This is a genomic window from Streptomyces yongxingensis, from assembly GCF_055597465.1.
In genome coordinates this window covers 7,930,047-8,044,194 of sequence record NZ_CM145717.1, presented here as the reverse complement: position 1 = coordinate 8,044,194, position 114,148 = coordinate 7,930,047, and the positions used below count along the sequence as shown (strand labels likewise).

101 protein-coding genes and 2 riboswitches (1 of these 103 running past the window's edge) are annotated in these 114,148 nt (G+C 71.5%); of the genes, 36 read left to right on the top strand and 65 right to left on the bottom strand.

Annotated elements, in window-relative coordinates; all coding sequences use genetic code 11:
- Window positions 1–1,047: the 5' portion of a histidinol dehydrogenase gene (hisD, locus tag ACZ6TD_RS34480; protein WP_471344456.1), read on the bottom strand. Its footprint begins 279 nt before the window's first position; the window shows 1,047 of its 1,326 coding nt (coding positions 1–1,047); its start codon is at window positions 1,045–1,047; its stop codon lies off the left edge, out of view.
- 156 nt (window positions 1,048–1,203) lie between these two features.
- Here hisD and ACZ6TD_RS34475 point away from each other — a divergent pair, with 156 nt between their 5' ends.
- The 3 genes from ACZ6TD_RS34475 to ybaK are packed head-to-tail and all read left to right on the top strand — an operon-like array spanning window position 1,204 to window position 4,104.
- Complete coding sequence (locus ACZ6TD_RS34475) at window positions 1,204–2,799, top strand: oxidoreductase (protein ID WP_471344454.1); 1,596 nt, start codon at window positions 1,204–1,206, stop codon at window positions 2,797–2,799.
- Between the two features lie 55 nt (window positions 2,800–2,854).
- Entirely contained in the window at window positions 2,855–3,595 is a 741-nt protein-coding gene (locus ACZ6TD_RS34470; RefSeq protein ID WP_471344453.1) for an LON peptidase substrate-binding domain-containing protein, read from the top strand.
- A gap of 11 nt (window positions 3,596–3,606) precedes the next feature.
- The gene (gene ybaK / locus ACZ6TD_RS34465; protein WP_471344451.1) at window positions 3,607–4,104 is read left to right on the top strand and encodes a Cys-tRNA(Pro) deacylase; all 498 of its coding nucleotides are present in this window, start codon (window positions 3,607–3,609) and stop codon (window positions 4,102–4,104) included.
- Between the two features lie 398 nt (window positions 4,105–4,502).
- On the opposite strand, the gene ACZ6TD_RS34460 is transcribed toward ybaK, so the two are convergent.
- From ACZ6TD_RS34460 to ACZ6TD_RS34445, 4 genes are all read right to left on the bottom strand, one after another.
- Complete coding sequence (locus tag ACZ6TD_RS34460) at window positions 4,503–5,243, bottom strand: ABC transporter permease (RefSeq protein ID WP_471344449.1); 741 nt, start codon at window positions 5,241–5,243, stop codon at window positions 4,503–4,505.
- Window positions 5,244–5,302: 59 nt separating this feature from the next.
- Window positions 5,303–6,193, bottom strand: coding sequence for an ABC transporter permease (locus ACZ6TD_RS34455; protein ID WP_471358290.1), 891 nt, complete (start codon window positions 6,191–6,193; stop codon window positions 5,303–5,305).
- Window positions 6,194–6,280: 87 nt separating this feature from the next.
- Window positions 6,281–7,330: an ABC transporter ATP-binding protein gene (locus ACZ6TD_RS34450; protein WP_471344447.1), complete on the bottom strand. Its 1,050-nt coding sequence runs from the start codon at window positions 7,328–7,330 to the stop codon at window positions 6,281–6,283.
- 445 nt (window positions 7,331–7,775) lie between these two features.
- The gene (locus ACZ6TD_RS34445; RefSeq protein WP_471344446.1) at window positions 7,776–9,092 is read right to left on the bottom strand and encodes an NYN domain-containing protein; all 1,317 of its coding nucleotides are present in this window, start codon (window positions 9,090–9,092) and stop codon (window positions 7,776–7,778) included.
- A gap of 315 nt (window positions 9,093–9,407) precedes the next feature.
- Here ACZ6TD_RS34445 and ACZ6TD_RS34440 point away from each other — a divergent pair, with 315 nt between their 5' ends.
- Entirely contained in the window at window positions 9,408–9,587 is a 180-nt protein-coding gene (locus tag ACZ6TD_RS34440; RefSeq protein WP_137977551.1) for a hypothetical protein, read from the top strand.
- 153 nt (window positions 9,588–9,740) lie between these two features.
- Here the strand turns inward: ACZ6TD_RS34440 and dnaE are convergent, their stop codons facing one another.
- Window positions 9,741–13,286, bottom strand: coding sequence for a DNA polymerase III subunit alpha (gene dnaE / locus ACZ6TD_RS34435; protein ID WP_471344444.1), 3,546 nt, complete (start codon window positions 13,284–13,286; stop codon window positions 9,741–9,743).
- Between the two features lie 215 nt (window positions 13,287–13,501).
- Between dnaE and ACZ6TD_RS34430 the strand changes: the two genes are divergently transcribed.
- The 5 genes from ACZ6TD_RS34430 (at window position 13,502) to ACZ6TD_RS34410 (ending at window position 19,354) form a co-directional block, all read left to right on the top strand.
- Window positions 13,502–14,827, top strand: a complete 1,326-nt coding sequence (locus tag ACZ6TD_RS34430; RefSeq protein ID WP_198279361.1) for a DUF2252 domain-containing protein — start codon at window positions 13,502–13,504, stop codon at window positions 14,825–14,827.
- A 93-nt stretch (window positions 14,828–14,920) separates the two neighbouring features.
- On the top strand, window positions 14,921–15,880 hold the full coding sequence (locus tag ACZ6TD_RS34425) for a thioredoxin domain-containing protein (RefSeq protein ID WP_471344442.1): 960 nt from the start codon (window positions 14,921–14,923) through the stop codon (window positions 15,878–15,880).
- Between the two features lie 103 nt (window positions 15,881–15,983).
- Entirely contained in the window at window positions 15,984–16,664 is a 681-nt protein-coding gene (locus ACZ6TD_RS34420) for a hypothetical protein (RefSeq protein WP_471358288.1), read from the top strand.
- 62 nt (window positions 16,665–16,726) lie between these two features.
- Complete coding sequence (locus tag ACZ6TD_RS34415; RefSeq protein ID WP_471344440.1) at window positions 16,727–17,554, top strand: thioredoxin domain-containing protein; 828 nt, start codon at window positions 16,727–16,729, stop codon at window positions 17,552–17,554.
- A gap of 168 nt (window positions 17,555–17,722) precedes the next feature.
- On the top strand, window positions 17,723–19,354 hold the full coding sequence (locus ACZ6TD_RS34410; protein WP_471344439.1) for an alkaline phosphatase D family protein: 1,632 nt from the start codon (window positions 17,723–17,725) through the stop codon (window positions 19,352–19,354).
- 55 nt (window positions 19,355–19,409) lie between these two features.
- Here the strand turns inward: ACZ6TD_RS34410 and ACZ6TD_RS34405 are convergent, their stop codons facing one another.
- A complete protein-coding gene (locus tag ACZ6TD_RS34405; RefSeq protein WP_471344437.1) occupies window positions 19,410–20,000 on the bottom strand; it encodes a dienelactone hydrolase family protein in 591 nt (196 codons plus the stop codon).
- A gap of 132 nt (window positions 20,001–20,132) precedes the next feature.
- Here ACZ6TD_RS34405 and ACZ6TD_RS34400 point away from each other — a divergent pair, with 132 nt between their 5' ends.
- Window positions 20,133–21,272, top strand: a complete 1,140-nt coding sequence (locus ACZ6TD_RS34400; protein WP_471358286.1) for a mechanosensitive ion channel family protein — start codon at window positions 20,133–20,135, stop codon at window positions 21,270–21,272.
- A gap of 16 nt (window positions 21,273–21,288) precedes the next feature.
- On the opposite strand, the gene ACZ6TD_RS34395 is transcribed toward ACZ6TD_RS34400, so the two are convergent.
- The 4 genes from ACZ6TD_RS34395 to ACZ6TD_RS34380 form a co-directional block, all read right to left on the bottom strand.
- Window positions 21,289–21,753 (bottom strand): GNAT family N-acetyltransferase, encoded by a 465-nt coding sequence (locus tag ACZ6TD_RS34395; RefSeq protein ID WP_471344436.1) that lies wholly within the window; start codon window positions 21,751–21,753, stop codon window positions 21,289–21,291.
- On the bottom strand, window positions 21,750–22,691 hold the full coding sequence (locus ACZ6TD_RS34390) for an RluA family pseudouridine synthase (RefSeq protein ID WP_471344435.1): 942 nt from the start codon (window positions 22,689–22,691) through the stop codon (window positions 21,750–21,752). The genes ACZ6TD_RS34395 and ACZ6TD_RS34390 overlap by 4 nt, the downstream gene beginning before the upstream one ends.
- Window positions 22,692–22,787: 96 nt before the next feature.
- The gene (gene lspA, locus ACZ6TD_RS34385; RefSeq protein WP_471344433.1) at window positions 22,788–23,375 is read right to left on the bottom strand and encodes a signal peptidase II; all 588 of its coding nucleotides are present in this window, start codon (window positions 23,373–23,375) and stop codon (window positions 22,788–22,790) included.
- Between the two features lie 70 nt (window positions 23,376–23,445).
- Window positions 23,446–24,186, bottom strand: coding sequence for a TraR/DksA family transcriptional regulator (locus tag ACZ6TD_RS34380; RefSeq protein WP_471344432.1), 741 nt, complete (start codon window positions 24,184–24,186; stop codon window positions 23,446–23,448).
- 619 nt (window positions 24,187–24,805) lie between these two features.
- On the opposite strand from ACZ6TD_RS34380, the gene ileS reads away from it, so the two are divergent.
- On the top strand, window positions 24,806–27,943 hold the full coding sequence (ileS, locus tag ACZ6TD_RS34375) for an isoleucine--tRNA ligase (protein ID WP_471344431.1): 3,138 nt from the start codon (window positions 24,806–24,808) through the stop codon (window positions 27,941–27,943).
- A 289-nt stretch (window positions 27,944–28,232) separates the two neighbouring features.
- Here the strand turns inward: ileS and ACZ6TD_RS34370 are convergent, their stop codons facing one another.
- The 16 genes from ACZ6TD_RS34370 to rsmH form a co-directional block, all read right to left on the bottom strand.
- Window positions 28,233–29,420 (bottom strand): DivIVA domain-containing protein, encoded by a 1,188-nt coding sequence (locus tag ACZ6TD_RS34370; protein WP_471344430.1) that lies wholly within the window; start codon window positions 29,418–29,420, stop codon window positions 28,233–28,235.
- A 49-nt stretch (window positions 29,421–29,469) separates the two neighbouring features.
- A complete protein-coding gene (locus tag ACZ6TD_RS34365; protein WP_014060001.1) occupies window positions 29,470–29,766 on the bottom strand; it encodes a YggT family protein in 297 nt (98 codons plus the stop codon).
- 82 nt (window positions 29,767–29,848) lie between these two features.
- Window positions 29,849–30,463 (bottom strand): cell division protein SepF, encoded by a 615-nt coding sequence (locus tag ACZ6TD_RS34360; protein ID WP_470009125.1) that lies wholly within the window; start codon window positions 30,461–30,463, stop codon window positions 29,849–29,851.
- Window positions 30,464–30,586: 123 nt separating this feature from the next.
- A complete protein-coding gene (locus ACZ6TD_RS34355; protein ID WP_471344428.1) occupies window positions 30,587–31,306 on the bottom strand; it encodes a YggS family pyridoxal phosphate-dependent enzyme in 720 nt (239 codons plus the stop codon).
- 3 nt (window positions 31,307–31,309) lie between these two features.
- Window positions 31,310–32,050 carry a peptidoglycan editing factor PgeF gene (pgeF, locus tag ACZ6TD_RS34350; RefSeq protein ID WP_471344427.1) on the bottom strand — a complete coding sequence of 247 codons (741 nt, stop codon included), beginning with the start codon at window positions 32,048–32,050 and terminating at the stop codon, window positions 31,310–31,312.
- 43 nt (window positions 32,051–32,093) lie between these two features.
- Window positions 32,094–33,335: a cell division protein FtsZ gene (ftsZ, locus tag ACZ6TD_RS34345; RefSeq protein WP_471344425.1), complete on the bottom strand. Its 1,242-nt coding sequence runs from the start codon at window positions 33,333–33,335 to the stop codon at window positions 32,094–32,096.
- Window positions 33,336–33,612: 277 nt separating this feature from the next.
- A complete protein-coding gene (locus ACZ6TD_RS34340; protein WP_471344423.1) occupies window positions 33,613–34,410 on the bottom strand; it encodes a cell division protein FtsQ/DivIB in 798 nt (265 codons plus the stop codon).
- A gap of 13 nt (window positions 34,411–34,423) precedes the next feature.
- Window positions 34,424–35,518, bottom strand: coding sequence for an undecaprenyldiphospho-muramoylpentapeptide beta-N-acetylglucosaminyltransferase (gene murG / locus ACZ6TD_RS34335; protein WP_037948994.1), 1,095 nt, complete (start codon window positions 35,516–35,518; stop codon window positions 34,424–34,426).
- Window positions 35,519–35,524: 6 nt separating this feature from the next.
- Window positions 35,525–36,976 (bottom strand): putative lipid II flippase FtsW, encoded by a 1,452-nt coding sequence (ftsW, locus tag ACZ6TD_RS34330; RefSeq protein ID WP_471344421.1) that lies wholly within the window; start codon window positions 36,974–36,976, stop codon window positions 35,525–35,527.
- A gap of 55 nt (window positions 36,977–37,031) precedes the next feature.
- Window positions 37,032–38,495 (bottom strand): UDP-N-acetylmuramoyl-L-alanine--D-glutamate ligase, encoded by a 1,464-nt coding sequence (murD, locus tag ACZ6TD_RS34325; RefSeq protein WP_471344420.1) that lies wholly within the window; start codon window positions 38,493–38,495, stop codon window positions 37,032–37,034.
- Window positions 38,480–39,547: a phospho-N-acetylmuramoyl-pentapeptide-transferase gene (mraY, locus tag ACZ6TD_RS34320; protein WP_137980679.1), complete on the bottom strand. Its 1,068-nt coding sequence runs from the start codon at window positions 39,545–39,547 to the stop codon at window positions 38,480–38,482. The genes murD and mraY overlap by 16 nt, the downstream gene beginning before the upstream one ends.
- A complete protein-coding gene (locus ACZ6TD_RS34315; protein WP_471344418.1) occupies window positions 39,544–40,983 on the bottom strand; it encodes a UDP-N-acetylmuramoyl-tripeptide--D-alanyl-D-alanine ligase in 1,440 nt (479 codons plus the stop codon). Before ACZ6TD_RS34315 ends, mraY begins: the two co-directional genes overlap by 4 nt.
- 62 nt (window positions 40,984–41,045) lie before the next feature.
- The gene (locus ACZ6TD_RS34310) at window positions 41,046–42,806 is read right to left on the bottom strand and encodes a UDP-N-acetylmuramoyl-L-alanyl-D-glutamate--2,6-diaminopimelate ligase (protein WP_471344416.1); all 1,761 of its coding nucleotides are present in this window, start codon (window positions 42,804–42,806) and stop codon (window positions 41,046–41,048) included.
- A 12-nt stretch (window positions 42,807–42,818) separates the two neighbouring features.
- Window positions 42,819–44,804 (bottom strand): peptidoglycan D,D-transpeptidase FtsI family protein, encoded by a 1,986-nt coding sequence (locus tag ACZ6TD_RS34305; protein ID WP_471344415.1) that lies wholly within the window; start codon window positions 44,802–44,804, stop codon window positions 42,819–42,821.
- A gap of 121 nt (window positions 44,805–44,925) precedes the next feature.
- Complete coding sequence (gene ftsL / locus ACZ6TD_RS34300) at window positions 44,926–45,501, bottom strand: cell division protein FtsL (protein WP_471344413.1); 576 nt, start codon at window positions 45,499–45,501, stop codon at window positions 44,926–44,928.
- Entirely contained in the window at window positions 45,498–46,460 is a 963-nt protein-coding gene (gene rsmH / locus ACZ6TD_RS34295) for a 16S rRNA (cytosine(1402)-N(4))-methyltransferase RsmH (RefSeq protein ID WP_471344411.1), read from the bottom strand. The genes ftsL and rsmH overlap by 4 nt, the downstream gene beginning before the upstream one ends.
- Window positions 46,461–46,869: 409 nt before the next feature.
- Here rsmH and ACZ6TD_RS34290 point away from each other — a divergent pair, with 409 nt between their 5' ends.
- The 4 genes from ACZ6TD_RS34290 (at window position 46,870) to ACZ6TD_RS34275 (ending at window position 52,514) form a co-directional block, all read left to right on the top strand.
- Window positions 46,870–47,424: a beta-class carbonic anhydrase gene (locus ACZ6TD_RS34290; RefSeq protein WP_471344410.1), complete on the top strand. Its 555-nt coding sequence runs from the start codon at window positions 46,870–46,872 to the stop codon at window positions 47,422–47,424.
- 220 nt (window positions 47,425–47,644) lie between these two features.
- Window positions 47,645–48,697, top strand: a complete 1,053-nt coding sequence (locus ACZ6TD_RS34285; protein ID WP_471344409.1) for an AAA family ATPase — start codon at window positions 47,645–47,647, stop codon at window positions 48,695–48,697.
- Window positions 48,697–50,085 (top strand): DUF58 domain-containing protein, encoded by a 1,389-nt coding sequence (locus ACZ6TD_RS34280; protein WP_471344407.1) that lies wholly within the window; start codon window positions 48,697–48,699, stop codon window positions 50,083–50,085. Before ACZ6TD_RS34285 ends, ACZ6TD_RS34280 begins: the two co-directional genes overlap by 1 nt.
- On the top strand, window positions 50,082–52,514 hold the full coding sequence (locus ACZ6TD_RS34275) for a transglutaminase TgpA family protein (RefSeq protein ID WP_471344405.1): 2,433 nt from the start codon (window positions 50,082–50,084) through the stop codon (window positions 52,512–52,514). Before ACZ6TD_RS34280 ends, ACZ6TD_RS34275 begins: the two co-directional genes overlap by 4 nt.
- A gap of 272 nt (window positions 52,515–52,786) precedes the next feature.
- On the opposite strand, the gene ACZ6TD_RS34270 is transcribed toward ACZ6TD_RS34275, so the two are convergent.
- The 3 genes from ACZ6TD_RS34270 to ACZ6TD_RS34260 form a co-directional block, all read right to left on the bottom strand.
- The gene (locus ACZ6TD_RS34270) at window positions 52,787–53,179 is read right to left on the bottom strand and encodes a DUF3040 domain-containing protein (protein ID WP_030831620.1); all 393 of its coding nucleotides are present in this window, start codon (window positions 53,177–53,179) and stop codon (window positions 52,787–52,789) included.
- Window positions 53,180–53,450: 271 nt separating this feature from the next.
- On the bottom strand, window positions 53,451–54,233 hold the full coding sequence (locus ACZ6TD_RS34265; RefSeq protein WP_198277192.1) for a methyltransferase: 783 nt from the start codon (window positions 54,231–54,233) through the stop codon (window positions 53,451–53,453).
- Between the two features lie 249 nt (window positions 54,234–54,482).
- Window positions 54,483–55,013 carry an SAV_6107 family HEPN domain-containing protein gene (locus ACZ6TD_RS34260; protein ID WP_471344404.1) on the bottom strand — a complete coding sequence of 177 codons (531 nt, stop codon included), beginning with the start codon at window positions 55,011–55,013 and terminating at the stop codon, window positions 54,483–54,485.
- 192 nt (window positions 55,014–55,205) lie between these two features.
- Between ACZ6TD_RS34260 and ACZ6TD_RS34255 the strand changes: the two genes are divergently transcribed.
- From ACZ6TD_RS34255 to ACZ6TD_RS34240, 4 genes are all read left to right on the top strand, one after another.
- On the top strand, window positions 55,206–56,042 hold the full coding sequence (locus ACZ6TD_RS34255; protein ID WP_471344402.1) for an ATP-binding cassette domain-containing protein: 837 nt from the start codon (window positions 55,206–55,208) through the stop codon (window positions 56,040–56,042).
- Window positions 56,014–58,098: a YhgE/Pip family protein gene (locus ACZ6TD_RS34250; protein ID WP_471344400.1), complete on the top strand. Its 2,085-nt coding sequence runs from the start codon at window positions 56,014–56,016 to the stop codon at window positions 58,096–58,098. The genes ACZ6TD_RS34255 and ACZ6TD_RS34250 overlap by 29 nt, the downstream gene beginning before the upstream one ends.
- A 35-nt stretch (window positions 58,099–58,133) precedes the next feature.
- The gene (locus ACZ6TD_RS34245) at window positions 58,134–58,754 is read left to right on the top strand and encodes a TetR/AcrR family transcriptional regulator (RefSeq protein ID WP_413100677.1); all 621 of its coding nucleotides are present in this window, start codon (window positions 58,134–58,136) and stop codon (window positions 58,752–58,754) included.
- Window positions 58,755–59,134: 380 nt separating this feature from the next.
- On the top strand, window positions 59,135–60,691 hold the full coding sequence (locus ACZ6TD_RS34240; protein WP_471344399.1) for a phytoene desaturase family protein: 1,557 nt from the start codon (window positions 59,135–59,137) through the stop codon (window positions 60,689–60,691).
- Window positions 60,692–60,755: 64 nt separating this feature from the next.
- Here the strand turns inward: ACZ6TD_RS34240 and ACZ6TD_RS34235 are convergent, their stop codons facing one another.
- From ACZ6TD_RS34235 to ACZ6TD_RS34215, 5 genes are all read right to left on the bottom strand, one after another.
- Window positions 60,756–61,763: a hypothetical protein gene (locus ACZ6TD_RS34235; protein ID WP_471344397.1), complete on the bottom strand. Its 1,008-nt coding sequence runs from the start codon at window positions 61,761–61,763 to the stop codon at window positions 60,756–60,758.
- Window positions 61,764–61,803: 40 nt separating this feature from the next.
- Window positions 61,804–62,721: a methylenetetrahydrofolate reductase [NAD(P)H] gene (metF, locus tag ACZ6TD_RS34230; protein ID WP_471344395.1), complete on the bottom strand. Its 918-nt coding sequence runs from the start codon at window positions 62,719–62,721 to the stop codon at window positions 61,804–61,806.
- A gap of 197 nt (window positions 62,722–62,918) precedes the next feature.
- Complete coding sequence (gene thiE / locus ACZ6TD_RS34225) at window positions 62,919–63,581, bottom strand: thiamine phosphate synthase (RefSeq protein WP_471344393.1); 663 nt, start codon at window positions 63,579–63,581, stop codon at window positions 62,919–62,921.
- A 153-nt stretch (window positions 63,582–63,734) separates the two neighbouring features.
- A complete protein-coding gene (locus tag ACZ6TD_RS34220; RefSeq protein ID WP_037949046.1) occupies window positions 63,735–64,100 on the bottom strand; it encodes an Rv2175c family DNA-binding protein in 366 nt (121 codons plus the stop codon).
- A 113-nt stretch (window positions 64,101–64,213) separates the two neighbouring features.
- The gene (locus ACZ6TD_RS34215; protein WP_471358281.1) at window positions 64,214–65,395 is read right to left on the bottom strand and encodes an NAD(P)/FAD-dependent oxidoreductase; all 1,182 of its coding nucleotides are present in this window, start codon (window positions 65,393–65,395) and stop codon (window positions 64,214–64,216) included.
- Window positions 65,396–65,995: 600 nt separating this feature from the next.
- Window positions 65,996–66,109: riboswitch (TPP riboswitch) on the top strand.
- Window positions 66,110–66,184: 75 nt separating this feature from the next.
- Between ACZ6TD_RS34215 and thiO the strand changes: the two genes are divergently transcribed.
- The 5 genes from thiO to pknB all read left to right on the top strand — a co-directional run bounded on the left by thiO (window position 66,185) and on the right by pknB (window position 71,206).
- On the top strand, window positions 66,185–67,429 hold the full coding sequence (gene thiO, locus ACZ6TD_RS34210; RefSeq protein ID WP_471358278.1) for a glycine oxidase ThiO: 1,245 nt from the start codon (window positions 66,185–66,187) through the stop codon (window positions 67,427–67,429).
- Window positions 67,426–67,626, top strand: a complete 201-nt coding sequence (gene thiS, locus ACZ6TD_RS34205; RefSeq protein WP_020872049.1) for a sulfur carrier protein ThiS — start codon at window positions 67,426–67,428, stop codon at window positions 67,624–67,626. The genes thiO and thiS overlap by 4 nt, the downstream gene beginning before the upstream one ends.
- A gap of 181 nt (window positions 67,627–67,807) precedes the next feature.
- Window positions 67,808–68,551, top strand: coding sequence for a thiazole synthase (locus ACZ6TD_RS34200; RefSeq protein WP_471358276.1), 744 nt, complete (start codon window positions 67,808–67,810; stop codon window positions 68,549–68,551).
- A 168-nt stretch (window positions 68,552–68,719) separates the two neighbouring features.
- Window positions 68,720–69,178 (top strand): SRPBCC domain-containing protein, encoded by a 459-nt coding sequence (locus ACZ6TD_RS34195; protein ID WP_052702117.1) that lies wholly within the window; start codon window positions 68,720–68,722, stop codon window positions 69,176–69,178.
- 87 nt (window positions 69,179–69,265) lie between these two features.
- Entirely contained in the window at window positions 69,266–71,206 is a 1,941-nt protein-coding gene (gene pknB / locus ACZ6TD_RS34190; protein ID WP_471344391.1) for a Stk1 family PASTA domain-containing Ser/Thr kinase, read from the top strand.
- 58 nt (window positions 71,207–71,264) lie between these two features.
- Here pknB and ACZ6TD_RS34185 read toward each other — a convergent pair whose 3' ends face one another.
- Window positions 71,265–72,074 carry a maleylpyruvate isomerase family mycothiol-dependent enzyme gene (locus ACZ6TD_RS34185; RefSeq protein ID WP_471344390.1) on the bottom strand — a complete coding sequence of 270 codons (810 nt, stop codon included), beginning with the start codon at window positions 72,072–72,074 and terminating at the stop codon, window positions 71,265–71,267.
- A gap of 126 nt (window positions 72,075–72,200) precedes the next feature.
- On the opposite strand from ACZ6TD_RS34185, the gene ACZ6TD_RS34180 reads away from it, so the two are divergent.
- Entirely contained in the window at window positions 72,201–73,076 is an 876-nt protein-coding gene (locus ACZ6TD_RS34180; protein WP_471344388.1) for a deoxyribonuclease IV, read from the top strand.
- Window positions 73,077–73,168: 92 nt separating this feature from the next.
- Window positions 73,169–73,669 carry a DUF4396 domain-containing protein gene (locus ACZ6TD_RS34175; RefSeq protein ID WP_471344387.1) on the top strand — a complete coding sequence of 167 codons (501 nt, stop codon included), beginning with the start codon at window positions 73,169–73,171 and terminating at the stop codon, window positions 73,667–73,669.
- 21 nt (window positions 73,670–73,690) lie between these two features.
- On the opposite strand, the gene ACZ6TD_RS34170 is transcribed toward ACZ6TD_RS34175, so the two are convergent.
- Window positions 73,691–74,314, bottom strand: a complete 624-nt coding sequence (locus tag ACZ6TD_RS34170; RefSeq protein WP_471344385.1) for a sulfite oxidase-like oxidoreductase — start codon at window positions 74,312–74,314, stop codon at window positions 73,691–73,693.
- A 158-nt stretch (window positions 74,315–74,472) separates the two neighbouring features.
- Here ACZ6TD_RS34170 and bfr point away from each other — a divergent pair, with 158 nt between their 5' ends.
- Window positions 74,473–74,988, top strand: coding sequence for a bacterioferritin (gene bfr / locus ACZ6TD_RS34165; protein ID WP_471344384.1), 516 nt, complete (start codon window positions 74,473–74,475; stop codon window positions 74,986–74,988).
- Between the two features lie 43 nt (window positions 74,989–75,031).
- On the opposite strand, the gene ACZ6TD_RS34160 is transcribed toward bfr, so the two are convergent.
- Together ACZ6TD_RS34160 and ACZ6TD_RS34155 are read right to left on the bottom strand one after the other, a co-directional pair.
- On the bottom strand, window positions 75,032–75,298 hold the full coding sequence (locus ACZ6TD_RS34160; protein WP_471344382.1) for a (2Fe-2S)-binding protein: 267 nt from the start codon (window positions 75,296–75,298) through the stop codon (window positions 75,032–75,034).
- A gap of 156 nt (window positions 75,299–75,454) precedes the next feature.
- A complete protein-coding gene (locus ACZ6TD_RS34155; RefSeq protein ID WP_470009189.1) occupies window positions 75,455–76,804 on the bottom strand; it encodes a class II 3-deoxy-7-phosphoheptulonate synthase in 1,350 nt (449 codons plus the stop codon).
- Window positions 76,805–77,101: 297 nt separating this feature from the next.
- On the opposite strand from ACZ6TD_RS34155, the gene ACZ6TD_RS34150 reads away from it, so the two are divergent.
- From ACZ6TD_RS34150 to ACZ6TD_RS34140, 3 genes are all read left to right on the top strand, one after another.
- The gene (locus tag ACZ6TD_RS34150; RefSeq protein ID WP_471344381.1) at window positions 77,102–77,638 is read left to right on the top strand and encodes a hypothetical protein; all 537 of its coding nucleotides are present in this window, start codon (window positions 77,102–77,104) and stop codon (window positions 77,636–77,638) included.
- A gap of 15 nt (window positions 77,639–77,653) precedes the next feature.
- Window positions 77,654–77,710, top strand: a complete 57-nt coding sequence (locus ACZ6TD_RS34145; RefSeq protein WP_198268090.1) for a trp operon leader peptide — start codon at window positions 77,654–77,656, stop codon at window positions 77,708–77,710.
- A 93-nt stretch (window positions 77,711–77,803) separates the two neighbouring features.
- Window positions 77,804–79,735, top strand: coding sequence for an anthranilate synthase family protein (locus ACZ6TD_RS34140; RefSeq protein WP_471344380.1), 1,932 nt, complete (start codon window positions 77,804–77,806; stop codon window positions 79,733–79,735).
- An 87-nt stretch (window positions 79,736–79,822) separates the two neighbouring features.
- Here ACZ6TD_RS34140 and ACZ6TD_RS34135 read toward each other — a convergent pair whose 3' ends face one another.
- From ACZ6TD_RS34135 to ACZ6TD_RS34120, 4 genes are all read right to left on the bottom strand, one after another.
- Complete coding sequence (locus ACZ6TD_RS34135; RefSeq protein WP_471344379.1) at window positions 79,823–80,851, bottom strand: 6-phosphofructokinase; 1,029 nt, start codon at window positions 80,849–80,851, stop codon at window positions 79,823–79,825.
- 181 nt (window positions 80,852–81,032) lie between these two features.
- Complete coding sequence (locus ACZ6TD_RS34130; RefSeq protein WP_471344378.1) at window positions 81,033–81,713, bottom strand: response regulator; 681 nt, start codon at window positions 81,711–81,713, stop codon at window positions 81,033–81,035.
- A complete protein-coding gene (macS, locus tag ACZ6TD_RS34125; RefSeq protein WP_471358273.1) occupies window positions 81,710–82,954 on the bottom strand; it encodes a MacS family sensor histidine kinase in 1,245 nt (414 codons plus the stop codon). Before macS ends, ACZ6TD_RS34130 begins: the two co-directional genes overlap by 4 nt.
- Before the next feature lie 78 nt (window positions 82,955–83,032).
- Window positions 83,033–83,788, bottom strand: coding sequence for a lysophospholipid acyltransferase family protein (locus tag ACZ6TD_RS34120; protein ID WP_471358271.1), 756 nt, complete (start codon window positions 83,786–83,788; stop codon window positions 83,033–83,035).
- A 125-nt stretch (window positions 83,789–83,913) separates the two neighbouring features.
- Between ACZ6TD_RS34120 and ACZ6TD_RS34115 the strand changes: the two genes are divergently transcribed.
- Both ACZ6TD_RS34115 and ACZ6TD_RS34110 read left to right on the top strand, forming a co-directional pair.
- Window positions 83,914–84,732, top strand: a complete 819-nt coding sequence (locus ACZ6TD_RS34115) for an alpha/beta hydrolase (RefSeq protein ID WP_471344376.1) — start codon at window positions 83,914–83,916, stop codon at window positions 84,730–84,732.
- On the top strand, window positions 84,725–85,330 hold the full coding sequence (locus ACZ6TD_RS34110) for a hypothetical protein (protein ID WP_471344374.1): 606 nt from the start codon (window positions 84,725–84,727) through the stop codon (window positions 85,328–85,330). Before ACZ6TD_RS34115 ends, ACZ6TD_RS34110 begins: the two co-directional genes overlap by 8 nt.
- A 52-nt stretch (window positions 85,331–85,382) precedes the next feature.
- Here ACZ6TD_RS34110 and ACZ6TD_RS34105 read toward each other — a convergent pair whose 3' ends face one another.
- The 6 genes from ACZ6TD_RS34105 to ACZ6TD_RS34080 form a co-directional block, all read right to left on the bottom strand.
- The gene (locus ACZ6TD_RS34105; RefSeq protein ID WP_471344372.1) at window positions 85,383–86,186 is read right to left on the bottom strand and encodes an endonuclease/exonuclease/phosphatase family protein; all 804 of its coding nucleotides are present in this window, start codon (window positions 86,184–86,186) and stop codon (window positions 85,383–85,385) included.
- 17 nt (window positions 86,187–86,203) lie between these two features.
- Complete coding sequence (locus tag ACZ6TD_RS34100; RefSeq protein WP_471344371.1) at window positions 86,204–87,145, bottom strand: ROK family glucokinase; 942 nt, start codon at window positions 87,143–87,145, stop codon at window positions 86,204–86,206.
- Between the two features lie 57 nt (window positions 87,146–87,202).
- Window positions 87,203–87,670, bottom strand: coding sequence for a DUF5304 family protein (locus tag ACZ6TD_RS34095; RefSeq protein ID WP_471344369.1), 468 nt, complete (start codon window positions 87,668–87,670; stop codon window positions 87,203–87,205).
- A 120-nt stretch (window positions 87,671–87,790) separates the two neighbouring features.
- Window positions 87,791–89,134, bottom strand: coding sequence for an ArsA family ATPase (locus ACZ6TD_RS34090; protein WP_471344368.1), 1,344 nt, complete (start codon window positions 89,132–89,134; stop codon window positions 87,791–87,793).
- Window positions 89,135–89,283: 149 nt separating this feature from the next.
- Window positions 89,284–89,724, bottom strand: coding sequence for an SRPBCC family protein (locus ACZ6TD_RS34085; RefSeq protein ID WP_471344366.1), 441 nt, complete (start codon window positions 89,722–89,724; stop codon window positions 89,284–89,286).
- A 66-nt stretch (window positions 89,725–89,790) separates the two neighbouring features.
- A complete protein-coding gene (locus ACZ6TD_RS34080) occupies window positions 89,791–90,552 on the bottom strand; it encodes a metallophosphoesterase family protein (RefSeq protein ID WP_471344364.1) in 762 nt (253 codons plus the stop codon).
- A 252-nt stretch (window positions 90,553–90,804) separates the two neighbouring features.
- Here ACZ6TD_RS34080 and ACZ6TD_RS34075 point away from each other — a divergent pair, with 252 nt between their 5' ends.
- Window positions 90,805–92,601 carry an AMP-dependent synthetase/ligase gene (locus ACZ6TD_RS34075; RefSeq protein WP_471344363.1) on the top strand — a complete coding sequence of 599 codons (1,797 nt, stop codon included), beginning with the start codon at window positions 90,805–90,807 and terminating at the stop codon, window positions 92,599–92,601.
- Window positions 92,602–92,687: 86 nt separating this feature from the next.
- Here ACZ6TD_RS34075 and ACZ6TD_RS34070 read toward each other — a convergent pair whose 3' ends face one another.
- From ACZ6TD_RS34070 to ACZ6TD_RS34045, 6 genes are all read right to left on the bottom strand, one after another.
- Window positions 92,688–93,830 carry a glycosyltransferase family 4 protein gene (locus ACZ6TD_RS34070; RefSeq protein ID WP_471344361.1) on the bottom strand — a complete coding sequence of 381 codons (1,143 nt, stop codon included), beginning with the start codon at window positions 93,828–93,830 and terminating at the stop codon, window positions 92,688–92,690.
- 70 nt (window positions 93,831–93,900) lie between these two features.
- Window positions 93,901–95,175: a hypothetical protein gene (locus ACZ6TD_RS34065; protein WP_471344359.1), complete on the bottom strand. Its 1,275-nt coding sequence runs from the start codon at window positions 95,173–95,175 to the stop codon at window positions 93,901–93,903.
- Between the two features lie 31 nt (window positions 95,176–95,206).
- On the bottom strand, window positions 95,207–96,346 hold the full coding sequence (locus ACZ6TD_RS34060) for a C40 family peptidase (protein WP_471344358.1): 1,140 nt from the start codon (window positions 96,344–96,346) through the stop codon (window positions 95,207–95,209).
- A 221-nt stretch (window positions 96,347–96,567) separates the two neighbouring features.
- Entirely contained in the window at window positions 96,568–97,593 is a 1,026-nt protein-coding gene (locus ACZ6TD_RS34055; protein ID WP_346167146.1) for a C40 family peptidase, read from the bottom strand.
- A 373-nt stretch (window positions 97,594–97,966) separates the two neighbouring features.
- Window positions 97,967–99,328 carry an NYN domain-containing protein gene (locus ACZ6TD_RS34050; RefSeq protein WP_471344356.1) on the bottom strand — a complete coding sequence of 454 codons (1,362 nt, stop codon included), beginning with the start codon at window positions 99,326–99,328 and terminating at the stop codon, window positions 97,967–97,969.
- A gap of 17 nt (window positions 99,329–99,345) precedes the next feature.
- A complete protein-coding gene (locus ACZ6TD_RS34045) occupies window positions 99,346–99,591 on the bottom strand; it encodes a hypothetical protein (protein ID WP_471344355.1) in 246 nt (81 codons plus the stop codon).
- Between the two features lie 151 nt (window positions 99,592–99,742).
- Between ACZ6TD_RS34045 and ACZ6TD_RS34040 the strand changes: the two genes are divergently transcribed.
- Window positions 99,743–100,477, top strand: coding sequence for a rhomboid family intramembrane serine protease (locus tag ACZ6TD_RS34040; protein WP_471344353.1), 735 nt, complete (start codon window positions 99,743–99,745; stop codon window positions 100,475–100,477).
- Window positions 100,474–100,755, top strand: a complete 282-nt coding sequence (locus tag ACZ6TD_RS34035) for an Lrp/AsnC ligand binding domain-containing protein (RefSeq protein WP_020872014.1) — start codon at window positions 100,474–100,476, stop codon at window positions 100,753–100,755. The genes ACZ6TD_RS34040 and ACZ6TD_RS34035 overlap by 4 nt, the downstream gene beginning before the upstream one ends.
- Window positions 100,756–101,222: 467 nt before the next feature.
- Here ACZ6TD_RS34035 and ACZ6TD_RS34030 read toward each other — a convergent pair whose 3' ends face one another.
- The 6 genes from ACZ6TD_RS34030 to ctaE all read right to left on the bottom strand — a co-directional run bounded on the left by ACZ6TD_RS34030 (window position 101,223) and on the right by ctaE (window position 108,636).
- On the bottom strand, window positions 101,223–102,647 hold the full coding sequence (locus ACZ6TD_RS34030; protein WP_471344352.1) for an aminotransferase class V-fold PLP-dependent enzyme: 1,425 nt from the start codon (window positions 102,645–102,647) through the stop codon (window positions 101,223–101,225).
- Between the two features lie 202 nt (window positions 102,648–102,849).
- Window positions 102,850–102,968, bottom strand: a riboswitch (SAM riboswitch).
- Window positions 102,969–103,198: 230 nt separating this feature from the next.
- The gene (gene trpD, locus ACZ6TD_RS34025; RefSeq protein ID WP_471344350.1) at window positions 103,199–104,272 is read right to left on the bottom strand and encodes an anthranilate phosphoribosyltransferase; all 1,074 of its coding nucleotides are present in this window, start codon (window positions 104,270–104,272) and stop codon (window positions 103,199–103,201) included.
- 178 nt (window positions 104,273–104,450) lie between these two features.
- Window positions 104,451–106,088, bottom strand: coding sequence for a cytochrome bc1 complex cytochrome b subunit (gene qcrB, locus ACZ6TD_RS34020; protein WP_471344349.1), 1,638 nt, complete (start codon window positions 106,086–106,088; stop codon window positions 104,451–104,453).
- Window positions 106,085–107,140: a cytochrome bc1 complex Rieske iron-sulfur subunit gene (qcrA, locus tag ACZ6TD_RS34015; protein WP_471344347.1), complete on the bottom strand. Its 1,056-nt coding sequence runs from the start codon at window positions 107,138–107,140 to the stop codon at window positions 106,085–106,087. The genes qcrB and qcrA overlap by 4 nt, the downstream gene beginning before the upstream one ends.
- Window positions 107,137–107,946: a cytochrome bc1 complex diheme cytochrome c subunit gene (qcrC, locus tag ACZ6TD_RS34010; protein WP_191067294.1), complete on the bottom strand. Its 810-nt coding sequence runs from the start codon at window positions 107,944–107,946 to the stop codon at window positions 107,137–107,139. The genes qcrA and qcrC overlap by 4 nt, the downstream gene beginning before the upstream one ends.
- A 69-nt stretch (window positions 107,947–108,015) precedes the next feature.
- Window positions 108,016–108,636 carry an aa3-type cytochrome oxidase subunit III gene (ctaE, locus tag ACZ6TD_RS34005; protein WP_069869327.1) on the bottom strand — a complete coding sequence of 207 codons (621 nt, stop codon included), beginning with the start codon at window positions 108,634–108,636 and terminating at the stop codon, window positions 108,016–108,018.
- Window positions 108,637–108,847: 211 nt separating this feature from the next.
- Here ctaE and ACZ6TD_RS34000 point away from each other — a divergent pair, with 211 nt between their 5' ends.
- Window positions 108,848–109,249 carry a hypothetical protein gene (locus ACZ6TD_RS34000; RefSeq protein ID WP_471358268.1) on the top strand — a complete coding sequence of 134 codons (402 nt, stop codon included), beginning with the start codon at window positions 108,848–108,850 and terminating at the stop codon, window positions 109,247–109,249.
- Window positions 109,250–109,270: 21 nt separating this feature from the next.
- Here the strand turns inward: ACZ6TD_RS34000 and ACZ6TD_RS33995 are convergent, their stop codons facing one another.
- The 4 genes from ACZ6TD_RS33995 to ctaC all read right to left on the bottom strand — a co-directional run bounded on the left by ACZ6TD_RS33995 (window position 109,271) and on the right by ctaC (window position 113,759).
- Entirely contained in the window at window positions 109,271–110,518 is a 1,248-nt protein-coding gene (locus tag ACZ6TD_RS33995; RefSeq protein ID WP_471344345.1) for a L,D-transpeptidase, read from the bottom strand.
- A 147-nt stretch (window positions 110,519–110,665) separates the two neighbouring features.
- Window positions 110,666–111,064, bottom strand: coding sequence for a cytochrome c oxidase subunit 4 (locus ACZ6TD_RS33990; protein WP_413100704.1), 399 nt, complete (start codon window positions 111,062–111,064; stop codon window positions 110,666–110,668).
- Window positions 111,061–112,800 (bottom strand): aa3-type cytochrome oxidase subunit I, encoded by a 1,740-nt coding sequence (gene ctaD / locus ACZ6TD_RS33985; RefSeq protein WP_471344343.1) that lies wholly within the window; start codon window positions 112,798–112,800, stop codon window positions 111,061–111,063. The genes ACZ6TD_RS33990 and ctaD overlap by 4 nt, the downstream gene beginning before the upstream one ends.
- Window positions 112,797–113,759 carry an aa3-type cytochrome oxidase subunit II gene (gene ctaC / locus ACZ6TD_RS33980; protein WP_471344341.1) on the bottom strand — a complete coding sequence of 321 codons (963 nt, stop codon included), beginning with the start codon at window positions 113,757–113,759 and terminating at the stop codon, window positions 112,797–112,799. Before ctaC ends, ctaD begins: the two co-directional genes overlap by 4 nt.
- Window positions 113,760–114,148: the final 389 nt, after the last annotated feature.

The following is a 114,148-nucleotide window of genomic DNA, read 5'->3' as shown; positions in this document are numbered from 1 at the left end:
GCGCACCCGGGCCGCGACGGCCGCCGCGTCCTCGGTCTGGATCTCCAGGTGCTCGGCCGCGTACGCGTCCACGACGGCCAGGCCCTGCTCCAGACCGTCGACCAGCACGATGCCGGACTGCCGCCCGGCCAGCGCGGGACCGATCCGGTCCGCGACGTGCTTGGTGGCCCCCACCTGGACCTCGAGCTCCTTCTCGACCGCGGCGGCCAGCTCCTCTGAGTCGGTGACCAGCACGGACGCGGCCAGCGGGTCGTGCTCGGCCTGGCTGATCAGGTCCGCGGCGACATGCACCGGGTCGGCGGTGGCGTCGGCGAGGATGGCGATCTCGGTCGGTCCGGCCTCGGCGTCGATGCCGATCCGGCCCTTGAGCAGCCGCTTGGCCGCGGCGACCCAGATGTTGCCAGGACCGGTCACCATCGAGACCGGACGGCAGTCCTCGGTGCCGTAGGCGAACATCGCGACGGCCTGGGCGCCGCCCGCCGCGTACACCTCGTCCACGCCCAGCAGGGCGCACGCCGCGAGGATCGTGGGGTGCGGCAGCCCGCCGAACTCCGCCTGCGGCGGGGAGGCGACGGCCATCGAGGCGACCCCGGCCTCCTGCGCGGGCACCACGTTCATCACCACGGACGAGGGGTAGACCGAGCGCCCGCCCGGTACGTACAGCCCGACGCGCTCGACCGGCACCCAGCGCTCGGTGACCGTGCCCCCCGGCACCACCTGGGTGGTGTGGTCGGTGCGCCGCTGGTCGCGGTGGACCAGCCGGGCCCGCCGGATGGACTCCTCCAGGGCGGCCCGCACGGCCGGGTCCAGCTCGGCGAGGGCGCGCTCCAGCGCCTCCGCGGGGACCCGCACCCGCTCTATGGTGACGCCGTCGAACCGATGGGCGTAGTCGATCAACGCAGCGGTACCGCGATGGCGCACGTCGTCGCAGATGGGCCGCACCTTCTCCAGGGCGGCCTCGACGTCGAGCTCGGCACGGGGCAGCAGGTCACGGTCGATCCCGCCCTCCGGGAAGGCGGCGCCGCGCAGATCGATACGGGAGATCACGCGATCAATTGTCTCAGACCCGCCACGACGCCCCTCCCCCCGTATCAGTCAGTGATACGGACCCCCTAAGTTGACCCTGACCGTTGGCGTTCAACCGGTTACTCAGCGGGAATGTGCTCCGTACGGGGACACGGAGAATCAGGAGGGGACACGGCTGTGACCGAGCCGCACGATGGCGACCCACCCCCGGGCCTCGATCTGACCACCGCCGAATGGGGCATGTGGCAGGCGTTCCGCAATGGCAGCACCCATGATCTGCGCACCTCCCACCCCCAGCGGAACGACCCCTCAGGACCGTACGCCTGGGGCCCGGAGCGCAGCGTCCGCGCGCGTGTGGTGGCCCTCCTGCTGCTGGACGGGCCGCCCGCGCAGCCGGGCCGGGTCTCGGCGCTCAAGCTCAACGGGGTGCACATCACCGGCACGCTCGATCTGGCCGGCGGAAACATCGAGCCCTATGTGGAGCTCAAGAACTGCCGCTTCGAGCGGGAGGTGCTGGTCCCCGAGGCGCAGTTCACGACCTTGCGCCTGGTGGGCTGCTCCCTCCCCCGGCTGGAGGCGGCCCGGCTGCGCACCGAGGGCGATCTGCATCTGCCGCGCTGTGTGGTCGAGCACGGCATCCGGCTCACCGACGCCCATATCGGCACCGATTTACTGCTCAACCAGCTCATCGTGCGCCGCGACCGCCGGGGCATGTCGATCAGCGCCGACGGACTGACCGTCGCCCAGGACTTCCAGGCCGACATGATCGAGTCGTACGGCGAGCTGAGCCTGCGCGGGGCGCAGATCGGCGTGTCGCTCAGCCTGCGCGGCAGCCGGCTGCGCAACCCTTACGGCCGCCGCGCGCTCAACGCGCCGCAGCTGACCGTGGAGCGCAGCCTGTACCTCACCGCGGGCGGGGTGAGCACGTACTCCAGCGGCTCCACCCCGCCGTACGGCACCGCCTCCACCCCGACCCGCGGCACCCGGATCCAGCGCTTCGAGTGCGAGGGCGGGATCCGGCTGGACGACGGGCGGATCGGCGACGCCATCGACTTCGACCAGGCCCGCTTCATCATGGAGAACGACCAGGAGCTGTCGCTGCGCCGGGTCCAGACGCCCGAGCTGCGCTTCCTCGGGGAGCGGCCGCAGCGCGGACGGGTGATCCTCTCCGGCGCCCGGGTGGTCAATCTTGTCGACAAGTCGGTGAGCTGGCCGGGCCCCGGCGGGCTGACCATGGCCGGGTTCAGCTATGAGTGCCTGATCCCGCGCGGCCACTTCCCGCTGGCCCGGCGGCTGGAGTGGGTGGCCGCCGCCACGCCCGAGTACGCGCCCGAGCCGTACGAGATGCTGGCCAACACGATGCGGGCCAGCGGCGAGGACGCCGACGCGCGCGAGGTGCAGCTCGCCAAGCAGCGGCGCCGCCGGGAGACGCTGCCGCTCGCCGGGAAGGTGTGGGGCTATCTCCAGGACTGGACGGTGGCCTACGGCTACCGGCCGGGCCGGGCGGCGGTGTGGATGGCGGTGCTGTGGGCGGTCGGCTCGGTGTTCTTCGCCCACAACCGGCCGGAGGCGCTGAAGCCCGATGAAGCGCCGAACTGGAACGCCTCGCTGTACACCCTCGACCTGCTGATCCCGGTCATCGATCTGGGCATGGACGGCTACTGGAAACCCCAGGGCGCCGTCCAATGGGCGTCCATCATCATGATCCTTCTGGGCTGGGTACTGGCCACCGCGGTCGCCGCCGGAGCGTCCCGGCTGCTGCGCCGCCAGTGACGGCTGCTCCGGCACCAGTGAAAGGGGACGCGCGGGGCCATTAGGCTTACGCCCCGTGACCTCCGCGCGCCTTCCGCTCTTCCCGCTGAACACGGTGCTGTTCCCGGGGCTCGTCATGCCCCTGAACGTCTTCGAGCAGCGGTACCGCTCCCTGATGCGCGATCTGTCGGCGCTCCCCGAGGACGCACCGCGCCGATTCGGGGTGATCGCGATCAGGGACGGCCATGAGGTCGCGCCGAGCGCGATCGGCCTCCCCGACTCCCTCACCCTGCCGGACCCCGGCCCCACCGCCGGGTTCGGCCCCGACCCCGCCAAGTCCTTCTACTCCGTGGGGTGCGTGGCGGACGCCGCCACCATCCGGGAGCAGGAGGACGGCACCTTCGAGGTGCTGGCCACCGGCACCACCCGCTTCGAGCTGGTCTCCGTGGACTCCTCGGGCCCGTATCTCACGGCCGAGGTCAAGGAGCTGGAGGAGGAGCAGGGCGACGGCGCCGGGGCGCTGGCCTCGGGGGTCGTACGGGCCTTCCGCCTGTACCAGAAGCGGCTCGCGGGCGCCCGGGAGCGGACCCTGGCGGCCGAGCAGGACCTGCCGGGCGAGCCGTCCGTCCTCTCCTATCTGGTGGCCGCCGCGGCCGTGCTCGACACGCCCGCGAAGCAGCGGCTGCTCCAGGCGCCGGACACCGCGAGCCGGCTGGCCGACGAGCTGAAACTCCTTCGCGCCGAGAGCGCGGTCATCGGTAAGCTCCCGTCGCTCCCGGCCGTCGATCTGACCCGCGGGCCCACCAGCCCCAACTGACGCGGACGAACATGCCCAAGAAGACCAAGAAGAACTCGGCGGGCACCCCCGCCACCACCGCCCTGACCGCCGCGGGCACGGACTTCACCGTGCACTCTTACGAGCACGACCCGGCGGCCCCGTCCTACGGCGAGGAGGCCGCCCAGGCGCTCGGCGTCGCACCGGAGCGGGTCTTCAAGACCCTCGTCGCGAGCGTCGATGACCGCCTTACGGTCGCCATCGTGCCGGTCTCGGCCACGCTCGACCTCAAGGCGCTCGCCTCGGCGGTCGGCGGCAAGCGCGCCACGATGGCGGACCCGGCGGTGGCCGAGCGCACCACGGGCTATGTGCGGGGCGGGATCTCCCCGCTCGGCCAGCGCAAGCGCCTACCGACGGCCCTGGACGCGTCGGCCGACGGCTACGAGACGATCTGTGTCTCGGCGGGCCGCCGCGGGCTGGAGGTCGAGCTGTCGCCCAAGGACCTGGCGTCGCTGACGGACGCGGTGGTGGCACCGATCGCCCGCTCGTAGCCCCCCATGGGGCCCATGGCGGCCCCTGGGCCACCCGCACCTGGCCACCCGCCCATGGCCCGTGTGGCGGGCCTGAGCGGCTGAGACCGGCCCTGCGGGGTGTCCGGCGGATCTTTCCCCTCCCCGCCCCTTCCCGCTACCAGGGGCTCCGCCCCTGGACCCCAGGGGTCAACGAGCCGACCCTCGCCACCGCGAACACCAACACCGACAGGCTGATCGCCATCGGCACGCCGAGGCAGCGGACAACCGGGCGAACGCCCGCGCACATCCGGGCCGCCCGCCCGGGGGCTGGGGCGGAGCCCCAGTTGTGGGAAGGGGCGGGGAGGGGAACAGCCCGCCGCAGGCGCCAAGAGCCGCCGGATACCCCCAGCCGCATTGGAGGCGGGCCGAAACCGCTCCTAGCGCGCTCCCGGCCTCGGCGCGGGCGGCAGGGCGGGCTCGGGGTCCCGGGGGCCGAACAGGCCGGTCAGGGCCAGATGGATCACCATCGCCGCCACCGACCACGCCAGCAGCGCACCCTTGGCGCCCAGCTTGAGCGGCCCGTCGAAGGTGACGCCCTTACCGGCCGCCTTGGCATGAGCCACGACATCCGAGGTGGGCCCCAGCCATACGCCCAGCCGCCAGGCGATCACCGAGGCGAGCACCCCGCCGATCGCCAGCCCGACGACCAGCGCGATACCGCCGTGACGGAAGAGCAGAAAGACGACGATGGCCGAGACGGCCCCGAAGGCGAGCCCGAGCAGCGTGAACATCCCGTCCGCGCCGACCGCGTCCTCCCCTTCCGAGTTCTTCAGATAGACGGCGGAACCGTCCGAGACCAGGGGAACCTTCGGCGCCAACCACAGCCACAGCAGCCCGAGAAGCACCCCGGAGACCGCCACCGCGATGGCGACCAGCGACGCCTGCACCAGTTCGGCACGCAACTCGGGTCCGGGCTCGGAGTGCTCGGAGAACTCGGCGTGCTCGTCGGAGTGCCCGGCGTGCTCCGGATGCCCCGAAGCCTGCCCCGGGTGCGCGGGATACCCGGTGGGGTACGGCGCGGCGGAGTCCCCGGCAGGCTGCTCGGGGGACGGCGGCCGGCCCTCGGCGGGCTCGTCGTGCGGCGAGTGCTGATCATGTGGCGTCAACGGTGCGGTCACCCCGTCATCGTGCCAGGCGGACGGTGTACTTCGGTCGGCGGGACGTTCGCTGCGGCGCGTCACCGCACCGCCGCCCGCCGATAGGCCCAGGTCGCGGCGGCGAGGGACACCACGGCCACCCCGGCGCACACTCCGAGGTCGGCGCAGACCACCCACCAGTCGGGCTGCCCGTCGAAGGACCGGGCCAGGGCCTCCACACCGTACGTCGACGGCAGCAGATCGCGCGCGTACGACACCACCTGCGGCATCCGGGCCGCGGGCAGCACGCCGAGCAGCAGTGCGGCGGACATCCCCAACTGGCCGCAGAGCGTGGCGAGTTCCTGGCGCGGGGCGAGCAGCCCCAGTGCGGCGCCGAGTCCGGCGAGGGCGGCGCCGGACAGGGGGATCACGGCGAGGAGGATCCACAGGTTCGTCATAGGCAGCTGGAAGAGCACACTGCCCATCACCGCGGTGACGGCGGTCCCGGGCACGGTGAAGGAGGCGTACGCGGCGGCCGCCCCGAGCACCACGGCCGAGGGCGGCACCGGCAGGGTCGCGTAGTGGTCAAGACCGCCGCTGGCCCGCAGCTGGCCGAAGTACTGCGCGAGCAGGTTGAGCGCCACGAAGGCGACGACCAGCACGCTCGACCCGGCCACCACCGACCGCGCCTCGCTTCCGCCGTCCACCACCCCGCGCATCAGGATCATGATCCCGATGGACTGGAAGGTGGCGACGAAGAGCAGCGGGATCCGGGCCACCCGGGCCCGTGAGAGCTGGGCGCGGTAGACCGCGACGAGCGCGGGGAAGAGCCGCGCCCGGGCCGCCAGCGGCGCGGGCATGTCACCGGCCTCACCGGCATCACCGGACGCCCCCGAGGTACCGGAGACACCGGACGCACCGGGCAGCCCAGGAGACGCACCGGACACACCAGGCACACCAGTGGCCCCGGACACACCGGACACGGCGGGCATGACACTCACGTTGTGCTGCTCCTCTTCGCCTCTTACGGCTTGCATACGGTCACGGTCACCGACGCGTTCACCGGCTCGCCCCGGCGGTCACGCCTTCACCAGCCCCTCCGCGCCCTCCGCGCGGCCCCCCAGGGCGATGTACACATCCTCCAGGCTCGGCGTGGCAAGGGTGAAATCGTCCAGCGCGGCGAAGGCGGGGCCACCGGTCACGGTGGCGATGGCGGCGCGCGCGTCGTCCGGCGGCAGCCGGAGCGTCCAGCGCCGCCCGGAGGCGCCGTCGGCGGTCCGGGCGTCGCTCGACGCTCCGGCTGCCTTCCACAGCGCGGCGACCTCGGGCACGTCCAGCGGCGGCTCGGTGCGCCACACCAGCTCCAGCCGCACCTCGTCGGCCACCAGCGCTTTGAGCCCGGCGGGCGTGTCGCAGGCGATGACCCGGCCGCGGTCCAGCACGGCGACCCGGTCCAGCACCGTCTCCGCCTCGATCACATTGTGGGTGACCAGCACCACCGTCACCCCCCGCTCGGCCCGCCGCCGGTCCACGGCCGCCCACACGGCGCGCCGGGCGACGGGGTCCATCCCGCTGGTGGGCTCGTCCAGCACCAGCAGCGGCCGCTCCCCCACCAGCGCGGCGGCGACGCAGGCCAGCCGCCGCTGGCCCCCGGAGAGCTTCTTCAGCGGGCGCCCGGCGACCTCCCCGAGCCCCAGCTCCTCGATCACCGCGTCCCGCTCGGCGCGGGCCGCGCGGGTCTCCAGACCGCGCAGCCGCGCGGTGGTCTCGGCGGCGAGGGAGACGGTCAGCTCGTCCAGCGCGGTCGAGTCCTGGCCGAGGTAGCCCAGCAGCCGGGCGGCGCGCTCGGGGTGGCGTACGAGATCGTGGCCGAGCACCCGCACCCGGCCCTCGTCGGGCCGCAGCAGGCCGGTGAGCTGCCGTACGAGGGTGGACTTGCCGGCGCCGTTGGGCCCGAGCAGCCCGAAGACCTCGCCGCGCACCACGTCGAGGTCGATGCCGTCGCTGGCCCGGACGGCGGGCGTGGCGGGCGCGCCGCGGCGGCCGCGCGCCGCGGGATAGGTCTTGACCAGGCCGCGCACGGTGCACACCACATCGCCACTCGTCGCCTGTTTCGCGCCCGTCCTCACGAGCTATGAGGGTACGCGCCCAAACACCCGCTCCCGCCCTCGGGGCCCTCGGGGCCCTTGGTCTTCCCCTCCCCGCCCCTTCCCGTAACCAGGGGCCCCGCCCCTGGACCCCGAGGCCCCGGGCGGGACCCCACCACGCGGCGGAGCCGCATATGGACGCTACGGAAAGGGGCGGAGCCCCGACCCGGGGGCTGGGGCGGAGCCCCGACCCGGGGTTTGAGGCAGAGCCGGGCGCTGGAGCGGAGCCCCGCCACACGGCGGAGCCGCATACCGACGCCGCGGAAAGGGGCGGAGCCCCGGACCGGGGGCTGGGCCGGAACCCCAGTTTCGGGGTTTGGGGCGGAGCCCCGACCCGGTTGCTGGGAGTGAGCCCCGGGCCGGGGGCTGGGGCAGAGCCCCAGTTTCGGGAAGGGGCGGGGAGGGGAGCAGCCCGCCGCAGGCGTCCCTAGCCGCCCGTCTGGGCGTGCTCCGCCGCCGAGCGGAGGTCGATCTCGCGCCAGAAGCCCGCCCGGATCGCATAGCGGTCGTGCTCGTCGATCTGGTCGTCCTTGTGGGCCAGCAGCCCGAAGCGGGCCGCGTAGCGCAGCAGTTCACCGTCGATGCGGTGCGGGATGCGGGGGTACTCCGTGGAGAGCTGCTGGAGATGGCCCGGATCGGCGAGCCGGTCGGTCCAGCGGCGGGCGAAGACCTGGCCGACCTCGAACGGGTCGCCGCTGACCGCGGTGATGTCCTCCTCGCGGTCGGCCCAGCGCTGCTCGGCGCTGGTGAGCTGGGCCAGCATGGGGAGGTTGGCGGTCTCCGGCGGTTCCCCCACCCCGGCGCCGGGGCCCCGGTCGATCCAGCCCTTGTCGGAGGACCAGCGCAGCGTGGCACCGGCCGGCTGCCGGTCCGCCTGGCCGCCGGGCCCGGCCGGGCCGCGGCCCAGATCGGCGAGGTCCTTGGGGGTGGGCACCCCCTTGGCCGCGGCCCCTGCCGCGGCGTCCGCACCCGCCCCGCCGGCCGCGGCGGCGGGACGGCCGGGGGCGTCGGCCGGGCCGCTCACGTCGGTGCCGGGCCGGCCGGCGCCGTTGCGGCCGGGGGCCGCCTCCGCGCCGCCGGGCGACGCCGTGGCGGCAGCGGCAGCGGCGGCCGTGGCGGTCTCCGGCAGCGGGGCGGAGAGAATGGCCGCGATCTCCGGGCGCGGCTCGGAGACGGGCGCACAGGGCCCGGGAAGCTCCTTGGCGCGCACCGCCCGGGTGATCCAGACGCGGTCCAGGACGCGCCGCTCATCGGCCTCGGCCACGAGGTCCTCGGACTGGTTGTAGTCGCCGTCGGCGGCCTGCACCGCCCAGAGGTGGACGGCGACGCCGTGCTCCTTGGCCGACATCAGCCCGGGCAGCAGATCCCCGTCGCCGGTGACGAGGACGATGTCGGAGCAGGCGCGGTTACGGGCGAGCTCGGTCAGCTCGGCGTGCATGGCGGCGTCCACGCCCTTCTGGGCCCAGCGGCCGTCGCTGCGGGTGAGCGCGCCGAGCCGTACGGTCACCCGGGGCATCACGCGCAACCGCCGGTGCTCGGGCTGGGGTACGCGGTCGGGGGCGCCGTCGAACCAGTAGATCCGCAGCAGCGGTCGCTCGGTCTCGGCCTCGGCCCGCTCCCGCAAGCCCTGGATGAGGGTCGCGTGGTCAACGGAGATGCGCGATCGGGCGGGCTCCCCGGCCAGCAGGCTCGCGGCGGCGCCCAGCAGGTACCCGGCGTCCACCAGGACGACGCAGCGGTCCACGTTCCACCCTCTTCCCTGACGAATCAGTCCTCGGTCGCCCCCCGCGCACAGCCGTCCCCGGATGTGGTCTTTCGGCTTTCCTTCGAGTCTGCCCGACCGTGCGGGGGTTATCAGTCCGAACTGGATCACCGGCGTGGCGGATACGGCTTACCCGCCAAGACCCTCCTTCTCACTCACCGTAATTGCCCGAAATGCACGGGTCACCGCGGCATGTCACTGTTCTTCCCGAAGGGCTTCTTCCGAAGGGTTCTCCCGGAGAGCCCTTCACCGGAGAGCCCTTCACCGGGGGCTGATCCCAACTGGAGGAACACCACCATGGGCAAGAACAAGAACCGCGATCGCAAGCAGCAGCAGGAGCGGCGTCAGGAGCGCGGCATGGCCGACCGCCCCGCCGACCAGCAGTCCTCGATGGACGCGCAGTCGCAGGCGATGCGGTCGGAGGGCGGCCCCTCGACGCCGCGCAAGGACCGGCAGAAGAGCTTCGGCCACAACTGACGCACCGCGCACCGGCGCTGGGCCACCACGGTGGCAGGCCGTGTGACATGGCCCCAGGGGCGCGCCCGACACGGGCGCGCCCCTGGGGCGTTCTCGCCGGGGCCACTGCTGTGGTCAGGGCCGGGCGGCCGCCGTTTCGTCAGGGCCGGGCGGTCATCCGGCCAGGCAGGACGCCCCCAACAGCACCTTGAGATCGCCGAAGAGGGCCGGGTCGGCGGTGACGCGATGCCGGTCGAGCCGCAGCACGGTGGTCTTCCGCGCCCCCTGGAGCTTGATCCGCACCTCGGTGGAGCCGCGGTGGTGGGTGAGCACCTCGCCCAGCTTCTCGACCAGCGGCGGGGTGACCTTGACCGTGGGAATGGTGATCGTCACGGGCGCGTTGGCGCCCGCCTCGGACAGATCGGGCACCATCAGCTCCATGGCGACCAGCCGGGGCACGTCCTCGCGCTTGTCCAGCCGCCCCTTGACGAAGACGACCGCGTCCTCGATGAGCTGGGTGGAGACCAGCTGATAGGTGGCCGGGAAGAACATGCACTCGATGGAGCCGGCCAGGTCCTCCACGGTGGCGATGGCCCAGGCGTTGCCCTGTTTGGTCATCTTGCGCTGGAGACCGGAGATGATGCCGCCGATGGTGACGATCGCGCCGTCCGCGTGCTCACCGCCGGTGAGCGCGGAGATCGCGGCATCCGCCTTCTCGTTCAGCACATGCTCGATGCCGAACAGCGGATGGTCGGAGACATACAGACCCAGCATCTCCCGCTCCTGGGCCAGCAGATAGGTCTTGTCCCATTCGACGTCCGAGAACTCGACGTCGAGGCCGAAGCCCGGCCCGTCGCCGTCCCCGCTGTCGCCGCCCATGCCGCCGAAGAGGTCGAACTGCCCCTCGGCCTCCTTGCGCTTGACGGCGACCACATTGTCGATCAGCGCCTCGTAGTGCGCCATGAGCCCCTTACGGGTGTGGCCCATCTCGTCGAAGGCGCCCGCCTTGATCAGCGATTCGGTGGTGCGCTTGTTGCAGACGACCGCCTCGACCTTGTCCAGGTAGTCCGGGAACGAGGCGTACTTCCCCTTGGCCTTGCGGCCGCGGATGATCGCCTCCACCACGTTCTGACCGACGTTCCGGACCGCCGTGAGTCCGAAGAGGATCACGTCATCACCCTGGGCGGTGAAGTTGGCCTCGGACTCATTGACGTTCGGCGGCAGGACCTTGATGCCCATGCGGCGGCATTCGTTCAGATAGACCGCCGACTTGTCCTTGTCGTCGCGGACCGAGGTGAGCAGCGCCGCCATGTACTCGGCCGGGTAGTTGGCCTTGAGGTACGCGGTCCAGTAGGTGACCAGGCCGTACGCGGAGGAGTGCGCCTTGTTGAACGCGTATCCGGCGAACGGGACCAGGACGTCCCACACCGCCTGGATGGCCTCGTCGGAGTACCCCTTCTCGCGGGCGCCCTTCTGGAAGTTGACGAACTCCTTCTCCAGCACCTCGGGCTTCTTCTTGCCCATCGCACGGCGCAGCAGGTCGGCCTGGCCGAGCGAGTACCCCGCGAGCACCTGGGCGGCCTTCTGCACCTGCTCCTGGTACACGATGAGGCCGTAGGTGATGCCGAGGACCTCCTTGAGGGGCTCCTCCAGCTCGGGGTGGATCGGGGTGATCTCCTGCTGCCCGTTCTTCCGCAGCGCGTAGTTGATGTGCGAGTTCATGCCCATCGGGCCCGGCCGGTAGAGGGCCGAGACGGCGGAAATGTCCTCGAAGTTGTCGGGCTTCATCATGCGCAGCAGGGAGCGCATGGGGCCGCCGTCGAACTGGAAGACGCCGAGGGTGTCACCGCGGCAGAGCAGTTCGAAGGTCTTGGGGTCGTCCAGGGACAGATCGAGCAGCTTCAGATCGATGCCCTTGTTGGCGCGCACCATCTTGACGGCGTCGTCCATGATGGTGAGGTTGCGCAGGCCCAGGAAGTCCATCTTCAGCAGGCCGAGCGACTCACAGGTCGGGTAGTCCCACTGGGTCACGACCTGGCCGTCGTTCTTCGGCGAGAAGACCGGGACGTGGTCGGTGACCGTCTCGCTCGACATGATCACACCGGCGGCGTGCACACCCATCTGGCGCACCAGGCCCTCGATACCGCGCGCGGTGTCGATGACCTTCTTCACATCCGGCTCGTTCTCGTACATCCCGCGCACCTCGCCCGCCTCGCTGTAGCGGGGGTGCTTCTCATCGGTGATGCCGGAGAGCGGAATGCCCTTGCCGAGGACGTCGGCGGGCATGGCCTTGGTGATGCGGTCGCCCATCGCGTACGGGTAGCCGAGCACCCGGGCGGAGTCCTTGATGGCGTTCTTGGCCTTGATGGTGCCGTAGGTGCCGATCTGAGCGACCTTGTCGTGGCCGTATTTCTCGGTGACGTACCGGATCACCTCACCGCGCCGACGCTCGTCGAAGTCGATGTCGACATCGGGCATGGACACACGCTCGGGGTTGAGGAACCGCTCGAAGATCAGCCCGTGCTCGACCGGGTCGAGGTCGGTGATGCCCATCGCGTACGACACGATCGAACCGGCCGCGGAGCCTCGGCCGGGGCCGACCGCGATGCCGTTGTTCTTGGCCCACATGATGAAGTCGGCGACCACGAGGAAGTAGCCCGGGAACCCCATCTGGATGATGACGTCCATCTCGTACTCGGCGAGCTTCTGACGGTCCTCGGGGACGCCGCCGGGGAAGCGGCGGGCCATCCCCTTCTTGACCTCCTCCTGGAACCAGGTGACCTCGGTGTACCCCTCGGGGACGTCGAACCGCGGCATCAGGTCGCGCTTCTCGAACCATCCGGTGTTGTCGATCTGCTCGGCGACCAGCAGGGTGTTGCGGCAGCCCTCCTGCCAGGCGTCGGAGGAGTCGATGGCGTACATCTCCTCCGTGGACTTCAGGTAGTAGCCGGTGCCGTCGAAGCGGAAGCGGTCCGGGTCGGAGAGGTTCTTGCCGGTCTGGACGCACAGCAGCGCGTCGTGCGCCTCGGACTCGCGGGAGTAGGTGTAGTGCGAGTCATTGGTGACCAGCGGCGGGATGTCCAGCTTCTTGCCGATCTCCAGCAGCCCGTCGCGGACCCGGCGCTCGATCTCGATGCCGTGGTCCATGAGCTCCAGGAAGTACCGGTCCTTGCCGAAGATGTCCTGGTACTCGGAGGCGGCCTTGAGGGCCTCGTCGAACTGGCCGAGCCGCAGCCGGGTCTGGAGCTCGCCCGAGGGGCAGCCGGTGGAGGCGATCAGGCCCTCGGACCACTGGGCGATGGTCTCCTTGTCCATCCGCGGCCACTTGACGAAGTAGCCCTCCATATAGGCGTCCGAGGAGAGCCGGAAGAGGTTGTGCAGACCGGTCTTGTTCGACGCCCAGATGGTCTTGTGGGTGTAACCACCGGAACCGGAGACGTCATCGCGCTTCTGGTGCGGCTGGCCCCACTGCACCCGCCGCTTGTAGCGCCGCGACTCGGGGGCCACATACGCCTCGATGCCGATGATCGGCGTGATCCCCGCGCCCGTCGCCTGCTGGTAGAAGTCGTACGCGCCGTGGAGGTTGCCATGGTCGGTCATGGCGATGTGGGTCATGCCCATCTCTTTGCACGCGTTGAACATGTCCTTGAGCCGCGCCGCACCGTCCAGCAGCGAGTACTGGGTATGGACATGCAGGTGCGTGAAGGGCGGCTTGGTCACGGTGGAAGACCTCCGGCGAACAATCGATGACGGCAGGGCGAGACAGCTCCGAAGGTTACCCCTCCGCACTGACACGAGCCGGGCACTCGCGAGTAGCCTCAGGCGTTGATCCCGACGGGCCATCCGGTCTTCCCGCGCACCCGGCGGGACGGAACATACCCTGTCGTATCTGCCCCACCGATCACTTTCTCTCATGCCCCAGGAGGCGTTCCGCGATGTCGACCCAGCAGACCCAGGCGGAACAGCGCGGCGAGCACATCCTCGCCGTATTCGACACCGCCTTCGGCGAGCTGCTCGCCGCCGACCCGGCCGCCTTCCGCGTCAAGTTCCGGAAGATGGCCGCCTCGGCGTTCGCGTTCTACCGCGGCACCGCCTGCCTGTTCTATTCCGATGTGGAGCGGGAGCGCTCCGGAGGGCCGTACCTGGACGACCGCACCAGCCGGGTGTGGATCCACGGCGACCTCCACGCCGAGAACTTCGGCACCTACATGGACGCCAACGGCCGGCTGATCTTCAATGTGAACGACTTCGACGAGGCGTACGTCGGCCCCTTCACCTGGGACCTCAAGCGCTTCGCCGCCTCCGTGGCGCTCATCGGCTACACGAAGGCGCTCAGCGACGAGAAGATCACCGAGCTGGTGCGGACGTACGCCGGCGCCTACCGCGAGCGCGTCCACGCCCTGGCCACCGGCGCCAAGAACGACGAGGTGCCGCCCTTCACCCTGGAGACCGCGGAGGGCCCGCTGCTGGACGCGCTGCGTGACGCCCGCTCGCTGACCCGCTTCGGGCTGCTGGACTCGATGACCGAGATCCGCGACTTCGAGCGCCGCTTCGCGGCCGGCGGCGGGTCCATCGAGCTGGACGCGGCCACCCGCTACAAGGTTCTGGCCGCCTTCGACGGCTATCTGGAGACGCTCCCCGAATCCAGTCTCTCGCGCCCGGACTCCTACCGCGTCAAGGACGTGGTGGGCCGCCGGGGCATCGGCATCGGCAGCGCCGGGCTCCCCTCGTACAACATCCTCCTGGAGGGCAACAGCGACGCCCTGGAGAACGATGTGGTGATCTACATGAAGCAGGGGCAGACCCCGGCGGTCTCCCGCCACATCACCGATGAGCGGGTGCGGTCGTACTTCCACCACGAGGGCCACCGCACGGTGATCTCCCAGCGCGCGCTCCAGGCCCACGCCGACCCGTGGCTGGGCTGGACCGAGCTGGACGGGGCGGGGCAGCTGGTGGCCGAGGTGTCGCCGTACGCGGTGGACCTGGACTGGTCCGACATCGACGACCCGGCCGAGATCGCGGCGGTCGTGGCCGACCTGGGGCGGGCCACTGCCACCATGCACGCGGCCGCGGACGACCAGAGCGGCCACTCGCTGGTGCCGTTCTCCACCGAGCGGGCCATCGACGCGGTGATCGCCGCCGACGAGGACGGCTTCGCCGAGCTCCTGGTGGACTTCGCGCACTCTTACGGCGCCCGCGCCCGGGCCGACCACCAGATCTTCGTGGACCTCTTCCGCAACGGCCGCATCCCCGGCCTCTGATCGCCTCCCTGGGGGGGCGCCCGTCCCCCCAGGGCCGTTGATCGTCACCCCGGCCATGGCCGGGGTGACCTCGCCCCTCTATCGTTACCGGTCATGTGGCCTGGACAGCAGCCGCCGGGGGGCGAGCGAAACCCGCAGCAGAATCCGTATCAGCAGCCGGGTCAGCCGCCGCCCCCGGATCAGCCTCCGGGCTTCCCGCCCGCTCCCCCGCCGCCCCAGGGCCCACCGCCCGGCCCCGGTGGCGGGCCCTGGGGCGGTGCTCCCGGCCCGGCGGACCGGCAGCGCAAGGCCGGCCTTACGGCCGTCATCGCGGTGGCGGCCGTCGCCGCGGTGGTCGCGGGCGTACTCGTGTTCACGGATGACGACAAGGGCTCCCGGGGCGGCTCGTCGGACGATGTCGTCCAGGGTCCGCCGGGAACGCCGGGCCCCGGGGGCTCACAGGGCCCGGGAAATCTCGTCACGCCCGCCCACAGCTCCGGTCCGAGCGGCACCACCGTGGTGATCGGCGAGGCCGATGCCGGGCACACCCTCGACGTCTACGAGGACCTGCGCTGCCCGCCGTGCGCCTCCTTCGACCAGGAGGTCGGGCCCACCATCGCCAAGGACATCAAGGACGGCAAGTACAAGGTTTCGTTCCACTTCGGCGCCATCATCGACAAGAACATGAGCGGCAGCGGCTCCGCGAAGGCCCTGAGCGCCCTCGGGGCGGCGCTGGACGTGGGCACCGACGCCTTCCTCGACTACAAGGCCGCCCTGATGTCGTCGAAGAACCACCCCACGGAGTCCGAGGACTCCTACGCCGACTACACCCGGCTGCTGGCCGTCTCCAAGGAGGTGTACGCGCTCAAGACGAACGCCTCCTTCCAGGAGGCCGTGCGCGCGGGCACCTACGACCCCTGGGCGAAGAAGATGATCGCCAAGTTCGACGCCTCCGGGGTGAGCGGCACCCCCACCGTCAAGCTCGACGGCTCCCAGCTCACCGGCAGCGGCGGCTCCACCCCCATGACCGCGACGGAGTTCACGGAAGCGGTGAACAAGCGGCTCAAGGGGTGAACCAGCAGCTCAAGAGGTGAACCAGCAGGTCAAGCGGGTAGGCCGGCCGCCGGGCCGGTTCTTCACATGGTCCCTACAGCGGTTCATGGCAGAATTCGAAGTCATGGACGGCACCGGACCGCAGCTGAGGACAGTGCGCGCGGCGCTCTTCACGGCGCTGTGCGTCACGCTGTCCTCGGCTTCGCATGTCCTGCTGTCGCGGGCCCCGCTGCCGCTGGGCACCGTCGCCGCGCTCTCGGTGGCCGTCTTCGCCGTCGCCTACGCCCTCGCGGGCCGTGAGCGGGGCTTCTGGTCCATAGCGGCCCTGCTGATCCCGCTGGAGCTGGCCGCCGACACGATCTTCACCACCGGCCAGCAGGCGTGTTACGGACAGTCCGGCGGCCCGGTGGCGGGCTCCCTGCGCTCCATGGGCGTCACCGTGCTGTGCGGCGGCGGCGACCTCGGCGGTCCGCTGCCCGGGGTCTCCCAGAACGGCGTCGCCACCCCGCTGGCGGCCGCCGTGAGCTCCGCCACTCCCTGGCTGCTGCTCGCCGCGCATATCGCGGTGGGTCTGATCGCCTCGGCCTGGCTGCGGCGCGGCGAGGCCGCCCTGAGCCGTCTGCTGGCCTCCCTGGCCGCCTTCGCCTTCCGGCCGCTGCTGCTGGCCGTCGCCGTCCACGCGGCGGCCCTGCTGCCCCGCCGCCGGGCCCCGCGGCCCGTACGGCCGGTGCGCCCGGCACCGGCCCTCCCTCTCCTCGTGCACTCCGTGGTGCGTCGTGGACCGCCCTGCTCGGCCGCTGCCTGAGCACAGCGCTCCACACCCCCGTACGCATCACTGACGAAGCACCCCACGGAGATCGAACCATCATGAGCAACCGCAACAGCCAGCAGAACAAGCAGGCCGCGCGCGAACGGCTGCGCGCCGAGCGCGAGCGCCAGGCCAAGAAGGACCGGATGCGGCGCCAGCTGTTCGTCGGCGGCGCGGTCGTCGCTGTCCTCGCGATAGCCGGCGGCATCGGCTACGCCGTCACCAACATGAACTCGGACGACGCCAACCAGAAGTGGCGGACGGCGGCCGAGAAGAAGACGTTCGCCAAGCCCGCCAACGCCACCGGCCCCCAGGGCACGACGGTCGTCATCGGCGACAAGAAGGCCAAGAACACCCTGCACGTCTACGAGGACATGCGCTGCCCGGTCTGTGCCCAGTTCGAGAAGTACACCGGCCCGACCGTGCTCAAGGACATCAAGGACGGCACCTACAAGGCGCAGTTCACCATGGGCACCTTCCTCGACGACAACAAGCAGATGCCCGGCGCCGGGTCGAAGAACGCGCTGAGCGCGCTCGGCGCGGCCCTCAATGTCAGCCCGCAGGCGTTCCTGGACTACAAGGAGGCGCTGTACGCACCGAAGAACCACCCGAAGGAGACCGATGACGCCTTCGCCGACGACCAGAAGCTGATCGACGTCGCCCAGCAGGTCAAGGAGCTGAAGGGCAACACGGCCTTCGAGAAGGCCGTGAAGAACGGCACCTACGACCGGTGGGCGCTGGCCATGTCCAAGACCTTCAACGACACCAAGGACGTCACCGGCACCCCGTCCTTCAAGCTGAACGGGAAGAAGCTCCAGGTGGGCGACAACCCGCCGATGACCCCGGACCAGTTCACCCCGCTCGTCAAGCAGAACCTCAAGAAGTAGCGTCCGGCCCTTCTCAGACCGAGTCGGCGGGCGTGCCCTCAAGGGCACGTCCGCCGACGGCGTTACGCCCCGGCGGGCCACGGCCGTGGTGACCTGGCGGCGACGGGTGGGCGAACATCCCCCAAGCCCCCTGTCCCCGCGGGCTACTTGTCAGTAATCTCCTCGGCCGTGACCGACCTCCACATATCGCGCCGAAGCGCCGTCACGGCCGCGGCGGCCGCCGCCGCCCTGCTGCCCCTCGTCCCGGGCCCCACCGCCACCGCCGCCTCCGGGCCCGCCTTCCTGCACGGCGTCGCCTCGGGCGACCCGCTGCCCGACGGGATCCTGCTGTGGACCCGTATCACGCCCGCCCCCGACGCCGTACCCGGCTCGGGGCTCGGCCCCGCCGTCGAGGTGACCTGGGAGGTCGCCGAGGACCGGGACTTCCGCTCGGTCGTCGCCCGCGGCACCGTCAAGGCCGCCGCCGACACCGACCACACCGTCAAGGCCGATGTGCGCGGACTGCGGCCCGCCACCGGCTACTTCTACCGCTTCGGCCTGGACGGCGGCGTCCGCTCCCCGGTGGGGCGTACCCGCACCGCTCCAGCGCACGACGCCGCGACCGACGGGGTGCGCTTCGGCGTGGTCTCCTGCGCCAACTGGGAGGCGGGCTGGTTCTCCCCGTACCGCCATCTGGCGGCCCGCACCGACCTGGACGCGGTGCTCCATCTGGGCGACTACATCTACGAGTACCAGAGCGGCGAATACCCGGAGGCGAAGTACGTCGTCCGCCCGCACGCCCCCACCCACGAGATCGTCACGCTCGCCGACTACCGCGTCCGGCACGGGAACTACAAGACCGACCCCGACGCCCAGGCGCTGCACGCCGCGCTCCCCCTGATCGCGATCTGGGACGACCACGAGTTCGCCAACGACGCCTGGTCCGGCGGGGCGGAGAACCACACGCCGGGCACCGAGGGGGCGTGGGCCCTGCGGGTGGCCGCCGCCAAGCAGGCGTACTTCGAGTGGATGCCGGTGCGCCCCTCCACCCAGGGCACCACCTACCGGCGGCTGCGCTACGGCAACCTCGCCGACCTCCACCTGCTCGATCTGCGCTCGTTCCGCTCCCAGCAGGCGGCCACCGGCAGCGGGGACGTGGACGACCCGGAGCGCACCCTGACCGGGCGCGCCCAGCTCGACTGGCTGAAGTCGGGCCTGACCGCCTCGGACACCACCTGGCGGCTGGTGGGCAACTCGGTGATGATCTCACCGGTCGCCTTCGGGGCCCTCCCCGCCGAGCTGCTGGGTCCGCTCGCCGAGCTGCTGGGGTTGCCCAAGGGCGGGCTGGCCATCAACACCGACCAGTGGGACGGCTACACGGACGACCGGCGCGAGTTGCTCGCCCACCTCACCGACCACGGGATCGGCAACACGGTCTTCCTCACCGGTGACATCCATATGGCGTGGGCCAACGACGTACCGGTGAAGGCCGCCACCTATCCGCTCTCCCGGTCGGCCGCGACCGAGTTCGTGGTCACCTCGGTGACCTCCGACAACCTCGACGATCTGCTCCACGTGGCACCGCAGACGGTGTCCCTGGCCGCGGCCGCCGCGATCAGGGCCACCAACCGCCATGTGAAGTGGGTGGACATGGACTCGCACGGCTACGGCGTGCTGGATGTCACCCCGCAGCGGGCCCAGATGGACTACTACACCGTCTCCGACCGGACCGATCCGCACGCCGCGAGCGCCTGGACGCGGTCGTACCGCACCCGGGCGGGCAGCCAGAAGGTCGAGCGCGCCGACGCGCCCGTGCGGTAAAGGCCCACCGGTAAAGGCTCACCCGTGCGGTAGAGCCTCACCCGTGCGCTGAGGCTCAGAGGCTCGCCAGGAAGCCGAGCGCCACCCGCCAGGTGGCCTCGGCGGCCTCCTTGTCGTAGTCCGGCAGCTCGGGGTCGGTGAAGATGTGCCCGGCCCCGCCGTAGCGGAAGACCTCCACATCGGCACCGGCCCGCCGCATCCGCAGATACCAGGCGTTCAGCCAGTCGTGCGGCTCGAACGGGTCGGGGTCGGCCACATGCAGCTGCACCGGCAGGTCGTCGGCCGCGGCGTCGTCGGCGATGTCCGAGGTGCCGTGCAGCAGGAGCAGTCCGCGCGCCTTGCCGTCGGCCAGCGCCAGGTTCTGCGCCAGGGAGCCGCCGAGCGAGAACCCGGCGTAGACCAGCCCGCGGTCCGAGTACGGCGCGGCGGCGGTGATGGCCCGTTTCAGCAGCTCGTCCCGGCCGATCCGCTCCTTGATCACCATGCCGTCCTCGACGGTCTCGGCGGTCTCCCCCTCGTACAGGTCCGGCACGACCACCTCATGCCCGGCCGCGCGCAGCCGGTCGGCCGCCTCGTGCACGGCGGGCCGCAGCCCGTACGCGGAGTGGAACAGCACAATCGTCGGGGTATCGGCCACCGCCGTCACTTTCCTTCCCGTTTCACTTTCCGTGGATCAGTCCCTCCCATCGTGCCAGTCGCGGTCTGAGGACGCCCGATCCGGGGAAGGCGGGACAGGACACCCTGGAGTCTCCCCTGGGGAAGGATGAGGTAGGTGTCCATGGAGGACGTGCTGCGTCCGCTCATCGTCATCGGCGGTTCACTGGCCATCACGCTGTTCATCGGCTGGGCCGTCGACTGGCTGCTGCGGAGGGTCGATGCCCGGCATCCAGAGACCCCCCTGTGGGGCCATCTGCGCCGCTGCCGGCTTCCGCTTCAGGTGACCGTGTGCACGGCGTCGCTGAGCGGTTCGTACGACAAGACGGACGCGAGGGTCGTCCAGGAGCACGGGTCGGCGATCGGCCAGTTGCTCGCGCTGGTGCTCATCGCGGCCACGGCGTGGCTCATGGTGCGGGTCTCCTCGGCCATCGTGGAGTCCTCCTACTTCCGCTACGCCTCCTCCAGCGCGCACGACCCCGCGCGGGTGCGCCGGGTGCGCACCCAGGTGACGCTGATCCAGCGGGTGGTGGCCGCGATCGTCGGCGTGGTGGCGGCCTCCGCCATGCTGCTGACCTTCCCGACGATGCGCACGGTCGGCACCTCCATGCTGGCCTCCGCCGGGATCCTCGGGGTGGTCGCCGGTGTGGCCGCCCAGTCCACGCTGGGGAACCTCTTCGCGGGGCTGCAGATCGCCTTCGGCGACATGGTGCGGATCGGCGACACGGTCGTCGTGGACGGCGAGTGGGGCACGGTCGAGGAGATCACGCTGACCTTCCTGTCCGTACGGACCTGGGACGAGCGCCGGATCACCATGCCGGTGTCGTACTTCACCAACAAGCCGTTCGAGAACTGGTCGCGGGGCGGCACCCAGAAGGTGGCCACGGTCTTCTTCCACCTGGACCACACCGCGCCCATCGAGGAGATGCGGGAGCGGCTGCGCGAGATCGTGCAGAAATCCCCGGCCTGGGACGGCCGGGACTGGAACCTGGTGGTGACGGACACCACCCCGAGCACCATCATGGTGCGGGCGCTCATCACGGCGCGGGACCCGGACGACGCGTGGACCGTGCGCTGTGAGGTGCGCGAGAAGATGATCACGTGGCTGCGGGACGCCCATCCGTACGCGCTGCCGCGCATCGCCACCGCCCCGGCCGCCCAGGCACCGCAGGCGCTGCTGGAGAGCGAGCGCCGCCGTGAGCGCCACGACCACTTCGCCCGCTTCGAGGACGGGCTGCGCAAGGACGCCCCGCGCTCGCGGTGAGGCCGGTGGCAGCCCGCTACAACGACCGTCGCATCGCCCGGTGCGGGATGCCGCTGCCCTCGTCGAACTCGGGGCCGAACGCCTCGTAGCCCAGCCGCTCGTAGAAGCCGAGCGCATGGGTCTGGGCCTCCAGATAGACCTCGGCCAGACCGCGCCGCTGGGCCTCCGCCTCGACGGCCCGCACCAGGTCGGCCCCCAGCCCCGTGCCCCGCGCAGCCCGGGCCACCGCCAGGCGGCCGAGCACGGCGGTGGTGGCGCCGTAGACACCGGCGTGGCCGTACTTCTTGTCCGCGGCCGCGCCGTGCAGGAAGCGGACGGTGCCCACCGGGCGGCCCCCGTCGTCGGTGGCCAGGAGGTGGACGGCGTGCGCGTCGTACGCGTCCATCTCCTCCTCCTCGGGGATCCGCTGCTCGACCACGAAGACCTCGCGGCGGACCGCGAAGCAGCCGGACAGGTCCCCGTCGGTCACGACCTCGATCACGCGCTCTCCGCCGTCACGATGTCCAGCGCCCCGCGCAGATCGTCCGGGTAGGCGCTTTCGAACTCGACCCATCCGCCGTGCGCGGGGTGCTCGAAGCCGAGCCGCACGGCGTGCAGCCACTGCCGGGTCAGCTTCAGCCGCTTGGCGAGCGTCGGGTCCGCGCCGTAGGTGAGGTCGCCGACGCAGGGGTGGCGGTGGGCCGCCATGTGCACCCGGATCTGGTGGGTGCGGCCGGTCTCCAGCTTGATGTCCAGCAGGCTCGCGGCCCGGAACGCCTCGATGAGGTCGTAGTGGGTGACGCTCGGCTTGCCGTCCGCGGTCACCGCCCACTTGTAGTCGTGCTGGGGGTGGCGGCCGATCGGGGCGTCGATGGTGCCGCTCAGCGGGTCCGGGTGGCCCTGGACCAGTGCGTGGTAGCGCTTGTCCACGGTGCGCTCGCGGAACTGCTGCTTGAGCACGGAGTACGCGAGTTCGGACTTGGCGACGACCATCAGCCCGGAGGTGCCGACGTCCAGCCGGTGCACGATCCCCTGGCGCTCGGCGGCGCCCGAGGTGGAGACGCGGAACCCGGCGGCGGCGAGCCCGCCGATCACGGTGGGGCCGGTCCAGCCGGGGCTGGGGTGGGCGGCGACGCCGACCGGCTTGGAGACGACGACGATGTCCTCGTCGTCGTGCACGATGTCCATGCCCTCGACGGGCTCGGCGACGATCTGCACCGGCGGCGCGGCCCGCGGCATCTCGACCTCGAGCCAGGCACCCCCGGAGACCCGGTCGGACTTCCCGGCGACGCTGCCGTCGAGCTGCACCTTTCCGGCGGCGGCCAGCTCGGCCGCCTTGGTCCGGGAGAAACCGAACATGCGGGCGATCGCGGCATCGACGCGCTCGCCCTCCAGACCGTCCGGTACGGGCAGGGTGCGGATCTCGGGAATCGTACTCACCTGACGAGTATGCCGGACCGGGAGCACCGGTTCGTACGCCCGTCGGACACCGGCCACCCGACCCCTTGGGGCCGGGACCGGCGTCGGCCCCCCTCGTCAGTCCTTGTGGACCGTGCCGTCCGGGTCCAGACCGCGGAAGGAAAGGATCACGATCAGGAAGCCACCGCACACGATGGCCGAATCGGCGAGGTTGAAGACGGCGAAGTGCGAGGGCGCGATGAAGTCGACGACCGCCCCCTGGAAGTCCCCGGGCGCCCGGAAGATCCGGTCGGTGAGATTGCCGAAGGCGCCGCCGAGCAGCAGCCCGAGCGCGATGGCCCAGGGCAGGCTGCGAAGCTTGCGGGCCAGCCGGGCGATCACCACGATGACGCCGACCGCGATCACCGTGAAGACGATGGTCATGGCCTCGCCGAAGCCGAACGCCGCCCCCCGGTTGCGGATCACCTCGAACTGCAGCCAGGTGCCGATCACCTCGACCGGAGCGTGGTGCTCCAGCTTCGCGACCACGGCCAGCTTGCTGGTCAGATCGATCAGATAGGCCAGCGCCGCGACCGCGAGGAGCACCCCGACGCGCCGCTTCCCCCTGCCCGTCGCGGCCTCACCGGCTCCGGCGGCGCTGGTCCCGGCGCCTTCCTCTGCCTTCCCCGCGTCCGGCGTACCGATGGCCTGCTCCGCCTCTGTCACGTGAGTCCCTCAACCTCGTGAGCCTGTCTCCCCCTGTGAGGGACGAGGGTACGGCACACGCGTACGGGCGTCAGCGCCGCTCCTGGCGCTGCTTGCACTCGACACACAGCGTGGCCCGGGGGAACGCCTGCATCCGCGCCTTGCCGATCGGGTTGCCACAGCTCTCGCACAGCCCGTACGTCCCGGTGTCCAGCCGCTCCAGGGCCCGCTCGCTCTGGAGCAGCATCTCGCGGGCGTTTCCGGCCAGGGCCATCTCATGCTCGCGGGTGATGTTCTTGGTGCCGGTGTCGGCCTGGTCGTCGCCCGCGCCGTCCCCGGAGTCGCGCATCAGCCCGGTGATCGCCTCCTCGGAGGCGAGGATCTCGGTGCGCAGCCGCCCGGCCTCGGTCAGCAGCCCGGCGCGCGCCTCGTCCACCTCCTCGGCCGACCAGGGATCCTCGCCCGGGCGGACCGCGAGTTCGCCGGGGTCGACGGGGGCGCCCGCCGCACGGGCCTTGGGCAGGGGCGGCGCGGTCGTCGTGGCCTTCTTGTCGGTCGGCGCACCACCCGGGGTCTTCTTCGCAACCACTTTCCTGGCTCCCGTCTTCTTCGCGGGCACCGCCTTGTCGGCGGGCGCGGCCTTCTTGGCGGGCGTCTCCGACGTCTTCTTCGGTGCGCTCTTCTTCGCCGCCTTGGCGGCGCCTTGCGCGGCGGCCCTGCCGGGTGCCGCGGTCTTGTTGACGGCCTTCTTGCCCGAGGCGCTCTTCTTGCCGGGCGCGGCCTTCGTCGCCTTCGCCGTGCTCTTCTGCACGGTGGTCTTTCTCGCCACCATGGCCGCGGCCCCTTCACATATTGTGATCTCGCGCGCGAATCGTTCCGGAACGATAAATCGACTCCGAGCGGGCGGCAACGGGGCACGCCGCCCGATTCGCCCGGCTTGCCCGTACGACAACCCGGTCTCCACCGTTGTGCCCCACTCCGCGTCCGGTAATCCGTCCGGGATCCGGTACCCGGGGATGACCCAGCGTGACGACCCTGATCCCGGCGCCCGGCGTCTCGCCATTCGGGTCAGTCCCCGGAGCCGGCCGTCCCCCGCTCGGCGCAGTGCCCCGGCGGTGACCGAGCAGTGCCATATTCGGTCGGCCCCGGTCTCCTCGGCCCCGTACACTGGGGCGCAGCGAAAGGCATGGATGGGGACGAGTAGCGTCGTAGGCGGCCCAGAGCGACCCGGGGACGGTGTGAGCCCGGGGGCGAGCGCGATGTGAAGGATCACCCCGGAGCCGCCGGAAGAACGCCCGCCCTGGGTCAGTAGAACCGGCATCGCGATCCCAATGAGGGGGCCGGGAGCCGACCGCTGCCGGTCAAGGAGGGTGGTACCGCGGGAGCGCACGGCTCTCGTCCCTCCGACGGAAACGGAAGAGCACGTGTCCGCCGGAGGAAGAAGAGCCCCGATGACGCCGCAGTACCGCCAGGTGCCCGCCCAGGTCGACCTGCCCGCCCTCGAGCACGCCGTGCTCGACTTCTGGCGGGAGAACAAGATCTTCGCCCGTAGCCTCGAGCAGTCCGAGGGGCGGCCCGAGTGGGTCTTCTACGAGGGCCCCCCGACCGCGAACGGCATGCCGGGCGCCCACCACATCGAGGCCCGCGTCTTCAAGGACGTCTTCCCCCGCTTCCGCACCATGCGGGGCTACCACGTCGACCGTAAGGCGGGCTGGGACTGCCACGGCCTGCCGGTCGAGCTGGCGGTCGAGAAGGAGCTGGGCTTCAACGGTAAGAAGGACATCGAGGCGTACGGCATCGCCGAGTTCAACGCCAAGTGCCGGGAGTCCGTGACCCGGCACACCGACGCCTTCGCCGAGCTCACCACCCGGATGGGGTTCTGGACCGACCTCGACGGCGCCTACTGGACCATGAACCCCGGCTACATCGAGTCGGTGTGGTGGTCCCTGAAGGAGATCTTCACCAAGGGGCTGCTGGTCCAGGACCACCGCGTGGCCCCCTGGTGCCCGCGCTGCGGCACCGGGCTGTCCGACCACGAGCTGGCCCAGGGCTATGAGACGGTCGTCGACCCCTCGGTCTTCGTCCGCTTCCCGCTGACCTCGGGCCCGCTGGCGGGCGAGGCGGCGCTGCTGGTGTGGACGACCACGCCGTGGACCCTGGTCTCCAACACCGCCGTGGCAGCGCATCCGCAGGTGCGCTATGTGGTCGCCACCAACGGCGAGGAGAAGCTGGTCGTCGCCGAGCCGCTGGTCGAGAAGGCGCTCGGCGAGGGCTGGACGGTCACCGGGGAGTCCTTCACCGGGGCCGAGATGGAGCGCTGGAGCTATCGGCGCCCCTTCGAGCTGGTGGAGATCCCCGACGCCCACTTCGTCGTCAACGCCGACTACGTGACGACCGAGGACGGCACCGGTCTGGTCCACCAGTCCCCCGCCTTCGGTGAGGACGACCTGCTGACCTGCCGGGCCTACGGGCTGCCGGTGGTCAACCCGGTCCGCCCGGACGGCACCTTCGAGGAGGGTCTGGACCTGGTCGGCGGCCAGTTCTTCAAGAAGGCCGACGAGGCGCTGACGGCGGACCTCAAGGAGCGCGGGCTGCTGTTCCGGCACGTGCCGTACGAGCACAGCTACCCGCACTGCTGGCGCTGCCACACGGCGCTGCTCTACTACGCCCAGCCGTCCTGGTACATCCGCACCACCGCGATCAAGGACGCGCTGCTGCGGGAGAACGAGAAGACCAACTGGTATCCCGAGTCGGTCAAGACCGGTCGCTATGGCGACTGGCTCAATAACAACATCGACTGGGCGCTGTCGCGGAATCGCTACTGGGGCACCCCGCTGCCCATCTGGCGCTGTGCCGAGTCCCATCTCACCTGCGTCGGCTCCCTCGCCGAGCTCTCCGAGCTGACCGGCACCGACCAGAGCGGTCTGGACCCGCACCGGCCGTATATCGACGCGGTCACCTTCACCTGCACCGCCGACGGCTGCTCGCTGACGGCCGAGCGGGTGCCCGAGGTCATCGACGCCTGGTACGACTCGGGTTCGATGCCCTTCGCGCAGTACGGCTACCCGTACCGCAACAAGGAGCTCTTCGAGCGGCGCTACCCGGCACAGTTCATCTCCGAGGCCATCGACCAGACCCGCGGCTGGTTCTACACGCTGATGGCGGTCGGCACGCTCGTCTTCGACAAGTCCTCGTACGAGAACGTGGTCTGCCTCGGTCACATCCTGGCCGAGGACGGCCGGAAGATGTCCAAGCACCTGGGCAACATCCTTCAGCCGATCCCGCTGATGGATCAGCACGGCGCGGACGCGGTGCGCTGGTTCATGGCCGCGGGCGGCTCCCCGTGGGCGGCCCGCCGGGTGGGCCACGGCACCATCCAGGAGGTCGTGCGCAAGACGCTGCTCACCTACTGGAACACGGTCGCCTTCCAGGCGCTGTACGCCCGCACCTCGGGCTGGGCGCCGTCCGCGGCCGACCCGGCCCCGGCCGAGCGGCCGCTGCTGGACCGCTGGCTGCTGGGCGAACTGGGCACGCTCACCGAGCAGGTCACCGAGTCCCTGGAGGCGTACGACACCCAGCGCGCCGGAAAGCTGCTGTCGGCCTTCGTCGACGACCTGTCCAACTGGTACGTACGCCGCTCGCGCCGCCGCTTCTGGCAGGGCGACGCGGCCGCGATGCGCACCCTGCACGACGTCATCGAGACGGTCACCCGGCTGATGGCGCCCCTGGTGCCCTTCATCACCGAGCGGGTCTGGCAGGACCTGGTCGTCCCGGTGACCCCCGAGGCCCCCGCCTCCGTGCACCTGACCACCTGGCCCGAGCCGGACCGGTCGATGATCGACCCGGTCCTCTCGGAGCGAATGGCGCTCGTGCGGCGCCTGGTGGAGCTGGGGCGCGCGACCCGCGCGGAGTCCGGCGTGAAGACGCGCCAGCCGCTGTCGCGCGCGCTGGTCGCCGCCTCCGGCTTCGAAGCCCTCGGCGCCGAACTGCGCGCCCAGATCGAGGAGGAGCTGAACGTCTCCTCGCTCGCGTCGCTGAGCGAGGTCGGCGGCTCGCTGGTCGACACGACCGCGAAGGCCAACTTCCGCGCCCTGGGCAAGCGCTTCGGCAAGGGCACCCAGCCGGTCGCCAAGGCGATCGCGGAGGCCGATGCCGCCGCGCTGTCGGTCGCGCTGCGCGAGGGGAACGCGTCGGTCGTGGTGGACGGCGAGACGGTCGCCCTCTCCCCCGACGAGGTCATCATCACCGAAACCCCGCGCGAGGGCTGGTCCGTCGCCTCCGACGCGGGCGCCACGGTCGCCCTCGACCTGGAGATCACCCCGGAGTTGCGGCGCGCGGGGCTGGCCCGTGACGCGATCCGGCTGATCCAGGAGGCCCGTAAGAACAGCGGGCTGGATGTGGCCGACCGGATCGCGCTGCGGTGGCAGTCGGCCGACGAGGAGCTCCGTCAGGCCCTCGCCGACCACGCCGAGCTGATCGCGGACGAGGTCCTCGCGATCGACTTCGCGGCGGGCGAAGCCGATGCCGCGTACGGCGCCCCCTTCGAGGACGCCCCCCTGGGCCTCACCTTCCGCCTCCGCAAGGCGTAACCCCCACCGGGGTTTTGTCCCCCACCCCGCCCCTTCCCGAACCGGGGGCTCCGCCCCCGGGCCCCCGGACGCCCTTCGGGCGTGTCCTCAATCGCCGGACGGGCTGATTTCAGCCCGTCCGGCGTTTGAGGACCGGGGTCCGGGGCGGAGCCCCGGTTGTGGGGAGGGGCGGGTAGGGGACAAGCCCCCCGCCGCCCGCGCGCGCGTGGCAAAGGGCCGGGTCCCAGGAGGAAGCTCCTGGGACCCGGCCCTTGTGATTGCCGAACGCTCCGCGCTTACGCGGCCCGCGTCAGTTGTCGTCCTCGTCGATGAGGAAGCCCCGCATCGGGCTCGGCGCCTGCTGCATCGGCTGCGGACTCTGCGGCCGCACCGGTGCCATCGGCTGGGTCATCGCGGGAGACATCTGCTGCTGGCCGCCGTAGGACGGCGCTCCACCGTTCTGGTTGTGGCTGCCCATGGACTGGTTGCCGCCCATCGTGTGGCCACCCATCGTGCCGGCGCCGGCCGAGGCCATGGAGCCGCTCATCGAGGGGGACGGCGGCAGCGAGGCAGTGGCCGGGGTGCGCGGCGGGGCGAGCGAGTCGTCGGCCTGGTTCTCCAGCTGGCGCAGCTGGCTCTCCAGGTACGACTTCAGCCGCGTGCGGTACTCGCGCTCGAAGCCGCGCAGGTCCTCGACCTTGCGCTCGAGCGTGGCACGAGCGGACTCCAGGGAGCCCATCGCGACACGGTGCTTCTCCTGCGCGTCCCGCTCCAGCGCGTCGGCCTTGGCGCGGGCGTCCCGCTCCAGGCCCTCGGCGCGGCTACGGGCCTCGCCGACGATCTTGTTGGCCTCGGAACGGGCCTCCGCGATCGCCTGGTCGGCGGTCTGCTGCGCGAGCGAGAGCACGCGCGCGGCGCTGTCGCCGCCCGGGCCCTGCCCCGGCTGCGGCAGCTGCGGACCACCGGGGCCGCCAGGACCGCCGGGGCCACCCGGGCCACCGGGACCGCCCATCGGACCACCCATGGGGCCGCCGGGACCCATGGGTCCGTTCTGGCCCATCGGGCCGCCCTGCTGCATCGGGCCGGGGCCGCCCTGCTGCATCGGGCCGGGTCCACCCTGCTGCATCGGCCCGGGGCCGTTCTGGCCCATCGGACCGGCCGGCAGCTGCGGGGCTCCGCCCGGGAGTTGGGGCGGGCCACCCATCTGCTGCTGGCCGGGCGGCACCGGCTGCGGCGGTCCAGATATGGCGGCGGGCACGGGTGCGCCTGGCCGCTCCTGCTGTTCGGGAGGCTTGCGCATGCCTTGTTGCTGGCTCTGGGCGGCGGCACGCGTCGCGGCGGCCAGCTTGGCGCGCAGGTCCTCGTTCTCCCGCAGCAGCCGGGTAAGTTCGGCTTCGACCTCGTCGAGGAAGGCATCGACCTCGTCCTCGTCATAGCCTTCTCGGAGGCGGACGGTCGTGAACTGCTTGTTCCGCACGTCCTCGGGGGTCAACGGCATCTCTACTTCACCTCAACGTAGTCGTCGGCAATCGGCAAGACCGTATCGTTCACACCCTGCTCGCAAAATTGCTCACGACGGTGATCAGGATCCAGACGATGATCATCAGCACGAAGAAGGACAGGTCGAGCGCCACACCCCCGAGACGCAACGGCGGAATGAACCGCCGCAGCAGCTTGAGTGGCGGATCGGTCACAGTGTAGGTGGCCTCGAGGATGACCACCATCGCCCTACCGGGTTGCCACGAGCGCGCGAACTGGAAGACGTAGTCCATCACGAGCCTGAAGATCAGCACGATCAGGTAGCAGTAGAGCGCGATGTAGATCACCTGTAGTGCGATGCCCATCCCGCGCGTCCCTCTCCCCTGGTTCGTACTCGGCCTTTCGGCCTCGGATGACTCGGTGTTGCCGGTTTGCCGTTTTTGCGTCTCAGCTCTGGTTGAAGAACCCGCCCTCTGCGATACGGGCCTTGTCCTCCGCCGTGACATCGACGTTAGCAGGAGACAACAGGAACACCTTCTGCGTCACCCGCTCAATGCTCCCATGCAGACCGAACACCAGACCGGCCGCAAAGTCGACAAGTCGCTTCGCATCCGTGTCGTCCATCTCCGTCAGATTCATGATCACGGGAGTGCCCTCACGGAAGTGTTCCCCGATAGTACGGGCCTCGTTGTAGGTCCGGGGGTGCAGTGTGGTGATGCGGTACGGCTCCCGCTCGGACACGACCTTGGGCATGATCACTGGCGCGTTCTTCTCCAAGTTCTGACGTTCAGGTGTGATGGACGCCACGGGGGCAATTCGCGCGGGTCGCCCGGTTTCCACCGCAAGGGGAGCCGGTTCACGTTGCGCGGGAGGGTGGACGACTCGCACAGATTCGCCCCTTTCCGGCCGCGGTTCGGTCTCCCCCACCTGATGCCGCCGACGGTCCCGCTCGGGCTCCGGCTCGGGCTCGAACTCGTCGTCGGGGTCGAATCCCCGGCCGTCGTACCCATCGTCCTCCACGAGGCCGAGGTAGACCGCCATCTTGCGCATCGCGCCGGCCATTTTCTGCGTCCTCCGCTCTGTGGTGGATCGGCTCCGCCACCGGATGCCATGGATCCACGTGGCCCGCCCGCCTTTTGACGGGAATGACCATATTTTCTGCTGTGGTCCGACTTCTTCGCGACGTTACCGGAGCCTGGGTCGGACTCCGAGTACCGCAGTGCCGACGCGCACATGTGTCGCCCCCGCCGCCACCGCTTCCTCGAGGTCCGCGCTCATCCCCGCCGAGACCATGTTCGCAGCCGGATGGGCCACGCGCAGGCGGGATGAGATTTCCATCAGCCGGTCGAACGCCGCCCGCGGCCGCCCCTCGTAGGGACCCGTCAGCGGGGCGACGGTCATCAGACCGTCGAGCCGGAGCCCTTCGGCCTCGACCACGGACTCGGCGAGCCGTTCCACTCCGTCCGGTCCCACCCCTCCGCGCTCTCCCCGGTCACTGGAGTCCACGTCGAGCGCGACCTGAATCAGGACGCCCAGCTCCCGCGCGGCCCCCACAGCCGCACGGGAGAGCGCGTCGACCAATCGCTTGCGATCGACAGATTGCACCACATCGGCATAACTCGATACGGAACGCACCTTATTGGTCTGCAATTGCCCGACAAAGTGCCAGATCAATGGCAGATCCGCGCATTCCGCGGCTTTGGGGGCGGCCTCCTGATCGCGGTTCTCGGCGACATGCCGTACGCCGAGTTCCGCGAGCAAACGGACATCGCTCGCCGGATAGGTCTTGGTGACCACGATCAGGGTCACCTCTTCGCGCTTGCGACCGGCCTCGGCACAGGCGGCAGAGATACGTTCCTCCACCCGGGCCAGATTCGCCGCCAGTTCCGCCTTGCGATCCGTCACAGCTCAGCCGCCCAACCAGACATAGCTCGCGAGCCGCCCCGTGGTGTGCTCGCGCCGGTACGAGAAGTGGTCCGCCGACTCCAGGGTGCAGATGTGAGATTGTCCATCCGTCTCGTCCATCCGCACACCCGCGCACGCCAGTTGAGCCCGAACACCGGCCGCCACATCCACCGCGGGGGTACCCCAGCGGGTCTCGGCCCACGCCTCCGGCACCGTCTCGGCGACATCGGCGCGCATGTCCGCGGGGACCTCGTAGCAGCGGCCGCAGACCGCGGGCCCGGTGCGGGCGACGATACGGGCGGGCTCGGCGCCCTGTTCGGTCATCGCCTTCACCACCGCCGGGACCACTCCGGCGACCAGCCCCGGCCGCCCGGCGTGGGCGGCGCCGACGACCCCGGCCACCGGATCGGCCAGCAGCACCGGGGTGCAGTCGGCGGTGAGAACGGCCAGGGCGAGGCCCCGACGCCGCGTCACCACCGCGTCCACCGCCGGGATCTCGCCGTCCGACCACGGTCCGTCGACCACCGCGACGTCCCGGCCGTGCACCTGGTTCATCCAGACGACCGCCGCCGGGTCCAGGCCCATCGCCTTGGCGGCCAGCTCACGGTTGGTCCGTACGGCCTGGGGGTCGTCGCCGACCGCCCCGCCGAGGTTGAGCTCGTCATACGGAGCGGCGCTCACCCCGCCCCACCGATCGGTGAAGGCGAAGTGCGCGCCGCTCGCGTCGTGCTGTTGCGCTATCACGTCTGGTTCACTTCAAAGTCGCCGTCGAGCCATGCCGGACGGCTCACTTCAGGAAGTCCGGGACGTCCAGCTCCTCGGCCTGGCTCTCCGGGTAGGGGCGGGCCGGGGGGACCTGGGGGTGCGGGGTGGGCACCGGGGGCGGCGGCACCTCGGCGACCGGGGCCGGGTCCGCCGGGACGGGCTCCTCGTCCCGCGGGGTGACGCTGCCGAGCCCGCCGAAGGACGGGCGGCTGCCGCTGTCCTGGCCGGCCGGGCGGTTCGAGGAGCTGCCGGCCCCCTCTTCGCGGTTGCCGCCGCCGTAGGAGCCGAGCACCTTGTCGCGGTTCTTCGCGGGCGGCTGACCGCCGTCGAAGCCCGCCGCGATCACGGTGACCCGGACCTCGTCGCCGAGCGCGTCGTCGATCACCGCGCCGAAGATGATGTTGGCCTCGGGGTGGGCGGCCTCGCTCACCAACTGGGCGGCCTCGTTGATCTCGAACAGACCGAGGTCCGATCCGCCGGAGATGGAGAGCAGCACGCCCCGGGCGCCGTCGATGGACGCCTCCAGCAGCGGCGAGGAGATCGCCATCTCGGCCGCGGCCACCGCGCGGTCGTCACCGCGGGCCGAGCCGATGCCCATGAGCGCCGATCCGGCCTCGGACATCACGGACTTGACGTCCGCGAAGTCGAGGTTGATCAGACCCGGGGTGGTGATCAGGTCGGTGATGCCCTGAACACCCGACAGCAGCACCTGGTCGGCCGACTTGAACGCGTCGAGCACGCTCACCTGACGGTCCGAAATGGACAGCAGCCGGTCATTCGGGATCACGATGAGGGTGTCGACCTCGTCCCGCAGACCCGCGATGCCGTCCTCCGCCTGATTGGCGCGGCGACGGCCCTCGAAAGTGAACGGACGGGTGACCACACCGATCGTCAGTGCGCCCAGCGAACGGGCGATGTTCGCGACCACCGGGGCACCGCCGGTGCCCGTGCCGCCGCCCTCACCCGCCGTCACGAAGACCATGTCGGCCCCCTTGAGGACCTCCTCGATCTCCTCGCGGTGGTCCTCGGCCGCCTTGCGGCCGACGTCGGGGTTGGCGCCGGCTCCCAGGCCCCGGGTGAGCTCGCGGCCGACGTCCAGTTTGACGTCCGCGTCACTCATCAGCAGGGCCTGCGCATCGGTGTTGATCGCGATGAACTCGACGCCCTTGAGCCCGACCTCGATCATCCGGTTGATGGCATTCACGCCACCGCCGCCGATGCCGACGACCTTGATGACTGCGAGGTAGTTCTGCGGTGCTGCCACGTCGAAGGCCTCTCGCCTCGAGTTACGTGTCGCCACCCCGCCGTTGCCGCGGTGCGCCGACTGATGCCGAATGGGACGGTTCCGATTGCCGACCCCAACCCTAACGCTGAAGTTTAGGGTTACCAGTGCCTCTGTTTCCCGGACTCTTCGGAACAGGACACTAAGTCGACAAGTGGCGCGCGTTCAATGAACACGCCGAACCTCCCGCTTTTCTTTTCACCCTATGTGATCACCCAGTGGGCTAGCCAACCAGGGTGCTGGCCTGCCGCTATCCACGTCAACTGCGAGACACCGCAGGGGCACTTGGCGCTTGGACGTCGAAGTGGTCGGCGTCCGGCCGCGCTTTCATCAGGGCGGTGAGCGCCTTCGCCTTCGCCTCGCCGCGCTCTCCGCTCCCCCAGGCGATGGTACGGCCCCCGGTCAGCTCCAGGGTGATCGAATCGTACGAGCGGACCCGGAGGGAACGGGTGTCCTGACGGACCTTCTCGGGGAGTTGGGTGACCACCCGGACCGCCTCGCGGCGCAGTCTGGTCGGGCCGAAATGGCGCGAACTCGGCGACCGATCCGGCTCCATTTCCAGCAGCGGAACCCCCTTCGGACGCTTGCTCAGGGTGGAGAACCGGACTCCCGTGGCGTCCACTTCGTGGAACTTCCCGTCCTCTTCGACAATGGCTTCGGGCCTGCGTTCCGTCACCACCAGACTGATGGTGTGCGGCCATGACCGGGATACGTCCACTTTCGCAATCCGCTTCAGCCGCTCGCGCACACGGTGTTCGATCGCTCCGGTGTCCACCGCCACCAGCGGGGTGTTCAGGGATACGTCGGCGGCGTCGCGCACCTCCCCGGCGGTGAGGACGGTGGTGCCGGCCACCCGCACCCGCTCGGCCCGCAGCCAGCTCGAGCCGTAGAGCAGCCAGACGGCCCCGGCGCCGAGCAGGGTCACCGCCACCGCCGTCACCAGCAGGGTGCGGCGGCCGGGCGGGCGGAGCCGACGGCGCACCCGGAGGAGGCGTGGGGGCGGGCCGGACGGAGTCGTCCCTCGTGCACCGCGCTCGGCGGTCGACGGTCCGGCCACGCTCCCTGCCTCCTCACGCCTGGCGGCGTGCGCTGATCGCCTCGTACACCATGCCGACCAGCAGCTCGTCGGCGTCCCTGCGGCCGAATTCGGCGGCGCGCCGGGACATCTCGTACAGCCGGTGCGGGTCGCCGAGCACCGGCAGCACATTGCTCTGCACCCACTCGGGGCTCAGCTCGGCGTCGTCGACCAGCAGGCCGCCGCCCGCCTTGACCACCGGCTGGGCGTTGAGCCGCTGCTCGCCGTTGCCGATCGGCAGCGGGACGTAGGCGGCGGGGAGCCCGACGGCGGACAGTTCGGCGACGGTCATCGCGCCCGCGCGGCAGAGCATCATGTCGGCCGCGGCGTACGCGAGGTCCATCCGGTCCACGTACGGTACCGGGATATAGGGCGGCATTCCGGGCATGTTGTCCACATGTGGCAGTTCGTTTTTCGGACCGACCGCGTGGAGTACCTGGATCCCGGCGCGCTGGAGGAACGGCGCCACCGTCTGGACCACCTCGTTCAGCCGCCGCGCGCCCTGCGAGCCGCCGGAGACCAGCAGCGTCGGCAGGTTCTGGTCGAGCCCGAAGGCCGCCCGGGCCTCGGGGCGGACCGCGGCCCGGTCGAGGGTGGCGATGGAGCGGCGCAGCGGGATGCCCACGTAGCGGGAGTTGCGGAGCTTGCTGTCCGGGGTGGAGACCGCCACGAAGTGGGCGTAGCGGGAGCCGATCTTGTTGGCGAGGCCGGGGCGGGCGTTGGCCTCGTGGACGACGATCGGCACGCCGAGCCGCTTGGCCGCCAGGTAGCCGGGCAGGGCCACATAGCCGCCGAAGCCGACGACGCAGTCGGCCTTGGTGCGCTCCAGGATCTGCTCGGCGGCCTTGATGGTGCCGCGCAGCCGCCCGGGGACGGTGATCAGTTCGGGGGTGGGCTTGCGCGGCAGCGGTACGGCCGGGATGAGCCCGAGCTCATAGCCGCGCTCCGGTACGAGCCGGGTCTCGAGCCCGCGCTCCGTGCCGAGCGCCGTGATCCCCACGGTCGGGTCCTGCCTACGCAGGGCGTCCGCGAGGGCGAGCGCGGGCTCGATGTGGCCGGCGGTCCCCCCACCGGCGAGTACGACATGCACCGAAATTCACCGCTCTCCGGACGGCCGTCTCTTGACGGGCCGTCTCATCGTCTTCCGTCTCACCCGAGCCAGCTTCTTCCGCAAAGCAGGCTGCCGCATGGCCAGCGCCGCCCGCGCAGCGGGCTCAGCCCGTGCGAAGGCGATCAGCAGGCCGACGGCGAACATGGTCGGCAGCAGGGCGGACCCTCCGTAGGAGAACAGCGGGAGCGGAACACCCGCGATCGGCAGCAGACCGAGCACCGCGCCGATGTTGACCACGGCCTGGGCCGTGATCCAGGTGGTCACGCCTCCCGCGGCGTACCTCACGAAGGGGTCCTCCGTGCGTCCGGCCACGCGGATACCCGCATAGCCTAGAGCCGCGAAGAGAACGAGAACCGACAGCGTCCCCGCCAGGCCGAGTTCCTCCCCGGTAATGGCGAAGATGAAGTCAGTATGCGGTTCGGGCAGTTCGCCCCATTTCTCCATACTTGCCCCGAGTCCTGAGCCGAACCATCCGCCGTTGGCGAGCGCGTAGATCCCGTGCACCGCCTGCCAGCACTGATCGTGCGCACCGGGTTCGGTGGCGCCGATACAGGCGAGCCGGGACATCCGGTTGGCGCTGGTCTTGATGAGCAGCAGGCCGATGACCCCGGCGAAGGCCAGGACGCCCGCGAAGAGCCGGGTGGGGGCGCCGGCCAGCCACAGCAGGCCGAAAAGGATCGCCGTGAGGATGATCGCGGTGCCCATGTCCCCGCCCAGCATGATAAGGCCGAGCAGCATGCCGGTCGCGGGCACCAGCGGGACCAGCAGGTGCTTCCACTGGGCCAGCAGCCGCTTGTCCTGTTTGCGGGCGAGAAGATCGGCGCCCCACAGGACCAGCGCGAGCTTGCCGAACTCACTGGGCTGGAGCAGGAAGGGACCGCCGAAGGAGATCCAGTTCTGGTTGCCGTTGACCGCGATGCCCATGCCCGGGACCTGCACCAGACACATCAGGAAGACCGAGACCGCGAGCAGCGGATAGGCGAAGGCGCGGTGCAGTCTGATGGGCATCCGCACGGCGAGCAGCATCAGCGCGCCCCCGAGCGCGGCGGCGAAGAGCTGTTTGCGGAAGAAGTACGACGGTGAGAGCCCGGACTGCAGCGCCTTGATCTGGGAGGCGGAGTAGACCATGACCAGCCCGAGCACCAGGATCAGCAGCGATCCGCCGAGCAGCAGGTAGTACGCGGTCAGCGGCCGGTCCCAGGCCCGCCGGACGCGCTGCTGCAGCCCGCGCAGGGCGTCCACGACATTCACCCTCGACGGGCGGCCCGGAGGCCGGGAGGCGCCCGCCGTGGCGCGCGGGCGGGCCGGTGACGCCGCCCGGCCCTTGCCCCGTACGGCCTCCCGTAGCCGCGGGGCGCCGCCCGAGCGCGGCGCCGGGCGGCCGGTGCCGGGGCGGGCCGTCCGGGAGCGCGGGGCGGCGGGCTGGTCAGGCGTCATGTCGTATCCCCTCCGGTTTCCCCGCTGCGGGCGGTCCTCGCGGGGGACCGGCGGGCTACTGATCGTCCGGGACCCGGCCGGAGGCCAGGTCATGAACCGCCGCGGCGAAGGCGTCGCCCCGCTTGTTGTAGTTGGTGAACATGTCCATCGAGGCACAGGCCGGGGCCATCAGGACGGTATCGCCCGGCCGGGCGAGCCGCGCCGCTTCGCGCACAGCCGCCGCCATCGCCCCAGTGTCGGTCCGGTCGAGGTCCACGACCGGGACATCTGCTGCGTGTCGCGCGAGCGCTTCCCGGATCAGGGCACGGTCGGCGCCGATCAGCACCACGCCGCGCAGCCGCTTGGCCGCCGTAAGGACGAGCTCGTCGAAGGTGGCCCCCTTGGCGAGGCCGCCCGCGATCCACACGATGCGCTCATAGGCGCCCAACGACGCCTCCGCGGCATGGGTGTTGGTCGCCTTGGAGTCGTCGACGTAGGCCACGCCGTCGACGTCCGCCACGTGCTCCACCCGGTGCGGATCGGGCCGGAAGGCGCGCAGGCCGTCCCGTACGGCCGTCGGCGGGACGCCGTAGGCGCGGGCCAGGGCGGCCGCCGCGAGGGCGTTGGCGATGTTGTGCGGGGCCGGCGGGTTCACATCGGAGACCTCGGCGAGCTCCTGCGCCTGCTTCTGGCGGTTCGCCACGAAGGCCCGGTCGACGAGGATGTCCTCCACGACGCCGAGCTGGGAGGGGCCGGGGGTGCCGAGGGTGAAGCCGATCGCCCGGCAGCCCTCCTCGACGTCGGCCGCGCGCACCAGGTCCTCGGTGGCGGGGTCGGCCACGTTGTAGACGCAGGCCACCTGGTTGCCCTCGTAGATCCGGCCCTTGTCGGCCGCGTAGGCCGCCATGGAGCCGTGCCAGTCGAGGTGGTCGGGGGCGAGGTTGAGCACCGCCCCCGAGTGGGCGCGCAGCGAGGGCGCCCAGTGCAGCTGGTAGCTGGAGAGTTCGACGGCCAGCACGTCGTACGGCTCGTCGCCCAGCACGATGTCCAGGAGCGAGACGCCGATGTTGCCGACGGCGGCGGTGCGCAGCCCGGCCGCCTCCAGGATGGCCGCCAGCATCCTTACGGTGGTCGTCTTGCCGTTGGTGCCGGTGACCGCGAGCCAGGGCGGGGCGTCCTTCCCGCGCAGCCGCCACGCCAGCTCCACATCGCCCCAGATGGGCACGCCCGCCTCGGCGGCGGCCAGGAAGAGCGGGCTGGTGGGCTTCCAGCCGGGGGTGGTCACGATCAGCTCGGTGCCGTCGGGAAGCGTCTCCCCGTCGCCGAGGCGGACCGTGATGCCCAGCGGCTCCAGCTCGGCCGCCTGGGCGCGCTGCGGTTCGCCGTCGCTGCCGTTGACCACGGTCACCGAGGCCCCGAGGCCCCGCAGCGCACGCGCTGCGGGGACCCCGGAGACGCCGAGTCCGGCGACGGTGACCTGCCGTCCGGCGAGGTCGGACACGTCGAGGGAGGCGGCGCCGGACGTCACGAGGCTCGCCACCCCGCGTAGAAGATGCCGAGGCCGACGATCACGCACATGCCCTGGATGATCCAGAACCGGACCACCACAAGGACTTCGCTCCACCCCTTGAGTTCGAAGTGGTGCTGGAGCGGTGCCATCCGGAAGACCCGTCGCCCGGTCGTCCGGAAGGAGCCGACCTGGATGACCACGGACATGGTGATCAGGACGAACAGACCGCCGAGGAGGGCCAGCAGCAGCTCCGTGCGGGAGCAGATGGCGAGCCCGGCGAGCGCGCCGCCGAGCGCGAGCGAACCGGTGTCACCCATGAAGATCTTGGCGGGTGAGGTGTTCCACCACAGGAAGCCGAAGCAGGCGCCCATCAGGGCGGAGGCGACGACGGCCAGATCGAGCGGGTCGCGGACCTCGAAACAGGACGCCGGGTTGGTGAGGGTCTGCGCGTTGGCGCAGGACTCCTGGTACTGCCAGACGCCGATGAAGGTGTAGGCGCCGAAGACCATCACGGAGGCGCCGGTGGCCAGACCGTCGAGACCGTCTGTGAGGTTCACCCCGTTCGACATCGCCAGGATCATGAACAGCGCCCAGATCGCGAAGATCACCGGGCCGAAGGACCAGCCGAAGTCCTGGACGAAGGAGAGCCGGTCGGAGGCGGGGGTCTGCTGGCGCGCGTCGGCGAAGTTCAGTGCGAGGATCGCGAAGGCGATACCGACGATCAGCTGACCGGCCATCTTGGCCTTGGCCCGCAGACCCAGGCTGCGCTGCTTGACGATCTTGATGTAGTCGTCGAGGAAGCCGACCAGGCCCATGCCCGCGAACAGGAAGAGCACCAGCACGCCCGAGAAGGTCGGCTGGCTGCCCGTGATCACCTTCGTCAGGGCGTAGGCGATCAGCGTGGCCAGGATGAAGGAGATACCGCCCATCGTGGGCGTGCCCTTCTTGCTGCCGTGCGTCCGCGGACCGTCGTCCCGGATGTACTGGCCATAGCCCTTGCGGGCCAGCAGCTTGATCAGCAGCGGCGTGCCGATCAGGGTCAGAAAGAGCCCGATGGCTCCCGAGAAGAGGATCTGCCTCATGCCCATCGGCCGGCGACCTCACCCTCACCGTCGAGCAACTCCTGAGCGAGCCGCTCCAGGCCGACCGACCTGGATGCCTTCACCAACACGACGTCCCCCGGTCGCAGCTCGCTGCGCAGCAGATCGACCGCTGCCCGCACGTCGGACACGTGCACCGACTCCTCACCCCACGAACCCTCGTTCTTGGCGCCCATGTCCAGCCAGGCGGCCTCCTGGCCGCCGACCGCCACGAGCTTGCTGACGTTGAGCCGGACGGCCAGCCGCCCGACCGCGTCGTGCTCGGCCAGTGACTCCTCGCCCAGCTCGGCCATCGGGCCGAGCACCGCCCACGTGCGACGCCCCGGTGTGGCAGCGCCCATGGCGACCAGCGCGCGCAGCGCTGCTCGCATGGACTCGGGGTTCGCGTTGTAGGCGTCGTTGACGACCGTCACGCCGTCCGAGCGCTCGGTGACCTCCATCCGCCAGCGGGAGAGCTGCCCCGCCTCGGAGAGCGCCACGGCGATCTCGTCGACGGACATGCCCAACTCATGGGCGACGGCGGCCGCGGCGAGCGCGTTCGACACGTGGTGCTCACCGTACAGGCGCATGGTCACTTCGCTGCACCCGGTAGGGGTGTGAAGCGTGAAGGCGGGACGGCCGCCGTCGGCGAGCCGGACATTCCCGGCACGCACATCGGCGTCCTCGGCCTCGCCGAACAGGACGGTACGGGCCTTGGTGCGCGACGCCATGGCGCGCACGAAGGGGTCGTCGGCGTTGAGCACCGCCACCCCGCCCTCCACGGCGGGCGGCAGGGACTCCACGAGCTCGCCCTTGGCCTCGGCGATCTGCTCCCGGCCGCCGAACTCCCCGATATGGGCGGTGCCGACGTTGAGCACGAGTCCGATACGGGGCGGGGTGAGGGTGGCCAGATACCGGATGTGGCCCTTACCGCGGGCACCCATCTCCAGCACCAGGTGCCGGGTGGCCTCGTCGGCGCTGAGCGCGGCCACAGGCAGCCCGATCTCGTTGTTGAAGTTGCCCGGCGTCCATACGGTGGGGCCCCGGCGCTGGAGCAACTGGGCGATGAGGTCCTTGGTGCTGGTCTTGCCCGCGGAGCCGGTGAGGGCGACCACGGTGGTGCCCAGACGCTCCACGACGGCGCGCGCGAGCGCTCCCATGGCGGCGATGACGTCGGGGACGACGATCGCCGGTACGGGGGCGTCCGGGGTGCCGACGGGGCGGGCGGCCAGGACCGCCGCGGCGCCCGCCTCGACCGCCTTCCGTGCGAAGTCGTGGCCGTCCACGCGCTCCCCGGGGAGCGCGGCGAAGAGGCTGCCTGGCCGCACCTCACGGGAGTCGATCACGACGGGGCCCGTGACCTTCAGGTCCGGGTCCGGTATGTCGTGCGGCTGTCCACCGACTAGGCCGGCGATCTCGGTGAGGGACAGTGCGATCACTGATCACCTCCGGCCGTGCGGGAGAGCTGCCTTGAGGGGGCTGGTGCGCGCATGGCGGTCTGTCATCCCTGGTCGTCTAGGTGTTTGTCCCGGTGCTGTGGGCTCGCCTCGGGGCGCGTGGCATCGCGCCTGTGGGCTCGCTCACTGAGCTCGATGGCTTCGCGGAGTACCTGGCGGTCGTCGAAGGCCCGGATCACGCCCGCGATGTCCTGGCCCAGCTCGTGGCCCTTGCCCGCCACGATGACGGTGTCACCCGGCTCGGCGCGGGCGACGGCGGCCGCGATGGCGTTGGCCCGGTCCTCCTCGACCAGCACATCACCGCGCTCGTGGGCGGGCACCTCGGCGGCGCCCGCGAGCATGGCGGCGAGGATCGCGAGCGGGTCCTCGGAGCGGGGGTTGTCGGAGGTGAGGACGGCCGTGTCGGCGTAGCGGGCCACCGCGGCGCCCATAGGGCCGCGCTTGAGCCGGTCGCGGTCCCCGCCGCAGCCGAGGACGGCGTGCAGCTTGCCGTCGGTCACCTTACGGAGGGCACGCAGCACCGACTCCACGGCGTCGGTCTTGTGGGCGTAGTCGACGACCGCGAGGTACGGCTGGCCCACGTCGACCCGCTCCAGCCGGCCCGGCACGCCGGGGACGGCGGCGACGCCGTCGGCGGCCGTCTGCGGGTCGATCCCGGCGACGGCGAGCGCGACGACGGCGGCGAGCGCGTTGGCCACGTTGAAGGGGCCCGGGAGGGGCGCGGCGGCCCGTACGGACTCACCGTTCGGGCCGACGGCGGTGAAGGTCGAGCCGAGCGGGCCGACCTCGACGTCCGCGGCGCGCCAGTGGGCGTCGGGGTGGCCCTCGGCGGAGAAGGTGGTGACGGGCACCTCGGACTGTTCGATCAGGCGGCGGCCGTACTCGTCGTCGTAGTTGATCACTCCGAGGCGGCTGCGGGCCTTGGTGAACAGCTGGGCCTTGGCCTGGAAGTAGTCCTCCATGCCGGAGTGGAACTCCATGTGCTCCGGGCTGAGGTTGCTGAAGACCGCGACGTCGAAGACGCAGCCGTCGACGCGGCCGAGGACCAGGGCGTGGCTGGAGACCTCCATGACGACCGAGCGGACGTCTCGCTCCCGCATCACCGCGAACAGCGCCTGGAGGTCGGTGGCCTCGGGGGTGGTGCGCTCGGACTTGATGCGCTCGTCGCCGATCCGCGTCTCCACGGTGCCGATGAGACCCGTAAGGCCGCCGTCGTGCTTCGCGGCGGCCTTGAGGCCGCCCTCGATGAGATACGCGGTCGTGGTCTTGCCGGAGGTACCGGTGATGCCGATCTGGAGCAGGTCGTGACCCGGCTCGCCGTAGATCGTGGCGGCCAGCGCGCCCATCCGGCCGCGCGGGTTGTCCACCGCGAGGACCGGCAGGCCGGTGGCGGCGGCGCGCTCGGCGCCGGCCGGGTCGGTCAGCACCGCGACCGCGCCGAGGTCGGCGGCCTGGGCGGCGAAGTCCGCGCCGTGGAGGCGGGCACCGGCCAGCGCGGCGTACACATCGCCGGGGCGCACGGCCCGCGAGTCATGGGTGATCCCGGTGACCGCGGCCCGTTCCGGGGCTTCGGGTGCTTCGACGCCCAGCTGATCCGCCAGGTCGGCCAGCGGGATCGGGCGGACCTGGAGAGGACGGGGCGCTCCCGGGTATTCCACAGAAACGTCCTTCTGAGGGGTTTGGGACTGATCAGCGTGGGGCACGGCGGTGAGCGTACCCGGGACACCCGCTCCCCCGCGAAATGAGGCGGCGGTACGGGGCCGTACCGGACCGTGGTTCCCGGGGTCCGGCGTGATCGTCGTCACTGCTGGGTCCGCTCACTGGCCCGGGTTGTAGCTCACCGGGAGCCGTTTGGGCTGCTTCCCGGACGGCGGGACCTGCAGGGCCTTGAGGCCGAACTCCATGACCTTCTTGTAGACCGGTCCACAGACCTGACCGCCGAAATAGCTGCCCTTGGTCGGGTTCTGAACGGCACAGTAGACGGTCAGCCGGGGTTTGTCGGCCGGGGCGAAGCCGGCGAAGGACGCGGTGTAGCCGCGGTAGCGGCCGGTCTTGGGGTCCACCCGGTTGGAGGTGCCGGTCTTGCCCGCGACAAGATAGCCCGGGATCTTCGCCTTGGTGCCGGTGCCCTGCTGGTCGTCGACGACCGACTCGAGCATCTCGGCGAGCGTCTTCGCGGTCTCCTTACTGACGACACGGGTCTTCTTGGGGGCGGGCGCGGCGGTGAAGTCGCCGCCGGGCCCCCTGGCGCCGCGGATGAGGGTGGGCGCGATGCGCTCGCCCCCGTTGGCGATGGTGGAGTACACCGAGGCCGCCTGGACGGCGTTGAGCGACAGCCCCTGGCCGAAGGGGATGGTGTACTGCTGCGAGGCGCTCCAGTCCTGCGGCTTGGCCAGGATGCCCGGGGTCTCACCGGGGAAGCCGAGCCCGGTGGGCTGGCCGATCCCGAACTTGCGCAGATAGGAGTAGAGGATCTGGTTCCGCTGCCGCTTGGCCTTGGCCAGCTGCTCGGTGGCGAGGATCGTGCCGATGTTGCTGGACTTGGCGAGCACGCCGTTGAGCGTGAGGTACCAGGTCGGATGGTCGATGTCGTCGGCGAAGGCCCGGTCGGCGCGCGGCAGCCGGTTGGGGACCACCACATGGGTGTCCCAGCGCGCCACGCCCTCCTGGAGAACGGCGGCCATGGACATCAGCTTGCTGACGCTGCCGGGCTCATAGGCGTCGGAGACCGCGGCGTTGCCCAGGGCGTCGGCGTCCGTGGTGGTGATGTCGTTGGGGTCGAAGCCCGGGGCGTTGGCCAGGGCCAGGAGCTGTCCGGTGCGGGTGTCCTGGACGATGACGTAGCCGCGGTCGGCCCCGGACTTGCGCACCTGGTCGGCGATGGCGCTCTGGGCGGCCCACTGGATGTCCCGGTCGATGGTCAGCTCGTAGTCGCTGCCGGGGACCGCGGGCTGCTCCTTGACGTCGCCGGTGGGCACCTGGTGGCCGCCGGACTGGGCGTAGACGCGCTTTCCGTCCTTGCCCGCGAGCTTCTTGTTGAGCTGCTGCTCGAGCCCGGCGGAGCCGCGGCCGTCGGCGTCCACGAATCCCAGGATCCCGGCGGCGAGGTCCCCGTTCGGATAGACCCGCTTGCTGTGCGCCTCGCGGTTGACCCCGGCCAGGACATTGGTGCCCTTGCCCTTGGCCGCCGCGGCGTCCAGGGCGCTCTTCAGGTCCTTGATCTGGTTCCAGACCTGCGGGGACTGCTGCCGGGCGAGCACGACGTACTGCGACCTGGGGTTGTCGGTGAGCTTCTGCTCCAGGTCCGCCGGGTCCTTGCCGAGGATCGGCGCGAGCAGGGACGCGGCCTGGCGGGGCGCGTCATGGGTCTTGGATGTCTTGGGCGTGAGGAGGTCGGGGGCGGCGGTGATGTCGTAGGCGTCCACGGTGGTGGCCAGGTCGACGCCGTTGCGATCGGTGATGGAGCCGCGCTCGGCGGACAGCTTCACCGGGATGTAGCGGTTGACGTTGGCCTTGGCCGCGTAAGCGCTGGCGTCGACGGCCTGCACCTGGAGCAGCCGTACGACGAAGACCAGCATGACGAGGGTGAGGCCGAGGCTGATCAGCCGGAGCCGGGGGCGCGGGCTGCCCAGCCGCAGCTGCTGGGGAGCGCCGGGGCGGGGGCGCGGGGCCGGACGGCCGGACGGTCCGCCCTGGCGCCGGCGCTCGCCGGGGCGCCGCGCCGGGTCCTGGCGCGGGCGGCGGTCGCCGCGGGGACCGGCCGGGCCGGGCACCCCGCGGCGGGGGTCCTTGGGCGCGCTCACGCGACGACCGCCCTCGGCTCGATAGCCGCCCTCGGCTCGGTGGCCGTCCACCGCGCGCGGGCGGTCGTCCGCGCGGGCGGGGTGGGCTGGGCGCAGGCTGGGGGTCGCGTCACCGTGTCACCTACTGAGGGGCCGGGGTGGAGTTCGCGGAGGCAGAGGTGGATGCGGAGGCGGAGTGGCCGGTGGGCAGCCCCCACGGGGTCACCGAGGCCGTGGCGGCCGACGGCGTCGGCGGCGCGAGGGCGGACGGAGTGGGCGACGCCTCGGACCGGATGGGCGACGCCTCGGACGGCGTGGTGCCGAATGAGGGCGGCAGCACCTGGCCGGGGCCGCCGAGCACCGAGGGCTGCCCCGTGGCGGGCGCGGGCACCCCGCTGACCGAGCCGTCCGGGTTGAGGAAGGCGGGGTTGCCGCCGGGCACCATCCCCAGCTCCCGGGCGCGCCGCTCCAGCTCGCCGGGCGCGGAGAGCTTGTCCACGTCCTGCTGGAGCGCCTGGCGCTCGTCGGTGAGCTCCTTGGTCTGCTTCTCCAGCCTGCTGAGCTCGAACGACCCCTGGTTGAGGGAGGAGTTCAGCAGCAGCAGCGCGATCAGGCCGGAGCCGAGCAGGACCACGACGAGCAGCACGAAGGGCGTGCGCCTGGCCGTGGTGGCGCCCGGCGCCGGCCGCCCTTTCGGGCCCGTCCCCCGCACGCTCATGGAGCGACCTCTTCCCGGATCCGCTCCGCCCCCCGGAACCGCGCCGGGGCGGCCCGGCGGTTCTCGGCGATCTCCTCCTCGGTGGGCAGCTCCGCGCCGCGGGTGAGCAGCTTCAGCCGGGGCTGGTACTGCTCGGGGATGACCGGCAGCCCCGGGGGCGCCGTATTGCGGGCACCGGCCGCGAGCACCTGCTTGACCAGGCGGTCCTCCAGTGAGTGATACGACAGCACGGCGATCCGACCGCCGACCGCGAGCGCCCTTACGGCCGCCGGGATGGCCCGCTCCAGGACCGCGAGCTCGCCGTTGACCTCGATCCGCAGCGCCTGGAAGGTGCGCTTGGCCGGGTTGCCGCCGGTGCGCTTGGCCGCCTGCGGCAGCGCCTCGCGGATCAGCTCGACGAGCCGGGCGCTGGTGGTGAACGGCTCCTTGGCGCGCTCGCGCACCACCGCGTCCACGATCTTCTTGGCGAACTTCTCCTCGCCGTACGTCCGCAGGATGCGCACCAGGTCGCCCGGCGGATAGGTGTTGAGCACCTCCGCCGCGCTGACTCCTGTGGTCTGGTCCATCCGCATGTCCAGCGGGGCGTCCTGGGCGTAGGCGAAGCCGCGCTCGGCCTCGTCCAGCTGCATGGACGACACGCCGAGGTCGAAGAGGATCCCCTGGACGCGCGGGACGCCGAGCCGGTCGAGGACCTCGGGCAGCTCGTCGTAGACCGCGTGGACCAGCGTCGCCCGATCGCCGTAAGGGGCGAGCCGCTCCCCGGCGAGCCGCAGCGCGGACGGGTCGCGGTCGAGGGCGATGAGCCGGGCCTCGGGGAAGTCGCGCAGCAGCGCCTCGCTGTGGCCGCCGAGGCCCAGGGTGCAGTCGACCACGACCGCGCCGGGCTGGGCGAGAGCGGGGGCCAGCATGTCCAGACAGCGCTGGAGCATGACGGGAACATGGAGAGCGTTGCTGCTCATTGCGCTGCTCGTGCGCCCTTCTGAGGATCGGGCGAGGATGATACGCACCGCCGGGTCCCCACCCGCTCTGAAGGGGAAGTGGCCTACTGGCGCCGGGGAAGTGACGTCAGGCGACCGGAGCGGGAGGAGGCCGAGGGGTACGTACGCACCGCGCTCACGCGAAAGTCCGGGGTCCGAGGGGAGCGTCACGCCTCCCACTTCGCGCCACTTTAGTCCACTCGTCCCTTCGGTCAACCAACCGGCCTGCGCGTCCCGCCCCAGGGGTGGTATCCCCTCCCCGGAGCACCGGACCGCGGGGCGCGAGGGGTTGTGGATTGCCTCACATCACCCCTTCGGCCCACCCCGTTGCCCTCGTTTGCCCTACCTAAAGAAAAGACAAAATCCCCTGGTGAGAGGTAGCGTCGTCATCATGTCGATATCAGCGCCGCAGCCGAACCCGTCCACCGACCGCGACGCCCGCACGGGAAACACGGTCACCGACAGCCTCGTGGAGGCCAACCGCAAATACGCCGAGAAGTTCACCGACCCGGGGATGGACGCGCGGCCGGTCCGGCGCGTCGCCATCGTCGCGTGCATGGACGCCCGTCTGGACCTGCACGAGGCACTCGGCCTCGAGCTGGGCGACTGCCACACCATCCGTAACGCGGGCGGTGTGGTCACCGACGACATCATCCGGTCCCTGACCATCAGCCAGCGGGCCCTCGGGACCCGCAGCGTCGTGCTCATCCACCACACCGGCTGCGGTCTGCTGAACCTCACCGAGGACTTCCGGCACGAGCTGGAGGAGGAGGTGGGACAGCGGCCGTCGTGGGCGGTCGAGGCGTTCAAGGACCTCGACGCCGACGTCCGCCAGTCGATGGAGCGGGTGCGCACCTCGCCGTTCCTGGTGCACACCGACGACGTCCGCGGCTTCGTCTTCGATGTGACGACGGGTCTGCTGCGGGAGGTCACGCCGCGGACGTGAGAGGTGCTGGAGATACGGAAGGGATTCAGCACTCGAACTCGTACAAGCGTGACAAATAACCCCGGGTTATCCACAGCCGAGTGACGCGAGGCCGCGGAGACCGCAAGAATGCATAGGTGACATCGTCCCCCGCAACCACGCGGGGGACCGATGTCAGCGTTTGCGGTGGGCCGGTCCGTTCCGAGGGCAACGGCCCTGAGAACGGGCCGAGGAGGGCCGGGTGACGACCTATGACGAGCGAGCGAGCCTCAGCGATCTGACCACCACAGCGGATCGGATCCGCAGGTCGGTGGAGGGTGTGATCGAGGGCAAGCCCGAGGTCGTACGGCTTTCGCTGACCGTGCTGCTCGGCGAGGGGCATCTGCTGATCGAGGACGTCCCGGGCGTGGGCAAGACGATGCTGGCCAAGGCGCTCGCCCGGTCCATCGACTGCTCCGTGCGGCGGATCCAGTTCACCCCGGACCTGCTGCCGTCCGACATCACCGGCGTGAGCATCTTCGACCAGCAGCGCAAGGAGTTCGAGTTCAAGCCGGGCGCCATCTTCGCCCAGATCGTGATCGGCGACGAGATCAACCGCGCCTCGCCCAAGACCCAGTCCGCGCTGCTGGAGTCGATGGAGGAGCGCCAGGTCACCATCGACGGGGAGAGCTATGAGCTGCCCAACCCCTTCATGGTGGTGGCCACGCAGAACCCGGTCGAGATGGAGGGCACCTATCCGCTGCCCGAGGCGCAGCGCGACCGCTTCATGGCCCGTGTCTCCATCGGCTATCCCAGCCCACAGGCCGAGCTCCAGATGCTGGACGTCCACGGCGGCGTCTCCCCGCTGGACGACATGCAGCCCGTCGCGCACGCCCATGAGATCGTCAAGCTGATCGAGGCGGTGCGCTCGGTGCACGTCGCCGAAGCCGTCCGGCGTTACGCGGTGGACCTGGTGGCCGCCACCCGCAACCACCCCGATCTGCGGCTGGGCGCCTCGCCGCGTGCCACGCTGCATCTGCTGCGGGCCGCCAAGGCGTCGGCCGCGCTGGCCGGGCGGGACTTCGCGCTGCCGGACGATGTGCAGTCCCTCGCCGTCGCGGTGCTGGCCCACCGGCTGCTGCCCACCGCGCAGGCCCAGCTGAACCGCCGCACCTCCGAGCAGGTCGTCGCGGACATCGTGCAGCGCACCCCGGTGCCCACCGCCGCCCAGCGCGGGGCGGGCGGGATGCCTCCCATGCCGCCCATGCCCCCGGCCGACTTCGGCCGGCAGCAGCCGGGCGCGCGGAGGCTGTGATGGCCGCAGGGGGGACGGACATGGGTCCCGAGGGGCCCGGCGCCGGCGAGCAGTCGGGCGGGCTGCGGGCCGCCCTCGCCGGTCTAACCACCCGCGGCCGTTCCTTCCTGGCCGCCGGGGTGGCCGCCGCGGTATGCAGCTACGTCCTGGGCCAGGCGGATCTGCTGCGGGTCGGGCTGCTGCTGGCCGCGCTGCCGCTGGTCTGCGTGGCCGTGGTCTACCGCACCCGGTACCGGGTGGCGGGCAGCCGACGGCTCGCGCCCGCACGGGTGCCCGCGGGCTCCGAGGCCCGGGTGCACCTGCGGATGGACAATGTCTCGCGGCTGCCCACCGGGCTGCTGATGCTCCAGGACCGGGTGCCCTATGTGCTGGGGCCGCGCCCGAGGTTCGTACTGGACCGGGTGGAGCCCGGCGGCCGCCGCGAGGTGTCCTACCGGGTCCGCTCCGATCTGCGCGGCCGCTATCCGCTGGGCCCGCTCCAGCTGCGGCTGAGCGATCCGTTCGGGATGTGCGAGCTCACCCGCGCCTTCAGCGCCTACGACACGCTCACGGTGGTGCCCCGGGTCGAGCCGCTGCCCCCGGTGCGCCTGACCGGCGAGGCCGCGGGGTACGGGGACGGGCGGCACCGCTCGCTCGCGCTGGCCGGTGAGGACGATGTCATCCCGCGCGGCTATCGCATAGGCGACGATCTGCGCCGGGTGCACTGGCGCTCCACCGCGCGCTACGGGGAGCTCATGGTCCGCCGGGAGGAGCAGCCGCAGCGGGCCCACTGCACGGTGCTGCTGGACACGAGGCGCACCGCCCACTACGGCTCCGGGCCGGACTCGGCCTTCGAATGGGCGGTCTCCGGGGCGGCCTCGGCCGCTGTCCACCTGCTGGAGCGGGGCTATGCGGTCCGGCTGCTGACCGATACCGGAAGCTCGGTGCCGGGCCCGGACGGCGGAGGCGGCTTCACCGGTTCCACCCATGACTCGGCGGAGACGGCCGGGCTGATGCTGGACACCCTCGCCGTGGTGGACCACTCCGACGGCGGAGGGCTCTCGCCCGCCTATGAGGTGCTGCGCGGCGGCGGTGAGGGGCTGCTGGTGGCCTTCCTGGGCGATCTGGACGAGGAGCAGGCGGCGATGGCCGCCCGGATGCGGCACCGCACCACGGCCGCGGTGGCCTTTGTGCTGGACAGTGCCGCCTGGTCGCGCGGGGCGGAGTCCGGGAGCACACGGGAGCTGGAGGACCGGCTGCGGCGGCTGCGCGAGGCGGGGTGGACGGCGCTGCCGGTCGGCCCGGGCGCCTCGCTGGCGCAGCTGTGGCGGCAGGCCGACGCCCAGGGCGCCACCCGGGCGGACGCCGGAAGCCGCGCGGCCGGCGGCATGACAGGGAGCTGGACATGAGTGGAAGCGTTCGGCTCGCGATATGTGCGGCGCTGGCCACGGTGGCGGCGGCCTGTGCGCTGCTGCCACTGGTGGATCCGGCGAGCTGGCTGTTGCAGGCCGTCCTGTTGCTGACGGTCCAGAGCGCCACGGGCGTGGCCGCCCGCCGGGTGCCGCTGGCCCGTCCGCTGACGGTGGCCGCGCAAGCCCTGGTGACGCTGCTGCTGCTCACCCTGGTCTTCGCGCACGACCAGGCGCTGGGCGGGCTGCTGCCGAGCCCGCAGGCACTCCACGAGTTCGCGCTGCTGCTGCGCGACGGCGCCGACGACGTGGGGCAGTACGCGATCCCCGCGCCGCTCACCGATGGCATCCGGCTGATGCTGGTGGGCGGGGTGCTGATGATCGGCCTGGTGGTCGACGCGCTCGCGGTGACGTACCGCGGCGCGGCCCCCGCCGGGCTTCCGCTGCTCGCGCTGTACTCGGTGGCGGCCGGTCTGTCCGACGACGGGAGCGACTGGCTGTGGTTCCTGCTGGCGGCGGCCGGCTATCTGCTGCTGCTCCTGGCCGAGGGCCGGGACCGGCTGTCCCAGTGGGGCCGGGTCTTCAGCGGCGGCGCCCCGCATCCGGCGGGCATGCCGCCCTCGGGCCTGGCCGGGGCCGGAGGCAGCCCGGCGCTCGCCCCGGTGCGCACCGGACGCAGGATCGGCGTGCTGGCGCTCGGCATCGCGCTCGCGGTGCCCGCGGCGCTGCCGTCCCTGGACGGCGGGCTGCTGGACCGGCAGGGCGGCAACGGCGGGTCGGGCAGCGGCGGCGGCACGATCTCGGCGGTCAATCCGCTGGTGTCGCTCCAGGACAGCCTGAACCAGCCGGAGAACAAGGAGGTGCTGCGCTATCGCACCTCCTCGCAGACCACCCAGGACCTCTATCTGCGGATCGTGGCGCTGGACCGGTTCGACGGCACCTCGTGGAAGTCGTCGGAGCGGCATGTCACCGACGTGCCCAGTCAGCTTCCCTCGCCTGCCGGGCTCGGCCCCTCGGTCCGGGTCTCCTCGATCGACACCTCGATCTCGGCCGCCGACTGGTACGCGCAGAACTGGCTGCCCCTCCCCTACCCCGCCTCCAGGGTCGAGATCGACGGCCGCTGGCGCTACGAGCCGGAGGGCCGCACGCTGGTCGGCGACCGCGGCCAGACCACCCGGGGCGCGCGCTACCGGGTCACCAGCCTGCTGGTGGAGCCCACGGCCGACCAGCTCGCGGCCGCCCCGGCACCGCCCTCCCGGCTGCGGAACGAGTACACCGAGGTGCCGGACTCGCTGCCGTCCGTCGTGGCCCGTACGGCGCGGGCGGTGACCGCCGGCGCGGCGAACGCGTACGAGAAGGCGGTCAAGCTCCAGGACTGGTTCGCGGTGAACGGAGGATTCCGTTACGACACCCAGGTGCAGTCCGGCAGCGGCTCGGCCGCCATCGTCCGGTTCCTGAAGCAGCGGGAGGGCTTCTGCGTCCACTTCTCCTTCTCGATGGCGGCGATGGCCCGGACGCTGGGCATTCCGGCGCGGGTCGCGGTCGGGTTCACCCCCGGCACCGCTCAGGCGGACGGCTCGGTGTCGGTGGGTCTGAAGGACGCGCACGCCTGGCCGGAGCTGTACTTCGAGGGCGTGGGCTGGACCCGTTTCGAGCCCACCCCGAGCCGTGGCACCCAGCCCGACTACACGATGGAGCAGACGCCTTCGGGCACCCCGACCGACGAGCCGACGGCCGAGCCCACCGAGACCTCCGAGCCGACAGCCGCGCCGACCGCGTCCGACAGCTGCTCCCCGGACATGAAGAAGCTGGGCACCTGTGGCGGCGCCGCGGCCCAGCAGCCGGACAACGGCGCCTCGGGCGGGGGCTGGTCGGCGACCAAGGTCACCAGCTGGAGTTCGCTGGCGGTGCTGCTGGTCGTGGTGCCCCTGCTGCCCATGCTGTGGCGGCGGCGGATACGGACCCGCAGACTGGACGGTTCGGGCGGGCGCACCGAGCAGGACGCCGCCGACCGGGTGCTCGCCGCATGGCGTGAACTCACCGACTCTGCCTGGGACTTCGGTGTACTGCCGGACGACTCGCTGACCTCGCGCAGGGCGGTGGCCCGCATGGTGCGGATCGCCGGGCTCGACGACGAGCCGGCCCGGGCGGCGCAGCGGGTGGCCGAGGCGGTCGAGCAGGTGCTGTACGCACCGCATCCGCGTCCGGTGACGGGCGTCGCGGACGATGTCCGGCTGGTGCTGGCCGGATTCCGGGCCAAGGCGGGGCGGCGGGAGCGGTTGCGGGCGCTGCTGGCCCCTCGGTCCGCGGCCCAGTTGGCGTGGGCGGCCGGACAGCGCTGGTCCGCGCTGGTCGAGCGGTGGGGAGCGCCCCGCTGGGTCCGCTGGGCCTCCCAGCTCCGGACCCCGCGCGGCCAGCAGGAGAACTGAGCCCGGGGCGCCCCTGAGCGCCTGTGACTGAGCCCCCGCGCACGGCGCGGGGGCTCAGCCGTGGGCGGAAGGGGCTGCGGCAGCTCGGCCGCGGGCGGAGAGGGGGAAAGGGCTACGCACGGCGAAGGGCTACAGCACGCCGAAGTAGTGCAGCGCGGCCGAATGGCTACAGCGCGGAAACGCACCAGGGAAACACACCGGGGAAACTCACCGCACGGTTGAGGGGCGGTCGCCAGTCGGCGACCGCCCCTCAACCGCTCATCCGTGAATTCTCAGTGGCCCTGCTCATCACGGCGCCGCTGCCACCGCTCCTCAATGCGTGTCATCATCGAGCGGCGCTGACGGCCCTGACGGCGGGGAGCCGCCCCGCCGCCGCGCTGTGCCTCGCCGGGTTTGGGAGCCTTGCGCCATCCGGTCACCGCGAGCACCGCACATCCCAGCATGATCAGGAAGCCCACCACGCTGATCCAGATCTGGGGAACGATCACCCCGACCATGAGGAGTGCGATGCCCACCAGAAAACCCGCGACCGCCTGGTAGACCCGTCGCCGGGTGTACGTTCGCAGGCCGCTTCCCTCAAGCGCTGTCGCGAACTTGGGATCTTCGGCGTACAGCGCTCGCTCCATTTGCTCGAGCATGCGCTGCTCGTGCTCCGAGAGCGGCACGGAGTCCTCCTACTCGTCGGTCGCGGGGGGCGACCGGGTGCGACCCTTTCAGGATAGGCAGGGAATCGCCCCCGTGAAACCCGCCCCTCAACGCCAATTCGCCCACCCCTTCGGGCGTGGCGAAAGTTGACGCTGAGACGTCCATTCCCCTCCCGCCGATTGGCCATGCCGGACGGTGTACCCCGATCATACGGCGCCGGACGTCCGAGCGGGCCTCCTGTGGCCGACTCCACCTGCACCGCACGTCGTCGGGTGGGGCGGGAGGAGCGCTCTAGTCCCGCTCGGCGAGAACGTGCAGCTGAGTGGCGACGGAGCGGAAGGCGGGCAGCTCCGCGGCGGCCTCCTCCAGTTGCAACAGGGCGTCCAGTGCCCCGGGCTCGGTGTCCACGAGTACCCCGGGGACAAGATCGGCGAAAACCCGCACCCCGTGCACCGCGGCGATCTCCAGACCGGCCGCGCGCACCAGCCCGGAGAGCTGGTCCTCGGTGAAGCGGCGTGGCATCGGGTCCCCGGAGCCCCAGCGGCCCTCGGGGTCGGTAAGCGCTTGCCGGGCCTCGGTGAAGTGACCGGCCAGTGCGCGGGCCAGCACGGCGCCGCCCAGGCCCGCGGCGAGCACGCTGAGGGTTCCGGCGGGGCGCAGGGCCGCCGCCGCGTTCCGCAGGCCCTCGGCGGGGTCGTCCACGTACTCCAGCACGCCATGGCAGAGCACCACGTCGTAACCGCCGCGCTCGACCACGTCGAACAGCCCGTGGGCATCGCCCTGGACCCCGCGCACCCGGTCGGCGACCCCGGCCTCGGCGGCCCGCCGCTCCAGCGCGAACAGCGCGTTCGGACTCGGGTCGACCACGGTGACGCGGTGGCCGAGGCGGGCCACGGGAACGGCGAAATTGCCGCTGCCGCCGCCGGTGTCCAGGACGTCCAGCGCGCCGTGCACGGCCTCGCCCCCGGCGGGCTCCCGGCCCGTGGCCTTGGCCCGCCGTTCCAGGGCGTCTTTCAGGACCTCCCAGACCACGGCGGTACGGAGGGACGCACGGGGGCGCTGCGGGTCTGACACGGCGGGTGGCTCCTCGGCGCGGTGCCGCCACCGCCCGGAGGCGGTGACGACGGCTTACTGAACGTCGGCGCTCCCAGCCTATTGCCTCCGTGGGGCGGGCCGCGCCGAGGCGGCCGGCCCCACGCGGACACCAGGCCGCCCCCACGCGGACACCAGGCCCCCACGCGGATACCGGGTCGCTCCCACGCGGATACCGGGTCGCTCCCACGCGGAGACCAGACCGCCCCCGCGTGGATACCGGGCCGCCTCTCAGGCCCCCGACGGGCCCGGCTCGCCGTCCGGCCTCTGGTGCGGCAGGGCCGGCTGCAGCATCAGCATGCGCTCCACCAGGCGCAGGAACATCGCGGTGGCGCGCAGCAGATCGTCCGCGTCCCGCAAGCTCGCGGCGCCCTGTATCCCCGCCTCGGCGCGGGCCCGGCGCTCGGCGCCGGAGGCGAACAGGGCGCTCCACTCGGCCAGTTCGGGAGCGACCTCCGGCAGCACCTCCCAGGCGCTGCGGATGCGGGCGCGGCGGCGCGCGGTGGACTCCGGGCGGCCACGCACGGCGAGCACGGCGGCGGCCGTGCGCAGGGCGGCCAGATGCGCGGTCGCAAAGCGCTCGTTGGGGGTCTCGAGCGCGGCGGCCTCCTCCAGACCCTCATGGGCCTGGGTGAGCAGGGCCGCGGCGGCGGGCGGGGCGGACGCGCGGCGCAGCACGGGGTGGACATCGCTCGCGGGGCCGGTCAACGAGGGGGCAGGGGCGGCGGCACGGTGCCGGCGCGCTGCGGCGGTACTGGCCATGACGAACCTCCTGTCGTCGCGTGGCGGCCGCTCGTGTGGTAAAGCGACCGCCGTATGGGGCCATCGTGGGGCACACCACTGACAATCGGCCCTGACCAGCGCGAACGCCCCCGGCTCCACGCCTCGTTCCGCCATGCCCCATACTGGTTTTTGCACTGACCAGTCAGTTCAAAAATCAAGGAAGTGATCTGTGTGGGGGGCACCCCAGAAGCGGAGGCCGGGGCGGCGGTGACGGCCGAGGGGCTCGGCGTCAGGGGGTCGCACGGCTGGGCGTTCCGCGGTGCCGACATCGCCGCCGACCCGGGTGCCCTGATCGCCGTCGAGGGCCCGTCCGGCTCGGGCCGCACCTCTCTTTTGCTCACGCTCACCGGCCGGATGCGCCCCACCGAGGGACACGGCGGTATCGGCGGCTTCCGGGTTCCCCAACAGATGGCGCGCATACGCCGGATCAGCGCGCTCGCGCATGTGCCGGGCGTCACCGAGCTCGATCCGGTGCTCACGGTCGCCGAGCACCTGCGGGAGCGGGCCCTGCTGCGGCGCCGGTTCGCCGACTCCCCGCGCGGGCTGCTGCGCCCGCGCCGGGAACGGGCCGCCGCGTCCCGGGCCGCGATCGACACCGCCCTTACGGCCGCCGGGCTGGATCTCGACACGCTGCCCAAGGGGCCGCGCACGGCCGTACGGGACCTGGAGCGGCTGGAGGCGCTGCGGCTGTCGATCGCGCTCGCGCTCATCGCCCGGCCGCGGCTGCTGGCCGTCGACGACGCCGACCTGAAGCTCTCGGACGCCGACCGCGACCGCGCCTGGGCGCTGCTGCGGGAGATCGCGGAGGACGGCATCACGGTCCTCGCGGTGTGCAGCCAGGCCCCGCCCGGCGCGGTCGTGGTCCGCACCGCGCGCACCAGCGCCGTGGAGAGCGACGAGGCGGGCCGCCGGACCCAGAAGGCCGACGCGCCCGCCGCCGAGGGACACGAACACGACGAGAACGAGGAGGGGTCGGCGGATGCGCTCGCCGAAACTCGCCGCGCTTGAGCTCAAGCGGTTCGGGAGGGGCAGGCTGCCGCGCGCGGCACTCGCCGCCCTGCTCCTGCTGCCGCTGCTCTACGGCGCGCTGTACCTGTGGTCCTTCTGGGATCCGTACGGCAAGCTGAACAAGATCCCGGTCGCCCTCGTCAACTCGGACACCGGCGCCACCGTGAAGGGCAAGCACCTCACCGCGGGCGACGACATCACCGACAAGCTGCTCGACAGCGAGACCTTCGACTGGCACCCCGCGAGCGCCGCCGAGGCCCGTAAGGGTGTCGCGAACGGCACGTACTATCTCTCGCTGACCGTCCCCCCGGACTTCAGCCGGCAGATCGCCTCCAGCTCCGGCAAGTCCCCGGAGACCGGCGCCCTCAAGGTGCGCACCAACGACGCCAACAACTACATCGTCGGCCAGATCTCCCGCTCGGTCTTCTCCGAGGTGCGCGCCGCGGCCTCCACCAAGGCGTCCCGCGGCTTCTACGACAACATCTTCATCTCCTTCGCCGACATCCACGGCGAGACGGAGAAGGCCGCCAAGAGCGCCGACAAGCTCGGTCAGGGCATCGGCAAGGCCAAGAAGGGTGCGGACGACCTCGCCAAGGGCCTGGCCAAGGCCAAGGAGGGCAGCCGCGATCTGAAGTCCGGGCTCGGCACGCTCTACAAGGGCTCCGGGACGCTCGAGACCGGCGCGGGCGGGGTCGCCGACGGCACCCAGTCCCTGTCCGACAAGGTCGACGACGTGGCGGCCAAGGTCCGCCCGTTCCTCGAGGAGCACGGCAAGGAGATCGGGGACATCTCCCAACTGGTCGCCGACGCCTCCCAGAAGGCGTCCGACAACCTCGACACCCTGCCCGAGACGACGTCCACTGCGGCCACCAAGGCCCGTAAGGCGTCCGACGACCTCGCCGCCGACTACCGGGCCCGCTGCGGGGGTGCGGTGCCCACCGACCCGGACTGCCCCGCGCTGAAGAAGTCGGTGGCGGCGGCCGACACCGCCGCCGATGTGGCCGAGGACGTCAACAAGCTGGTCCAGGACCACACCGGCCAACTCGACGCCCTCGGCGGCCATCTGGACGATCTGCACGACCAGGCGCTCTGGCTCGCGCACAACGCCCCGCACCTGGACACCGACCTCGACTCCGCCGTACGGAAGATCAACGCCCTCAACTCCGGGGCGCAGAAGGTCGCCAAGGGCGCCGGAACCCTGCACACCGGGCTGAGCACCGCCAAGACCGGCGCGTCCGACCTCGACAGTGGCGTCGGTAAGGCGCGCGGCGGCGCGGACACCCTGGGCGGCGGGATGTACCGGCTCGTGGACGGCTCCGGGAAGCTCTCCGGCGGTCTGCACGACGGCGCCGCCAAGATCCCCGACTACGGCAAGCAGGACCGGGACGCCCGTACGGAGGTGATGTCGGATCCGGTGCGGCTGGTCAACCAGGCGCTGCACAAGGCGCCCAACTACGGCACGGGTTTCGCCCCGTACTTCATCCCGCTTTCCCTGTGGGTCGGGGCGATGGTGGCCTACATGCTGATCCAGCCGCTCAACGGGCGCGCGCTGGCGGCGGGCGCCTCCTCCTGGCGGATCGCGTTCGCGGGCTGGCTGCCGGTCGCCGCGATCGGTGTGCTCCAGACGCTGGCCCTGATGGCGGTGTTGCACTGGGCGATCGGCCTCGAGATGGTGCGGGCCGCGGGCACGCTCGGCTTCCTGATGCTGGTGACGGCCTGTTTCGCGGCGATCGTGCAGTGGCTGAACGCCCGCTTCGGACCGGCCGGCCGGATCCTGGTGCTGGCCCTGCTGATGCTTCAGCTGACCTCGGCGGGCGGCACCTATCCGGTGCAGACCAGTCCGCGCTTCTTCAACGCCATCCACCCCTTCCTGCCGATGACCTACGTGGTGGACGGACTGCGCCGGCTGATCACCGGCGGCGGGCTCGGCCCGGTGTGGCTGGCCTGTGGGGTGCTCCTCGGGTTCAGCGTGGCAGCCCTGGCGCTCACCGCGTGGTCGGCACGGCGCCGGCAGGTGTGGACGGTGGACCGGCTGCACCCGGAGCTGAGCCTGTGAGCGGGATAACATCGACAACGGGCAGAATCGGCGCCATGGACAGCAGCAGCACGCGCCGCCAGGCCACCCGGCAGAAACTCTTCGAGGCAGCGGTCACCCTCATCGCCGAACAGGGCTTCTCCTCCACCACCGTGGACGAGATCGCCGAGCGGGCCGGGGTGGCCAAGGGCACGGTCTACTACAACTTCGCCAGCAAGACCGTGCTCTTCGAGGAGCTGCTGCGGCACGGAATCGAGCTGCTGACCGCCTCGCTCCAGACCGCCGCCGACGAGAACGCCGAGCGCGGTGGCAGCCATGTGGACGCGCTGGACGCCATGGTCCGCGCCGGGCTCGACTTCATCTCCCGCTATCCGTCGCTGACCCAGCTCTACGTGGCCGAGCTGTGGCGCACCAACCGCGCCTGGCAGTCCACGTTGATGATGGTCCGGCAGCGGGCCATAGCGGTGATCGAGGCCGAGCTGCGGGCCGGGGTGGCCGCGCACGAGCTCAGCGAGGACATCGACATCCCGCTGACGGCGTCGGCGCTGTTCGGGATGGTGCTGGTGGCCGCGCTGGACTGGCAGTCCTATCAGCCGGAGCGGTCGCTGGAGGATGTGCACGCGGCGCTGTCGCGGCTGCTGCAGGGCCGCGTCGGCGGGACCGTGGCCTCCGGATAGGACCGTGGCCTCCGGATGGCCAGGCGGACGAAACGGCCGCCGGTTGAAAGCAGAAGGCGCTGTTCCGGCAGATCGACCTTCATCGACCTGACCGGAACAGCGCCTCCCCCCGTAACTCCCCCGTACTTCCCCCGTTGGAGGCTCCTGGTCCGGAGACTCCCGGTGACTCCCACCTTTCGTCCGGGCCCGCGCCGTTCCGCCGCCCCGTGCCGGCGGTGCGGCGCGTGGCCCTTCCGTGTGCTCCACTCTCTCGTCCGCGCAGGTGGCGGCCCATCCGCGCGGCTACTCATCTCCCCGGCTGAGTACGCGTACTCAGCTCTGCGCGTTCGTCCCCAGGCACGGTGGCCCGGCTGTCGGTGGGGGCGGATAAAGTCACGGTCATGGCACGGATTGTGGTGATCGGCTCCGGGATGGGCGCCATGGCGGCGGCCGCCCGGCTGGCCGTGGCGGGCCACCGGGTGGTGGTGTACGAGCGCGGGCGCACCCATGGCGGCGGGGTCGGCCGCTTCGAGCGGGACGGCTTCCGCTTCGACACGGGCCCGGGGCTGCTGCATCTGCCCGCCGTCCACCGGGATCTGTTCGTGAAGACCGGCAAGCAGACCCTGGAGCAGAGCGTCGAGCTCGTCCAGGTCGACCCGGCGAGCCGGCACCTCTTCGCCGATGGCACGGACGTCCGGCTGCCCAACGCCTCGCGGGCCGGGGTGCTCCAGGCGCTGGACGGCGCCTTCGGCGCGGGCGCGGGCGAGCGCTGGAGCGATCTGGTCAACCGGGCGCGCGAGGTGTGGGACGCCACCCGCAGACCGCTCCTGGAGGAGCCGCTGCGCGCCGACTGGCCGGTCCTGGGCCGCGACCCCTATCCGGCCGCCCCCGTGCGGCGCGGCCGGCTCGGCGGCCTGTTCCGCCGGGGCGCCGCCGCCGGGCCGCCCACGCTCGCCGAGGTGGCCCGCCGCGAGCTGAGGGATCCGCGCGCCGCGGCCCTCCTGGAGAGCCATGCGCTGGCGCACGGCCTGGACCCGCGCTCCGCCCCCGCCGCGGCCACCGTGCTGCCCTATGTCGAGCAGACGTTCGGCACCTGGTACGTGCGCGGGGGCATGCGGGCGCTCGCCGATGCCCTCCATGAGCGCTGCCGTCAGCGGAGGGTGGAGTTCCATTTCGAGGCCGAGGTCACCGGCATCGTGGAGAAGGACGGCCGCGCGGCGGGTGTGGAGCTGGCCGACGGCACCGTCACGGAGGCCGACGCGGTGGTCTCGGGCATCGACCCCGCGCTGCTGCCCCCGCTGCTCGGCGGGCAGCAGCCCTGGCGGGAGGGGGACGTCCGGCCGGAGCCCGGCGCGGGCGGCGGCACACCGGGGCGGCTGACCGTCCTTCTGGCGCTGCGCGGCGCCCGCCCCGAGGGCACCGCGCACCGCACCGTGGTCCACGCCCCGGACCGCGACGCGGAGTTGGCCGCCGTCTTCGGCGACGGCCAGGGGCTCCGCGAGCCCTGCCCCCGCCCCACGGTGACCGTGCTGCGCCCGGACGAGCCCGCGGTGCGCCCGGACGCGGAGCACGAGGCCGTCACCCTTACCGCCGTCGTCGCCCCGCACGGCCCGGTGGACTGGACGGACGGCGCGGCGGCGGAGCGGGACGCCCAGCGGCTGATCACGGCCGCCGAGGCCGCGATACCGGATCTGCGGGGCCGGCTGCTGTGGCATGAGGTCCGCACACCCGCCGACACCGCGGCGGAGACGGGCGCCCGGGGCGGTGGCGTGCCGGGCCCGGCGCTCGCCGGGGCGGACGGCGCGTTTCTGCGGCCCGCCAATGTCACGCGGATACCGGGCCTGTATCTGGCGGGCGGCTGGGCTCATCCGGGCGGCGGGCTCGCCCATGCGGGGATGTCGGGCGCGCTGGTGGCCGGGCTGATCGTCGAGGGCGCGGACTGGCGGGGCTCCCAGTAGCGCGGGCCCCGGAAACGCGCGGTGGGTGCCGCTCCCGGGAGCGGCACCCACCTGTCGGCGGAGCTCAGTAGCGGTACTGCTCGTCGAAATCCTGGGGGTAGCCCTGGTTCTGGCCTTGGTGCTGCTGCTGGTACGGGTACGCCTGCTGGTCCGCCGGGGGCGCGGCGTCGCCCTCGCGCTGCTGCGGCACCCAGGGCCCGCCGGCCTGCGTCACGTCGTAGGCCGGGTCCGGCGAGGGGTAGCCGGCCTCGGCCGCCCAGTGGTCGCCGCCGCCGTAGGTCCCGCCGTACGGATCCTGCTGGCCGTAGGCCGCGTACTGCTCGGCGTACTGCTGCTGCCCGTACGCCTGCTGGTCGTACGCCTGCTGGTCGTAAGTCTGCTGGTCGTAGGGCTGGGCCTGGGGCTGGGCGCCGCCGTACGGATCCTGGCCGTAGGCCGCGTACGCCTCGTTCCCGTAGCCGTACTGCCCGGCCTGGCCCATCTGGTCCGCGTAGACGTCCTGGCCGTAGCTGTGGCCCTGCCCCTGGCTGTGGTCCTGGCTGTGGTCCTGCTGCGCGCCGTAGCCGCCGTACGTCTCGTACGCGCTGTAGCCGTCCGCCGCCGCGTCGCTGTACGCGCCCGAGGCCGGGGTGAAGGGGGACGGCTCCTCGTAGACGCCGTACTCACCGGTGTCGTCGGGCATCGGCTGCGGCTGGTAGGTGGGCGGCTCCGGCGGCGCCGCCGGGACCGCCTCCAGGCCGGAGACCTCGAGGATCGGCTCCTTGTCCGCGTCGTCCGGCCGGATGCTCTTCCCCTCTCGCCCCAGCAGCCCCGGCAGCCCGCCGCTCAGCGCCCAGCCCGCGGCGAAACCGCGCCGGAAGGAGAGCGTCACATACGTCTGGCCGACGGCGAAGGCGATCGCGCCCACCCCGATCACCGGAACCGACGGGATCAGCACACCGAGGACCACACCCAGGAAGCCGACGAAGGCCAGCAGCCGCCAGCGGAGCCGCGCCTTGTACTGCAGGAGGACCTCTCCCAGCAGCCACAGCGCGACGACGCCGAATGCGATGTAGAGGACCGTCCAGCCCATGCCCGCCCCTCTCAATGCGGCCGCCCGTCGGCTGCCGTCATCAGGACCGCTGATGCAGTCCCAGATTCTCGTAGATTTCCAGCGTCGCCGTGGAGTGGTTCAGGGTAATGAAGTGCAGCCCGGGGATCTCCTCGGCCATCAACCGCGCGCACAGCTTCGTGGCGTAGTCGATCCCGATCGAGCGTACAGCCGCCGGGTCGTCCTTCACCGCCAGGATCCGCTCAGCCAGTTCGGGCGGGAACGCGGCGTTGCTGAGCTGTGCGAACCGCTCGATCTGCTTGACGTTCGTGACCGGCATGATCTCAGGGATGATCGGTGTCGTACAGCCCGCTGCGGCGACCCGGTCGCGCAGCCGCAGATAGTCCTCGGGATAGAAGAACATCTGCGTGATGGCGAAGTCGGCGCCCGCGCGGCACTTGTCGATGAAGTGACCGATGTCGGTGTCCCAGTCCGTCGAGCGGGGGTGCATCTCGGGGAACGCGGCCACGCCGACGCAGAAGTCGCCGGACTCCTTGATCAGCCGGACCAGATCGGCGGCGTAGGTGAGACCGTCGGGGTGCTGGATCCACTCCCCCATGGGATCGCCCGGCGGGTCGCCGCGCAGGGCGAGCATGTTCCGGATCCCGGCCCCGGCGTACTGCCCGATGATGTTGCGCAGCTCGGCCCGGGAGTGGTTGACGGCGGTCAGATGGGCGACGGGGGTGAGCGTGGTGTCCGTCGCGATGCGCTCGGTGGCACGCACGGTGCCCTCGCGGGAGGAACCGCCGGCTCCGTAGGTCACGGAGACGAAGGTGGGCGAGACGGCTTCCAGCCTGCGGATGGCGTTCCACAGCGTCTGCTCGCCCTTCGCCGTTTTGGGGGCGAAGAATTCGAAGGAATACGACTGCTCGCCCGACGCGAGCAGATCGCGCACGGTTCGGGCGCGATCGGTCCTGGTGGAAGCGGTGCCTAGGGCCATAGATGCAGGCTATCCACCCGGCCCGGCTACGCCCACCCGACCTCGGAGATATGGGGGTTTTGCCAGCTTCCTGTCCGCAGTGCGGACAGCTCCGTACGCCTTCGGCAGGCGAGCCCGGGCCTGGCCGGGGCCGGGCCGGATGAAAGGTGGGTGAAACCCGGGTGACAAGCCGGGCCTGGTCGCCGGGCGGGCTCCGGTCAGGCCGCCGCGCGGACCCGCTTCGCCAGCTCAGCCGTCGCCCCCGCCGGGTCGTCGGCGGCCGTGATGGCCCGGACCACGACGATGCGGCGGGCGCCCGCCTCCAGGACCTGATCCAGGTTGGAGGCGTCGATTCCGCCAATGGCGAACCACGGCCGCTCCGTGCCCAGCGCGGCGGCGTAGCGCACCAGGGGCAGCCCCGGGGCGGGGCGGCCCGGCTTGGTGGGGGTGGGCCAGCAGGGGCCGGTGCAGAAATAGTCCACACCGGGCTGGACGGCCGCCGCGTCCACCTCCGCCTCCGCATGGGTGGAGCGCCCGATCAGCACGTCCTCGCCGAGGATCGCGCGCGCCGCGCGCACCGGCAGATCACCCTGGCCCAGATGGAGCACATCCGAGCCGATGGCATGCGCGACATCGGCCCGGTCGTTGACGGCCAGCAGCTTGCCGTGCCGGCGGCAGGCGTCCGCGAAAACCTGGAGGTGCTCCAGCTCCTCGGCCGCCTCCATCTCCTTCTCCCGCAGTTGGACGATGTCCACCCCCGCCCCCAGGACGGCGTCCAGGAACTCCGGCAGATCGCCCTGGCGCTTCCGGGCGTCGGTGCACAGATAGAGGCGGGCGTCGGCCAGCCGCTCGCGAGCGGTGGCGGTGACGGCGGTGGACATGGGTTCCCCCCGGAGGGTCGGGCGGCGTACGGGCCATGAGCGGAGCCCGGCCCGTACGCCAGGTTCGATCAGGTCGCGTCGGACGCGAGGGTTCGGACGGCGAGGGTTCGGACGATGAGGGTTCGGACGATGAGGGTTCGGACGGCGAGGGCGTCAGACGGCGAGGGCCTGAGCCCGCCGCTTCACTTCCGTGCCGCGATTCTCACTCAGCGCCCGTGCCGGGGTGCCGGGCAGGCTCGGGTCGGGAGTGAAGAGCCACTCCAGCATCTCTTCGTCACTGAAGCCGTCGTCCTTCAGAAGCGTCAAGGTCCCCACGAGGCCCTTGACGACCTTTCCGTCACCGATGAACTCCTCGGGCACCTGAAGGACCCTGTTCTCGCCACGGCGCACGGCGATCAGCTGGCCCTCCTTGACCAACTGCCGGACGCGCGTCACCTCGACCCCCAGCCGTTCGGCGACGTCGGGGAGGGTGAGCCAGGCGGGGACGAGAGCATCGATCTTTGCGTCAATCTCGGTCACGGAACAAGCCTGCCATCTGGGACTGACAGTGGGTAGCCGGGCGCCCGCCGCGCGGGCCGCCCGCCCCGCCCCGGACGCCCCGGCCGGCGGCCGACCGGCGGTCGGCCCGCCGGTCAGAGGACGGCCGACTTCAGCGGCACCGAGGGGTCCTCGGCCCGCGTCCGGTCCAGCCGGGCGCCGCGCTCGATCAGCTTGCGCCCCTGGGCCAGATCGCGCGGACGGCCGACGGCCAGCAGGGCGACCAGGGCGCCCTCGCGCAGCCAGCACACCGACCAGGCGGCACCGGCCGGATCGCCGCGCCAGACCAACTCGTCGGCCTCCGAGTGGTGCCCGGCGTACTGCACGAAGCGCCCGAACTGCTCGGACCAGAAGTACGGCACCGGGTCGTAGACCACACCGGGGAAGTGGGCGGCCGTCCGGCTCCCCACCACGTTGGCGGCGACGGTGCGCGGCCCCTGGAGCGCGTTGTCCCAGTGGTGCACCAGCAGCCGCGTCCCGTAGCGGGCGGACGGGAAGGAGGCGCAGTCGCCGACCGCGTAGACGTCCGGCGCGGAGGTGCGCAGCCGGTCGTCGGCGGCGACGGACCGGTCCTCGGCCAGCTCCACGCCCGAGCCCGCGAGCCAGTCCGTGGCGGGCCGGGCCCCGATCCCGACGACCACCGCGCCCGCGCGCAGCCGGGTGCCGTCGCCGAGCAGCAGCCCGCTCTCGTCGACGGAGGCCACTCGGGCGCCCGTGACCAGCCGGGCGCCGTAGTCCTCGTACCAGGCCGCCATGGGGGCCGCGACCTCGGCCGGGAGCGCGCCCGCCAGCGGCCGGTCCGCGGCCTCGACGACGGTCACGGCGCAGCCCGCCTCGCGCGCCGCGGTGGCGAACTCCGCGCCGATCCAGCCCGCCCCCACGACCGCGATCTCGCGCTGCCGGGCGAGCACCGGGCGCAGCCGCTCGGCGTCGTCCAGCGTGCGCAGCAGATGGACGCCGGGCTCTTCTTCGCTGCCCGGCAGCGGGATCGGCTCGGCGCCGGTGGCGAGCACCAGGACGTCGTACGGGAGCTGGCCGGTCGCGGTCTCGACGAGCCGTTTGTCCGGGCGCAGGCCGGTGACCTGGACGCCGAGCCGCAGGCCGATGCCGAGCCCGGCGAAGTCCACGTCGAGCGTCGAGCCCTCGGCCTTTCCTAGCAGTACGGCCTTGGACAGCGGGGGCCGGTCGTAGGGCTGGTGGGGCTCCGCGCCCAGCAGGACGATCTCCCCGGTCCAGCCCTGTTCGCGCAGCGCGACGGCGGTTTGCACGCCCGCCATGCCCGCTCCGACGATCACCACGCGCTGTCCGGCGTCGTTCGAGGACGGCTTCGTCGTCGTCTCATCGCTCACACGATCACTGTATTGCGGCTGGTGGGGCGGACTGGAGAGCGGCTTACGAGAGGTCGGACACAGAGCGGGGGGTCGGACGGGGGGTCGGTGCGGGTTGTGGGCGCCTCCGGCGGTGAGCCCCCACCCCGCCCCTTCCCGAAACAATGGGGCTGCGCCCCCTGGACCCCCGCCGGGGCTCCGCCCCGGACCCCGCACCCCTCGAACTCCCCCAGCTACCGCTGGGAGGTGCCCCTGGAGGGGCTGGATGGGGAACCGCCGGGCGAGGTTGCGACGCGCCGGGGGGCTGTGATGGGACACGCCAGGGGCTGGGGACGGACGTGCCGGAGGGCTCGGGCGGGACACGCCAGAGGGCTGGGGACGGACGTGCCGGAGGGCTCGGGCGGGACACGCCAGAGGGCTGGGGACGGACATGCCGGAAGGCTCGGGCGGACACGCCAGAGGGCTGGGGTCAGACGTGCCGGAAGGCTGGGGTCCCTGGTGTATGGCCGCTCTTTCGGGTGATTCGGGGCACGTACTAGGGTGGCGGGGCAGAGCACTCGCGGGAGCCCGGGCGTACCGGGCTGAGAGGGAGGCTGGAACGGCCTCCGACCGTACGAACCTGATCCGGGTCATGCCGGCGAAGGGAGGGGCAGCGTGTCCACGCACGCACCAGGTCCTGACGACGGACCTCACACATCAGGCGGGCCGCCACCCGGCGGACGCCATGACGCCCTCGTCATCGGGGGCGGCATCATCGGGCTGGTCACGGCCTGGCGGGCGGCCCAGCGCGGGCTGCGTACCGCGCTCGTCGACCCGGCGCCCGGCGGCGGAGCCGCCTGGGTCGCGGCCGGGATGCTGGCGGCCGTCACCGAGTTGCACTACGGCGAGCAGACCCTGCTCGGCCTCAATATGGCCTCCGCACGCCGCTATCCGGACTTCGTGGCGGAGCTGGAGGAGGCCGGCGGCCAGGACGTGGGCCATCGCGCGTGCGGCACGCTCGCCGTCGCGTTCGACGCCGACGACCGCGCTCAGCTGCGCGAACTCCACACCTTCCAGCAGGGGCTCGGGCTGGAGTCCGAGTGGCTGACGGGGCGTGAATGCCGCCGGCTGGAGCCGATGCTCTCGCCGGGTGTGCACGGCGGGCTGCGCGTCGCCGGTGACCACCAGGTGGATCCGCGGCGGCTGACGGCGGCGCTGCTCACCGCGTGCGAGCGGGCCGGAGTCGCCTTCCACCGCGACCGCGCGGAGCGGCTGCTGCTGGACGGCGACCGCGCCACCGGGGTCGAGCTGGCCGGGGGTACGCGCCTGGCCGCCGAGCGGACCGTACTGGCCGCCGGGAGCCTCAGCGGACGGCTCGCGGGCGTCCCCGAGGACGTCCTGCCGCCCGTACGGCCCGTCAAGGGGCAGGTGGTGCGGCTGTCGGTGCCCGAGCGGTACGCGCCGTTCCTCTCCCGCACCGTACGGGCCGTGGTGCGCGGCGGGCCGGTCTACCTGGTGCCGCGCGAGAACGGCGAGCTGGTCATCGGCGCGACCAGCGAGGAGCTGGGCTGGGACACCACGGTCACTGCGGGCGGGGTGTACGAACTGCTGCGGGACGCCCATGAGGTGGTGCCCGGCATCACCGAACTGCCGCTGGTGGAGACGTGCGCCGGGCTGCGCCCCGGCTCCCCCGACAACGCCCCGATGCTCGGCCCGACCGCGCTGCCGGGGCTGTTGCTGGCCACCGGCCACTTCCGCAACGGCGTGCTCCTCGCCCCGATCACCGGCGATGTCATGGCCGAGGCCCTCACCAGCGGCGAACTCCCGCCGGAGGCCCAGCCGTTCACCCCCCAGCGCTTCACGTCCCCCTCGGACGCCGGAGCACCCCCGACCGCCCCCGCGGACGCCTCGGCGGTCCCGGCCGCCTCCTCGCCCAGCTCGGCAGCGCCCTCTTCCGGTGTCCCCGACGCCGCGCACTCCCCAGCACAGGAGCAGCACACATGACCGTCTCCGTGAACGGCGAGCCCCGGGAGGTGCCCGAGGGCACCACGCTCGACCGGCTCGTCGCGACCCTCACCCAGGCGCCCTCGGGTGTCGCCGCCGCCGTCAACGAGACGGTTGTCCCGCGCACCCAGTGGTCCGCCACCTCGCTCGGCGACGGTGATCGCGTCGAGGTCCTCACCGCGGTCCAAGGAGGCTGATCCGCCCATGGCTCCCACCACGACCACCACAAACACCACAACCACCACGAGCGCCACACCCGCCACAGCGGTCACAGCCGCCCCCGATGCCACGACGGCCCACGGCGCCGCCGACCGGGCGTCGCTCACCGCGCCCGATCCGCTCACCATCGCCGGGACCGACTTCGGCTCCCGGCTGATCATGGGCACGGGCGGCGCGCCCAGTCTGGAGATTCTGGAGCGTTCGCTGCTGGCCTCGGGCACCGAGTTGACGACCGTCGCGATGCGGCGGCTCGACCCCACGGTGCAGGGGTCGGTGCTCTCCGTGCTCGACCGGCACGGGATCCGCCCGCTGCCCAACACCGCCGGGTGTTTCACCGCCGGTGAGGCCGTGCTCACCGCCCGCCTCGCCCGGGAGGCCCTGGGCACGGACTGGGTCAAGCTGGAGGTGGTCGCCGACGAGCGCACCCTGCTCCCCGATCCGATCGAGTTGCTGGACGCCGCCGAGACCCTGGTGGACGACGGGTTCACGGTCCTGCCGTACACCAACGACGATCCGGTCCTGGCCCGGAAGCTGGAGGACGTCGGCTGCGCCGCGATCATGCCGCTCGGCTCCCCGATCGGCTCCGGGCTCGGCATCCGCAATCCGCACAACTTCCAGCTGATCACCGAGCGCGCCACCGTGCCGGTGATCCTGGACGCGGGCGCGGGCACGGCGTCGGACGCCGCGCTGGCCATGGAGCTGGGGTGCGCGGCGGTGATGCTCGCCTCGGCCGTCACCCGGGCCCAGGAGCCGGAGCTGATGGCGGGGGCGATGCGGCACGCGGTGGAGGCGGGCCGGCTGGCCCACCGGGCGGGCCGGATCCCGCGCCGCCACTTCGCCGAGGCGTCGAGCCCGGCCGAGGGCCTGGCCGCCCTGGACCCCGAGCGCCCGGCCTTCGGCTAGGCCCTGGGCGTTCGGCCAGGCCCTGGACGTTCGGCTGACGTCCTGGGCCTTCGGCTGACGTCCTGGGCGTTTCGGCTGACGTCCCGGGCCTTCGGCCGCCCGGTGTCCGGGCCCCGCGGGGCCCTACCGTGGAGGGAGGGAGCAGCCCACAGCCCGGAGGTGGTCGCCGTGACCGTGACCGTGGACGACCGGATCGAGCGCGAGGTGTACGTACCGGCGCCGATCGACCGGGTGTGGCGGGTGCTGACGACGCCCGAGCACATCCGCGCCTGGTACGCCCCCGGCGGCTGCGAGATCGATCCGCACCCCGGCGGGCGGCTCCGGTTCCGCTGGGACGAGCACGGAGAGTTCCACGGCCAGGTCGAGCGGGCGGTCCCGGACGCCCTCTTCCGCTTCCGGCTGGCCCTGGAGCCCGATCACGCCCCCTCGGACCCCGGCGAAGCCACCCTCGTGGAGTTCGCGCTCTCGCCCGAGGGACGGGGCACCCGGCTGCGGTTCGCGGAGAGCGGCATCCGCGCCCTGGCCGTCCCCGACGACGCCAAGGCCAAGCACGCCGAGTACGCCACGCTGTCCTGGACCTCGGCGCTGGAGGAGCTGGCCGCGATCGCCGCCGCGTCGCACAACTGACCCGCCGGTGTCACCGTTCCGCTGCAGTACCCGCCCCACCTGGGGCGGCCGGTCCTGGCCGATATCGGCGCCTCGTAGACTTCCCCCGTGGATACGACCCTCCAGGACCCCCTCGTCGGGCAGGAGCTCGACGGCCGCTACCGCATCGAGGCGCGCATCGCCGTTGGCGGGATGGCGACGGTCTACCGGGCCGTCGACACCCGGCTGGACCGTGTGCTCGCCCTGAAGGTGATGCATCAGAGCCTCGCCTCCGACGCCGCCTTCGTCGAGCGCTTCATCCGGGAGGCGAAGTCCGTCGCGAGACTCGCGCACGCCAATGTGGTCGCCGTCTACGACCAGGGAGCGGACGGCGGCCATGTCTATCTGGCCATGGAGTACGTCTCCGGCTGCACCCTGCGCGATGTGCTCCGCGGGCGCGGGGCCCTGCATCCGCGCGCCGCGCTGGACATCCTGGAGCCGGTGCTGGCCGCGCTCGGCGCGGCCCACCTCGCCGGTTTCGTCCACCGCGACATGAAGCCCGAGAACGTGCTGATCGGGGACGACGGCCGGGTCAAGGTCGCCGACTTCGGCCTGGTCCGGGCGGTGGACAGCAACACCAGCGCCTCCACCGGCAGCGTCCTGGGCACCGTCTCGTATCTCGCGCCCGAACAGATCGAGCACGGCACGGCCGACACCCGCGCCGATGTCTACGCCTGCGGTGTGGTGCTGTACGAGATGCTGACCGGCGCCAAGCCGCACGGTGGCAGCACCCCGGCGCAGGTCCTCTATCAGCATCTGAACGAGGACGTCCCGCCGCCCTCGGCCGTCGCGCCCGGGGTCGCCCCGGAGCTGGACGCGCTGGTGGCCTCGGCCACCGCGCGCGCCGTCGAGGCGCGCCCCGCCGACGCCGTCGCGCTGCTGAGCACGACCCGAGCGGTGCGGGCCGCGCTGACCGACGACCAGCTGGACGCGGTGCCGCCGCAGGCCAAGGAGGACGTCTCGGCCGGGTCCGAGAACCGTACGGCGGTGATTCCGCGCCCGGCGGCGGCCGGCGACGACCAGGACCAGCTCAACCACACCAGCCGTCTGGAGCTGCCCCCGGAACCGCCCCGCCAGGAGGGGCACCGCCGGGGCGGCCGCGGCGGCCGGGGCCGGTTGCCGCGCCGCGGGATCGTGACGATCGCCGCCGGGGTGCTGCTGGCGATCGCCCTCGGCGTCGGCGTCTGGTACATCAGCGCCGGCCAGTTCACCGAGGTCCCGCCGGTGCTGCGGAAGCCCCAGGCGGAGGCCGAGAAGAAGCTGCACGGCGCCGGTCTCGATGTGAAGGTCGTCAACGAGTACAGCGATGTCGTCCCCAAGGGGAAGGTCATCGGTTCCAAGCCCGGCCCGGGCGAGCGCGTCCGCGACACCGGCACCGTGACCATCCGGGTCTCCCAGGGGCGGCCGCGGGCCGAGGTGCCCAATGTGGTGGGCATGCCGCTCGCCGAGGCCAAGCGGAAGATCGCGGACCAGGGGCTGACGGTCGGCAAGGTCACCGGCCGCTTCAGCAGTGAGACGGCCCAGGGCTCGGTCCTCTCCACCAGCCCGGCCCCCGACTCCGTGCGCCGGCCCGAGACGCCGGTGTCGATCGTGGTCAGCAAGGGCCGGCCGGTCGACATCCCGGACGTGGTGGGCGATTCGGTCGACGAGGCCCGGTCCACGCTGGAGGACGAGGGCTTCAAGGTGAAGATCGCCGAGCGGCAGGTGTTCTCGGAGGAGGACAAGGGCTCGGTCGCCGAGCAGTCCCCGTCGGCGGACGACGAGGCCGCCAAGGGCGACACGGTGACGCTGACCATCTCCAAGGGCGTGCAGATGGTCGAGGTGCCGGACGTCACGGGGATGAACGTGGACGACGCCAAGGCGGAGCTGGAGGGCGCCGGGTTCAAGGTGAACGTCGAGAAGGCGCTGCTGTTCCCCGGGGACAAGGTGAAAGACCAGTCGGTGGAGGGCGGCGACGAGGCGCCCAAGGGCAGCACGATCACCATCAAGACCGAGGGCGGCGTGTTCTGAGGCCGAGGGACGGGTGGCGGCCGCCGGACGGACGGCGAACGCCATCCGTCCCGGCCGCTCATCCGAAGCTGACCCGCTCCAGCCAGAAGTCCAGCAGCTTCTCATCGCCCAGGATCTCGACGCCCGCGCCGCGGGCCGGGCGCCGCTTGTAGATGATCAGCAGCAGGTCGGTCAGCGGCCCGCGCACCGCGACCGCGGCCTTCTCATGCGCCCGCCGCCAGATGATCGCGTCGCCGGTGAGGTCGACCACCCACTCCGCCGCCACCTCCGGCGCGGTGTCGGTCGCGTGGAAGTGCAGCGTGCGGCCGGGGCCGAGCAGCTCGCGCATCCAGGGGTGGACCTCGAAGTGCATCGGCAGCGAGCCGAGCGCCAGCCACTCGTCGAACCCGTCCAGGGCGACCTCCTGGTCGAGGGTGTACTCCGCGCCGAGGGCCAGGACCGCGTCGGCCCGGTGGATCGCCGTCTCATGGGTGAAGCGGCGGGCGTAGAAGTCCGCGCGGCCCCCGGCGACCTGCCCGAAGTCCGGCACCGGGGTCCACAGCGGCGCCTCGGGCCCCGCCTCGCGCAGCGTGTCGGCCAGCGTCTGGGCACCCTCGACCAGCCAGGGGGCGAGCTCGGCGGGGTCCTCCTCCGCGTACGGCGACAGATCGCGGAAGTGCTGGTCGGGCAGGGCTTCCGTGGCCCGGGTGCGCACCAGCTCCTCGGCCCACCGATGGGTTCCGCCGAGATGACGCAGCAGCTGCCCGACGTTCCAGCCGGGGCAGGTGGGCACGGGACGGGTCAGATCCGCGCCCTCGATCGAGCCCCGCAACAGCTGGGTCTGCGCGACGATCTCGGAGCAGCGGCGGTCAAAGCTCAGCAGAGTCATGTACGTCACAGTAGGGGCGCCCACCGACAGCGGACCCGGCCAGGGGGCCATGGCCTCGCCCAGGGGGCGACAACGCGGGCTGGGGGGCGACAACGCGGCTCCTTCGCACCTGGGACCCTTGATGGCGTGAGTACGCATCGCATCCGCAACCCCATCGGTGGCCATATCCGTGTGGCCGGTGGCCTCGCCACCGTCGGTCTGGCGCACGCCGCCGACATCGGCGCCGAGACCGTCCAGGTCTTCGTCGCCAATCCGCGCGGCTGGGCCACCCCGGCCGGTACGCCCGCCCAGGACGAGGCGTTCCGCGCCGGCTGCGCCGAGCGGTCGATACCCGTGTACGTCCACGCCCCCTACTTGATCAACTTCGGTTCGCACACGGAGGCCACGGCCGAACGCTCCGTCGCGTCCCTGCGCCATTCGCTCCGCCGCGGCCGGGAGATCGGCGCGCTCGGCGTGGTCGTCCACACCGGCTCGGCGACCGGGGGACGTCCGCGTGCCACCGCGATCGCGCAGGTGCGGGAGCGGGTGCTGCCGCTGCTGGACGAGCTGACCCGGGACGACGACCCCTGGCTGCTGCTGGAGCCGACCGCCGGGCAGGGCACCTCGCTGTGCGCGCTGGTGGAGGACCTGGGCCCGTACGTCGAGGCGCTCGACCGGCACCCCCGGCTCGGGGTCTGCCTGGACACCTGCCATGTGTTCGCGGCGGGCCATGACCTCGCCGCCCCGGGTGGTGTGAAGCAGACCCTGGACGAGCTGGTGGCCGTCGCCGGTGAGGGGCGGCTCAGGCTGATCCACGCCAATGACTCCAAGGACGTGGTCGGCGCCCACAAGGACCGGCACGCGAACATCGGCGCCGGGCACATCGGGGCGGAGCCGTTCCGCGAGCTGTTCACCCACCCCGCGACCGACGGGGTGCCGCTGGTGATCGAGACACCGGGCGGTACGGAGGGGCATGCGGCGGATGTGGCCCGGCTGAAGGAGCTGCGCGCCGGGGCGGCCTGAGAACGCGCCCGGTGCATTGAGGAATACCCCTAGGGGGTATAGCGTTGAAAGCGGTCGACGAATCCGCGATCAACGCTGGGGGTACGACGGACATGCGACAGCATGAGCACACGCAGAGCGAAACTCATGAGCACCATGACCACGAGGAGCACGCGGGCGCGACCAACTGGTCGATGGCCGCGCAGGCCACCCTGCACTGCCTCACCGGCTGCGCCATCGGCGAGGTCGTGGGCATGGCCATCGGCACGGCCCTGGCCTGGCACAACGTCCCCACCATGATCCTGGCGATCGTGCTCGCCTTCGTCTTCGGCTACTCCCTGACGATGCGGGGCGTGCTGCGGGCGGGGCTGGACATGCGCAGCGCGCTGCGGGTGGCGCTGGCGGCCGACACCGTATCGATCACGATCATGGAGCTGGCCGACAACGCGACGATCGTCGTCTTCCCGGGCGCGATGGACGCGACGCTGTCGGACGCCCTCTTCTGGCTCAGCCTGGCCCTGTCGTTCGCGGTGGCGTTCCTGGTCACCACGCCGGTCAACAAGTGGATGATCGGGCGGGGCAAGGGACATGCGGTGGTCCACCAGTACCACTGACCAGGCCATGGCGGCCCGGGGCTAGAGCTCCGGGCCGTCGCCCGGCTCCTCCTGGTAGGAGTAGCGCTGCTCCGTCCAGGGGTCGCCGATGTTGTGGTAGCCGCGCTCCTCCCAGAAGCCGCGGCGGTCGGCGGTCATGTACTCCACCCCGCGCACCCATTTCGGGCCCTTCCAGGCGTACAGATGGGGAACCACCAGCCGCACCGGAAAGCCGTGCTCTGCGGTGAGCAGCTCGCCGTCCTTGTGGGTGGCGAAAATCGTGGACTCCGTCATGAAGTCCGCCAGCCGCAGATTCGAGCTGAACCCGTATTCGGCCCACACCATCACGTGGGTGACGTCGGGCGCCGGCGGTGCGAGCTTCACGATCTCCAGCGAGGAAACCCCGCCCCATTCGGCGTCGAGCATGCTGAATTTGGTGACGCAGTGCAGATCGGCCACGACCGTCGAGTACGGCAGGGCCGAGAACTCCTCATGCGTCCAGCAGTGTTTTTCGCCGTCCGCCGTGGCGCCGAAGACCCGGAACTCCCATCGGTCCGGCTTGAACTTCGGGACCGGCCCATAGTGCGTAACCGGCCAACCGCGCTGCAGTCGCTGCCCAGGAGGCAGCTTCGCGAGCTCCCCCTCGCGGCTTTCCGACTGACCCATGGGCTCCATGGTCTCAGACCGCCGGGGGTGGTCGTGACCAGGGCATCGGGGACGGGCACAACTCGTACTAAGCGTGCACTTACTGGACGCCCCAACAGGCGCGGTGCGACGATGCGCGGAACCTGCCGTTCCCGATCGGATTGGAAGGAGCCCCTCCGATGCAGGGTGACCCCGAGGTCCTCGAGTTCCTCAACGAGCAGCTGACCGGCGAACTGACCGCGATCAATCAGTACTTTCTGCACTCAAAGATGCAGGACCACTTTGGCTGGACTCGGCTTGCCAAATACACCCGGTCGGAGTCTTTCGACGAGATGAAGCATGCGGAGATGCTCACCGACCGCATCCTTCTCCTGGATGGGCTGCCCAATTACCAGCGGCTCTTCCATGTCCGGGTGGGGCAGACGCTGACCGAGATGTTCCAGGCCGACCGGCAGGTGGAGGTCGAGGCGATCGACCGCCTCAAGCGGGGCATCGAGCTGATGCGGTCCAAGGCGGACATCACCTCGGCGAATCTCTTCGAGTACATCCTCGCCGACGAGGAACTCCACATCGACTATCTCGACACCCAGCTCGAGCTGATCGAGAAGCTCGGTGAGCCCCTCTACATCGCCCAGCAGATCGAGCAGCCCAGCGACCACGGCGACAACTACTCGGGGAGCGGCAAGGGCCACTGAGCCCGCGGCGGCAGAACGCGCGGCGACCGAGCCGGTCCGCCGGTCAGGCCGCCTCGGCCGCCGTCGGCTCCGGGACGGCAGCGGCAGCGACCGCCGTCGTCGTCGCGGCCGTCGTGAGGACGACCGGGTCCAGCGCCTCGCGCCGGGGGCACGCACCGCGGCCCAGCAGCGCCTGGATCTTCCGCACGCACGATCCGCAGTCCGTGCCCGCCTTGCAGGCACCGGCGATCTGGCGCGGGGTGCACGCGCCCGATTCCGCGTGCTCGCGCACCTGCTTCTCGGTGATCCCGAAGCATGAGCAGACGTACACGGGCTCTCCAGCGGTGGCATCGACGACGGCATTGATCAGTGAGGTAATCCTTACCTTACCTGCCGCGCCGGACCCCCACAACGCACAGCGGGCGCGGATCCTTGTGATCCGCGCCCCACCTGCGTCTTTGTGATCTTTACCGACCCCGGACGATCCCTACTGGTCCCGGTACATCTCCGCCACCAGGAACGCCAGGTCCAGCGACTGGCTGCGGTTGAGCCGCGGGTCGCACGCCGTCTCGTAGCGCTGGTGCAGATCGTCGACGAAGATCTCGTCGCCGCCGCCCACGCACTCCGTGACATCGTCGCCGGTCAGCTCCACATGGATGCCGCCCGGATGGGTGCCCAGCTCCTTGTGGACCTCGAAGAAGCCCTTGACCTCGTCCAGCACATCGTCGAAGCGGCGGGTCTTGTGCCCGGACGCCGCCTCGAAGGTGTTGCCGTGCATCGGGTCGCAGACCCAGACGACCTGCGCACCGGAGGCGGTCACCTTCTCCACCAGGTTGGGCAGCTTGTCGCGGATCTTGTCCGCGCCCATCCGGGTGATGAAGGTCAGCCGGCCCGGCTCACGGTCCGGGTCGATCCGCTCGATCAGCGACAGCGCCTCTTCCGGCGTGGTCGTCGGGCCGAGCTTCACGCCCACCGGGTTGCGGACCTTGGAGGCGAACTCGATGTGCGCCCCGTCCAACTGCCGGGTGCGCTCGCCGATCCAGACCATGTGGCCGGACACGTCGTACAGCTCTCCGGTGCGGGAGTCGGTGCGGGTCAGCGCCGTCTCGTAGTCCAGGATCAGCGCCTCGTGCGAGGAGAAGAACTCGACGGTCTTGAACTCCTCCGGGTCCACCCCGCAGGCGTTCATGAAGGCCAGCGCCCGGTCGATCTCGCGCGCCAGCGCCTCGTAGCGCTGGCCCGAGGGCGAGGACTTCACGAAGTCCTGGTTCCAGGCGTGCACCTGCCGCAGGTCCGCGTAGCCGCCGGTGGTGAAGGCGCGCACCAGGTTCAGCGTCGAGGCCGACGCCTGGTACATCCGCTTCAGCCGCTGCGGGTCCGGGATCCGCGCCTCGGGGGTGAACTCGAACCCGTTGACGGAGTCGCCCCGGTAGGTGGGCAGGGTCACCCCGTCCCGGGTCTCGGTCGGCTTGGAGCGCGGCTTGCTGTACTGCCCGGCGATCCGGCCCACCTTCACCACCGGGACGGATCCGGCGTAGGTCAGCACGGCGCCCATCTGGAGGAGCGTCTTGAGCTTGTTGCGGATCTGGTCGGCGCCCACGCCGTCGAATGCCTCGGCGCAGTCACCGCCCTGGAGCAGAAACGCCTCGCCCCGCGCCACGGCCCCCAGGCGGTGCCGCAGCGCGTCGCACTCGCCCGCGAAGACGAGCGGCGGATAGGACTCGAGCTCAGCGATCACATCGCGCAGAGCCGCTCGGTCCGGCCAGTCGGGCTGCTGCGCCGCGGGAAGAGACTGCCAGGTGTGGCCACCGGCGTGGGTTTCAGCGTTCACGGTCACCCGGACAAGGTTACGGGGTCCTGCCGCGCGTCCAGCCCGCTGCCCACGGTGTGAGACGCCGCCCCTCACGCTGTGAGCGCCTACGCCGCCCACATGATGTCGTGGGCAAGCACTCCGCGCGACGAAGGTCCGTACCAAGCACACGCAGGACGCGTCGCGCAAGAACGGGCGTTCGGGCATCCTCCGGCTGTTTACGGACAGTCCGTGAAGATGACGTGATGGAACCGTGCCCTCCTCGGACGCTGTCCGGGTGACCGGCCCACCTCTGCGGCCGGCCCCCATCCGAAGGAGTGCCCCATGAGGAAGTTGCTCCGCCGCGGTGCCGCCGCCTTCGCGGCCGCCGCCTCGCTCGCAGTGATGTCGCTCAACGCCACAGCCGCCCAGGCGGATTCATCGGCCATCGCGTCCGGGATGACCTGGACCGTGCTCGCGAAGGGGACCGACGGCACGATCCGGGTGGGCGCGGACTCCGCGACCGACGCGTACAACGGTGACACCGCCGCCACGGCGACGCTCCCCGTGCTGTGCCTGAGAGTCAGCGGCAGCGCCGTGCCCAGTGGGATCACCCCGGACTTCTACGCCGGTTGGTCGCGCGGCACCGTGGCCGCGACGCCGCCCGTGCTGGGCAAGTCGCTGACCAGCCGGGCCGCGGCGGACGCGATCTGTGCGCGGTACTACGGCGCGGACTGGCGGGAGGCCGAGTTCCACGACGGCCGGTACGGCGCCAACCTGGAGGCGAGCGGTGGCTGGTCCTTCTGGGCGTACGGCTACGTACCCGAAGGCACCCGCTTCTGGACCGCGATCAACGATCAGCCGGCGAACCCCTGGAACTGAGGTAAGGTCCTGGACATGCACGCGCGACTGACCATGACCTGGTGGTGGACCGCTCATCCGGCGGCCCACTGAATCGCGCACTCCCAAGATCTCGCGAAGGCCGCCCGAGGGGCGGCCTTCGGCGTTTCCGCGGGTCGTTCCTCATTCCGGAAGGAATCACCCGCCATGCAGAACCCCCACACTCAGGCCGTCGTCGCGCGGCTGCTCTCCGACGACGCGCCGCCCTTCGCCCTGCTGCACCGCCGCACCCCCGGCCGGGCGCCCGACACCGTCGAGGTGCTGCTCGGCCCGGTCGGCGAGGTGGCACGGCTGACCGACATCCCGCTGCCCACCGGGACCCCGCGGGACGGCGCCCCGGTGGCCGACGCCCTCGCGCTGGTGCCGTTCCGGCAGATCCACGAGCGCGGGTTCGAGGTGCGCGACGACGGCACGCCGCTGGCCGTGCTGCGCCCGGAGGAGACCTACGAGCTGCCGCTCGCCGAGGCGCTGGCGGCGCTGCCCGGGCACCCGGTGCGGGTCGAGGACGGGGCGTTCGACGTGGACGACGCCGCTTACGCGGACATCGTGAGCCGGGTCATCGAGGACGAGATCGGCACCGGCGAGGGCGCCAACTTCGTCATCCGAAGGACCTTCCGGGGCGAGATCCCGGGCTTCGGGAGTACCGACGCGCTCGCGCTCTTCCGGCGGCTGCTCGCCGGGGAGCGGGGCGCCTACTGGACGTATGTGGTGCGGCTGGCGGACGGGCGGACGCTGGTGGGGGCCAGCCCCGAGGTGCATGTGCGGATGTCCGGGGGGACGGTCGTGATGAACCCGATCAGCGGGACGTACCGCTACCCCGAGGGCGGGCCGAGCGCGGAGGGGCTGCTGGCGTTCCTGCACGACCGCAAGGAGGTGGAGGAGCTGTCCATGGTCGTGGACGAGGAGCTGAAGATGATGTGCACCGTCGGCGACATGGGCGGGACGGTGATCGGGCCCCGGCTCAAGGAGATGGCGCACCTCGCGCACACCGAGTACGAGCTGCGCGGCCGCTCCTCCTGGGACGTCCGGGAGGTGCTCCGCGAGACGATGTTCGCCGCGACCGTCACCGGCTCCCCGGTGCAGAACGCCTGCCGGGTGATCGAGCGGTACGAACCCGGTGGCCGCGGCTACTACGCGGGGGCGCTCGCGCTGATCGGACGGGACGGCGGCGGCGCGCAGACCCTGGACTCGCCGATCCTGATCCGGACCGCCGACATCGACGCCGGGGGATCGCTGGAGGTGGCCGTCGGCGCCACGCTCGTCCGCCACTCGGACCCGCGCGGCGAAGTGGCCGAGACCCATGCGAAGGCGGCCGGGGTACTGACCGCGCTGGGCGTGCGGCCCGCGCCCGTACGGCCGGAGGAGGAGGGCCCGCGGCCGCGGCTCACGGACGATCCGCGGGTACGGGCGGCGCTGGACGCGCGGCGGGCGGACCTGGCGCCGTTCTGGCTGCGGATGCAAGCGCCCGAGGAGCCCCGGGCCGGGAGGCTGTCCGGGCATGCCCTGGTGATCGACGCCGAGGACACCTTCACCGCGATGCTCGCGCATCTGCTGCGCACCTCGGGGCTGACCGTGACCGTGCGGCGGTACGACGAGCGGGGGGTGCGGGAGGCGGCGCTGGCGCATCAGGGGCCCGTGGTGCTCGGCCCGGGTCCCGGCGACCCGGGCGACACGGCCGACCCGAAGATGCGGTTCCTGCGGGCGCTGGCCGCCGAGCTGGTGGCCGGGCACCGGCACGGGCTGCTGGGGGTGTGCCTGGGGAACGAGCTGATCGCGGCCGAGCTGGGGCTGGAGATCGTGCGCAAGGACGTGCCGTTCCAGGGCGCCCAGGAGCGGATCGACTTCTTCGGGCGCGAGGAGACCGTCGGCTTCTACAACACCTTCACGGCGCGCTGCGACGAGGCGGTGGAGACGGAGCTGGCGATGCACCGCGTGGAGCTGAGCCGGGACCGGGTGACCGGCGATGTGCACGCGCTGCGCGGGCCGGGCTTCGCCGGGGTGCAGTTCCACCCGGAGTCGGTGCTGTCGCGGGACGGGGCGGCGCTGGTGGCGGAGCTGCTGGCGGCCGTCCTGGTCTGAAGGGCCCGCGGGCCCGAGGGGCGGCGTGACGCTGGGCCGGGCGCGACTTCCGCGCCCGGCCCATCGCCGTACTGCACCCAGACGGCCTCAGCCGAAGAAGACCTCGGCCTCGGCGTAGAGCGAGGGATCGACCGTCTTGAGCCGTGCGGTCGCCTCGGCAAGCGGTACCCGGATGATGTCGGTGCCGCGCAGCGCGACCATCTTTCCGAAGTCCTCGTCCCGGACCGCGTCGATGGCGTGCAGCCCGAAGCGGGTGGCGAGCCAGCGGTCGAAGGCGCTGGGCGTGCCCCCGCGCTGGACATGGCCGAGGACGGTGGTGCGGGCCTCCTTGCCGGTGCGCTTCTCGATCTCCTTGGCCAGCCACTCGCCGACTCCGGAGAGCCGGACATGGCCGAAGGAGTCCAGCGTGTCGTCCTTGAGGACCGCGTCGCCGTCCCTGGGCATCGCGCCCTCGGCGACGACGACGATCGGGGCGTAGCGGATCTTGAAACGGGATTCGACCCAGGCGCAGACCTGATCGACGTCGAAGCGCTGCTCGGGGAGGAGGATGACATTGGCGCCGCCGGCGAGCCCCGAGTGCAGGGCGATCCACCCGGCGTGACGGCCCATCACCTCGACGACGAGCACGCGCATATGCGATTCGGCGGTGGTGTGGAGCCGGTCGATGGCCTCGGTGGCGATGTTGACGGCGGTGTCGAAGCCGAAGGTGTAGTCGGTGGCGGACAGGTCGTTGTCGATGGTCTTGGGGACGCCGACGCAGCGGAGGCCGTAGTCGCCGGAGAGCCGGGCGGCGACGCCGAGGGTGTCCTCGCCGCCGATCGCGATCAGCGCGTCGACCTCCAGCTTGACGAGGGTCTCCTTGACCCGGCGGATGCCGTCCTCGCTCTTGAGCGGATTGGTGCGGGAGGAGCCGAGGATGGTGCCGCCGCGTGGCAGGATGCCGCGCACCGCGCGGATGTCGAGGGGAACGGTGTCGTTCTCGAGAGGGCCGCGCCAGCCGTCCCGGAAGCCGATGAAGTCATAGCCGTATTCCTGTACGCCCTTGCGCACGACGGCGCGGATGACCGCGTTGAGCCCGGGGCAGTCACCGCCGCCGGTCAGCACTCCGACCCGCATCGTTTCTTCCCTTCTCCCGTGGAATCCCGTGATTGGGCCCGGTACGGAGAGCCACGCTAACGGTGATCCAGGTCACACGGGATGGGGCGTCGGACGATTCCCGTGCGAACCAAGGGAGTTGGTTTTGAACTTCACCCGTACGAGGGGGTGACGCGGTGTCACCGGCCTCGGCCGGACGGCGTCAGGCGTCGTCCAGGCCGCGCTCGATGGCGTAGCGGACCAGCTCCACGCGATTGTGCAGCTGGAGCTTGCCGAGGGTGTTCTGGACGTGGTTCTGCACCGTGCGGTGCGAGATGACCAGCCGCTCGGCGATCTGCTTGTACGAAAGCCCCTTGGCCACCAGCCGCAGCACCTCCGTCTCACGCTCGGTGAGCTGCGGGGCGGCGGGCTGGTCGGCGGCGGTGGGGGCGGGCTCGCCCGCGAGCCGCCGGTACTCGCCGAGCACCAGGCCCGCGAGGCCGGGGGTGAACACCGGGTCGCCGGCCGCCGTGCGGCGCACCGCGTCCAGCAGCTCCTCGGTGCTGGCCGACTTCAGCAGATAGCCGGTGGCCCCGGACTTGACCGCCTCCAGGACGTCCGCGTGCTCACCGCTCGCGGAGAGCACCAGCACCCGCAGCCCGGGGCGGTCGGCGAGGACCTCCTTGCACACCTCGACCCCCGGCAGCCCGGGGAGGTTGAGGTCGAGCACCAGGACGTCGGGCCCGGCGGCCTTGGCCCGGCGGACCGCCTGCGGTCCGTCCCCGGCCGTGGCCACCACGTCGAACCCGGCCTCGGACAGGTCACGGGCCACCGCGTCGCGCCACATCGGATGGTCGTCGACCACCATCACCGTCACCGGGCGGCCGTCGTGCTGAGCGGTCATCGTGCCGCTTCCCCCTTCTGCTTCGCCTTCTTCGCCGACGCCTTCGGAACCGTCAACTCCACCTCGGTGCCCTGCCCCGGCGCCGAGATCCACTCGGCGGTGCCGCCGAGGTCGCGCAGCCGCCCCCGGATCGACAGGGCCACCCCGAGCCGGCCCTCCGCCTCCGCGTCCGCCAGCCGCCCCTCGGGGATGCCGGGGCCGTCGTCCCGTACGGTCACCATCACCGCGTCCGGCTCGTCCTCGAGCAGGATCCAGGCGTGGGCGTCCTCCCCGGCGTGGACCCGTACGTTGTCCAGGGCGGCGCCGACGGCGGCGGCCAACTCCCCGGCGACGCCCGCCGGGAGGAGCACCGGGGCACCCGGCTCGGAGAAGGTGACCCGGGAGCCCGCGTGCGGGGCCAGCAGGGCCCGCAGATCGCAGGAGCCGCCGTCGGAGTGCTCGGGGTCGGGCGGGCAGGGCGGGACCGGCGGGTCCGCCGCGTCCGGGAGGGCGCCCGGGCCGGCCGCTGCCTCCGTCCCGTCCCCCGTGCGCGGCCGGTTCACCAGACCGGTGGAGACCAGGGTGCGCAGCGCGATCTCCTGCTCCCCCGCCATCCGGCCGAGTTCGGCCGCCTCACCGCCGATCGCGGCGCCGCGCCGCTGCACCATGGCGAGCACCTGGAGCACGCTGTCGTGGATGTCGCGGGCCAGCCGCTCCCGCTCCCGGGTGGCCGCCTCGATGCGCAGCGCGCGGGCGAGGGTGCGCTCACTGGCGCGGGCCACCTCGACCACATAGCCGATGCCCACGCTCGCCACCCACACCAACGACAGCATGTGGACGGTGTCCTGGGCGAATCCGCCGCGCTCGATCACATTGGCGGCGCAGACCACGGTGGAGGCCGAGGCGCCCCAGCGCCAGCCGCCCTTGATGGCGAAGCCGAGGACCGCGCCCATCGTCCATATGGAAGGCAGCGTGGGCGTGCCGTCGGCGATCCGGTCGTGGCTGTCCACGAGCGGGGTGAGCAGAATGCCGGTCACCGCGATGCCGAGGTCGCCGACGAGGAACCGCCGGGTGCAGCGCTCGGCCGAGGCGACCATCCGGAAGGTGAGTGCCGTCCACAGCGTCAGCACCGCCATGTAGACGACGGCGCCGAGCGGATGGTCGTAGTCGTCGAAGGAGTAGACGCACAGCCCGAGCGCGTAGAGCAGGGTCAGCACCCGGTAGGCGGTCAGCGCCTGCCACAGCGGCTGCTCCACGGACATCCGCACCACGCGCTCGCCCCCGGCGCGCTCCCGTCTGGACCGCTCCGTCAACGTCCCCCACCCCCGGTGCCGGCGCGGCTAGGCGCCGGACTTGTGTTTGTCCTTCTCCTTCTCGGCCTTCTCCTTCTCGGCCTGCTTCTTCTCGGCCTGCTTCCGGGCCGCCTCCGCCTCCGCGATCTGCCGCTTGGCGGCGGTGGCGTAGACGTCCACGTACTCCTGGCCGGAGAGCTTCATGATCTCGTACATGACCTCGTCGGTCACCGAGCGCAGGATGAAGCGGTCGCCGTCCATGCCGTGGTAGCGGCTGAAGTCCAGCGGCTTGCCGATCCGGATACCGGGCCGCATCAGCTTCGGCATGACCTTGCCGGGGGGCTGGATCTTCTCGGTGTCGATCATCGCCACGGGGATCACCGGGGCGCCGGTCGCGAGCGCGACCCGGGCCAGACCGCCCGGCTTGCCCCGGTAGAGCCGTCCGTCGGGCGAGCGGGTGCCCTCGGGGTAGATGCCGAAGAGCTCACCGCGCTTGATCACCTCGATGCCCGCCTTGATGGCGGCCTCGCCGGCGCCGCGCGAGCCCGAGCGGTCCACCGGGAGCTGCCCGACGCCCTTGAAGAAGGCCGCCGTGAGCCGTCCCTTGACCCCGGGGGTGGTGAAGTACTCCTGCTTGGCGATGAAGGTGACCTTGCGGTCGAGCACCGCGGGCAGGAAGAAGGAGTCGGAGAAGGAGAGGTGGTTGCTCGCGAGGATGGCCGGACCCTCGGCGGGGACGTGCTCCAACCCCTCCACCCAGGGCCGGAAGGTGAGCTTCAAGGCGCCACCCACCGACAGCTTCATTGCGCTGTAGAACAACCGGGACCTCCTGTATCCGACGAGGAGACCTTAACCTGCCTACCCCGTACGGGGCGCGCCGCGTACGCTGAGGACCTCGAGCCCGCTTCCCCAGCGAACGGAGATCCGTGGTGCCGCTCCTGCCCGGAGCCGAGCCGTTCCGCCACGACGGCGGAGAGATCGGCGTCCTCGTCTGTCACGGATTCACCGGCTCCCCACAGTCCGTGCGGCCCTGGGCCGACCATCTCGCGGCCCGTGGCCTGACCGTCTCCCTGCCGCTGCTCCCCGGCCATGGCACGCGCTGGCAGGATCTCGCCGTCACCGGCTGGCAGGACTGGTACGCGGAGGTGGACCGCGAGTTGGGAAGGCTCTCCCGGGCCTGCGAGCGGGTGTTCGTCTGCGGGCTGTCCATGGGCGGGGCGCTCGCGCTGCGGCTGGCCGCCCAGCACGGCGCGGCGATCAGTGGCGTGGCCGTCGTGAATCCGGCCAACCGCATCCACGATCCGCTGGCCGTGGCCCTTCCGGTGCTGCGTCATCTGGTGCCGTCGGTGAAGGGCATCGTGAGCGACATCGCCAAGCCGGGCGCGCGGGAGTCGGGCTACGAGCGGATGCCGCTGCACGCCGTGCACTCGATGCGCCGCTTCTACCGGGTGGTCGACGCCGAACTGCCGCAGGTGACCCAGCCGCTGCTGGTGATGCACAGCCCCCAGGACCATGTGGTGCCGTCGGCCGACTCCGAGCGCATCCTGAGTCAGGTGTCCTCCCGGGACGTCACCGAGCGGCTGCTGGAGCGCAGCTACCACGTGGCGACGCTGGACCACGACGCCGAGTTCATCTTCGAGGAGACGGACACGTTCATCACCCGGCTGACGGCGGGTATGGGTGAAGACATCACCCGGACCGGTCTCGGGAAGGGCAGCGGAAAGGAGGGGGCGGCGGCCAGTGGCTGAGCGCGACTCGAATGGACACGAGGCGGACGCGCGGCGGGACGACGACGCCGCCTTCGCCGCGATCGTCGCCGCGTACGGGGAGGAGCCGCAGGACCCGCCGGGCGCCGAGCGATGGCCCGCCGCCGAGAACCTCGACGAGGAGCGGGACCGGGACCGCCGGTCCGCGGCGGACGGGGACACCGACGCCGACGCCGACGGGTCCGGTGACGGCGAGGCGGCCACGGGCGGGCCGGCCAAGTCCGACACGACCGGGAAGCCGGGCGGCTTCATCGTCTACGCCCCGGGCGTGGGCCCCCGCGACTGGGAGCCCGACGAGCCGTCCGAGGACGACTTCGACGAGACCGACGAGGGCCATTTCGTCCCGCCCGAGCCGCCTCCGCTGCCCGAGTCCGACACCACCTCCCGCTTCGCCTGGCTCGGTGTGCTGGGCGGGCCGCTGCTGCTGCTCGGAGTGGTGCTGTTCCAGGTGGAGATGGTCTGGTGGATCGCCACGCTGGGCGTCGGCGGTTTCCTGGGCGGCTTCGTCACGCTGGTGCTGCGGATGAAGGACGACGACGAGGAAGAGGACGACGACCCGGGGCGCGGCGCCGTCGTCTGACCCCGGCACCCCGGAGCCGGGCGCGCCCAGGCTCCGGCTCCTGCCCGGCCGCTCAGGCCAGGGACGCCCGGGGCAGCCTGAGCGCGGCCAGCACCGGAAGGTGGTCCGTGGCCGCCCGGAGGTCCGCGTCGGTGACGCCCGGCAGCCCGGCCGGGACCCCACAGCCGATGATCTCGATGCCCTCCGAGGCGAAGACGGCGTCGATGCGCCGACGCGGATCCTTGGGGGTGAAGGTGGCCTCGCTCCCCCAGGGCTCGGTGGCCCAGCCGTCCCGCAGCTTCCCCGCGATCCGGCGGAAGGCGCGGCCGTCCGGCCGGTCGTTGATGTCACCGGCCGCGACGGCGTACGGGACGTCCAGCGCGGTCAGGTGGTCCAGCAGCATCCCGGCCTGGTCGTAGCGCTCGGCCTCGGCGAGGCTCAGATGGCAGCTGACCACGCCGAGCCGGACGCCGTCGCCCCCGCCGTTCTCCGGGCGGCCGGTGTCGCGGTGGCCGCCGCCGAAGCGCAGCACGGCGGTGGCGAAACCGCGCCGGTGCAGCCCGGGGACGCGCGGCAGCAGGGTGTCCTCGGCGCGCTCCACATGGGCGCGCAGCGAGGTGAGGATCATCGGGCCGGCGGCGGTGGCCCCGCCCGTGGTGTAGACGAGGCCGGTCTCCCGGGCCAGCCAGGCGGCGGCCTTGCGCCAGCGGAAGAAGCGCGGCGCCTCCTGGACGCAGACGACATCGGGGGCACAGGCCCGGATCACCCGGGCCAGCGCCTCGCGGTCGTCCCGCATCGAGCGGATGTTGTAGCTGAGCACCCGCACCACCGCCGCGTCCGGGCCGGTGGTGGATCCGGGCAGGTCCGTGAGCGGCACGTTCCCCCCTTCGCGTCTCAGCCCTGGCGGGCCAGGTCGGCGGCGCCGACGAGCCCGGCCTTGCCACCGAGCTGCGCGGCGAGCACCTGGGCGTGCGGACGCCACTGGTTGCCCACCAGCCAGCGCCGGAAGGACTTGCGGATCGGCTCCAGGACGAGATCGCCCTCGTCGGAGACCCCGCCGCCGACGATGAACGCCGAGGGGTCGAAGAGCGAGGCGAGGTCGGCGAGCCCGGCCCCGGCCCAGCGGGCCAGCTCGCGGAAGGAATCGATGGCGACGGGGTCGCCCTGGCGGGCGGCGTCGCTGATGTGCTTGCCCTCGATGCCCTCGGAGGTGCCGTCGCCGAGGCCGAGCAGGACCGTGGCGTTCTCCGGGGTGGCGGCGGCGCGCTGCTTGGCGTAGCGGACCAGGGCACGGCCGGAGGCGTACTGCTCCCAGCAGCCCTGGCTGCCGCAGCCGCACAGCAGTCCGTCCGGGACGACCCTTATGTGGCCGAACTCGGCCGCGACGCCGAACCGGCCGCGGTGCAGCTTGCCGCCGATGATGATGCCGCCGCCGAGGCCGGTGCCGAGCGTGATGCACACGACGTCGTCATGGCCGACCCCGGCGCCGAAGCGGTACTCGCCCCAGGCCGCGGCGTTGGCGTCGTTCTCCACCACGACGGGCAGGCCGACGCGCTGCTCGACCTTGTCCTTGAGCGCCTCGTGCCGCCAGTTGATGTTGGGCGCGAAGAGCACGGTGGCGCGCTTGTCGTCCACATAGCCGGCCGCGCCGATGCCGACGGCCTCGATGTCATGACCCTCACTGACGATGCGCACCGCGTCCGCGATGGCGTCGACGACTCCCTCGGGAGTCTGCGGGGTCGAAACCTGGCTCGTCTCGAGAATCGAGCCCTCTTCGTCGACCACGCCGGCCGCGATCTTCGTGCCGCCGATGTCGACGCCGATGGTGAGTCCCATGAGTCCCTCAGTTATTTGGTCGAACCCCGCCGAGGCTAACGGTACCGGAGGTGGCGCTCAGTCGAGGTCGATGTGTTCACTACTCGAACTCTCGGATTCCTGGCCACTTCCCTTGGAGCCGCCCTCGGCTCCCTGGGTCCAGCGTCGCTCCTGGCCGGTCACGGCGGCGCGATAGGCGGCGAGCAGTTCGGATCCGGCGCTGGCGAGGTGTTCGAAAACCTCTGGATTGCGCTCTATGACCGGTTCTACGCTGGCCTTCGCCTGTGCGATCAATTGTTGTACGGCCCCCTGAACCGCCGTCCCGGCGATCGGCGTCTGGGCGACCTTCTCCGCGAGCGCGTCGGCCAGCTTGAGGAACTCCTCGGCCACGCTCCCCGGCTCCTCGGTGGTCTGCCGGGCGCGCTGCCTGGCCCGCTCGGCGGCGAGGTCCTCCTCACAGGCCCGCTCCCAGGCGTCGGGGTCGATCTCGGTGACCGGCACATCGGTGACCGGGGGCTCCGGGGGGCGCTCGGTGGCATCGCTCATGGCGAACTCCTGCGGCGGGGATGCTGGCCGCCCGGTTCTGTTCATCCGGGCTTGTGACCGACGTTACCGGAAGGAGGGGGTGGGGTCAGAGCCGGAGACCGGCCGTCGTGGACGCGGGGGTCAGACCCGCTTCGGCCACAGGTCCGGGTCGGGTGTGAAGCGCACCTGGAGCCATCCGTCGCGCAGCCCGGCGCCGGAGACGGTGCAGCGGCGCAGGGCGGACGGCAGCGGCAGCACCCGGTGGAACGGCGCGACGGTGACGATCAGTTCGTCGCCCCGGCGCACCAGGGAGAGCCCGTCGCGGTCGGCGCCGGGCAGCGGCAGCCGCCACAGCAGCACCCCGTCCTCGGCCAGCCGGTCCTCGACGGTCCAGGGGTCGGGGGCGGGCCGGTCGGGCCGCGCCCCCGGCGCCCCGACGGCCCCGGCGAGGTCGGCGAGCCCGGCCGGGGCGCGCCGGGCGCCGTCGCCGGGGTGCGATCCGGCGGGATGCGGCTCGCCGGGGTGCGGGTCGGCGGGCCGCGGCTCGGCGGGGTGCGGGTCGCCGAGGCCGTGCGGATCGCGGCCCAGATGCGGCAGCTCGCGGACCGGGACGGCGGGGGCCCACTGCTCGTACAGCTCCTTGAGCGCGTCCTGCTGCTGGCCCGACAGCGCGGCGAGCCACGGGTCGGCGGTGCCGGTGGGCAGCAGCCGGTTGGCGATCACCGCCTCCACCCGGCAGCCGTGCAGCGCCAGACCGGCACGGGCGGTGCGCAGCGCCCGGTCGGCGAGCGGTCCGGGCTCCACGACCAGCCGTACCGTGGTGGCCTCGGACTCGATCACGCCCTGGACGGCGGTCAGCTCCCGCTCCCAGCGCTCGGCCGTCTCGTACAGCTTCTGCGCGGGCATCGGCACCCCCGCCAGCTGGGCCAGCATCGGCCGCAGCGCGCGGGCCGCCTGCCGCTCGGCGGGCAGCAGCCGCCGCAGATAGCGCCGTAGCTGCTCGGGCAGCGCCAGCAGCGCGACGGTGTCCGGCGCGGGCGGCATGTCGACCACGAGGACGTCCCAGCCGGTGCCGGGCGGGGCGGTCTGGGCGGCGCGCAGGGCGCGCAGCAGCGCGATGGCCTCCACCCCGGGCAGGGCGGTCAGCTCCTCGCCGTCCAGCGGGGTGGCGCCGAGCAGGTCGAGCAGGCCGTGGCCGCGGTCCTGGAGCGCGGTCAGCTCACCGCGGAACCACTCGTCCGTGACGACCCGCGCGGCCCACAGCCCCGGGGCCGGCTCGACGGGTACGGACCACGGCAGCCGGTCCGCCGAGCGCCCGGGGACCGACCGCGGCGCGCCGATGCCGAGCAGCGCCTCGGGGGTGCCGTCGGAGTCGGCGGTGAGCAGCAGGGTCCGCTGCCCCTCACGGGCGGCGGCGAGGGCGGTCGCGGCGGCCACGGTGGTGCGGCCCGCGCCGCCGGTACCGGTGACGAGGACCGTACGCATGAAGGGAGCCTCCGGCAGGGGGTTACGTCGGTGTGCGCGGCGCGGGTCCGGTGATCCGCACCCGCCGGAGCGTACCCCGCGCCGTGGATCACCCCGGGCACCGTCGGGGCCCGGGGCGGTCCGGGGTGGTCCGGAGTGGTCCGGGCGGGTCAGGCGCCCTCGACGCGCTTCTTCAGGCCCGCGAGCGCGCGGTCGATGATGACCTTCTCGGCCTTGCGCTTGATCATGCCCAGCATGGGGATCTTGACGTCGACCGTGAGCTGGTACGTCACCTCGGTGCTCTTGCCGCCGTCGAGCGCCGAGAGCCGGTAGGAGCCGTCAAGGGTGCGCAGCATCTGGGACTTGACCAGGGACCAGTTGACCTGGTCGTCCCCGGTCCAGCTGTACTGGAGGGTGTAGTCGTCCTTGATCGCGCCCGCGTCGAGCAGCATCCGCACCTGCTCGGCGCGCCCCCGGGCGTCCTTGGTGAGGATGTCAGCCTCCTTCACCTCACCGGACCACTCCGGGTAACGGTCGAAGTCGGCGATCACCTCCATCACGTCGGCCGGTGCCGCCTCGATCGTGATGCTCGAGCTGGTGTGTTCCGCCATCGCCGTGGCTCCTCCGTACCGGTCCGCCGCATGGGATCTCTGCGGCTGAAGGCTACCGCGCGCGGGTCACCACTCCAGGGTCCAGGGGGTGCCGGAGGAGGCGAAGTGTCCGACATTGACGCACTCCGTGGCCCCGATCCGCATACGGCGGACGAGCGGCTGATGGACATGGCCGAAGAGGGAGTACTTGGGGCGGACGGTGTGGATCGCCTCCAGCAGGGCGGCGCTGCCGCGCTCGAAGCGGCGGGCGACGGTGTCGTAGCAGAGGTCGGGCACCTCCGGCGGGATGTGGGTGCAGATCACGTCCACCTCGCCGAGCGCCGCGATCTTCGCCGCGTAGGTCTCGTCGTCTATCTCGTAGGGGGTGCGCATCGGCGTGCGCAGCCCGCCGCCCACGAAACCGAAGACCAGCCCGCCGATCTCCACGCGCTCGCCGTCCAGGACGGTGGTGCCGGACCGGGCGTATTCCGGCCACAGTGAAGGCATGTCGACATTTCCGTAGGTGGCGTACGTCGGGGTGGGGAACGCGGCGAAGAGCTCGGCGTACTGACGGCGGATCCCGGCCTCTATCGCCGCGTTGCGGTCGAGCCCCTCCCACAGCCGGTTGCCGAGCGCCCGTGCCTCCTCGAAGCGGCGGGCGGTGCGCAGTTCGACCAGCCGGTCGGCGTTCTCGACCCCGAAGAGATCGGGGAAGATGCCACGTGAGTGATCGGCGTAGTCGAGGAAGAGGACGAGGTCGCCGAGGCAGATCAGGGCGTCCGCCCCGTCGCCGGCCTTCTCGAGGTCCTCACTGTTGCCATGCACGTCACTCACCACGTGGACTCGCATGCGTGTCACCCTAAGACGTAAGGGCCCGCGCCCGTAAGGTGTTCCGCCTGCACCGCCCCGCGTCTACCTGCGGTTCCTTAGCGGACGCGGCGCCCGTCGACTAGTCTGCGGGCAGCAGGAAGGCGGTGTGTGACGCATCGAACATCTGGGCGGGAACCCCTATCCCGGAAGCGTACCGATGGGTAACGTCCGGGCCGTCCACCACCCCCCATGCCCCGCAGCGGCGCCGGCGCCCCACGAGGAGCAGCAGTCTTGCGCGAGTTCAGCCTTCCGGCCCTGTACGAGGTTCCGGCCGACGGCAATCTGACGGATCTCATCCGCCGCAATGCCGCACAGCATCCCGATGTCGCCGTGGTCGGCCGCAAGGTCGACGACCGATGGGAGGACGTGACCGCGACCGCGTTCCTGGCGGAGGTGCGCGCCGCCGCCAAGGGCCTGATCGCGGCCGGTGTGGAGCCGGGCGACCGGGTCGGCCTGATGTCCCGGACCCGCTACGAGTGGACGCTGCTGGACTTCGCCATCTGGAGCGCGGGCGGGGTCACCGTGCCGGTGTACGAGACGAGTTCACCGGAGCAGGTCCAGTGGATCCTCAGCGATTCGGGGGCGGTGGCCGCGCTGGTCGAGACCGGCGTCCACGAGGCCGCCGTCGAGGCCGTCCGGGACACCCTGCCCGCCCTGAAGCACGTCTGGCGGATCGAGGGCGACGCCATCGGGACGCTGCGGAAGCTGGGCGAGGACGTGTCCGAGGAGAAGGTGGACGAGCGCTCCTCGATCGCCAACGCCGACTCCCCCGCCACCATCGTCTACACCTCGGGCACCACCGGCCGCCCCAAGGGCTGTGTGCTCTCCCACCGCAGCTTCTTCGCCGAGTGCGGCAACGCGGTGGCGCGGCTCAAGCCGATCTTCAACACCGGTGAGTCGTCGGTGCTGCTGTTCCTCCCCGAGGCCCATGTCTTCGGGCGGCTGGTGGAGATCGCGGCGGTGCTGGCGCCGATCAAGCTCGGCCATGTGCCCGATGTGAAGTCCCTGACCGATGAACTCGCCGCGTTCCGGCCCACATTGGTGCTGGGCGTGCCGCGCGTCTTCGAGAAGGTCTACAACTCGGCGCGGGCGAAGGCCCAGTCCGAGGGCAAGGGCAAGATCTTCGACAAGGCGGCCGACACCGCCATCGAGTACAGCAAGGCGCTGGACGCCCCGGGCGGCCCGTCCTTCGGGCTCCGCTTCAAGCACAAGGTCTTCGACCGGCTGGTCTACAGCAAGCTGCGGGCCGTGCTGGGCGGCCGGGCCACCCACGCCATCTCCGGCGGGGCGCCGCTGGGCGAGCGGCTGGGCCACTTCTACCGGGGCATCGGCTTCACGGTGCTGGAGGGGTACGGCCTGACGGAGTCCTGCGCGGCGACCACCTTCAACCCCTGGGACCGGCAGAAGATCGGCTCGGTCGGGCAGCCGATGCCGGGCACGGTGGTGCGCATCGCCGACGACGGCGAGGTGCTGCTGCACGGTGACCACCTCTTCACCGAGTACTGGAACAACGAGACGGCCACGGCGGAGGCGCTGTCGGACGGCTGGTTCCACACCGGGGACGTGGGCACGCTCGACGAGGACGGCTACCTCACCATCACCGGCCGGAAGAAGGAGATCATCATCACCGCGGGCGGCAAGAACGTCGCCCCGGCGGTGATAGAGGACCGGATCCGGGCCCATGCCCTGGTGGCCGAGTGCATGGTCGTCGGCGACGGCCGCCCCTTCGTGGGCGCGCTGGTCACGGTGGACGAGGAGTTCCTGCCGCGCTGGGCGGCCGAACACGGCAAGCCCGAGGGCGTGACGGTGGCCGAGCTGCGGGAGGACCCGGACCTGCTGGCCGAGATCCAGCGGGCGGTGGACGACGGCAACGCGGCGGTGTCCAAGGCGGAGTCGATCCGGAAGTTCCGGGTCCTGGCGACGCAGTTCACCGAGGACTCCGGGCATGTGACGCCCTCGCTGAAGCTGAAGCGGAGCGTGGTGGCGAAGGACTTCGCCTCGGAGATCGAGGCCATCTACCGAGGCTGACGGCCACTAGGGTCCTTCTTCCACGGAGATCCGTCAGAAGGACCCTAGGCCATTGGGCCCGGGGGCGCGCCCCCGGGCCCGAGCCGTCACAGCAGCGACTTCAGGCGGTCGGCCAGCAGATCCCAGCGCCAGCGCTCCTCCACCCAGGCGCGGCCCCGCTCGCCCATGCGGCGGCGCAGCTCGGCGTCCTCCAGCAGGGTCACGACGCGCTCGGCGCTCTGCTCGGCGGAGCCGCCCCGTACGACCCATCCGGTCTCACCGTCCAGCACCGCGTCCGGCGCCCCGCCCGAATCCCCGGCGACGACCGGCAGACCGGTCGCGGACGCCTCCAGATAGACGATGCCGAGGCCCTCGACGTCCAGCCCGCCGCGCCGGGTGCGGCAGGGCATGGCGAAGACGTCGCCCGCGCCGTAGTGGGCGGGCAGCTCCTCCCAGGGGACGGGGCCGGTGAAGCGCACCGACTCGGCCACGCCCGTGGTCTCCGCGAGGCGGCGCAGATCCTTCGCGTACGGCCCGCCGCCGACGATCAGCAGCACCGCGTCCGGCACCCGCCGCAGGATCCGCGGCATGGCCCGGATCAGCGTGTCCTGCCCCTTGCGCGGCACCAGCCGGGAGACGCAGACCACGACGGGCCGCCCGGCCAGGCCCAGCCGGGCCCGGATCTCGTCGCCGCCCGAACCGGGGTGGAAGGTCTTCTCGTCCACCCCGGGCGGGAGTTGGACCATCCGGGCGGCGTCCCGGGGGTCGAGCGCGGCGGCGATCCGGGAGCGGGTGTACTCACCGAGATAGGTGAGGGTGTCCGTGGCCCCGCCGATCCGCCGCAGCAACCGCCGTGAGGCGGGCAGTTGCGCCCAGGCCGCCTCGTGGCCGTGCGTCGTGGCCACCAGCCGCCGCGCCCCGGCCGCGCGCAGCGCGGGGGCCATCAGCCCGAGCGGCGCGGCGGCGCCGAACCACACCGCGGTGCAGCCGTGCTCGCGCAGCAGCGCGGTCGCGCGGCGGGTGACGCGCGGGGTGGGCAGCAGCATGGTCGTCCGGTCCCGGACGACCGGGTACGGCTGCTCGGCGTCGAAGCGGGCGGTGGCCTCGGCGCCCTCCCGGCCGCGCTTCCAGGTGGAGGCGTAGACGACGATCCGGTCCGGGTCCAGGCGCAGCGCGATGTTGTGCAGGAACGCCTGGATGCCGCCGGGGCGGGGCGGAAAGTCGTTGGTCACGAGCAGGGTCTTGTCCATCGTGGCCGACAGTACCGGGTGCGGCGGCGGGCCCGCTCCGCCGTACCCGGGCCGGGGCCCGGGGCGGCGTTCAGCCCAGCTCGGTCGCCACGTACTTCCGCCACCGCGCCGTGAACTCCCGCATGCTCACCCCGAGCACGTTCCGCAGCGCCGACTCCACCGCCCCCGAGCGCTCGTGCGCCCGGCCCACCGCGCGGTAGAAGTCGACCAGCTTCTTCTCGCCCCACCGGTCGGCGATCAGGCGGCAGGCGAGCCAGCCCTGTTCATAGGCGCGGGAGAGGCGGTCGGGGTCGCTGCCGAAGCGGAAGTCGTCGTCGCGCGGCAGCGCGGTGGGCAGGTGGCCGGCGGTGACGGCGTCGGTGAGCTCGGGGGCGATCTGGCGGGGGGTGCGGCCCGGGGCGCGGTAGCCCACCCAGTCGGCGAAGCCCTCGGAGAGCCAGAGCGGGGTGGCGGCGCTGGTGGCGGTGCGGGTGGCCACATGGGCCGTCTCATGGGTGATCACGACGCGCCGGCCGAAGTCGCCGAGGACCTGGTACGCCTCGGGGTTGACGATCACACGGTCGGCGGGCGCCTCGTCACCGGCCCCGCCGACCTCGCCCGTGGTGACGGCGGCGATCCCGCGGTAGCCGTCCGCCGAGGCGCCGAGCAGGGCGGCCATCCGGCCCAGGGAGGCGGGGACCTCGACCACGACGCGCCCGGCCCACTCATGGGGCCAGACCTGGCCCAGGACGGGCACCGCCCGGTCCGCGGTGTCGGCGACCGCGCGCAGCAGCCGACGGTCCTGGCCGACGCCGAGGACGAGGCTGTGGGCGCCGCGGACGACGTCGACCGTGCCCTGGTCCCACAGCTGCTCCATACCGCGCTTGCCGTCCACCACGCCGTCGTCCGAGGCCACGTACCACTGCCCGCCGCGCCGGGCGAGGGTGAGGTACTGGGCGGAGACGACCGGCGCGGTGTCGTACCCCTTCAGCCGGTACCGGAGTTCGACCTGTGCGGCGAGGCTGCGGCCGCCGACCCGCGCGGGCTCGAAGCCGCCGGTGCGCACCAGGCGGTAGGTCCAGGAACGCAGCGGTACGGCGGACATCTGCCGGAACACCCGCCGCTGCTCGGCCAGGTAGCCGACCGAGCCGCGGTCGACGGTGGCGAGGAAGGCGTCCGCGTCCCGCTCCCGGACCGCCGCCGCCCGCTGGTCCAGCATGCGCTGCACGGCCCGGCCGTCGCGCCCCTCGGGGTCGTCGGGCGCGGGAACGGGTCCACAGCCGCACAGCGCGGTCACCGAGAACGCGCCCACCAGGGGCAGGCACAGCAGCGCCCGCCATCCGCCCGATCTCCACCGACCCGCCACGTCTTAGATCGTACGAGCCCGCGCGCCGGCTTCAGACGCGTGTGATGGAAGAGATCGGCAACATGCCCACGGGGTCGTAGCGGACCCGCGCCCCGGGGTAAGGGGCGTGAATCACCTGCCCGTTGCCCGCGTACATGGCCACATGGCTGGCGTCGGAGCGGTAGACCACCAGATCGCCGGGGCGGGCCTGGGACAGCGGCACCGACTGCCCGGCGTGCGCCTGGGCCTGGGAGGTGCGCGGAATGGCCACCCCGGCATGGGCGTACGCCCATTGGGTCAGCCCGGAGCAGTCGAACGCGGTGGGACCGGCCTGGCCCCACGCGTACGGCAGCCCCAGGGCCGCCCGTGCCGCGCCGAACGCCGCGGCGGCACGCCCCGAGGAGGGCACGGCGTGCGGCCCGCCGGTGAGGCCGCCGGGGAGCTCCTCGGGGCCGTCACCGGAACCGGAAGGGGAGTGGCCGCCGGGAAGGGCGCCCGGCACCAGTCCGGCGAGGGCGCCGGGCTCCCGGCCGCCCGCCCGCGAGGCGCGGCGTGCGTAGCTCTCCCACTCCCCCGGCGGCAGCGCGTTCACCAGCCGCCGTGCCGTGGCCAGCCGGCGCTGGACCGCCCGCTTGTGGCGGGCCACCTCCTTACGGCTGTGCTCCAGCTTCACCAGCTTGGCCGCGGCCTCCGCGCGCTCCTGCCGCAGCGTCCGCTGGGCGCTGGTGAGCACCCGAAGCTGGGCGGCCTGACGGCTGGTGATCCGCTCCAGCGTGGCGGCCCGGTCGAGGTACTGGGCCGGGTCCCCGGACAGCAGCAGCGCGAGGCCCGGGTCGATCCCGCCGGTGCGGTACTGCCCGCCCGCGAGGGCGCCGAGCGCCGTCCGCATCCGGTTGACCCGCCCCTGGCCGCGGGCGACCCGGTCCTGGATCCGGCCGACCTGGCGGCGCAGGGCCTGGGCGCGCGTCTCCGCCGCGTTGTAGCGCTCGGTGGCCCGCTCGGCCTGGGCGTAGAGCGTGGCGATCCGGTCGCCGACGGACCGGGCGGACGGACGGCCTGCCGGGTCGTGCGGCTCGGCACCGGCCGGCACGGCGGACAGCGCGGCGGCGGAGGCCACCGCGGCCGCCGAGGCGGCGGTCCAGACGGCGGCCCGGCCGGACCGGGGTTTCGCGACGCGGCGACAGGACGCCATGGGAAGCCGCACTCCCTTCCGCAGTGTCGGGCTGAGAACTGCGGGCAGACAGTAGCCGTGGCACTACCCACGGTCCAACGGCCGTGAGGTGCGGGCACACTGACGCCCCGCCGACCGAACGCAGGTCACCGGCGGGGCGGGGGATCAGCGAGGGCGCTGGAGATTCGCCCGAAAGGATTGCGGTTGAGGCGGTTTGAAGCCCGGATCGCGGGACTTCCGGATCAGACCCGGACGCCGAACTGGAACGGCATGTTGTCCATCGACTCGTAGCGCACACCGGCACCGGGCTTGGGCGCGTGCAGCACCTGGCCGTTGCCCGCGTAGAGACCTATGTGGTGCAGGTCGCCGTAGAAGAGCACCAGGTCGCCCGGCTTGAGCTCACCGCGGCTGATGCGGGTGCCGGCGTTCGCCTGGTCCTGGGAGATGCGCGGAAGCTGCACCCCGGCCTGCTGGTAGGCCCAGCCGGTGAGTCCGGAGCAGTCGAAGGAGGACGGACCGGTCGCGCCCCAGACGTACGGGAGGCCGATCTTCGTCTTTGCGGCGGCCAGCGCGGCGGCGGCACGCCCCGACTCGGGCACCTCGTTGCCGAGGTCGACGCGCTCGCTGGAGCGGTTGGCGCGCTCGGCGTCCTGGGCCGCCAGCTTGGCGCGCTCCTTGGCGGTGAGGGTGTTGAGGAGGTTCCGGGCCTTGGACAGCTTGCCCTGGATCTCGTCCTTCTTCTTGCCGAGCGCCTTACGGGTGTCGGCGAGGTCCTGCAGCTTGGTGGACGCCTCCTCGCGCTGCTGCTTGAGGGTGCGCTGCTTGTCGGCGATCTTCCGCAGGGACTCGGCCTGCTTGCCGCTCAGCTGGCTGAGGGTGGACGCCTTCTCGAGGTAGGTGTCCGGGTCGGAGGAGAGGAGCAGCTGCACCGAGGGGTCGATCCCACCGGAGCGGTACTGGGCGGTGGCCATCGAACCCAGGCCGTTGCGCAGCTTGTTCAGGTCCTCCTGGCCGCGCGCCACCTTGTCCTGGAGATCGCCGACCTGCTTCTCCAGCTTCTGCTGCTTCTCCTTGGCGCCGTTGTACTTCTCGGTCGCCTGCTCCGCCTCTTCGTAGAGCTTGTCGACCTGCTCCTTGACGTCCTTCTTGTCCTGCTTCGGAGCGGCCTGGGCGGCCTGGGACGTGAGAGCGACGGCGGCGGCCGCGGTCGCGGTGAGGACGGTTACCCGAGTGCGGCTCGGCTGCTTGGGTCGACGGTGGGACGCCACGAAGGCGAGCTCCTTCTTCCTCCAGCCGCCTACCGGGAGTTGGGGGGTTGTGAAGCCCCGGCTCCGCGTCAGGGCGCGGACTCGGCGGTACCTCCGCTGTCACCCCGGATGGGTGATCAACCGCGCGAAGGTTCGAGCTGACCATAGTGACCCCGCCGTGATCCGTTCAAATCCCGACGGCAAAAAAGTCGGTTCGCGAGGGCATCTTTTACAAATGTCGTACGGGCAGTGATGGTCGATGACGCTCCGCTGACACCACAAGTGACCCGGGTCAGACTTGTGAAGTCATTCGAAGTGATTCGGGCACTTCAGCCACGGGAGGGAGAAACGGGGCAACCGGGATGCGGCGGCGCGCGATTCGGGCTACGACGGCTCAGGTACGGGCAAGTCGCTTCAGCAGCAACGCCGATGCCACGGGGCGCGCTCCGGCGCGTGCCACCCCGTCGGCCACCTCGCGGTCGGTGGACACCACCACCACCGGACGGCCCGGCGGCTCGGCCCGCACCAGCTGCCGGATCAACTCGTCGGCCGTCACACCCGGCTTGCTGAACAGCACCCGTACCCCGCGCGGCGGCGCGAGCAGCACCGGAGCGGCCAGCTCCGCCCCGTCGAAGACACAGGTCATCTCCGCGCCCGTCTGGGCCGCGAGCACCGCGAGACCGCCCAGCAGCCGCAGCCGCTGCTTCTCCAGCGGCATCGTGGGATAGCCGGTCTTGGTGACGTTGTAGCCGTCCACCACCAGATGCGCCTGCGGCAGCGCGAGGAGCTGGTCCAGCAGCGCCGGGTCCATCTCCGACAGCGCCCTGGTCGCTATGTCCTTCGGCGTCATCTTCCCCGGCTCCACGGCGTCCACCGTGTCCGCCGGGCGCATCGACGCGGGCGGCAGGGCCAGTTCGCGCCGCAGCCCCTGCGCCGCGTCCAGCACCGTGTCCAGCAGCAGCCGCAGCCGCATGTCCTCCACGCTGCGCCCCTCGCGCACCGCGCGCCGGCTGGCCTCCAGCGCCGACTCCGCCTCCGCGAGCCGGGCCCGCAGCCGCCGTGCCTCGCTGTCCGCAGTGGCCTGACGGGCGGCCGCCTCCGACCGTACGGACTCCAGTTCCGCCTCGACCTTGCGCAGCGCGGCCGCGCCCCGCTTCACATCGCTCTGCGCGCTGCGCAGCTTGCGCTGGAGCACGTCGTTCTCCTTGCGGGCCGACTCCAGCTCGGTGCGCGTCCGCTCCGTCTCGTGCCGGGTGGCCGCCTTGGCCTCGGCGAGCTCGTCGCGCAGCCGCTGGAGCTCGCGCGCCGCCTCCTCACCGGCCCGCTCGGCGGAGGCCCGCTGGGCCTCCTCGCCCGCGGCCTCGACCAGCTTGACCCAGCCCACCGGGCGCAGCACATACGCCACCGCCGCGACGTCCACCGGATCGGCCGCGGCGGGCGGTGACCCGCCCTCGATCGCCTCGGCCAGCTCCCGCTGGGTCTCCCGCAGCCGCCCCGCGATCCGCTGCCGGAAGACGGGGTCGCTCTCCACCGCGGCGGCCATCGCGTTGCCCGCGAACTTGGCGCGGCGGGTCGGGGTGAAACGGGCGTACTGCCGCAGCTGGGTGGGCAGCTCGGTGACCGTCAGACCGCCGAAGGCATCCGCGACCAGCGCCACCACGCGCCGTCGCACCCCCTCCGGCAGGGGGCGGTCCAGCGCCTCGGGGACGCCCTCGGCGTCACCGGCCGCCCCGGGGTCACCGGTCCGCTCCACCACCTGTCACCGCTCCGTTCTCAGGCGCTCTGGCCGGTGCTCGGACGATCCACGAGTTCCACCTGGTCGACCGCGTTGCACCAGCGACAACGCACTGACTCAATGGTCTCACTGAGCACCTCGCGTTCCTCGACGCTGGGTTCCCCCGCCAGGTCGAGATGCACATACTCCACGGCTCTGGTCGAGCGGGTCACATCGAACCGGGTGAGATTGCCGCACAGTGTGCAACGCCAGCGGGTCTGGGCGGTCGGCAGGGGCACGGCCATGGTTGCGGATCCTCGCTTCTCGGCTCGTCGGCGGCGTCCTGTAACCCTACGGCCTGAGCCCTGGCCCGTGCCGGGCCCGTCCGCCCCACGACCCGGCGGAGCGCGGCGAGGCGCTCTGTGGAGGTTGTGCCCGGTACGGAATGATCTGCCCATGATCGAGACGTCGTCGGGGCGCCACCGCCCCTGGATGGCGGGGCCCGGCCGCCCCTGGATGACGTACGGCCTGATCGTCAGCTGCTGCCTGATCTTCGTCCTCGGACCGGCCTCGGGGCTCAACCCCGGCTATGGCTCGGGCGGGCGGCTGGTGGAGGCCCAGTCCGCGTACTTCGAGCGCTGGGGGGTGGTGCCCAGCGCCCTGTGGAGCGGCGACCCCGATCAGCCGCTCGCCCCGCTGACCGCGCTGTTCGTGCACGGCAACTGGCTGCATCTGCTCGGCAACATGCTGTTCCTCTATGTCTTCGGGGCGATGACCGAGGAGCGGATGGGCCGTTTCCAGTTCGCCGTCTTCTACCTCGCCACCGGCTATCTGGCGCTGCTCGGCTACGCCGCCGCGCACGCCGACTCGGCCCAGTCCCTGGTGGGCGCCTCCGGGGCCATCTCCGGGGTGCTCGGCGCCTTTCTGTGGCTGTTTCCCCGGGCCCGGGTGACCAGCCTCTTCCCGTTCCTGTTCTTCCTCCCGCTGCGCTTTCCGGCCTGGGCGGTGCTGATCTTCTGGGTGGCCCTCCAGTGGCTGGCCGCCCGGGAGGCCGACGACCGCCCCGGCGTCGCCTATCTCGCCCATCTCGTGGGCTTCACGCTCGGCTTTCTCTACGCGTGGGCCCGGTTCGGGCGGAGGGCTAGAGTGGGCGGCGCAGCCAGGGCCAGTGAGGGAGAAAGCCAGCCGTGATCACTTCGATCGTGCTCATCAAGACCAACGTGGACCAGATCCCGGAGACCGCCGAGAAGATCGCCGCGCTGGAGGGTGTGAGCGAGGTCTACTCGGTCACCGGCGCGCACGATCTGATCGCGATGGTGCGGGTGGCCCGGCACGACGACCTCGCGGACATCATCACCGGTCAGATCAGCAAGCTGCCGGGGGTGGCCTCGACCGAGACCCACATCGCCTTCCGGACGTACTCCCAGCACGACCTGGAGGCGGCGTTCGCGATCGGCCTGGACGGCTGAGGGTGTCCGGCGGCGCGTGACGCCTGCGGCGGGCCCACGCGGCGGAGCCGCATATCGATGCTGCCCCTCCCCGCCCCTTCCCACAACTGGGGCTCCGCCCCAGACCCCGGCCGGACAATCCGGATGCGCGCGGACGCCCGCGCCACCCACGACAACGACGACCACCTCCTCACCCCCGCGGAAACCGGGGCTCGCCCCAGGCCCCGGCCGGGCCGACCCGGATGCGGTCATCCGCCACGTAGGCGCGCAGACGCGGCCAGCCCGCCGGGGCGGGCATTCGCGCCCTCACCGCCCGCCCCGCGGGCACTCTGGCCCCTGCCCTCACAGGGCGGTCAGCTGATCGCGGGGTCCAGGGGCGGAGCCCCTGGTTGCGGGAAGGGGCGGGGAGGGGAAAGAACCCCCGGACACCCCGCAGGGTCCGGCGCTCCCGAACTCTTGGCCCAGGGGCCCACGAGGCCCGTTGGGCCTCAGCCGCGGTCGGGGACGCAGCGGCCGTCCTCCGTGCGGTAGCTCCACCGGGCGCCGTCGCGCACCAGCTCCTTCACGGCGCCCACGAACCGCTCCACATGCTCGTCCGGGGTGCCCGCCCCGAAGCTGACCCGGATCGCGTTCAGCGACCGCTCCCCCGGCGCGGCCTCGGGCGCCCCGCACTCGCCCGGCTCGTCGGGCTCGCTGTCCAGCAGGGTGCGGACCAGCGGGTGGGCGCAGAACAGCCCGTCGCGTACGCCGATGCCGTACTCCGCGGAGAGCGCGGCCGCGAAGTGGGAGCTGTTCCAGCCCTCCACCACGAACGACAGCACGCCGACCCGGGGGGCCTCGTCGCCGAAGAGCGAGAGCACCCGCACCTCGGGCACCTCGGCCAGCCCCGCCCGCACCTTCTCGATCAGCTTCCGCTCACGGGCGACCAGGCCCTCGAAACCGGCCTCGGTCAGCGCCTTGCAGGCCGACGCGATCGCGTAGACGCCGATGACGTTCGGCGAGCCCGCCTCGTGCCGGGCGGCGGTGGTGTGCCACTCGACGTCGACGCCGCCGTCGTCCCTGCGCGTCACCTTACGGCTGGCGCCGCCGCCCGCCAGATACGGCCGGGCCTCCCGCAGCCAGTCCGCCCGCCCGGCCAGCACCCCGGCCCCGAAGGGCGCGTACAGCTTGTGCCCGGAGAAGGCCACCCAGTCGACGTCCGCCTCCGCGATGTCCACGGGGTGGTGCGGGGCAAGCTGCGCGGCGTCCAGGACGATACGGGCGCCGTGGGCGTGCGCGACCGCGGCCAGCTCGCGCACCGGCCACAGCTCGCCGGTCACATTGGACGCGCCGGTCACGCAGACCAGCGCCGGGCCCCCGGCGCGCCCCGCGAGCGCCTTCTCCAGCGTCTCCACCGCCTGCCGTGGGGAGCGCGGGGCGCTGAGGTAGCGAACGGTGACGTCCTCCCGCTGCTCCCACGGCAGCAGCGAGGCGTGGTGCTCGGTCTCGAAGACGAAGACCTCGGTGCCCCGGGGCGCCACGGCGGCCAGGAGGTTGAGCGAATCGGTGGTGGAGCGGGTGAAGACGACCTGGTCGTCCTCGCGGCAGCCGAGGAAGGCGGCGACGTCCTTACGGCTGTTCTCGAAGAGGTCGGTGGACAGCTGCGAGAGGTAGCCGGCCCCGCGGTGCACGCTGCCGTAGTAGGGCGCGTAGGCGGCGATGTCGTCCCAGACCCGCCGCAGCGCGGGGGCGCTGGCGGCGTAGTCGAGCGCCGCGTAGGTCACCTCACCGCCGGTGACCAGCGGCACCAGGACGTCGCTGCCCAGCACGGGCAGCGGCTCACAGGCGGCGACAGCGGTGGTGGAGGCGGAGGCGGAGGCGGAAGCGGTGGCGGAAGCGGAGGCGGAGGCGGTGGCAGCAGGGCGCTCGGACATGGCGAAGTCTCCCGAAAGGGTCGAATGAATGCGTGACGCGCACGGAAACGGAGGCGGCGAGCCAGCCGTAAGGGCGCGGAAAATCGCTCGACGCACGGCCGCACCGTGCGGAGCACATTGAGGAGAGACGGGCCGCTCGGCCCTAGCGCATTCGCTGCATCACGGAAGAACTCCCTCGACCACCAGGACCCCTAGTGCGAGGGGTCCGCGCTTGCCGCCGGCCTCGCTGCCTGGCGGCCTGGTCATCACCCGGGGCACCCCGCCACGGACGGAGGGTTGCCGGACAGCGGGCCGGGGCCGTAGTCGCTGTCGCTCGTGACCTGGGCAGGAGTATGCCATGTCAGGCGCCGGCGCCCATGCCCTGTCCGCATCCCGGACAGACCATGGGCGCCGTAAGGAGTTCACCGGACAGGGGCAAGTCGGCTGCGGTTCGGCGGCGCCCTGAAGGGGCGCTGGGCCGTGTCGATGTGCGGCTCCGCCTCGTGGGCGCGACCAGCCACGACGGCGCCGCAGACCGTCGACGACATATCAGACCACTCTCAGCGGAGCGCTCAGGCGTGGGTGGCCCGGACCCATCGCTCCAGGACGTCGCGCGCCGCGCCCGAGTCGATCGACTCGGCGGCCCGCGCCACACCCGCCCCGATCCGGTCCGTCAGGGGCTTGTCCCCCGGCTCCCGCTCGAGCGCCACCAGCGCCGCCGCCGAGTTCAGCAGCACCGCGTCCCGGACCGGGCCCCGCTCGCCCGCCAGCAGCCGGCGGGCCACATCGGCGTTGTACGAGGCGTCCGCGCCCCGCAGGGCCTCCACCGGGGCCCGCTCGACGCCCACGTCCCGGGGGTCGAAGGTCTCCTGGCGCACGGCGCCGTCCCGGACCTCCCACACCTGGGAGGTCGTGGTCACGGTGAGCTCGTCCAGCCCGTCGTCGCCCCGGACGACCAGCGCTGAGGAGCCCCGCTCGGCCAGCACCCCGGCGATGATGGGCGCCATACGGGCATCGGCGACCCCGGTCGCCTGGCAGGTGACCTTCGCCGGGTTGGTCAGCGGGCCGAGCAGGTTGAACGGGGTGGCGACGCCCAGCTCGCGCCGGGCCGAGGCGACATGACGCAGCGACGGGTGGAACTTCACCGCGAAGCAGAAGGTGATCCCCGCCTCCTCCGCGACCTCGACCACCCGCTCGGGGGTGATGTCCAGATTGACGCCGAGCTTCTCCAGCACGTCGGAGGCGCCGCTGGCGGAGGACGCGGCGCGGTTGCCGTGCTTGACCACCCGCGCGCCGGTACCGGCGACGACCAGCGCGGACATGGTGGAGATGTTGACCGTCCTGGCGCGGTCACCGCCGGTGCCCACGATGTCCACGGTCGCCCCGGGCACCTCGATCACCCTGGCGTGCTCGTACATGGCCCGCACCAGACCGGCCACCTCGGAGACCGTCTCGCCCTTGGCACGCAGCGCGATCGCGAAACCGGCGATCTGCGCGTCGGTGGCCTCGCCCCGCATGATCCGGTCCATGGCCCAGGCGGTGTCGTCGGCATCGAGGTCCCGGCCGGCGATCAGCGAGCTGAGTACGTCCGGCCAGGTGCGGGCCGTCGCGGTGCTGTCGCCTCCGGCGGGGGTCACAACGTCCATGGTCCGCTCCTGGATCCGTGGGGGTGGGCAGGGAAGGGGTCCGCGCACTTCAGCGGCCCGTCGCAAGCCTATCGGCAGCACGGCCGGGGCCCCGGCCGGACCGTGTGGTCCGGGCCGGGGCCCTGGTGGTGTGGCGTCGCTGTAGGAAGAAACCGGTCGCTGAAGGGGTACCGGGAGATCAGTGGTGGCCGTGGCCGCTGGTGATCTCGTGGTACTCCTCGCGGGTCGGCTTCGGAATGACGTTGTTCTCGCCGTAGTAGCCCTTGGAGAGCTTCGAACGGAGCTTCTGAGAACGCTTTATCTTCCGCTTGACCCCGTTCTCGTCGACCTCCGGGCCGATCTCGTAGGGCTCGGGCTGCTCGTGCTGGGTGAGCGTGTGCAGCTGCTCCTGCGCGAGCGGCTCGTGGACCTCGATGAACTCACCGTGCGGCAGCCGCTTGATGATGCCGGTCTCACGGCCGTGCAGCACCTTGTCCCTGTCGCGCCGCTGGAGGCCGAGGCAGATCCGCTTGGTGGCGATGAACGCCAGGACCGGGCCCACGAAGAAGGCGATCCGCACGAACCACGTGATCGAGTTGATCGACAGGTGGAAGTGGGTGGCCCACAGGTCGTTACCGCCACCGACCAGCATCACGAAGTACGCGGTCATCCAGGCGACACCGAAGGCCGTACGGGTCGGGGCGTTGCGCGGGCGGTCCAGGATGTGGTGCTCACGCTTGTCGCCGGTGATCCAGGACTCGATGAACGGGTAGAGCCCGATCGCGAACAGGACCAGCGGGAAGAGCACGATCGGGATGAACACGCCCAGGACGAGCGTGTGGCCCCAGGCGGTGATCTCCCAGCCGGGCATCACACGGACCAGACCCTCGGCGAAGCCCATGTACCAGTCGGGCTGGGCGCCGGTGGACACCTGGTCGGGCCGGTAGGGGCCGATGGTCCAGATCGGGTTGATGGTCGCGATCGCGGAGATGACCGCGATCACACCGAAGACCAGGAAGAAGAAGCCGCCCGCCTTGGCCATGTAGACCGGCAGCAGAGGCATGCCGACGACGTTCTTCTCGGTCTTTCCGGCCCCGGGGTACTGCGTGTGCTTGTGGTAGAAGACCAGGATCAGGTGCGCCACCAGCAGGCCGAGCATGATGCCCGGCAGCAGCAGGACGTGGACCGGGTAGAGCCTCGCGATGAGGTCCGTGCCGGGGAACTCGCCGCCGAAGACGAACATCGAGATGTAGGTGCCGACCACCGGGATCGACAGGAACACACCCTCGATGAACCGCAGACCGGTGCCGGAGAGCAGGTCGTCGGGGAGCGAGTAGCCGGTGAAGCCGGTCAGCATGCCGAGGAAGAACAGCAGGAAGCCGAACAGCCAGTTGATCTCACGCGGCTTGCGGAACGCACCGGTGAAGAACACGCGCATCATGTGCGTGAACATGCCGGCGAGGAAGACCAGCGCGGCCCAGTGGTGGATCTGCCGGATGAGCAGACCGCCCCGCACCTCGAAGCTGATGTCGAGGGTCGACTGGAACGCCTCGGACATCCGCACGCCCTGCATCGGGACGTACGGGCCCTCGTAGGTGACCTCCGCCATGCTGGGGTGGAAGAACAGCGTCAGGTACACACCCGTGAGGATGATGATGATGAAGCTGTAGAGGCAGACCTCGCCCAGCATGAAGGACCAGTGGTCCGGGAAGATCTTGCGCATATTGGCCTTGGCCAGGCTGTAGATGCCCAGCCGGCCGTCGGCCCAGTCCGCGACGCGCTCACCCGCGGGCGCTTTGCCCCGGCGCTGCGCGGCGCTGTCGCTTGTAGTACTCATCCGCGCTCCCAGTAAGCAGGACCGACGGGCTCCGAGAAGTCGCCCATGGCTTCGAGGTACCCCTGGTCGTTGGCCCTGATCCGCAGCTGCGGCAGCGCGTGACCGGCCGGACCGAAGATCACTCGGCCACCGTCGGAGAGGTCGAAGGTCGACTGGTGGCAGGGGCACAGGACGTGGTGCGTCTGCTGCTCGTAGAGGTTGATCGGGCAGCCGACGTGGGTGCAGATCTTGGAGAACGCGACGATGCCCTCGTGCGACCAGTCCAGTTCGCGCTTGTCCTTGATGTTCTCCGGCTGGAGCCGGACCAGCATCAGGGCCGCCTTGGCGATCTCCGTCTGGAAGTCGTGCTGCTCCTCGCTCATGCCCTCGGGCATGGCGAAGGTGAGCGAACCCACGGAGATGTCCTCGGGGCGCAGCGGCTGCATGGTGTTGTAGTTGAGCAGCTTCTTGCCCTTGGCCCACTTGGTGTGCCGGAGCTTGGTGCCGGGCATCGGGCCGAGGTCGCGCAGCAGCACGACGCCGGAGAGCGGCACCAGCGCGAGCGCGCCGAAGAGGGTGTTGCGGGCCAGCTTGCGACGGCCGAAGCCGGACTCCTTGGCGCCGGCGGCGAAATCCTCGAGGACCTTCGACTTCACCTCGGGGCTGGCCTCGATGGGGTGGCGCTCGTCGGCGATCTCCACATCGGACATCAGGGTGCGGGCCCAGTGGACCGCGCCCGCGCCGATGGTGAACAGCGCGATGCCGAGCGTCAGCCCCAGCGCGAAGTTCAGCGCGCTGATGTGCCCGATCGGGAAGACGTAGATGTACTTGTCGACCGGGAGTGCCACATACGCGGCGATGAAGGCGATCGTGGCCAGCATCGAGACCGTGAAGAGCATTGCGACGGTGCGCTCGGAGCGCCTCGCGGCCCGCTCGTCGATGTCCTGCTTACGGTGCTCGTGCGGGGGCAGCCCCGGGTCGGCGAACGGGTCCTCGGCCGGCCTTACGGCGCTCCCGGCCCCCCGCCCTTCCGGCAGCTTGTCTTCTGCTTCTGAAATCTCGTGGCTACTCATGACTTCTTGGCCTTTGCGGTCCGGGCGGCGACCCAGATGGTGAGGACGATCATCGCGCCCATGCCGAAGACCCAGCCGAACAGACCCTCGCTCACCGGGCCGAGCCCGCCGAGCTCAAGACCACCGGGGGTCTTGCTCTTGTCGCTGTTGACCGTGTCGAGGTAGGCGATGATGTCCTGCTTGTTCTTCTCCGGCATCACGGTGTCGGGGAAGGAGGGCATGTTCTGCGGGCCGGTCTGCATGGCCTCGTAGAGATGCTTGGGGCTGACCCCGTCGAGAGCCGGCGCGAACTTGCCGTTGGTGAGGGCACCACCCTTACCGGCGAAGTTGTGGCACTGCGCGCAGTTCGTACGGAAGAGCTCCCCGCCCTTCGCGACGTCCGCGCCGTCCGGGCTGTACTGGCTCTTGGTGGGCGTCACCGGACCCGCACCGAGCGAGGCGATGTAGGCGGCGAGCTGCTCGATCTCGGCGTCCGAGTAGATCTTCTTCTTCTTCGGCACCTGGGCGCCCGGCTGCTGCGCCGGCATGCGGCCGGTGCCGACCTGGAAGTCCACGGCGGCGGAGCCGACGCCGACCAGGCTCGGGCCGTCAGAGGTCCCCTGACCGCCCGTGCCATGGCAGCTGGCGCAGCCGACGGCATAGAGCTTCTTGCCCTCCTCGATGGCGAGGGACTGGGCGGAGCTGTCGTCGGCCTTCGCCTCGCTCGGCGAAAACGCGGCGTACAGCCCCCCAGTGACCGCCAGCGCGAAGAGTAGGACGACGAGCGCAGCCAGCGGATGGCGCCGTCGTGCGGAGAGCTTTTTCACGGATTACCCCGGTGTCAGGATCTTCTGCGTCGATGCTGTTAAGGACGTGGTTCCGGTGCGGTGACCGGCTTACTTGATCATGTAGATCGTGGCGAAGAGGCCGATCCAGACGACATCGACGAAGTGCCAGTAATAGGACACGACGATGGCCGCCGTCGCCTGCTGGTGGGTGAACCTCTTGGCCGCGTACGTCCTGCCCAGGACCAGCAGGAAGGCGATCAGGCCGCCCGTCACATGCAGTCCGTGGAAGCCGGTGGTCAGGTAGAACACCGAGCCGTAGGGGTCGGAGGAGAGCGAAAGCCCGTCCTTCTTGACCAGCTCGGTGTATTCGAAGATCTGACCGCCGATGAAGATCGCGCCCATGATGAAGGTGATCACGAACCAGGAGCGCAGCTTCTTCACGTCGCCGCGCTCGGCGGCGAAGACGCCGAGCTGGCAGGTGAGGGAGGAGAGCACCAGGATCGTGGTGTTCGTCGCCGAGAACGGGAAGTTCAGCGAGGACGCCATTTCCTTCCAGTGCTCGGCTCCGGTCACCGATCGCAGGGTGAAGTACATCGCGAAGAGGGCCGCGAAGAACATCAGCTCGGAACTCAGCCAGATGATGGTTCCGACGCTGGTGAGGTTCGGCCGGTTGACCGACGGGTGCGCGTGCCCGGTTTCTACTGCTGTTGCTGTCGCCACGACCGACATTATGTCGGTCGCTTATCCAGCGCTCACTCCCGGGGGTCCCGTTCGGAGTGTCAAGGGCCGCGTCAAGGACATCGACCCTGCTCGTCGGGGCTGTTCCGGACAGTCCCTCGAAGGAGGGAGAGATCCGTACGCCCCCTCCTCCGGACGGCTGTACGGGAGTAGCATCCGCCACAGGAGCCCGGCAGATCACTTACTTCGTCCGGAGGTCATGATGCGGCCCACCGCAACGGTGCTGGTCTACAGCGATGACGTGAGCACCCGCGAGCAGGTGCGCCTGGCGGCCGGGCGCCGGCCCGCCGCCGATCTGCCCCCGGTGGAGTTCATCGAGTGCGCCACTCTCCCGGCCGTTCTCTCGGCGCTGGAGGAGGGCGGCATCGACGCCTGTGTGCTGGACGGCGAGTCGGCGCCCGCGGGCGGGATGGGCGTCTGCCGGCAGATCAAGGACGAGATCTTCCAGTGCCCGCCGGTGCTGCTGCTCATCGGCCGCCCGCAGGACGCCTGGCTGGCCACCTGGAGCCGCGCGGAGGCCGCGGTCACGCATCCGGTGGACCCGGTGGCCCTGGCGGACGCGCTGGCCGGGCTGCTCCGCAAGCGGCTCGCCGTGGGCGCCTGACCTCACCGTCCTCACCGCTGCTCAGACCTGGGGTCGGAGCCGGGCGGAGTCGGCGGGGGTGGCATCGGACTGGCCGGAGGCGACGGCGCTGCCCTTGCGCCAGTCCGCCCAGGCCATGTTCCAGTCGCCGTAGCCGTTGTCGAACGTCGCCATGTCCTCTCCGTTGCTGTGCACCACCTGGACGATGTCCCCCAGGCGCACGGTGTTGAAGAACCACTGGGCGTTCGCCGTGCTCATGCCCGTGCAGCCGTGGCTGACGTTGGCGTAGCCCTGCGAACCGGTGGACCAGGGCGCGGCATGGACGTATTCACCGCTCTTGGTGACCCGGGCGGCCCAGTAGACCATCAGGTCGTAGGAGCCCGCGCCCAGTCCGATGCTGGCGCCCGTCATCCGTACGGCGGATTCCTTGGCCAGGATGACCTTGATGCCGTTCCGGGTGTCGAATCCGGGCATACCGGTGGTGATCGGGATGGTCCGGATCGGCACCCCGTTGCGCTTCACCGTCATCTGGTGGGTGCCGGAGTCGGTGAGGGCCTCGATGCGGTCGCCGGTGGTCAGCCGCAGCGACTTGGTCTCGCCGCCGTAGAGCCCGCCGCCGATCCGGATGCCCTTGAGGTTGGAGTGCACCGTGATGGTGGCGTGGGCGGGCCAGTACTCCTGCGGGCGGTAGTGCAGGTTCCGGCTGTCCACCCAGTGCCAGACGCCCTCCACCGCGGGCCGTGAGTCCACCTTCAGTGCGCGTTCGATCACGGCGCGGGCCGAGGGGTCCTTGACGGGCCGGCTCAGCTTGGCCGTGATGGGCTGCCCCACCCCGTACTCCCCCGCCTTGGGGCCGAAGGTGACCTTCAGCAGCCGGTGGGCGGAGCTGGTGGTGAAGTCGACGGTACGGCGGCCCGGAGCGCCATTGGAGTCCTCCGTGGACACCTTCAGCGTGTAGTGGGCGCCCGCGGCCAGCGGCACGGTGCTGCGCCAGCGCTTGCCGTCGTCGGTCAGCTCACCCCGGACGTAGCGGCCCGCGGCGTCGGTGGCCGTGACATCCGTGATCCGGCTGTCGTCGTCCTTGGCCGTCACTTCGAGCGGCTTGTCCGGATCGGCCTTACGGCCGTCGCCGTCACCGCTGAAGGAGATCTGATCGGCGGCGTCGTACGGCTTGGCGGACAGGGGGTCGGGGGAGCCCCCGCATCCGCTCAGACCCGCTATCAGCGGCGCCACCAGCAGGGCGCAGGTCAGCACCGCCCGGCTTCTTGGTGATCGAGGTGTGTGGCTCATGGAGCCAACGTAAGAACGGTGTCCGGGAACGGCGCGCGGAGTGAGGCACCGGAGTGAACCGGCGGGGCCGTCCGGGCCCGCGACGTACGAGCGGGGCCCGGACACCTGGGGAGGTGTCCGGGCCCCGCTCGTATCAGCCGGTCAGGGCTACTGGTTGGCGTTCTCGCCGCGGTAGTACTCGAAGACCCAGCCGAAGAGGCCGATCATGATGATCGGGGCCGAGAAGAAGAGCAGCCACCAGCCGAAGATCACGCCCAGGAAGGCCATGGCGCCGCCGACGCCGAGGGAGAGCGGCTGCCAGCTGTGCGGGGAGAAGAACCCCAGCTCGCCGGCGTCGTCCGCGACATCCGCGTCCTTGTTGTCCTGCGCACCGACATCCACCCGGCGGGCCGTGAAGGCCAGGTAGTAGCCGATCATGATGCTCAGCGCGAAGGCCAGGAAGAGCGCCGTGGTGCCGGCCGGCTCCTTCGACCACACGCCATAGACGATCGCCATGACGAGGATGAAGACGGCCAGCCAGATGAACATCCGGCCTTGAACCTTCACTTGCCGGCCTCCTTACCACCCGCGAGGGCCTTGTCATCGTCGGGCGCACCGTGATTCTCGAGCTGGTCGAGCGCCGCGATCTCCGGGTGGTGCAGGTCGAACGCCGGGGATTCGGAGCGGATCCGCGGCAGGGTGAGGAAGTTGTGCCGCGGGGGCGGGCAGGAGGTCGCCCACTCCAGCGAACGGCCATAGCCCCAGGGGTCGTCGACCTCGACCTTCTTGCCGTACTTGGCGGTCTTCCAGACGTTGTAGAGGAACGGCAGGATCGACAGGCCCAGCAGGAAGGAGCTGATGGTCGAGATGGTGTTCAGCGTGGTGATGCCGTCGGCCGCCAGGTAGTCGGCGTACCGGCGGGGCATGCCCTCGGCGCCCAGCCAGTGCTGCACCAGGAACGTGCCGTGGAAGCCCACGAACAGCGTCCAGAAGGTGATCTTGCCGAGCCGCTCGTCCAGCATCTTGCCGGTCATCTTCGGCCACCAGAAGTGGAATCCGGCGAACATCGCGAAGACCACGGTGCCGAAGACCACGTAGTGGAAGTGGGCCACCACGAAGTACGAGTCGGAGACGTGGAAGTCCATCGGCGGCGAGGCCAGGATCACACCGGTCAGACCACCGAAGGTGAAGGTGATCAGGAAGCCGATCGCCCAGAGCATCGGGGTCTCGAAGCTCAGCGACCCCTTCCACATCGTGCCGATCCAGTTGAAGAACTTGATACCGGTCGGCACCGCGATGAGGAACGTCATGAACGAGAAGAACGGCAGGAGCACTCCGCCGGTGACATACATGTGGTGGGCCCACACCGTCACCGAGAGACCGGCGATCGAAATGGTCGCGGCGATCAGGGAGATGTAACCGAACATCGGCTTCCGGGAGAAGACCGGAATGACCTCGGAAATGATGCCGAAGAACGGCAGCGCGATGATGTACACCTCTGGATGGCCGAAGAACCAGAAGAGGTGTTGCCAGAGCAACGCTCCGCCATTGGCCGCGTCGAAGACATGCGCCCCGAATTTACGGTCCGCCTCCAGGGCGAACAGCGCGGCGGCCAGCACCGGGAAGGCGAGCAGGACCAGCACCGCGGTCAGCAGCACGTTCCAGGTGAAGATCGGCATGCGGAACATCGTCATGCCCGGAGCGCGCATGCAGATGATCGTGGTGATGAAGTTGACCGCACCGAGGATCGTGCCGAAGCCGGAGAGCGCCAGACCCATGATCCACATGTCCGCGCCCACACCCGGCGACCGCACCGCGTCCGACAGCGGGGAATAGGCGAACCAGCCGAAGTCGGCCGCGCCCTGCGGGGTCAGGAACCCGCCCACCGCGATCAGCGAGCCGAAGAGGTACAGCCAGTACGCGAACATGTTCAGCCGCGGGAACGCCACATCGGGCGCACCGATCTGCAGCGGCATGATCCAGTTCGTGAAGCCCGCGAACAGCGGGGTGGCGAACATCAGCAGCATGATCGTGCCATGCATGGTGAACGCCTGATTGAACTGCTCGTTCGACATGATCTGCGTACCCGGACGGGCCAGCTCGGCGCGCATGAAGAGCGCCATCAGGCCGCCGATGCAGAAGAACGCGAACGACGTGACGAGGTAGAGCGTGCCGATCGTCTTGTGGTCCGTGGTGGTCAGCCACTTGACGACGACATTGCCCGGCTGCTTCCGACGTACCGGTACTTCCCGCTCTTGCGAGGCGGTGGTGCCGGCACCCTGGGGTTCGTTGAGGATGCTCACGATGTCCTGGTCTCCGCGTTCTTGGCGGCGTCCGTCTGCTCAATGCCCGCCGGGATGTAGCCGGTCTGGCCCTTCTTCGCCAGCTCCTTGAGGTGCTGCTGGTAACGCTCCGGCGACACGACCTTGACGTTGAAGAGCATCCGGGAGTGGTCGACGCCGCACAGCTCGGCGCACTTGCCCTTGAAGGTGCCCTCGCGGTTCGGAGTGACCTCGAAGCGGTTGGTGTGCCCCGGGATGACGTCCATCTTCATCAGGAAGGGGACCACCCAGAACGAGTGGATGACATCGCGGGACGTCAGGATGAACTGGACGGACTCGCCCTTGGGCAGCCACAGGGTCGGGCCCGGGTTGCCGGTCTGCGGGTTCCGCTCACCCGGGGTGCCCGCGTCGTAGACGCCCTCGGCACCCTTGGGGACCGCGCTCAGCATGCGCTGGGGGATCGCGGAGATCTCCTTGGCTTCCCGCTTGGGCGTGGCGGTGGACCCGTCCACGTTCTCCATGTAGTTGAAGCCCCAGCTCCACTGGTAGCCCACCACGTTGACCACGTGGTCGGGCTTCTTGGAGGTCTTGAGGAGCGCGTTCTCATCGCGTGCGGTGAAGTAGAACAGCACCGAGACGATGATGATCGGGACCACGGTGTACAGCGCCTCGATCGGCATGTTGTACCGGGTCTGCGCGGGGACCTCGATCTTGGTCCTGCTGCGACGGTGGAAGATGACCGCCCAGATGATCAGGCCCCAGACCAGGACGCCCGTGGCGAGCGCCGCCGCCCACGAGCCCTGCCACAGGGAGAGGATCCGCGGCGCCTCCTCCGTGACGGGGGTAGGCATTCCGAGGCGGGGGAAGTCCTTGGATGTGCAACCGGTGGCGGTCGCCAGGACCAAGCCCGCGGCCAGCGCCTGCAGCAGCTTCCGCCGCACCGGGCGCCGCGACGAGCGGTCGGAGCCGTTGGGACTCACGTAGCGCCTTCCCGAGAGTCTCGCCCGCGCGGTCGGCCGCGGCCGTCTGTCTGGTCGGTCGCCGGGCCCGGTGCGGGCAGGGGTTTGGATGTTTATGCGGACCAAACCCTACTGGACGCCATTTGGGGTCGCGCGGGGAGGGTGCCCAACGCGCCGGGGCGCTCCACGAAGGGGTGGAATCCCGGGCTCCGGCGGCCTTTTCCGGCCGGGCGCGGCCCGGGTTCCAGCCCCCGTCCGACCCCGGTCCGACCCCGGCTCCGGGCGGGTGCGACCCTGGTTCCGATGCCGACGCGATCCCGGCTCCGGTCCCGGCGCGACTCCGGCTCCGGTCGCGGTGCGATCCTGCGCGGGGCCATGCCCGTCCGTTCGCCGGGCGCGGCGACTAGCGT

Bases quoted from the DNA above. Each gene is read 5' to 3' on its own strand.
- ybaK (WP_471344451.1), top strand. From the start codon at position 3,607: ATGCCCAAGAAGACCAAGAAGAACTCGGCGGGCACCCCCGCCACCACC.
- ACZ6TD_RS34455 (WP_471358290.1), bottom strand. From the start codon at position 6,193: ATGCCCGCCGTGTCCGGTGTGTCCGGGGCCACTGGTGTGCCTGGTGTG.
- ACZ6TD_RS34440 (WP_137977551.1), top strand. From the start codon at position 9,408: ATGGGCAAGAACAAGAACCGCGATCGCAAGCAGCAGCAGGAGCGGCGT.
- ACZ6TD_RS34430 (WP_198279361.1), top strand. From the start codon at position 13,502: ATGTCGACCCAGCAGACCCAGGCGGAACAGCGCGGCGAGCACATCCTC.
- ACZ6TD_RS34425 (WP_471344442.1), top strand. From the start codon at position 14,921: ATGTGGCCTGGACAGCAGCCGCCGGGGGGCGAGCGAAACCCGCAGCAG.
- ACZ6TD_RS34420 (WP_471358288.1), top strand. From the start codon at position 15,984: ATGGACGGCACCGGACCGCAGCTGAGGACAGTGCGCGCGGCGCTCTTC.
- ACZ6TD_RS34415 (WP_471344440.1), top strand. From the start codon at position 16,727: ATGAGCAACCGCAACAGCCAGCAGAACAAGCAGGCCGCGCGCGAACGG.
- ACZ6TD_RS34400 (WP_471358286.1), top strand. From the start codon at position 20,133: ATGGAGGACGTGCTGCGTCCGCTCATCGTCATCGGCGGTTCACTGGCC.
- ACZ6TD_RS34380 (WP_471344432.1), bottom strand. From the start codon at position 24,186: ATGGTGGCGAGAAAGACCACCGTGCAGAAGAGCACGGCGAAGGCGACG.
- ileS (WP_471344431.1), top strand. From the start codon at position 24,806: ATGACGCCGCAGTACCGCCAGGTGCCCGCCCAGGTCGACCTGCCCGCC.
- ACZ6TD_RS34370 (WP_471344430.1), bottom strand. From the start codon at position 29,420: ATGCCGTTGACCCCCGAGGACGTGCGGAACAAGCAGTTCACGACCGTC.
- ACZ6TD_RS34365 (WP_014060001.1), bottom strand. From the start codon at position 29,766: ATGGGCATCGCACTACAGGTGATCTACATCGCGCTCTACTGCTACCTG.
- ACZ6TD_RS34360 (WP_470009125.1), bottom strand. From the start codon at position 30,463: ATGGCCGGCGCGATGCGCAAGATGGCGGTCTACCTCGGCCTCGTGGAG.
- ftsW (WP_471344421.1), bottom strand. From the start codon at position 36,976: ATGACGCCTGACCAGCCCGCCGCCCCGCGCTCCCGGACGGCCCGCCCC.
- mraY (WP_137980679.1), bottom strand. From the start codon at position 39,547: ATGAGGCAGATCCTCTTCTCGGGAGCCATCGGGCTCTTTCTGACCCTG.
- ftsL (WP_471344413.1), bottom strand. From the start codon at position 45,501: ATGAGCGTGCGGGGGACGGGCCCGAAAGGGCGGCCGGCGCCGGGCGCC.
- rsmH (WP_471344411.1), bottom strand. From the start codon at position 46,460: ATGAGCAGCAACGCTCTCCATGTTCCCGTCATGCTCCAGCGCTGTCTG.
- ACZ6TD_RS34290 (WP_471344410.1), top strand. From the start codon at position 46,870: ATGTCGATATCAGCGCCGCAGCCGAACCCGTCCACCGACCGCGACGCC.
- ACZ6TD_RS34280 (WP_471344407.1), top strand. From the start codon at position 48,697: ATGGCCGCAGGGGGGACGGACATGGGTCCCGAGGGGCCCGGCGCCGGC.
- ACZ6TD_RS34275 (WP_471344405.1), top strand. From the start codon at position 50,082: ATGAGTGGAAGCGTTCGGCTCGCGATATGTGCGGCGCTGGCCACGGTG.
- ACZ6TD_RS34260 (WP_471344404.1), bottom strand. From the start codon at position 55,013: ATGGCCAGTACCGCCGCAGCGCGCCGGCACCGTGCCGCCGCCCCTGCC.
- ACZ6TD_RS34250 (WP_471344400.1), top strand. From the start codon at position 56,014: ATGCGCTCGCCGAAACTCGCCGCGCTTGAGCTCAAGCGGTTCGGGAGG.
- ACZ6TD_RS34245 (WP_413100677.1), top strand. From the start codon at position 58,134: ATGGACAGCAGCAGCACGCGCCGCCAGGCCACCCGGCAGAAACTCTTC.
- ACZ6TD_RS34240 (WP_471344399.1), top strand. From the start codon at position 59,135: ATGGCACGGATTGTGGTGATCGGCTCCGGGATGGGCGCCATGGCGGCG.
- ACZ6TD_RS34235 (WP_471344397.1), bottom strand. From the start codon at position 61,763: ATGGGCTGGACGGTCCTCTACATCGCATTCGGCGTCGTCGCGCTGTGG.
- metF (WP_471344395.1), bottom strand. From the start codon at position 62,721: ATGGCCCTAGGCACCGCTTCCACCAGGACCGATCGCGCCCGAACCGTG.
- thiE (WP_471344393.1), bottom strand. From the start codon at position 63,581: ATGTCCACCGCCGTCACCGCCACCGCTCGCGAGCGGCTGGCCGACGCC.
- ACZ6TD_RS34215 (WP_471358281.1), bottom strand. From the start codon at position 65,395: ATGGCGGGCGTGCAAACCGCCGTCGCGCTGCGCGAACAGGGCTGGACC.
- thiS (WP_020872049.1), top strand. From the start codon at position 67,426: ATGACCGTCTCCGTGAACGGCGAGCCCCGGGAGGTGCCCGAGGGCACC.
- ACZ6TD_RS34200 (WP_471358276.1), top strand. From the start codon at position 67,808: ATGGGCACGGGCGGCGCGCCCAGTCTGGAGATTCTGGAGCGTTCGCTG.
- ACZ6TD_RS34185 (WP_471344390.1), bottom strand. From the start codon at position 72,074: ATGACTCTGCTGAGCTTTGACCGCCGCTGCTCCGAGATCGTCGCGCAG.
- ACZ6TD_RS34175 (WP_471344387.1), top strand. From the start codon at position 73,169: ATGCGACAGCATGAGCACACGCAGAGCGAAACTCATGAGCACCATGAC.
- ACZ6TD_RS34170 (WP_471344385.1), bottom strand. From the start codon at position 74,314: ATGGGTCAGTCGGAAAGCCGCGAGGGGGAGCTCGCGAAGCTGCCTCCT.
- bfr (WP_471344384.1), top strand. From the start codon at position 74,473: ATGCAGGGTGACCCCGAGGTCCTCGAGTTCCTCAACGAGCAGCTGACC.
- ACZ6TD_RS34150 (WP_471344381.1), top strand. From the start codon at position 77,102: ATGAGGAAGTTGCTCCGCCGCGGTGCCGCCGCCTTCGCGGCCGCCGCC.
- ACZ6TD_RS34140 (WP_471344380.1), top strand. From the start codon at position 77,804: ATGCAGAACCCCCACACTCAGGCCGTCGTCGCGCGGCTGCTCTCCGAC.
- ACZ6TD_RS34135 (WP_471344379.1), bottom strand. From the start codon at position 80,851: ATGCGGGTCGGAGTGCTGACCGGCGGCGGTGACTGCCCCGGGCTCAAC.
- ACZ6TD_RS34130 (WP_471344378.1), bottom strand. From the start codon at position 81,713: ATGACCGCTCAGCACGACGGCCGCCCGGTGACGGTGATGGTGGTCGAC.
- macS (WP_471358273.1), bottom strand. From the start codon at position 82,954: ATGTCCGTGGAGCAGCCGCTGTGGCAGGCGCTGACCGCCTACCGGGTG.
- ACZ6TD_RS34120 (WP_471358271.1), bottom strand. From the start codon at position 83,788: ATGAAGCTGTCGGTGGGTGGCGCCTTGAAGCTCACCTTCCGGCCCTGG.
- ACZ6TD_RS34100 (WP_471344371.1), bottom strand. From the start codon at position 87,145: ATGGGACTCACCATCGGCGTCGACATCGGCGGCACGAAGATCGCGGCC.
- ACZ6TD_RS34095 (WP_471344369.1), bottom strand. From the start codon at position 87,670: ATGAGCGATGCCACCGAGCGCCCCCCGGAGCCCCCGGTCACCGATGTG.
- ACZ6TD_RS34090 (WP_471344368.1), bottom strand. From the start codon at position 89,134: ATGCGTACGGTCCTCGTCACCGGTACCGGCGGCGCGGGCCGCACCACC.
- ACZ6TD_RS34085 (WP_471344366.1), bottom strand. From the start codon at position 89,724: ATGGCGGAACACACCAGCTCGAGCATCACGATCGAGGCGGCACCGGCC.
- ACZ6TD_RS34080 (WP_471344364.1), bottom strand. From the start codon at position 90,552: ATGCGAGTCCACGTGGTGAGTGACGTGCATGGCAACAGTGAGGACCTC.
- ACZ6TD_RS34070 (WP_471344361.1), bottom strand. From the start codon at position 93,830: ATGGACAAGACCCTGCTCGTGACCAACGACTTTCCGCCCCGCCCCGGC.
- ACZ6TD_RS34060 (WP_471344358.1), bottom strand. From the start codon at position 96,346: ATGGCGTCCTGTCGCCGCGTCGCGAAACCCCGGTCCGGCCGGGCCGCC.
- ACZ6TD_RS34045 (WP_471344355.1), bottom strand. From the start codon at position 99,591: ATGGCCGTGCCCCTGCCGACCGCCCAGACCCGCTGGCGTTGCACACTG.
- ACZ6TD_RS34040 (WP_471344353.1), top strand. From the start codon at position 99,743: ATGATCGAGACGTCGTCGGGGCGCCACCGCCCCTGGATGGCGGGGCCC.
- ACZ6TD_RS34030 (WP_471344352.1), bottom strand. From the start codon at position 102,647: ATGTCCGAGCGCCCTGCTGCCACCGCCTCCGCCTCCGCTTCCGCCACC.
- trpD (WP_471344350.1), bottom strand. From the start codon at position 104,272: ATGGACGTTGTGACCCCCGCCGGAGGCGACAGCACCGCGACGGCCCGC.
- qcrB (WP_471344349.1), bottom strand. From the start codon at position 106,088: ATGAGTACTACAAGCGACAGCGCCGCGCAGCGCCGGGGCAAAGCGCCC.
- qcrA (WP_471344347.1), bottom strand. From the start codon at position 107,140: ATGAGTAGCCACGAGATTTCAGAAGCAGAAGACAAGCTGCCGGAAGGG.
- ctaE (WP_069869327.1), bottom strand. From the start codon at position 108,636: ATGTCGGTCGTGGCGACAGCAACAGCAGTAGAAACCGGGCACGCGCAC.
- ACZ6TD_RS34000 (WP_471358268.1), top strand. From the start codon at position 108,848: ATGCGGCCCACCGCAACGGTGCTGGTCTACAGCGATGACGTGAGCACC.
- ACZ6TD_RS33995 (WP_471344345.1), bottom strand. From the start codon at position 110,518: ATGAGCCACACACCTCGATCACCAAGAAGCCGGGCGGTGCTGACCTGC.